Raw genomic sequence first — 114,542 nt, 5'->3', positions numbered from 1 at the left:
GAGGTGCGCTCGCCTTTCTGGTCAACAAAGGTAATGACCCACGCTTTCATTGGATTCTCCTCTGTACGGATGCTCAGGGTGAATCGGCCTACATTCCGTTGACCCATGCCGGCGGCGAATGTTCAGCCGCACGCTTGCAAAGGTAAAAAAAAAAGAGGCCCGCAGGCCTCTTTTCGTTCAACCCAATGCGTTACTTCGGCACACCATGGACAACACCCGCGGTGTTATCCAGCAAGCTCTTGGTCGCGGTCTGGATGAACGACTCAAGCTTGTGGGTCAGGTCCTTCTGGTCCGGGCTTTCGATCAGCTCGGCCTTGAAGTTGCCACCCAGCTCGTAGCGGTACATGCGCGGCGACATGTCCTTGGACTCGATCAGGATGCGATCGCCCTTGATCAGGCCAACGATCTGCTCGCTGCCCGACGGTTTGATCATGCCAAAGCCAGGATCGCCAGCCGGCAGGTTGAGCAGGTCGCGCCCCCAGCACTGGTGGCGGGTTTCACCGCCCAGACGGCCCATGATGGTCGGAACGATGTCGATCTGGGTGCCAACGGTGTGATTCACCGCACCGAACTTCTCCTGGATGCCTGGCGCAATCAGCAGCAGCGGTACGTTGAAACGGCCCAGGTCCAGCTCGGTCACTTGTTGATGGTTACCAAAGCCGTGGTCACCGACGATGACGAACAAGGTTTCCTTGAAGTACGGCTCTTTGCGCGCCTTCTCGAAGAACTGGCCCAACGCCCAGTCAGAGTAACGCATCGCGGTCAGGTGCTGATCGAGGCGGCCCTGGCCGGTTACCGGCTCCACTGGCAACTGCGCTGGCAAAGCGTACGGGGTGTGGTTGGACAAGGTCTGCAGCAGGGCATAGAACGGCTTCTTGCCATAGTTCTTGGCCAGTTCTTCGGCACCACGGTCGAACATGTCCTGATCGGACACGCCCCAGGTAGGGTCGGAGAACACCGGATTGACGAAGTCATTGCGGCCAATGAAGGTGGTCATGCCCTGGTTGCCGAAGAAGCCCGACTGGTTATCCCAGGCGAAGTCGCCGTTGTAGACATAGACATCGTCGTAGTCACGGGCGCTGAGCAGCGCTGGCAGACCGGAGAGCTTGTGACCCCCTTCCGGGGTCTGCATCAGGTATTCGAAGCCCGGCAGGTTGGGGTAGCAGGCCATGGTGGCGAACATACCCTGGTGGGTATGGGTGCCATTGGAGAAGAAGCGGTCGAACAGCAGACCTTCTTTGGCCAGTTTGTCGAAGTACGGGGTGATGTTGTTCGGGCTGCCCAGGGCACCTACCGAGTGACCGGCGAAGCTCTCCATGAGGATCACGACGACGTTCTTGATCGGCAGGGTATTGGCGCTCGGCGGGGTGAAATCACGGCGTACTGCAGCGCTGTCGGCATCGACCAGTTTGTCGTTGTCGGTCAGCAGCATGTCGCGCACAGTCTGGGTGGCCAGAGTCTGCTCGATGGTCGACTTCCAGACGTTGGCGCGGTCTTCACCGAAACGGCTCTTGGCCGCGTCGATCAAGGTCAGGGTGCCATTGAGGCCCAACTGGTTGACAAAATTCGAGTCGGTGGTGAAGGCATCACCCCAGCGCATCGGAGGGCCCTGGCGCAGGGTGCCGCGGGCAGCGATGACAGCCACCAGCAGAATCATGAAGAACACTACGCCACGCACGTACCACGGGGCCACCGCACGGCTGCCAGCCGTCTGGTTCTGGTAGGCGCCACGGGGACGGGTCAGGCGGTCGATGCCCTTGAACAGCAGGCTCAGCAACCAGGTACCGAAGATCCACGCCAACAGGTAGCGCACCACCGGGAAGCCGTACCAGAGCATGCTCAGGACTGTCTTGGGATCTTCCTTGACGTACTGGAACACCAGGCCGTTGAGACGCTGGTGGAACTCACGGTAAAAGTCCAGTTCCATCAGACCGAGGAACATGACGACGCTCGAGGCGATGGTCAGCCACGCCCGGAACAGGCCGCGAGCAGCCATGGCACGGGCGCTGAGGGTGGCCAGCAGCAGCGGAATGCTCAGGTAGACAACAACACGCAGGTCAAAGCGCAGGCCATTGAGGAAACCCTCGGCCACCGTCGACATCGGTGTGTCACCGATCATGTCGCTGTTGTAGATCAGCAGGCCCAAACGGACCAGGCTGAGCATCAGCATGATCACCAGGCCACACAGCAGGGTGTAGGCCAGGTGCGATTTTAGCGTCGGTTGCAGCGGGCGCGACGCAGCCCGCTGATCACTCAAGGCGTCCGTGTTAGCCATGGATTGGAAGATCCCTAGGATTCAGATTCAAGAAAGGCGAAAAAACGAATCGGCAAATGTGCACTAAACCCGAGGGCAATGCACGGCCATTCGGCGAACGGATAATTGCGCGCGCGGATTTTCCATAATCGAATGTGAAAATTTCGTTGATGGACACGCCTGGCAATGACTTGCAATATTGTCCTCATTCCTTCTACCGCCAGGCGCAGCACCATGTATTTCCGCTATCAGCCCAGTCCGCTTGGTCCACTGTTGCTGGCCGGTGACGATCGGGGCCTGCACCTGCTGCACATGGATGCCGCGCAGCTCTGGGAACTACCGGGCGAATGGCTGCCTGCGCAGCATCGACTGGACGAAGTGGCGCGCCAGCTGGATGAGTACTTCGCAGGCAAACGCGAGGTGTTCGAGGTCAGGCTGGCGCCGCTGGGTACGCCGTTTCAACGGGAAGTCTGGCAGGCCTTGCAGCGCATTCCCTACGGCACCACCTGCAGCTACAGCGACCTGGCCGGGCAAATCGGTCGGCCGCGTGCCGTGCGCGCGGTCGGTACTGCCAATGGCGCCAATCCGATCGCGATCATCGTCCCCTGCCATCGGGTGATCGGCAGCAACGGCACCTTGACCGGCTATGCCGGCGGTGTGGAGCGCAAGCAGAAGTTGCTGGAGCTTGAAGGTGCGTGGTTGATTTGAGCCACGCCTACAACCGCCCTCCCCGCGGTCCGGCAATCGCCCAGATAATCAGCCCGAGTACCGGCAGCAACAGAATCAACAGAATCCAGAGTATTTTCGGCCCCAAACCCACGCCGCTTTTGAGCACATTGATGATCGCCCAGATATCCAGCACAAGGATGATCAGGCCTACCAGGCCATTGAATGTGGAACCCATGCTGTCGCTCCCCTGAACACGTCTGCCCACAGCATAGCTGGCTATGAGCCCAATAGACGTTAATGGTTGGCGGCGGCTCAACGGCGCTGGTTACACTCGGCTCATCATTATGTTTCAGTGAGGTTCCTATGCCCCCCGCCCACAGCTCCAGCGGCCCTGCTCCGGTGTCACTCTGGAGCGCCTGGTTGCAACAAGCTCAAAGCACACCGTGGCTGAGCGCCGGACTGGGCTTGAGCCTGCTGGCAGTACTCGGCCTGTTGATGGCCAGCGCTTGGAACGCCGTGCACGGAGATCATCAGGAAAACCTGCACATGGCGATGCTCGGTGGCCTGGCCGGGTTTGCCGCGACAGCTCTCGGCGCTGTCATGGCCGTGGTCCTGCGCGAAGTCAGCGCGCGCAGCCAGGATGTGATGCTCGGCTTTGCCGCCGGGATGATGCTCGCCGCCAGCTCGTTTTCCCTGATTCTGCCGGGCCTGGATGCCGCCCGTGAGATCACCGGCAACGGCCCGTATGCGGCGCTGACGGTGGTGGTTGGCATGGGCCTGGGGGTCCTGCTGATGCTCGGTCTTGATCGTTTCACCCCGCACGAACATGAAAGCACCGGCCCCTGCGGCCCGCAGGCCGAACGGATCAACCGGGTATGGCTGTTCGTGCTGGCGATAACCCTGCACAACCTGCCCGAAGGCATGGCCATCGGCGTCAGCTTTGCCAATGGCGACCTGAATGTCGGCCTGCCGCTGACCAGCGCCATCGCCATCCAGGACATTCCCGAAGGCCTGGCCGTGGCCCTGGCGTTACGCGCTACCGGGCTTTCAACCTTGAAGGCGGCGCTGGTAGCAATCGGCTCCGGGCTGATGGAGCCGATTGGTGCAGTCATCGGCCTAGGGATTTCCACCGGCTTTGCCATCGCCTATCCGGTGAGCATGGGCCTGGCGGCCGGCGCGATGATCTTTGTGGTCTCCCACGAGGTGATTCCGGAAACCCACCGCAACGGCCACCAGACCTCAGCAACTCTCGGGCTGATGGGCGGCTTTGCGGTAATGATGTTCCTCGATACCGCCCTCGGTTAAACGTGTACCGCCACCCGCAGCGCTTCCAGTGAAGGCGCTGCGGCAATCCCCACCTCGGCGCACAGTTCCAGCACCCGCGCCAGGTCGTTACCGCCCACCATGACCATCTGCAGCTCGTCATCGAGCAACTGGCTGAAATTCATCAGCACATAGCCACCGGCTTCTTTGTTCATCGCGCCCATCTGCACCTGGATGCGGTTGAGCGCGGTCAGTGGTTCGACCTTGGCCAGTTGCTTGGGCTTGAGGTTGAAGGGCACGCTCTTGTCGAAGGAGTCGACGATTTGCGCGAACAGGTCCTGGTAGGTATCGGCCTGGAACAGCACGGTGTCGGGCAAGCTGCCGACGACGATCCACTCGCCCAGGGGAATCGGGAAGCTGTCGTCGTAGTTGATGTCGGGATTGGCAGCCAGGAAGGCTTGCGGGTCGGCATAGGCCTGGGCGGCTTCGTCGGCGATGCGCGCGATGTCTTCTTCGCGCATGCAGCCGGCGCTGATTTTGCCGATGAGTTCGACCAGTTGGGATTTCATGAAGGGGCCCTGCGACACTGAAAAAAGTCGCCAAGGATAGCCGCAAAAGGCCCCTGAGGGTTAGCCGGCCAGCGCTTGCAGCTGCGCTGCGGTTTCAACCGCGCCCATGGCTTGGGCTGCGCCCAGCGCGGTGATGCCCTTGGCGTCCCGGCGCTGCGGATCAGCGCCTTGGCTCAGCAGGTACTCGACAAGCGCGGTCCGGTTGAACATCGCCGCCATCATCAGTGCGGTACGACCGTCAGCGGCAGCCGAGTCAACCGCCACGCCCTGCTCCACCAGCAACCGGACCATCGCCAGATCACCCTTGAACGCAGCGCCGGCCATTGGCAACTGACCGTTGTCGTTGGCAATCAGCGGATCGGCGCCGTGCTGCAGGAGGACTTTCACCGCGTCGACATGACCGTGGTAACTGGCGAGCATCAGCAAGGTGTCGCCTTTGTGGTTACGCAGGTTGGCGGGCAAGCCCTTCTCCAGCAGGCGTTTGAGCATCTCGGAATCGCCTTGGCGCGCCCGGTCGAAAACTTCTTCAGCGAACGCTGCGGCTTCGTCGTCATTCATGGGCGTGGGGCTGCGTTGGTCGGACATGGGGAACCTCCTGGCGGATTTGAGAACCCAAGTATTTGCCAGGCAAGCCTTCAGGTCCATTGTCGATAACCCATGGTGCCAACAGAACATTTCTATTGGCCAGCGTACCTTGCAAAATGCACGGTGCAAATTGCGCGGCCTTGCACAATGCACGCCAATGCGTTTAGGCAATCTATATAAGCCGTTGAAATATAATGTATTTTTAATAAGTACAGTCTGGCACGGTCACTGCACCTATCACTCCATGTCTGCCACCCACAACCAGGAGCTGATATGGACCTCATCCAGGAAAAATTCGCCTCGGTATTCGCCGCCTATGCCGTCACCACCCAGGCGCGGCCCGATGGTGGAATTCTGCTGACCTTGCGTGCAGCAGATGGCAAACAGGTCAAACGCTCGATTTCTTACGGGCAATTGCACAGCGCCGAACAACTGACCTGGGCGATCAGTGCAATTCGCCGCGACCTGGCTGAGCAAGCCAGTGAGCTGCCGGTGATTTCTCGGCTGCAGAGCCAGCAGCGGTTTGCTCTGCCGACCTACCGTTAATCGCTGGCAAGGCCAGCTCCCACCCGTGGGAGCTGGCCTTGCCCGCTACATCTCACAATCGTCAAGACGCGGGAACTGCTCGGCAATCGTTTCGCCGGTGAAACGGGCAACCGCTGCCGGTGTTTTGTTGAACAGCCGAATCGCCACAAACCGCGGCTCCGCCCCCATATCCACCCAATGCCGAGTACCCGCAGGCACACCGATAAGGTCGCCTTTCTCGCACAACACCGCATAGATGTAATCGGCGATGTGCAGGCTGAACAGCCCGCGCCCGGAGGCGAAAAAGTGCAGTCGATCTTCGTCGCAGGTGTGTTCGGCAAGCAGGCTGGCATCCGCGTCGCGGGTAACCTCAACACCGGCATACCCCTTCTCGGCCTTCAGGGCATCGATACTGCGTTGATAAGCGTCGATCAGTTCCTGATCACTGGCGCCTGCCTGGATTTGTGCAGCGGCCTGCCAACGCTCGAAACGCACGCCGTGCTCAGCCAGCGTCGAAGCGATGTCCTCAAGATGGGTCAGGACCTTGTTGGGGGTGTCCGGGGTGGACAGGTGGTAAACGGACAGGCTGCTCATCAGAGGAATTTCCTATTGCTCGGCTTCTTTCATTCGAGTGGCAATGATAACGGCTGCAGCCAGCGCTGCGACGCTGGCAATACTAAAGGTGGTAGAGGCGCCCAGCAGATTCCAGCTATAGCCGGAATACAGGGCGCCCAAAGCGCCGCCGGTTCCCGCCAGGGCAGCATACAGGGCCTGCCCCTGGCCTTGCTGACGGGCGCCAAAGCTACGTTGCACGAAAGCAATGGCTGCGGCGTGGAAGCTGCCGAACGTGGCGGCGTGCAAAACCTGGGCGAATAACAACACCGCCAGGTGCTCGGCAAAATTACCCAGTAGCAGCCAACGCAGGGCTGCCAGAACGAAACTGGCCATCAGCACCCGGCGCAACGAAACCCGCGCCAGAATCCAGCTCATGCCGAGGAACATCAACACCTCGGCGACCACGCCCAGGGCCCAGAGCATGCCGATAACACCACGGCTATAGCCCAAGTGTTCCAGGTGCAAAGTCAGAAAGGTGTAGTAAGGCCCGTGACTGAGCTGCATCAACGCCACACAAACATAGAACGCTGCTACGCCGGGACTGCTCAACTGCTTGAGAAACCCGCCGTGGCTGCGCTCGTTCTGCCCGGGCGGCTGGGCGTTGGGCACCCAGAGGCTGGCGAGGACGATGCCAGCCATGATGATCACCAGTGCCAGCGGATAAACATCCAGGCTCAGCCCATCGAACAGTCGGCCCAGGCCAACAACAGTGAGGATGAAACCGATCGAGCCCCACAGGCGGATCTGGCTGTAGCGTGCAGTCTGGCCCTGCAGGTGCGCCAGGGTGATGACCTCGAACTGCGGTAACACCGCATGCCAGAAGAACGCGTGCAAGGCCATGACCAGCGCCAACCAGGCATAGCTCTTGGCGAAGAAGATCAGCGAAAAACTCGCCAGGGTCGCCAGCGCCCCCAGGCGTACGATCAGCAGGCGCCGACCACTGCGGTCACCGAGCCAGCCCCACAGATTGGGCGCGACACACCGCATGAGCATGGGGATGGCGACCAGCTCGCCGATACGCGCACTGGAAAATCCCAGGTGATGGAAATACAGCGCCAGGAAAGGCGCTGTAGAACCGAGCAAGGCGAAGTAGAACAGGTAGAAGCTGGACAGCCGCCAGTAGGGAATCGGCGCCACGGCTCAGCAGGCCGCAGCGCGTTTGCCGGGTGTTGGCATTACAGCTGGCCCAGCACCGGCGTGCTCACGCGTACATCGGCGTTCTGACCGCGATGACGCAGCAGGTGATCCATCAGCACGATGGCCATCATCGCTTCGGCGATCGGCGTGGCGCGGATGCCCACGCACGGGTCGTGACGGCCCTTGGTGATCACTTCGACCGGGTTGCCATCAACATCGATCGAACGACCCGGGGTGGTGATACTCGACGTCGGCTTCAAGGCCAGGTGGGCAACAATCGGCTGACCAGAGGAAATCCCGCCGAGAATGCCGCCGGCGTTGTTGCTGAGGAAACCTTCCGGGGTCATTTCGTCACGGTGCTCGGTACCGCGTTGCGCCACACTGGCGAAACCTGCGCCAATCTCCACGCCCTTGACCGCGTTGATGCTCATCAAGGCATGCGCCAGCTCGGCATCCAGGCGGTCGAAAATCGGCTCGCCCAGGCCCGGCATGACGCCTTCGGCGACCACGGTGATTTTCGCCCCGACCGAATCCTGGTCACGGCGCAGCTGGTCCATGTAGGCCTCCAGCTCCGGCACCTTGTCCGGGTCGGGGCTGAAAAACGCATTCTGCTCCACCGACTCCCAGGTCTTGAACGGAATCTCGATCGGGCCCAGCTGGCTCATGTAGCCGCGAATACGAATACCCTGGCTGGCCAGGTACTTCTTGGCAATCGCCCCCGCAGCCACGCGCATGGCGGTTTCCCGCGCCGAGCTGCGGCCACCGCCACGGTAGTCACGCTCACCGTACTTGTGGTGGTAGGTGTAGTCGGCGTGGGCCGGACGGAACAGGTCTTTGATCGCCGAGTAGTCCTTGGACTTCTGGTCGGTGTTGCGGATCAACAGGCCGATCGAGCAGCCCGTGGTGCGTCCTTCAAAAACCCCGGAGAGGATTTCGACTTCATCGGCTTCCTGGCGCTGGGTGGTGTGCCGGCTGGTGCCGGGCTTGCGCCGGTCGAGGTCGTGCTGCAGGTCGGCCAGGGAAATTTCCAGGCCCGGCGGACAGCCGTCGACAATGGCGACCAACGCCGGACCATGGCTTTCGCCAGCGGTGGTGACAGTGAACAGCTTGCCGTAGGTATTGCCGGACATGCAGGACGCTCCGCGAATCAGCCTGATTTGAACAAGGTCGCCAGTATACGCAGGCTAACCATTGAGTTCATCCCTGACAGCGAACCTTCTGCCCAGGCGCCGGTCAAAAAGCCAACTCCTCGATAGTGGCCTGATGATGTTGCGCGTTTTCGTGGTAATCGCCCTGCTGTTCAGCGGCCTGGTACACGCTGCTGTCCCGACTGTATTGCAACGCCCGATCAGTCTCGATACCGGTAGCGGCACGCTGTATGGCAGCCTGCTGTTACCGCGCACTGAACAGCCGCCACCGGTAGTGCTGATCATCCCCGGCTCCGGCCCCACCGACCGCAACGGCAACAGCCCGGACGGCGCCCACACCGACAATCTCCGGCAACTGGCCCTGGTGCTGGCGAAGAACCGAATTGCCAGTGTGCGTTATGACAAGCGCGGTGTGGCCGCGAGCCTGGCGGCGACACCGGATGAACGCGACCTGACGGTTGAAGGTTATGTCGCCGATGCCGTGGCCTGGAGTCATAAACTCAAGGCTGATCCGCGTTTCGGTCAGTTGATCCTGCTGGGGCACAGTGAAGGCGCGCTGATTGCCAGCCTGGCCGCTGAACCGAGTGGCGCCAGCGCGGTGGTCAGCGTGGCCGGCAGCGGTCGGCCGATTGATGAGGTCTTTCGTGCACAACTCGCCGAGCGCATCCCGGACCGCTACAACGAACAGGTGATGCACATCCTGGACGCTCTCAAGGCCGGGCGCACTGCATCAAATATCCCCCGGCCCTTGCAGAATGTGCTGCGTCCGTCGGTTCAGCCGTACCTGATTTCGTTGTTTCGCCAGGACCCGGCAGCGGCGTTCGCCAGGGTGAAAGTACCGGCTCTGATCATCCAGGGCACCCATGATGTCCAGGTCGATGTCAGCAATGCCGAACGGCTCAAAGCCGCCAAACCCGATGCCGAACTGGCGTTGATCCAGGGCATGAACCACATGCTCAGAATTGCCCCGCAGGCAGCCAGCCAGCAGCGCGACAGTTACCTGAACCCGAAATTGCCGCAAGCTGCCGAACTGGGCGAGCGTGTGGTCGACTTTATCCACAGGCTGCCTGCAGCCTGAGCGAATTTCAGCGAAATTACGCCTCCAGTCCCGGACGATTCTGCCGATAAGCCGATGCTGGCATCGTGATTGTGTCCAGCTTGCTGTGCACAAGAGGATTGCCGTGATGACTGAAGCCGCCCCCCAGGATGCCCCCGAAACCCCAGAGGCCGCGCCGGAACCCGCGCCGCTGCCGTGGGCCGAGGTGACTGCGGAACATTTCCAGATGCTGCGCCTGGCACCACTGCCGACTGATCGCAACAGTGGTGCACGACCACTGCGCTTCGTTCAGTACGGTTATGCCGAGCGCCATAACAAAGACATCAGCCTGTTGCGCATGAGCATCCAGTTGCCCGGGCAAAAGGTGCGCAAAGAACAGAATCACCTGGATGTCTGGGTCGATCATCAGGAAAAGCATGTGCGTATCGGCCCGGATAGCGGCCTGCAGATCGAGCCTTTGAACCGTGGGCTGGGTCGCTTCATGCTGGCCCAGGCCGTAAGCTGGGCGCAGCGCAAGTGGTCGCACTACCGGGTCGAAGGCGCCGCCCTGGCCAACAAGGATGCGCTCAACGAGGACACCCGCCTGCGCCGCGACCATCTGTTGCACAGCCATGGCCTGGAGGTCGAATACGCCGATGCCCAGCACCTCAAGGGTCGCTACGTCGATGTGCCGGTCGGCGAACTCAAGGGCGGCTGGAATGCTGACAAGGTGCAGCGCGTGGAAATTCTCGATGCTGCGCAGATGCTCCAGCAGGCCGAACAGAACCTGCAGGAAAAGGAAGCGCAACTGCGCGAGCGTGACGAGCGGGTCAGCAAGTACCGTCGCGAAGACAGCGGCCTGCGCTTCACCATCACCTGCCTGGTGGCCTTTGCGGTGTTCCAGGCAGGGTTGTTGATCTGGATTGCGACCCATTGAAAGCATCGCGGGGCAAGCCCGCTCCCACCGGGGTAAACCAAACCCTGTGGGAGCGGGCTTGCCCCGCGATCGATTTTGCCCTTACACCCTGGAAGCAAACAGCCCCTGATGCTGCCGGCACTGCTCCGCCGTCAACATGAACACCCCGTGGCCACCGCGCTCGAATTCCAGCCAGGCAAAATCCACTTCCGGGTACAGCGCTTCGACGTGCACCTGGCTATTGCCCACTTCGACGATCAACAAGCCCTTCTCGGTCAGGTGATCCGCTGCTTCGGCCAGCATGCGCCGCACCAGGTCCAGGCCGTCGTTGCCACAGGCCAGGCCCAGTTCCGGCTCATGGTGGTACTCATCCGGCATGTCGGCGAAATCCTCGGCATCGACATACGGCGGATTGGACAGGATCAGGTCGAAACGCTGCCCAGGCAAACCCTCGAAGCCATCGCCCTGAACGGTATACACGCGCTCTTCCAGGCCATGACGCTCAATGTTCTGGTTGGCCACCTCCAGCGCTTCGAATGACAGGTCGGCGAGCACCACTTCGGCCTCAGGGAATACCTCGGCACTGACGATACCGATGCAGCCGGAACCGGTGCACAGGTCGAGAATGCGCGCAGGCTCGCTGGCCAGCCACGGCTCAAAACGCTTTTCGATCAGCTCGCCGATGGGCGAACGCGGAATCAGCACGCGCTCATCGACGATAAAGGCCAGGCCGCAGAACCACGCCTCACCCAACAGGTAGGCGGTCGGCACGCGGTCTTCGATGCGGCGCTTGAGCAGGCGCTGCAGGTGCACCAGCTCGTCGTCTTCCAGCTGGCAGTCCAGATAGCTGTCGGCAACCTCCCAAGGCAAATGCACCGAGCCGAGCACCAGCAGCCGTGCTTCGTCCCAGGCGTTGTCGGCACCATGTCCGAAAAACAGGCCATGCTCATGGAAACGGCTGACAGCCCAACGGATATGATCGCGCAGGGTGCGCAGGCGAGAAGTGATCACAACAGACTCCTTGAAAGACGACCTGCAATTCTAACAGCCCGGTCACAGAAAAGGTTCGTCAAAACCGCCTGTAAGTGTTTCGCCGACATGGCTGCAGGCCACTAACCACGCTGCTTGTACGCGAAGCGATTCACATAAGTGCTCAGGCAGGGGACAATAGGTTGAAAAGCCCTATCCAAAGGAGCCCTTGATGTCTGTTCCAACGACGATGTTCCACCTTAGCGGCCGTGGCTATCCACCCGCCAAGCTCAGCAATGCCAGCCTGGTCATTATCGATGCGCAAAAAGAGTACCTGAGCGGTCCTCTGGCGTTGTCGGGCATGGACGAGGCTGTGGCGAACATCGCTAAAATGCTCGACGCGGCGCGCAAGGCCGGCCGCCCGATCATCCACGTGCGCCACCTCGGCACCGTCGGTGGCCTGTTCGACCCGCAGGGGCCACGCGGTGAATTCATTCCAGGTCTTGAACCGCAAGGCGATGAAGTGATCATCGAAAAGCGCATGCCCAACGCCTTCAAGAACACCACCCTGCATGAAACCCTGCAGAAGTACGGGCACCTGGACCTGATCGTCTGCGGTTTCATGAGCCATTCCAGCGTCAGCACCACCGTGCGCCGGGCCAAGGACTATGGTTACCGTTGCACCCTGATCGAGGATGCCTGCGCTACCCGCGACCTGCCGTTCAAGGGAGGAGTCATTGCCGCTGCACAGATCCAGCAAAGCGAAATGGCGATCATGGCCGATAACTTTGCTTGCGTGGCACCGACCAGCAGCCTGATCTGATCGGTCATCCGACAGGCTGCGGCGGAACCACCTTGCGCTATATCGGTCAACATCCGGATATCCACAGAGGAAATCGGCATGAAGTTGTCCGACGGTTTCGATGCCAAGCGCTTACGCCAGCGTGAGCCACGCAATTGGGGCGCACGCCTGGCTGCAGCCTTTTCGGCGCTGCTGGCGACCCTTGGCGTGCTGTTGGCCATGGCCGGCGCCGCCAGCCTGCTCGGCAACCTGGAAGCGCTGGCCGAGCTCAACGCCAACCGCGCCGGTGCCGCGGTGGTACTCGCAGGCGGCCTGGTGCTGCTGTACCTGGGCATCTGGTTCTGGCGCCGCAGCCGTCTGCGCTTGCGCCGCAGCCGCGAACTGAACCTGTCGCCGCACCTGATGAAAAAGCACGATTGACTGCAACCTGCGGGGGAGTCGCGTAAACTACGCCGCCCAGGCGGAGGCTTACATGCAAGACGACGATTTTTCCCTGTTCAAAAGCGAGATGCGCGGCGTCAAGCCGATCAAGCATGATCGCGCCGAAGTCGGCAAACCCAAGGCCGACCGCAAGCAGCTGGCCGGCCTGCGTCAGGCCGCGACGGTACGCAGCGACCAGAACGTGGTCGATGGCTTGTCGGACCTGTTTGTCATCGATGTAGGCCCCGAAGACGACCTGCACTGGAGCCGTGACGGCGTCCAGGAAAGCCAGATGCGCAAGCTCAAGCTCGGCCAGATCGGTTTCGAAGGCAGCCTCGATCTGCACGGCATGAATGTGGAAAAAGCCCGCGAGACCCTCTGGGCGTTCCTCGCCGAGGCCACCCGCTTCGAAGTCCGCTGCGTGCGCGTCACTCATGGCAAGGCCGTACGCCTGGATGGCAAGAAGCCGATGATCAAGAGTCACGTCAACACCTGGCTGCGCCAACACCCGCAGGTACTGGGGTTTACCTCGTGCCAGGCCCGTCACGGCGGTACCGGTGCGGTGTACGTGATGCTCAAACGAACCATGCTCGAAGGCCGTGACGAGTAACGCCGTACTTGCAGCGCCGCCACAGCCGCCGTACCCTTCGCGTTTGCGATAAATCCCACAGGTAGATCCATGTCCCTGGAACAGAACTACACCGCTATCCTCGGCCAGCTCGGCGAGGACGTCTCCCGCGAGGGCCTGCTCGACACGCCAAAGCGGGCTGCGAAGGCCATGCAGTACCTTTGCCGCGGTTATGAACAAACCCTGGAAGAAGTGACCAACGGCGCACTGTTCAGCTCCGATAACAGCGAAATGGTCCTGGTCAAGGACATCGAGCTGTACTCGCTGTGCGAACACCACATGCTGCCATTCATCGGCAAGGCTCACGTTGCCTACATCCCCGATGGCAAGGTCCTGGGCCTGTCCAAGGTTGCGCGGATCGTCGACATGTACGCACGTCGCCTGCAGATCCAGGAAAACCTCAGCCGCCAGGTGGCCGAGGCGATCCAGAAGGTCACCGGCGCCCTGGGCGTGGCGGTGGTCATCGAAGCCAAGCACATGTGCATGATGATGCGCGGTGTGGAAAAACAGAACTCGACCATGATCACCTCGGTGATGCTCGGCGAATTCCGTGAAAATGCCGCGACCCGCAGCGAGTTTCTCAGCCTGATCAAGTAATCGGGCCTGACTGCAAGCCGACCTTTCGTGGTCGGCTTTTTTTATTCTTAGGAGTTGCCATGATCGTCAAAGCACTGCGTGTGGGCTTGGGCCAGTTGATTGTGTTCGGTGACTGGATCAGCCGCCCGGCCAAGCTCAAACGCGAACCGGCCAGCCAGGCGCTGGTCGAGCAACAGGCCAAGGGCTTGAGCCTGTACCAGTTCCACGCCTGCCCGTTCTGCGTGAAAACCCGCCGTACCCTGCACCGCCTGAATGTGCCGGTGGCCCTGCGCGATGCGAAGAACAACGAACAGGATCGCCAGGCACTGCTCAATGAAGGTGGCAAGATCAAAGTACCGTGCCTGCGCATTGAAGAAGACGGCAAGACCACCTGGATGTACGAATCCAAGGTGATCATCGATTACCTCAACAAGCGTTTTGCCGCCTGATCGCTCAGCCGACCATAGTCACATGACGAGGATGGCTGGCGACCCGATCCAGCCATGCCTGAATGCCCGGATAGGCGTCCAGATCAAAACCACCCTGCTGGGCGACATGGGTGTAGGCGTACAGCGCAACATCGGCAATCGAGTAGCGGTCGCCGACCAGATAAGGCGTTAGCTGCAGCTGCTTCTCCATCACCCGCAAAGCCTTGTAGCCGCCTTTGTGCAGGGTTTTGTATTCCTCCAGGCGCTCTTGCGGCAGGCCCAGGTAAAACTGGATGAAGCGCGCCACGGCTATGTACGGCTCGTGGCTGTATTGCTCGAAGAACTGCCACTGCAGTACCTGGGTGCGCAAGCGCGGCTCGCTGGGCAGGAATTCGGTGCCATCGGCGAGAAAGTTCAGGATCGCGTTGGATTCCCACAGGTAGGTGCCGTCTTCAAGCTCCAGCACTGGCACCTTGCCATTGGGGTTCATGGCCAGAAACGCCGGGGTTTCCGTCTCGCCCTTGAGGATATCCACCGAGTGCCATTCATAGGGCAGATCAAGCAAGTGCAGCATCAGCTTGACCTTGTAGCAGTTACCCGACTGGTAATCACCGTAAACCTTGTACATCTCTCCCCCCAATCAATGGCTGAATCGTACCCGCCCCCATAGTTTGCGACTGTACGGCTAAATGCAATGCCTGCTGTATGGCAAAAACCGTCAGCCTGCGCGTTAGTCTGCAAAAACTGCTTACACCTAGAACAAGGATTGATCCATGCCCGATGCCACTTCCGCGCAACTGCGCCCTCTGGCTGACTCCTCGCCCTCGGCCGTGGTCGCAGGTTTTATCGCCATGCTGACCGGTTACACCAGCTCCCTGGTCCTGATGTTCCAGGCCGGCCAGGCGGCCGGTTTGACCAGTGCGCAAATCTCATCGTGGATCTGGGCCCTGTCGATCGGCATGGCCGTGTGCAGCATCGGCCTGTCGTTGCGCTATCGCACGCCGGTGACTGTAGCCTGGTCGACGCCGGGCGCGGCACTGCTGATCACCAGTCTTGGCGGGGTCAGCTATGGCGAAGCCATCGGCGCCTACATCACCTGCGCCGTGCTGGTGGTGATCTGCGGCCTGACCGGCAGTTTCGAACGCTTGGTCAAACGCATTCCAGCCTCACTGGCATCGGCGTTGCTGGCCGGTATCCTGTTCAAGATCGGCAGCGAAATCTTCCTTGCCGCCCAGCACCGCACCGCGCTGGTGCTGGGGATGTTCTTCAGTTACCTGATCATCAAACGCTTGTCGCCACGTTATGCCGTGCTCGCCGCGTTGCTGGTGGGCACCGCCTTGTCCGCTGCCATGGGCCTGCTGGACTTCAGTGGTTTCCGCCTGGAAGTGGCAACCCCGGTGTGGACCACCCCAAGCTTTTCCCTGGCCGCCACCATCAGCATCGGCATTCCACTGTTCGTGGTCGCAATGACTTCACAGAACATGCCGGGCGTTGCCGTGTTGCGGGCCGATGGTTACCAGGTGCCGGCCTCACCGCTGATCTCGGTGACCGGCCTGGCCTCGCTGGTATTGGCGCCCTTCGGCTCCCATGGCATCAACCTGGCGGCCATCAGCGCGGCGATCTGTACCGGCCCCCATGCCCATGAAGACCCGAGCAAACGCTATACCGCAGCGGTCTGGTGCGGGATTTTCTATGGCATCGCCGGCGTATTCGGTGCCACCCTGGCCGCCCTGTTCGCGGCCTTGCCAAAAGAGCTGGTGCTGTCGATCGCTGCCCTGGCACTGTTCGGCTCGATCATGAACGGCCTGACAGTTGCCATGAATGAAGCCAAAGAGCGCGAAGCGGCGTTGATTACCTTCATGGTCACCGCGTCGGGCTTTACCCTGTTCTCGATCGGCTCGGCGTTCTGGGGGATTGTCGCCGGGGTGTTGACGTTGATGATTCTCAACTGGCGCAAGAACGCCTGAGGGACGCTGCAGTTACCCGGTGGGAACGGGCTTGCCCCGCGATTGTGCTTTGTCAGTCACATCGCATCGCGGGGCAAGCCCGCTCCCACTAAGTCACGCTACAGCCTGAAATGTCCCACCATCCCCTTCAGGTCACTGCCTAACTGCGCCAGCTCGACACTCGAGCTGGCGTTGCCTTGCATGGCCAGCGCCGACTGATCGGCGCTGCTGCGGATCTGGGTGACGCTACGGTTGATTTCCTCAGCCACCGAGCTCTGCTCTTCAGCCGCTGCGGCAATCTGTTGATTCATCTGCTGGATCAACGACACCGCTGCGGCAATGCTGCCCAGTGCACTTTCGGTGTGCAGGGCATCGCCCACCGCCAGCTTGACCAGTTCGCTACTGCCCTGAATCTGCGCCACTGAAGCCTGGGCATTGCGACGCAGGCTGCTCACCAGCTGTTCAATCTCCTCGGTTGACTGCCGGGTACGCCGGGCCAAAGCACGCACCTCATCGGCCACCACCGCAAAGCCGCGGCCCTGCTCGCCTGCGCGGGCCGCTTCGATAGCGGCATTGAGGGCGAGCAAGTTGGTTTGTTCGGCAACGCTTTTGATCACCTCCAGCACCGTACCAATGGTCTGGATTTCGGCACTTAGGCTTTCGATACCCTGGCTGGCCGATTCGGCAGCGCCCGCCAGCGCTTCGATCCGTTGCATGCTCTGGCGCACCACCTGCTGGCCAGTGCCAACCTTGTCGTCTGCCGCCTGGGCCGCTTGCGCAGCCTCTTCGGCGTTACGCGCGACATCATGAACAGTGGCAGTCATCTGCTGCATGGCGGTGGCGACCTGTTCGGTTTCCTCCTTCTGGCTACTGACCTCACGGGTAGTCTGCTCGGTCACCGCCGAGAGTGACTGCGCATTACTCGCCAACTGCTCGATCCCCTTCTGCAACCCGCTGACAATGCCGCTCAACCCCGAACTCATCTGCTGCATGGCCTGCATAAGCTGGCCAATCTCGTCGCGGCGATCAACCCGAATGCCGCCACTCAGGTCGCCTGCGGCGATCTGCTCGGCACACCCGATGACCTGCCGCAGCGGCCCGACCACCGCGCGCGTGATCAACCAGGCCGCCACCACCCCGACCAGCAGGGCCAGCAGTGACGCCAGCAGGATAAACACTGCGTTACGCTGGAGTTGAGCCAGCATGGCCTGGTCTTCGGCTGCATAGGCTTGACCGATCTGAGCACTCACCTGCTCGGCGCGCTGTTGCAGCTGCTGTTTGAGTTGCTGCTCGCGCCCGAGCAAATCTGTGTACTCACCGAGCTTTTCACTGAAGCTGGCGATATGGCCACTGACCTCATTGAGAACGGTCTGATAACCGGCATCACTGACGCCAGCTTTGAGCTGCTCGACCAGCATCGCAGCCTGCCCGGTCTGTTCGATGCGCCCCTGGCGGACATCCTCGCTGCCTTTGCGGTTCTGCTCCAGGCGCAGCCGCGCCTCATCCATGGCCTGAAGCATCAACCTGGACACCTGGGCAACCTGTCCGGCCTGCTCGACAAACTCGGCACCTTGCTGGCCCTGGGTGTCCTTGAGGGTGTAAGTGCCGTCATCGGCCAGCCCCGCCTGCAGCACGTCGAGGTTATTGGCCACGCTCGACACCGACCAGCTGGCCATGTCCAGCGCCAGCTCCTTGGACTGGGTCAACTGAACGAACTGGTCGAAGGCCTGCCGGTACTCATTCAAGGCCTGCTCCACACCACTGCCGCTCAGTTGCGGCAGATCACCCAGCTGCGCCAGCAGCCCGTCCACACCTTGATGCAGTGCCGCCACTGCCTCCGGGGCGGAACGCAAGGCAAAGTCTTGCTCGTGCAAACGCACCCTGAGCACGTCGGTGCTGAGCACCGTCATCCGCTTGAGCCCGTCGAATCGCTGAGCGATGCTTTGCAATGCGCCAACACTGCAGATCGCCACCACAGCGGTCAGCAACAACACCAGGGCAAAGCCCAGACCCAGCTTGCGTGCCATGCCCAGATTGGCAAAAAAACCACGTTCGAGCGCACTCATCGCACCTCCCCCACTGACTCGGCAACGACTCAATACTGCAGAGTGGCAATGGCGCCCGGGGTGACACAAGATGCTGGCGTCGCAATAATGGCAAATGGCTACAGACGCGTCGTTTTCAAGACGGCGGAGGTCGCCTTGTACGCTGAAAGAACGCCTGGGCGCGTTGGTCCTGAACATAGGCGACATTGATCCGCAGCCAGTCACTGGCTGCCCCCTGCGGATCAAACGCACTACCCGGCGCCAACAGCACCGAACACGCCAATGCTTCTCGATTGAGTGCGGCGAAATCCCACCCAGGGCAACGCGCCCAGACAAACATCCCGCCATAAGGCTCGGTGAATACCTGCCAGCCGCTGGCTTCCAGCTGCCCCAACGCCTTGGCCATGTGCTGCGCCAGGCGCGGGCGCAGGCGCGCCACGCTTTTGCGGTACGAGCCGCTGGCGAGCATCTGCGCCACCACCTGTTCGCTGAACCGGCAAGTGCCAAGCCCGCTAACCATCTTCAGTTCGGCCAGACGGGCGACCAATGCGGGTTCCGCCACCAGGTAACCGACGCGTAACGAGCTGCTCAGGGTCTTGGAAAAGCTGGCGAGGTAAATCACCCGCTGCTCGGCGTCCAGGGTGGCCAGGCGCGTTACCGCACCGTCCTGAAAGTCGGCATAGATGTCGTCTTCGATGATCTGTACATCATGCTCACGAGCAAGCTCCAGCAGGCGATAAGCCACCTTGGGGGTCAGGCTGCTGCCGGTGGGGTTGTGATACAGGCTGTTGATGTACAGGCAACGGGGCCGATGGCGCTTGAGCAAGTCTTCCAGCACTTGCAGGTCCGGACCTGTGGCGGTACGCGGCACCAGCAGCATGTCGACCTGATGCTGGCGCAGCAGGTTGTACAGGTTGTAGTACCCCGGACTTTCCACCACGACCTTGTCGCCAGGCTTGAGCAAGGTTCGCACCAGCAGGTCGAGAGCATGGCTTGCCCCCTGAGTCGTAAGGATCTGCTGGGGGCTGACCTGGATACCGATCTGCGCCAATACCTTGTGCAGCTGAGCACGCAAACTGGCCAGCCCCAACGGTGGACAGTAGTCGAGCAAATCTTCCACCGGCCCACGGCTGACGTGACGCACAGCCTGGGCGATCGCCTCGGTGGCGCGCCAGCTGGAAGGCACCCAGCCACAACACAGATTGAGCAGATCGACCGGGGCATCGCTGAACTGCTGCCAGCGATTGGCGAAAGTTTCATCGCGAAATGGCTGATCAACCAGCGCAGCACTTAACCGCTGTTCAGCGACAAAAAAGCCGGCACCATGCCGAGCCTCCAGTAATCCCGTCGCCACCAGCCGGTCATAGGCTTCGATCACACAGGACTGGCTGATGCCCTGCTCGCGCGCCAACTGGCGGATCGATGGCAGGCGGCTGCCAGGACGCAGGCGCTGCTGTTCGATCCAGCCCTGCAACTGCGCCGCGACCTGCTGGACCAGTGGCGTGGAGGATTGACGATCGAGAGTCAGGTTCATGGGCAAAGTGTTCGGTGGTTTTGTCCAAACAGTTAATCACAATTCCTCGGCCAGTGTGCCTTGAGAGCCCTTGGTGATCACCGGATAGTCGCGGTATCGACAAGGAGCTCACTATGCCCACCCAGCGTTCCCCTGCCCTGCTGGCCTTTGCCCTGTGCCTGATCACCTTCGCGGTCAACCTGCAGGCCCCGCTCTATACCGCCTATGCCGAGCTGTCCGGAACAGGCGCCGCAGCCACGGCGGTGGCTTTTTCAGCTTATGTCGTCGGCGTGGTGCCGGTACTGTTGTTGCTCGGAGGCCTGGCGGACCGAGTCGGGCGGCGACCCCTGATCATCGTCGCCCTGGGCTTGTCGATGTTCGCTACCCTGCTGATGTTGCTGGCGCCCACCCTGCAAACACTGGGGCTGGCCCGCTTGCTATTGGGCGTCGGCACAGCGCTGGCCTCGGCGACGGGCACCGCCTACATGAGTGAACTGATGCACAACGGCGACAATCGGCGTGCGGCCACGTGGGTCACTGCCAGTACCTCACTGGGCTTTGGCCTTGGCGCGGCGTTGACCAGTCTGTTCCTGTTGCGTGGGCCGAGCCTGACGCCTGAGAGCTTCTACGTGCACCTGCTGCTGGCTGGCCTGGCCCTGCTGGCGGTGTGGCGTCTTCCCGACCAACGTCGAAATACGCAAGGTGCCTGGCTACGCCTGCCCTGCTACCCCGCAGGCAGCCTGCCTTATGGCCTGGCGATTCTCCTGGCGTGGGCCTGTGTCGGCCTGGTCATCGCCTTGCTGCCGTCGATCCTCAAGCAGCACGGTCTGGCCAGTTGGTCGGGGTTCTCAACCTTCTGTGTGATCAGCTGCGGCCTGTTATTCCAGCCGCTGGCCCGGCGCATGGCGCCTGGCAAAGCAACGTTGCTCGGCTTGATGATATTGCCCTGCAGCTATGCCTTGCTGGCCTGGGGAGCCGATAGCGGTCAGTTGGTCGTCGTGCTGCTCGGTACGGTGGCTGCCAGCAGCGCCTGCTATGGCTTTGTTTATCTGGGTGGGGTGTCGGCCGTGAATGCACTGGCCGACACCGAGAAAACCCGCGCCAGCGCCGGCTTCTTTCTCCTCGCCTACCTGGGTTTCAGCCTGCCGGTGATCTTTACCGGACTATTGGTTGACCGTCTGGGTTCCAGGGTTGCCCTGCTGGTATTTGGCGGCGCCTTGATGGTTGGTTGCTTTCTGGTGGGTGTACGTCTGTTTACCCCGAATAATCAGTCAATTACGCAAGTGAACAAAGTGTGAAAAAAATGTTAAAAAACGTAGGAAATGGTACATTTCTTTGACGATTGCATTTTGACATTAGGGATGTGCAGCAGTGACGCGCGGATGCAAGGATTTGGTGAACGAGTTTTCCTACACACTCAACCACCGTCGTTCAACATTACACTTCAAGGCCCCCCCCACCACCTTCACCGCTCAAGCGTTGCAACGCCTGGTAGAACAGCAGGGCTCGAGCAAACGCGTCAGCGCGCCGCTGGACTGTACCCGAAGCGCCCTGTTCACCAAGCGTCAGCCGCTGGACTCGCTGAAAAAGAAGCTGCGGGTGGCCTTCGGTGGCAGCAAACGCCAAGGTCTGAATGACTGGGTGATCGAAGAGCTGGTCAATACCGCCGAAGCGCACAAACGCGGCGCCCGGGTTGCGCCCTTGATCGGCTTTGGTTACTCCAGGGACCGTCTGGGTCTGATGGATGATTTCATCATTATCACTGGCTTGCTAGCGGGTTATACCGATGGCTGGAAGTGGGTCAACACCAACCCGAAGCAGGTTGAAACGTTGATTGTCAGCGCCTTCGAACTGTTGCGCTCACTGCACCAGCAAGGCGTCAGCCATATGGACCTGTGGGCTGCCAACGTGATGTTGCCCGACACGCTTCCAGCGCCGGCCCAGGCCATTGATCTGGAAAACTGTTTCTGCCGGCCAACCGCATTTCTCAGCGAGACCCTTGGCTTTCAGTTCGGCTTCTTTTACTTCCGCGAGATCTACCGCTTTATCACCGAAGCCCGCTACGACGAACTGGTCGAGGCTGCGCTGGCCGACTATCCCGATATCGACCGGGAGCGCTTCACGCCCTGCTATCAACTGAGCAAACATCAACACGTCGGCCGTAAAGACCGACGCACAGTGTTTCTCACCGGTGAGTTGAAAGCAGGCTAACCTCAGATCGCAGTCGCCCCACCGTCCACCGCCAAGGCATGGCCGGTGGTGAACGCGGCGCCATCACTGCACAGGTACAGCACCGCGCTGGCGATCTCCTCGACTTTGCCGATACGTCCCAGCGGATGCATGCCTGCTGCAAACTCGGCCTTGCGTGGATCAGCTTCGTAAGCGCGGCGGAACATATCGGTATCGATCACCGCCGGGCAGACGGCATTGACGCGGATCTTCTTCTTGGCGTATTCGATCGCCGCCGACTTGGTCAGACCGATGACCGCGTGCTTGGACGCGCTGTAGATACTCATCTTCGGCGCCGCACCGAGCCCGGCCACTGACGCGGTGTTGACGATGGCGCCGCCGCCCTGGGCCAGCAACAACGGCAGCTGGTGCTTCATGCACAGCCACACCCCCTTGACGTTGACAGCCATGATCGCGTCGAACTCGGCTTCGCTGCCTTCCGCCAGGCGGCCCTGCTCGATCTCGATGCCGGCATTGTTGAAGGCATAGTCGAGACGACCGTAGGCTTCGACCGTGCAAGCCAGCAAGCGCTGCACATCGGCCTCGCGGGTAACGTTGCAGGCTACGAACAGCGCCTCTCCCCCGGCGGCGCGAATCAGCTCGACCGTACCTTCACCGCCTGTGGCGTCAAGATCGGCCACCACCACCTTCAAACCTTCGGCGGCAAACGCCAGGGCCGTGGACCGGCCGATACCCGCCGCGCCCCCGGTAACCAGGGCAACCTGGCCGGAAAAAGTCATGCTCATCGCTAGCTCCTGCAACAAAGAGAGGTCAGTGGCGTGGAGTCTAGGCGGCCAGTAGCACGGATTGGCAGCATCATCAGGGGCCCGGTTGAAGGCATATCGGTTCGGGTGATTATCTGGATAAACCTGAATCACGTGTGTGGATCGTGATGCATTCGTCAAGCGGGTAAACCTTGCCGGAATGCCTGTGAGGGTCTATCAACAGACTTTGCCCTTCACTCGAGAGCTCCAGTCATGACCGCGCAGACCAACCGCCGTTTCCTGCTCGCCAAACGCCCGATCGGGGCAGTCAGCCGTGACGACTTCACCTTCGAACAGATACCGCTCAGTGAGCCCGGCGAAGGCCAGGTACAGGTGAAAAACCTCTACCTGTCCCTGGACCCTGCCATGCGCGGCTGGATGAACGAAGGCAAGTCTTATATTGCGCCTGTGGCGCTCGGCCAGGTCATGCGCGCCTTGGGCGTCGGCGAAGTGATCGCCTCGAAACACCCGGGTTTCGCCGTCGGCGACCACGTCAATGGTGCCCTCGGTGTGCAGGACTACTTTGTGGGTGAGCCGCAGGGCTTCTATAAAATCGATCCGAAACTGGCGCCGCTGCCGCGCTACCTGTCCGCCCTGGGCATGACCGGCATGACCGCCTACTTCGCCCTGCTCGATGTTGGCGCCCCCAAGGCAGGTGAAACCGTGGTGCTCTCCGGGGCCGCCGGTGCAGTGGGCAGCATTGCCGGACAGATTGCCAAGATCAAAGGTTGCCGGGTGGTGGGGATCGCCGGCGGCACAGAGAAATGCCGGTACCTGAAAGACGAACTGGGCTTCGACGGCGTCATTGACTACAAGGCCGAGGATGTTCTCGAAGGCCTCAAGCGCGAATGCCCGAAAGGTGTCGACGTCTACTTCGACAATGTCGGCGGCGACATTCTTGATGCCGTGCTCAGCCGCTTGAATTTCAAGGCACGGGTGGTGATCTGTGGCGCCATCAGCCAGTACAACAACAAGCAGGCGGTCAAAGGTCCGGCCAACTACCTGTCACTACTGGTCAACCGGGCGCGAATGGAAGGCTTCGTGGTCATGGACCATGCCGCCAACTACGGCAAGGCCGCACAGGAAATTGCCGGCTGGCTGGCAACCGGCAAACTGCAGAGCAAGGAGGACGTGGTCGAAGGACTGGAAACCTTCCCCGAGACGCTGTTGAAGCTGTTCAGCGGGGAAAATTTCGGCAAGCTGGTGCTGAAAGTCTAAACATCGGTGGGAGCGGGCTTGCCCCGCGATTGCGGTATGTCAGCCACATCGCATCGCGGGGCAAGCCCGCTCCCACTGCTCCCGCCAGCCTCAAGTCAAGCGCGAATTTCTGCAACCACCGCCGCCAGCGCCTGCGCCGGATCGGCAGCCTGGCTGATCGGGCGACCGATCACCAGGTAATCGGAACCGGCGTCCAGCGCCTGGCGCGGAGTCAGGATACGACGCTGGTCATCCTGGGCACTGCCCGCCGGACGAATACCCGGGGTAACCAGTTGCAGTGACGGATGCGCCGCCTTCAGCGCCGGTGCTTCCAGCGCAGAACACACCAGACCGTCCATACCGGCCTTCTCGGCCAGGGCCGCCAGCCGCAGCACCTGCTCCTGCGGCTCGATGTCCAGACCAATACCGGCCAGGTCCTCACGCTCCATGCTGGTCAGCACGGTCACACCGATCAGCAGCGGTTGTGGGCCACTGCGCTGAGCCAGCACTTCACGGCAGGCCGACATCATGCGCAGGCCACCGGAGCAATGAACGTTGACCATCCACACACCCATTTCCGCAGCGGCTTTAACCGCCATTGCCGTGGTGTTGGGAATGTCGTGGAATTTCAGATCGAGGAACACCTCGAAACCCTTCTCGACCAGGGTTTCGACAATGCCCGACGCGCTGCTGGTAAACAGCTCCTTGCCGACCTTGACCCGGCACAGGGACGGATCGAGTTGATCCGCCAGTTTCAGGGCGGCGTCACGGGTAGGGAAATCCAGGGCGACGATGATGGGCGTCTGGCAGGCGGACATGGGCGAGTCTCTTGGCAAGTCTTGAACGGCGCGCATTGTAAACGAAGTCGCGGTTTATGGGGGCCAATGATCGCGAATTGGCCCACCCCCGTTGGCTTCCCTATAATTGAACCAATGAATGAAGCATTGGCTCCAACTTAACAGGAGCGGCATCATTCGCCGCCCTGAAGGAGAATGACATGCCCTGGTATGCCTGGTTGATTCTGGTGCTCGCGATAGGCTCCATCGTCGGTGGCCTGATGCTGCTGCGTGATACCGCGAAAAAGCTGCCCCTGACTGAAGAACAGCTTAAACGCGTGCATGAACGCAATGCTGAAATGGATGCCAAGGATGCGCAGGATCGCTAAATCCACCTGCCATCTGGCTTGCTCACAGCATCACTTGTAACGTGCTGCGGCAGAACTGCGCGACAAATTTGGCCTCAACGCATCGCGCGCCTTGATAAACGCCTGCCAGTCCGTAGCATCGGGTAACGATGGAATAGTGACCAACTCCTGACTGTCCAGGCCCTGTAAAGCCGCATCAACCATCTCCCCGGCCTCCATCACCATCTGTGGATCGATCTGGGCAACATCCAGACCCGAGCGCTCCCAGATCTCGGTGCGGGTAACTCCGGGTAGCACGGCCTGAACCTGTACGCCCTTGTCTTTCAGCTCACCTTGCAGCGTCTGGGTCAGGCTCAGTACATAGGCCTTGCTTGCGCTGTACACCGCGTTGAACATCTCCGGCGCCAGGGCAACGACCGAGGCGATGTTGATGATGGTGCCGCGGCCGGCCTTGCCAAACTGCGCGGCTGCGGCCGAAGCCAGACGTGTTAGCGCGACAATGTTGAGCGCCACCAACGAATCGATCTGCGCAGCAGTAGCGTCCGCCAAGGTGCCACTCATGGCGATACCGGCGTTATTGACCAATACGCCGATGCTCGGATCATCGCGCAAACGCTGCTCGACACGGGCCAGATCTACCGCTTTCGCAAGATCTGCCGACAATACCTCGACATTAATGCCGTACCGGGCCTGTAGATCAGCCGCCAAGACTTCAAGCCGCTGTTGGTCCCGCGCGACCAACAACAGATCGTGACCACGAGCAGCCAGACGCTCCGCATAAACCGCACCGATTCCGGAAGACGCGCCCGTGACGAGCGCAGTGGGTGTTACCGAGGAAGCTGACATAACGGTGATCTCCTGGGACTGGCTAGGGAAGGATGAATCTGCTTGAAGCAAAATATTACCATCGTAATATTTACACAAATCCTGCCGACCAAAGGCATGCCCAAACAAGAAGGCCGGTCAACGACCGGCCTTTCTTGGAGCGCTAGTTGACGGTGAGCTTGTCGCGGTTGCGATCGAGCAAGGCCTTACCGATACCCTTGATCTCCAGCAACTCATCCACCGTGCTGAAGGCACCGTGCTCTTCTCGGTGAGCAACGATCGCTTCGGCTTTGGTTTTTCCGATGCCGGTCAGGGTGGATTGGAGAGTCATCACGTCGGCCGTGTTCAAGTCCAACTTAACGACTTGATGCTCTACGACAGCGGTTAGCTGTGGGTTTTCGATTGGCTGGGGTGCGGCACTCAAGGACAAGGACACACTGGTGAACAGAGGAAGAAGAAGGTAGGAAAGGACAGTATTGCGCATGAGAGAGACTCCTGGGGTGGTTTCAGAGGCAGCATTTCCTGGCTGCCTCTGAAACCTAGAACGCCCTGCTCGAGAGTCAAACTGTGGCCCACGGGGGAATTTTTACCAAATCAGACGAAAGCTGCATGTTCGACGCAATCCCTCGGATTAAAGGCCTTTCGACCCGACTGGATGGGGCAAAGGTAGCGGCAAAACAACGTTAGCAAATGTGATAAAACCCCCAGATTCAGGTGTGGCCCCACTATGCCGTTCAGGGCTCCAGGCGGCGCTGCTGGTAGATCCAATCGACTATTTCCCCATCCGGGCTGTAGCCGCTAACGGTTTCACGCAACAATTGGCGAACACGACCGTAATCATCGTTAGAAATAGCCGCCAGCAGCTCTGCGAGACGCTCCTTCAGCATATCCCATAGAAGGTGATCCTCATGCGCGCTCATTATCATCGGATGTTGGGTAGCATCGACGTTATCGCCGATCAACAGCTCTTCATAGAGCTTTTCACCTGGACGCAAACCCGTGAATTCAATGGCAATATCGCCTTGCGGATTCCTCTCTGAACGTACGCTCAACCCTGACAGATGGATCATCTTCTCGGCCAACTCAACGATTTTCACCGGTTCCCCCATGTCCAGAACGAATACATCACCGCCCTGCCCCATGGCGCCAGCCTGAATCACCAATTGAGCGGCTTCCGCTATCGTCATGAAATACCGGGTGATCTTGGGATGGGTCACCGTCAGCGGCCCACCCGACTTGATCTGCTTATGGAAAAGCGGGATCACTGAACCTGAAGATCCCAGCACATTACCAAAACGCACCATGGTGAATCTGGTCTTGTTGACCCGCGAAACATTACTGTTATCACCAAACATCACCGGTGCGGATTCGCGGCTGAGCGCTTGCAAGGTCATCTCGGCAAGCCGCTTAGTACTCCCCATGATATTGGTCGGGCGTACGGCTTTGTCGGTGGAAATCAAAACGAAGTTGGCTACACCGGCTTGCAATGCGGCTTGAGCGGTATTCAGCGTGCCAATCACATTATTGAGCATACCTTCGGCAATATTGTGCTCTACCATCGGTACATGCTTGTAAGCAGCAGCGTGATAAACAGTATCGACATGCCAGCTTTTCATCACATCCAGCAGTTGCTGTTGATTGCGCACCGACCCCAGGATAGGCAACACTCGGACAGGCAAAGACTCGCGTGCAACGCGCTGCTCAAGCTCACCGAGGATGCTATAGAGATTGAACTCGCTGTGGTCGAATAGCAGTAGCGTAGTGGGCGCCAACCCAATGATCTGGCGGCACAGCTCCGAACCAATGGAACCACCAGCCCCCGTTACCAGCACCGACTGTCTTTTAATGCAGCGTTCAAGGAGATCCTCTTGGGCAGGGACCGCATCGCGCCCGAGCAAGTCGGCGATATCAACCTCTTGTATATCATCGACCTTGACCCGTCCGCTGGCCAAGTCCATAAATGCAGGCACACTACGCACATGCAGCGGAAAACCTTCGAGACGGCTCAGAATATCCCTGCGCCGAGCACGTGATGTTGACGGAATTGCCAGCAGGATTTCCTGTGCCCCGGTCATATCGATCATCTGCTGGATGTGCTCAGGCTTGAACACCTGCAATCCGGAGATAACCCGATCGGTGATACTACTATCATCGTCGATGAAGGCAACGGGTCGCATCATCCGCCCCATCCGCAGGGCGGCAACCAACTGGTTGCCTGCAGTGCCTGCGCCGTATACGGCGACCTTGGTCAAGCCATCATCACGATTGGTGAACGGTATGTGCTGGGTGGCGGAAAACCAGTCGCCCATGAAGTACTGACGCATGGCCAACCGCAGGCCGCCAATAATCACCAGACTCAACCACCAATAGTTGAAGATGATCGAGCGTGGAACTACCGCCTGATGGTTGCTGTACCAGAAGACCACGACGGCGAGAATGAGCGAAGACAGGCTGACCGCTTTGATAATGGCAATGAGTGCGTCGTTACCAAAATAACGCATGACCGCTCGGTACATACCGAAGCGGATAAACAAAGGGATCGCGACAACGGGAGCACTGAGGAACAGCCAGAAATGCGCTTCGAGTGGATTGTAGAGATCGTCGATGCCCAAGCGCACAATGAATGCCAGCCACAATGCGACCCAGATCAGCACCACATCTGTGGCGACCTGGATCAGCCTTTTTTGCCGTCTGGGTCGTGCAACCAGAAACACCCGAACCTTATCAATGACGCTATTGCCCATCAGGCTCTCTCCCTCGCGTAACGGCGAAAAGTCGAATTTACGTGCCATCGATTACTCATCATCGACTTATTGCGAAAAGCGGTTCGCGGGTTAGTTGACGCGATCATGGATCTCTTGCTCTCCCGCTCGAAACCTAACGGCCAATATCAACAGTGGCACATACGCCACAACCATCCCGAATGCGCCATCGAGTCCAAAACAAGCAACTGCGGCAGCGAACGGCAATAACCAACACAGGTTGATTATTGCCACTGCAAGGGTAACCGGCAGATGCCTGCCATAATGCCTCGAAGCGAACTGATAAGCATGACTGCGATGAGCTTCATAGATCCTGTCGCCACGCAACAAGCGGCGACCTAGAGTGAATGTGGCATCAACAATAAACACGCCGAGCAGTATCAACCACGCCCAGAACAATTGAGGAGCCATCCAGGCCGCTTGAAGAGAAAAAACGCCAAGCATTATGCCAAGGAACCCACTGCCCGCATCACCCATGAAAATTCGCGCCGGCGGGAAATTCCAGAACAGAAACCCTGCTACCGCTACCGCAAGCAAGAGCGGAGCCCAAACTGCGTGCAGATGTCCGGTTAACGCATAAAGCAGACAGATTCCTATACATACACATATGGCCTCAACACTGGCAATGCCATCTATTCCGTCCATGAAGTTATAAAGGTTGAGCATCCAGACCAAGTAAAGAAGTCCGAACACTGCACCCGCCCAGCCGAGCTCAATAGGTACGCCAAACACGACGATAGCCGGCACCCCACCCAACCATAACAGCGCCCATGCTGCAGCTAAAAAGTGCCCCAACAACCGCCAACGGGCGGCAAGGTGCCCGTGATCATCCATGAATCCAATGAGAGCAATAAGCCCCGCAGCTCCGAAAGAGCCAACGAACATCGCCTTGGAAATCCCCCCCCACCAATACAAACAGATCAGTGCAGCCATAAAAGCTAGCACGATCGCCACTCCACCACCTCGAGGGGTAGGCAAGGAGTGAGAGCTTCGTGCGTTGGGGATATCCAGTAGGCTCCGGGAAAGCGCATAACGACGCAGTGCTGCCGTCAGAAAAAAGGAAACAACGGCGACTACAGGAACAAGCCACCAAAAACTCATAATTGGTTGGATTCCAGATAATGTTGAGCTGTCAGTTTCAAACCTTGCTCCAGACTGAGTGGTGGTGTCCATCCCAACAATTCTCGGTTTTTACTGATATCTACTTGTAGTGAACCGAATAACCTCTCAAAAACCGATTGGCGGGATAGTAAAACGGCCGCACTGCACATTAGCCAAGAGGGCACCGGCAGCAACCTCGACGGCTTGCCCAAGCCATCGGAAAGCTTGCGTAGCAATTCGGTAGTGGACACATCCTCACCATCGCTAACGAGAAAAGTCTGATTCGCGGCCAGTGGATGGTCGATGCAAGTGACAATAAAATCGATTAAGTTCCCCAACGCTACAAAACTGCGCCGGTTATGAATCGCCCCCAAGGGTAATGGGATGCCTTTGGATAACCAATGCATCATGCGCAGAAAATTTGCTTTCACACCCGGACCATAGACAAGAACAGGTCGGATAATGACCACCTCCAGCCCTGTCGATGCGGCCAATTCGAGTAAACCCAGCTCAGCCTCAAGCTTGGAGCGGCCATACGCATCCACCGGAGCGGGTTCATCGTCCGCCCGATAGGGTCTACCCGCAGAAGTTCCCTCACCATTGACCTTGATTGAACTGAGAAAAACGAATCGCTTTGCTCCGGCAGCGACAGCCTGACGAGCGAGATTGAGCGTGCCTTCGACATTTACCTTACGAAACTCAGCCAGAGGGTCCTGGGAATCCTCCTCCATAATGTGTACTCGTGCTGAGGCGTGCACGACGACCTCAACCCCTACCAACACCTCGGACCAACTGGTCGAAGCGTCCAGGCTTCCGACAGGTACGACCTCTACACCAATAGGAAAGCTAACCGTCAAACTCCTGATGGGCGCGCGTACCGAAAAATTCTCGGATGAAGCCAGGTACCTGACTAACGCGGAGCCCAAGAAGCCAGTAGCGCCTGTTACAAGTATTGACCTGCGAACCATTAGAGTATCTCTGTTTTATGCCCATGCAGACGGAAAGCGCATGCTACTGCGGACACTGACGGTCGTTTACTGACGATGCCTGCTCCCTCCCGCCTAACAGCATACCTTTAGGAACTATACAAAAACATCCATATGACGACATTCCCCTCTTAAAATTCTGTACGTAAAGTACATTACCAAACAGGGGATAACACCAACAGGCGAGACGAACTCCACCAGCCTTTTTGCCAACGTGACAATGCACGTTGGGAGCAGTGGAGCGTCTCCCCCCATAGCCTTCCTTCACCGGAGTGTACGGTATCAGTTTAGCGCACCCCTAAAACCAGCCTCCCCTCACGCGCCTTGATGAGCTTGCTCCTCGATAGCGGACTCACAGCTCCTCAAGCGTGGCAGCCCAACTCACCGAGCCAACGCACCGCCAGGCCTGGTCGTATTCTCACTCCACCTAGCCCAGGCCCGCAGGGCAAGTGCCGGGCAGTACCGAAATCCCAAGGCTCTTACGTACAAAACCTGAAAAATCGGGGACACGACAACTTCCCGGAGCCCGAGGGTTTGTGATAACTTCACTCAAATCTGAAAGCTCGCCAACCTCATTGATCGCCTCAGTGATGTCGTCGAAGGTTATTCCGAGCGTCACTGCGCTTATACAACTCTGGTGCGTAATCCTTAGAAGGAAAAGTTCGTGTGAGTATCACCTTTCCTCCTGCTCTACCTATCGCGCTCAACGGAACGCGGCAACACTTTAACTTTTTTTCGGTAGCCCCACCCCCTCGCAAACAAATCTCTTCGCGCTATTATTTCTCACTCAACATACCCAAAGAGCACCATTGAAATGGACTTTTTCCCCTGTTTTCTCTCCATAGTACTTGTTGTTCGCAACCAATCAAAATATATTGAAAAAACGCTGACCGATGCCGCAAAAATCATATCTACGATCGTCAGCGACTACGAGTTGATCATTGTAGACAACGCCTCTGATGACGATAGCATCGCTACATTAAAACACCTCACAGGGGAAAATGGGCTAGCCAACCTGCAAGTATATGCACTGACCAAGGAAGTGGATACAGATACAGCCTCATGGGTTGGACTGGAAAATGCACTCGGCGACTTCGTTGCCGTGATCAACCCGCTAATAGATGACATCAGTTTTGTGCCGCAGATGCTCGAAAAAGCAGTAAACGGTGCAGATGTGGTGTTTGCTCACAATGAGCAGAAACCCGCGCAAACTCTTGCTTACCGCAGCGCAGATGCAGTATTTCAGGGACTCTATAACAAACTCAATGGCGTCAATCTTGCCAAAGAGGCACCGCAGTACCGCGTTCTCAGCAAACGTGTCATCAATTTTATACTCCAGCATGCACAGCCGGCCATGACTTACCGCCATCTCCCCGCTACGGGGGGATTTTCGCGCTCCTATCTCAATTACAGCGCCACACCAAAGTCATCACCATCAAAACGTCTGGGCGAGAGCATTGATCGGGGCATGCGATTGCTGGTATCGACTACACGCGCACCAATGCGCTTAGTAACTTATCTCTCCCTGTTCGGCGCAATCGCAAACGTGGTGTATTCAATCTATGTACTTGCCGTAGGGGTCCTCGACCCGAATGTCGCCCCGGGCTGGGTTAGTGTTTCGCTACAGCAATCAGGTATGTTTTTACTGATTTCGTTGGTGTTGCTAGTACTAGGGGAGTACATCCTGAACATGGCTAGCCTGTCGAACGAAGGGCCGCTTTATCATGTTGGACAAGAATTCACCAGTGCACGCATGACACGCCTTGAAAAATTAAACATTGAAGAGATCAGTACCGAACAAAGCAAGATCAAGGGGCGCTCGTCCTGATGCCACTCTCCTGTCATGAGCACACAGCCGTTGTGATAGGCGGGGGGTTTTACGGCACCGCAATCGCAGTCTATCTTGCCAAACAACGCGGATTGAAGCGCGTTCTCCTGATTGAGCGCGAACCGGAACTGCTAAAGCGCGCCTCGTACAACAACCAGGCTCGCGTTCATAATGGGTATCACTACCCTCGCAGTTTCACAACCGCCTATCGGAGCCGGGTAAACCTTCCAAAGTTTGTAAGAGACTGGCCTGAGGCGGTCAAACAAGACTTCACAAAGCTCTACGCTATCGCCCGGCGCAATTCGAAGGTTACTGCCAGGCAATTCGAACGTTTTTGTCGTGATATAGGCTCGGTAATTGAACCAGCTACCCCAGCGTTACGGGCACTGTTTGAACCACGCTTGATCGAGGACGTATTTCTCGTTGAGGAATACGCTTTTGACTCGACAACACTGGCTCGCTGGGCCGAGCGCGAATTGACAGAAAGCGGCGTCCAAATTCGCTGCCAGACGCGAGCAGTCAAAATATCCAAAGGCACAAACTCACCATTGCAGGTGGTGATCGAGACAAATCAGGGACTATCAGAACTGATTACATGCCGCTATCTCTTCAACTGCACCTACAGCGGCCTTAACCATTTCAAGGGTGACTTCCCTGGTGTTCGAAGCAGCCTCAAACAAGAAATCACCGAAATGCCACTCATGCGCATGCCGCCCGCACTAGAAGGTCTTGGCATCACGGTAATGGACGGCCCGTTTTTCTCCATGATGCCTTTCCCCGCTCGCGGACTTCACACTCTATCGCATGTTCGATATACACCTCACTTGCACTGGGATGACCATCAAGGGGTCAATCCCTATGAAAAACTTGACGCCTACGAGCAGGCTAGTCGTGTTGATCGCATGGTCAGAGATGTCGGCAGGTACATCCCGGCTGTACTGAATGCCAGGTACTTAGACTCGCTATTCGAAGTCAAAACAGTATTGACAAAGAGCGAAGGGGACGACGGACGGCCAATCCTATTTGAAAAACACGCCACGCTGCCTGGCTGCTACTCTGTTTTGGGCGGAAAGATCGACAACATCTATGACGTCCTAGAAAAACTAGATACTGAAATCTTCAGCGAACCCGAACTCACATTCTGAGCACACAATGACCAAAACTATAGAGATTACTATCCCCATCCTGAACGAAGGAGCCACCCTCGCTCAACAGGTGAGGATAGCTTATGCCTACATTCAGAAAAACCTTCAAGATATCGGCACGATCACCATTACCCTCGCAGACAATGGCTCCACTGACAGCACTCCTGACATCGGTAGAGCGCTTTCGAATGAACTCGCGGGCGTCAAATATCTGCGCCTAGAAAAACGCGGTGTTGGATTGGCCCTGAAATCGTCATGGGGTGAGTCAACAGCCGATATCATTGGTTATATGGACCTTGATCTTGCCACAGACCTCAGCCACCTCAGGCCCGCACTCAGTAGTTTGATTTCAAAAAAAGCCGATATTGTCACGGGCTCTCGCTTAGCCAAGGGAGCAAAAGTCATTGGCCGAACGCCTTTGCGAAACTTCACCAGCGCCTGCTTTAATCATATTGTTAAATTTATCTTCCGCACTTCTTTCACCGACGGCATGTGTGGATTTAAATTCCTCCAACGGAACATTCTCCCACCCTTGATGGCTCACGGCGCACAAAGCGACGGATGGTTCTTTGCAACGGAAATATTGGTTACCGGCGAACATTTGAAATACACCGTACTCGACCTACCCGTCACATGGACAGATGACCCCAATTCAAAAGTTAAAATCATTAAGCTTTCTCTAGAATATCTCAAAGCCATGTCTGCACTTCGTGATCGACTATCCCACTCAAAAAGACAGAGTACTCCAAATGATTAACCTTTCAAACAACAACAAGACGCTCGTACTGGGCACCGCTTTATGGGGTTGGGGAATCGAACAAAGCGGCGCACTCCAACTACTTGACTCTTTTGTTAACAATGGGGGCCGCATAATCGACACTGCGTCCAATTACCCCATTAACAACCGCAGTGAAGATTTCGGTCTTGCGATACGCTGGATTGAAAACTGGGTGAAATCAAACCCAAATACCGACCTTTCTGTCATCGTCAAGATTGGAGCCATTGACAATACCGGCTCTCCTGATGCCAACCTTTCCTCAAACAACATCATTTCGACTAGCGGAGAACTGAGCGATCGCCTTGGACGAGCATTGTCCTGCATCTCCGTACACTGGGACAACCGCGGCACCGAAGAAAACGACCTAGATGCAATTGAAAGGACTGTGGACGCCCTGACAACCCTACACCGCTCTGGCCTCGAGGTCGGCTTGTCAGGTGTTAAGTTCCCCGACCTGTACCGCAAGGCAAAACCCGAAATGGCCGATAAATGGGTTATACAAGTCAAGGAAAACTTCATCACCCGTAAAGCCCGAGAAGGCTATTATCAGCACTTCCCTAACGCAAAGTATTTGGCATACGGTGTTAACCTTGGCGGAATCAAATCGACCCCAGCAGAGAAAAGCAGCTCCGCAGAGCTAAGACAAATTGTGCACTCCAAGGCCCTTATTGAAAAGCTGACACGCTTTTTGGATTCAAACCATACAATCGTACCTCGCCCCACCACTCTAAATGACCTCGCCCTGGCATTTACCTATGCCAATCCGGCGCTTTGCGGCCTTATTATTGGCCCTCGAAACACCGAACAGCTCCTCAACACTCTTGATTACTGGAATAGCTTGAGCATCACTTTCGACCCTGCTAACCACACGCCACTCCTAACATCACTTGCAGAACAAGCTAATCACGAGTAACCAATGCAAATCATAAAATACGCTCTTACCGGCCTAATCAACACCGCCGTCGGTTACGGAGTCTTTTGGATATTGTTTACCCATTTCAATTTCAGTGCTGAGCATGCGAATGCCATGGGGTACGGGATCGCTCTGACTCTTGCCTTTTTAATGAACAAATTATTCGTATTCAATAAATCCACGTTTCACCACGGCATGATCCCAAGGTTCATCCTGGCATTTGCGCTTGCTTTCCTTATTAATCAAATTGTTCTGATAATTCTTCACCGCACCCTAGGCATTCGAGCAGAAATCGCTCAAATCATGGCCATGGGAACCTACACGATCATATTTTACGTATTGAACAAGCGATTTGTTTTTAGCGAAAAAGCTAGCCAAGAGAAGCAATGAGCGGACAAGCCCACGTTTCGATAGCGCTACCATAGCAACATCAGGCAGGAAGCCGTTGAACACTACACAACGCCGAGCGACTTGATTGGGTACTACTTCAACCACCCTGCCACAACTACAGTAAGCCTAGCCAGAGCGACCCAAGTCGGCGAAAGGATAGCCCCAATTATTAGCAAGGGGGAAGTATAATTCACTCCTTAACACATCTCTCCCTAACGCCCGTAACAAAAGCTACGCGGAGGAGTTGTTAGCAAATTGAAGCAGCCTCAACGCTGCCTCCAAGGCATCCAGCGAAACCTCCCTGGCAGACGGCTGCATAGAATGGCGTGTAAATTTTGATAAAAATCAGCAGAATGGACTGCTGTAGGGTGGACGAACGGCCGATTAGACAGTAATTTTACCTTACAACACCCTGGTAAGCGCGCGCCTGCAGATCGATCAGGCGACCAAACACGAGGAGGCGCATGCCTGTGAGGAGAATAAAATCGACCTTCGGCCTGCATCCCTCACCTAAAATGGGTGTATTGTAGCCAACATCCTTGACCGCACGATGTGCAGCAGACCGAGAGCTCGCCTTGATGATGAAGGCGCTCGTCGGCGGCGTGCTCTATGATGGGTGAGTGAGGTAGGCGAAGGTGAATTTGCGAAGCTTTCTGAAAAATTAGGATGATAAAATGTCTGTAACAAACGTCAAGGCATCAGCACAGCGTTCAGCACTACGCTTCGCCGGAAAAAAAGTTTGGATCACAGGGCACAAGGGAATGCTCGGCTCTGCAGTAGTCCGAAATCTCAAAGGGGAGGATGCTCAACTGCTGCTGACGTCCAGAGCCGACCTAGATCTAACCAATCAGGCAGCCGTATACGACTGGATGGAAAAGAACCGCCCAGACTATATCTTTCATGTCGGCGCCAAAGTCGGCGGTATTCATGCCAATGCAACACTGCCTGCGTCGTTCATATATGACAATTTGATGATTCAAACAAATGTAATTTCAGGCGCCCATAAGTTTGGCGCCACAAAATTACTTTTTGTAGCAACTAATTGCACCTACCCGAAAAACGCAGAACAACCTATTTCCGAAGCAGCCCTCCTCACCGGCCCTCTGGAAGACAGTATTCGTGCCTATGCGGTCAGCAAGATTGCCGGCATTGAAATGTGCCGGGCATACCGCAAACAATACGGGTGCGACTTTGTCTCGATCATTCCTCCAAATCTTTATGGTCCTGGCGACAATTACCATTCCCAACACAGCCATGTCGTTGCAGGCATTATCCGCCGCACGCATGAGGCTAAGCTACTTGAGAAGGATGAATTCGTCGTGTGGGGTGACGGCACCCCACGTCGCGAGCTACTGCATGTCGACGACCTCGCCGATGCCATGAAGTGCGTGATGCTAGCACCGACAATCGATGACCTCTACAACATCGGCTGCAATCACGACCTTGCGATTGCCGATCTAGCGGCGATGATTGCAGAAGTTGTTGGTTATCAAGGAAAAATTGTCTACGACACGAACAAACCGAATGGCACTATGCGAAAACTGCTGGACAGCAGCAAAATTCGGGCACTCGGATGGGAGCCCAAAATTGATGAGCGCACGGGCCTTAAAAGCGCCTACGAGGACTTCTTGAGCCTACTTCAGTCGCCGACACCAGGTGCACGAATCGATCTCTGATGCGTAGCATAGGCGAGTTGTCACCTTCTTTATTCTATCGTTACGAACATTTGGGTGCTGTGCAATGAGTAATGACTTCCCTCTGCCCGAGGGCGTGTTAGGTCGCTTCGGCGTTGTCAAACTTTGGCCAGGTATCAAGACCGCAGAAGATGAGTGCATCGCACGCCTGAAACTTGCTGCCCAGGCCATAGGGGTTGAGTGCGTTGAAATCCATGCCGATGGTGGTTTCGTCACAGCACCTGACATTAAAGTGTCCAAGGCAAATGTCGATTTTGTGATCCATTTGCACTACGACACCCCCAAACGCTACGACGCGTTTTCCTTTGTCGCACTATGGAATCCGCTGAAATTCTATCATGAGTGGGGATACCAACGTTGCTCGCGCAACCTGACAACACATGATGACTTCATCAGTTGCAGCTCCAGCGCAGCGGATGACCATGTTGCCCGGATGGTGCGTGGCGCCACAACGCATCTGCCTTCGCATTTCAAGATGTATCACTCCACACCTAAAGTCGTTCACGAACCGTCCCTGGGTGATGGCAAACTGTTCTACGCCGGAATCAACTGGGAAGCTATCGTCAGCAGCCGCCAATCACGCCAGCAGGAAGTACTCAAACGTCTCGACCCTACTGGCCTACTGAAAATTTATGGTCCAACCATTTTCCAAGGCGTACGTGTCTGGGAAGGTTATAAAAGTTATGTCCGGGAGATTCCGTTCGATGGATTCTCCATGATCAACGAAATCGCCAAAGCGGGGGCAGCACTGGTATTGTCTTCCCAAGCACACCGTGATTCAGAAATGATGTCCAACCGTCTATTCGAAACGGTTGCGGCCGGCACACTGGTTATCTGTGACGAAAACCCATTCGCACGTAAGTATTTCGGCGATTCACTTCTCTATATCGATAGCCGCTCGCCTATGGAACAGATCTATAGCGATATCACTTCCCATCTCGGCTGGATCAAGAACCACCCCGAAGAGGCTATGGCGAAGATAAAAAAAGCACAGGCAATCTTTAAGGAGCATTACACGCTCATTGGCAGCTTGAAGGACCTCTACAGCGGCCTGAATGCCCGCAAGCAGCAATTAACCGCGCAACACCTGGGCGCCGACGGTGAAAGCACCCATATTAGCCTTAATCTTTTGATGCTGGACTACTCGACTGCGGCATTGAAAGCACATGTCGAAAGTGTCCGACATCAAGATTACCGTAACTTCACCGCTACGCTGGTAATAGACAAAGTAGTGGCAGGAAACTTTAAGCCAGAAATCTCAAGAATCATCAACGCCTCCCCTATCCCCATTCGTGTAAAGGAAGTGGAAGGTTATAAATACAGTATTCATCCTGAAATCAAAGCGAAGCGCCGCCTGGGGGAAGTCCTACAGGAACTGGTATCCGATGCAGCAAACTCAGATGCCATAGTTTTTGTCGCACCTAATGAAAAGCTGCTCTCCAACCATTTGACAGTCTTGGCCGGCGCACTGCAGAGTGACCCACAAGTAAACTGTGCAGCAACTGCCGTGGTTATGGATGATGGTCACTCGCCGATACACACCGTTCATGAATTGATTGACTTCGGCCATGTAGATGCTGCCGGCCCACCCGGCTATGGCCGTTTCATCTTCCGGACAACCTCACTGCCTGCCGACATCGGTATTGCGCTGCCCTATCTTGACGGTCGACCCTTGGCTGCGATGATCACCGGAAAAATCAAGCACCTTCTGCCTGCCACCGTCACGCTCAACCTTCGCCAGTTATTTCCCGAAAGAACTTGGGATGAAGCGGCAGAAACCGAACTCATCAAAGACTTCAATCCGACTGTACTAAAAGTGTCGGCAGGGTTCTATATTTCCGAGACGCCTGCGCCGATGATCATTGAGGCGCCACAACCACAAATCCTGAAAATCGCCAAGATGTTTCTTAATAGGGCCTGGATCAAAGCTCAGATCCAGGCGATCAAGACCCATGGCTTCAGTGCTCGCTTTGAAGTATTGAAGCGGAAACTGAGCCTATGAACCCACACGCTCCCGCACCAATCTCGCTTCTTTCACTGGTCAAAAGTGTTTGGTCGAACAGACACCTAATTCAGCAAATGACCAAACGGGACGTCATCGGACGCTATAAAGGTTCGGTGATGGGGATTCTGTGGTCGTTCGCGAATCCAATAATATTGCTGGTGATTTACACACTAGTTTTTTCAGTCGTGTTCAAGGCTCGCTGGGGAACCGGCGAGCCTGCTAGCAAAAGTGAGTTCGCGATCCTACTCTTTACCGGAATGATCGTTCACAGCCTGTTTGCCGAGACACTAACACGGGCTCCTACGCTGATCCTGAGTAACGTAAGCTATGTAAAGAAGGTGGTTTTTCCTTTGGAAATTCTCCCTCTTATCGCCATGGGCACCTCCTTCTTCCATGCACTGGTCAGCATTGGAGTATTGCTTCTCGCACAACTTCTGGTAAACGGCACAATTCCCTGGACGGTGTTTTTTTTGCCGCTGGTGATTGCCCCCTTGATCGTTCTGTCTTTAGGTCTGGCTTGGTTACTCGCATCGCTTGGAGTGTATTTACGTGATGTCGCCCACCCCATAGGCCTGCTGATGACACTGCTGCTGTTCGCCTCTCCGGTGTTTTACCCTATTTCCGCCCTGCCCGCAGAGATTCAACCTTGGTTGATGCTCAACCCCTTGACCTTCATAATTGAACAAGCCCGGGCAGTGTTGATTAGTGGATCAATGCCTGACTTCAGCGGCTTGGCCGTTTATGCCGCCGTAGCCCTTTGCTTTGCGTGGGCAGGGTATGGCTGGTTCCAGAAGACCAGAAAAGGATTTGCGAATGTTCTCTAGTGAATTCGCAATTCGCGTGGAAGCCGTTTCCAAGCGATTCGAAATATTTGAACACCCGCGCGACCAACTCAAGCAGTTCATCTACCCAAGACTGCGCCGCCTTCTTCGACGACCTAATCGAGCCTACTTCAAGGAATTCTGGGCCCTTCGTGAGATTTTTCTTGAGGTCCGCAAAGGCGAATCTTGTGCAATCGTAGGTCTTAACGGAAGCGGCAAAAGCACACTTTTGCAAATCATTACCGGTACCCTCACCCCCACTACAGGCAAAGTGAGTATCAACGGACGGGTTGCAGCCCTGCTGGAGCTGGGATCAGGTTTTAATCCTGAATTCAGTGGTCGCGAGAATGTGTATATGAATGGAGCCTTATTGGGCTTCAGCCGTCGCGAAATCGATGCAAAAATTCCGGACATTGAAGCGTTCGCCGATATCGGCGACCACTTTGATCAAGCGCTTTCGTCGTACTCAAGCGGCATGCAAATGCGAGTTGCCTTCGCAGTTTCGACTGCGTTCGAACCCGATATTCTAATTATCGATGAAGCGCTGGCAGTGGGCGATGCCTACTTCCAGCAAAAATGCTTCCAGCGCCTGGAAAGCTTCCGAGAACGCGGGGGCACTTTATTGTTCGTCTCCCATGATGCCAACACGGTTAAACACATCTGCAACAAGGCTCTGCTCCTGAGCCATGGCAGAACGATCAGTTTTGGTGCACCTCGAGATGTCATCGATCTATATCAAGGATTGGTGGCAAAAAAAACTGACATGAGTAGCGGCGAGATTTCTGTCGACCAGAGCATCGCGCCAACCACTGAAAGCCTCGAGGCAATCGAGCATCCCAAGGCATGGACCAAGGCCACGACTATCACCACCAATGGTGATGCCGAACTTATCGACTTTACCCTGCTAAATGCTGAAAACCGCGCCGTTACTCACCTGGAAAGTGAAACGCAGCTAACCGTTCGGTACGTAGTAAAGTTAAATAAGAACTTTGAACGCCCGGCATATGGACTGATAGTTCGAGACCGCTTGGGGCGTTCTATTTTTGAAACCAGTACCTTTGCCTTGCAAATGCCCGAGGCGCCGTGCAGCCAAGGGGCTCAAGTAATGGTACGCTTCAACCTCAATCTGAATTTGAAGGCGGGTCAATATTCATTTTCCGTAGGCGTTGCCAATAAAGGTTTCTCCAGAAGCGAATTTGAAGAATACAGCTTGCTGATGCATGACGTAGAGCAGCTACAGGTGACTGAATCACCTCTGGCGGCGTTCTATGGTGGGATCTTCAACATGCACCCAGTTGTATCAGTAGATTTATTGGAAGAAAAACAAAATGCCTGATCTCGAGACGCTGTCCCAACAGTTAAACGAAGCCTTACAAGAACTCAAGGCTTTGACAGAGCGGCAACTTCACTTTGAAACGATATTATTGAACAAAGGCCTGTCGACGGCAGACGTTGCAAGGTTTAATCCGGTTTTGCACCGTAACTTTCTAGGTAATGCCGATGCCGCACAGCAAAAGCATCTGATGCTGGCCTGGAAGTATAATTCTCCACCCGTACTAGGGCCGTCGGACCTGGTGGAAAGTGGATTCCGTGCTTTTTCTCAAAATGATGAAGATGGAATCTTGCTTCGCCTGTTTACACATATCGGCTGTACCAACCGTTATGTCGTCGAAATAGGCAGCAACTGCAATGACTCTGATGTAGGCATTCCAGAAAACCTGTCGACCAACCTGCTGGTTAATCATGGCTGGCACGGTACAATTTTTGAGCTCGATCCCACCGAGTGCAGCCGGATGCTTTACTTCTTCGCCAGAACGGCTTCAACGCGCCACTACCATTGGACCCATGAGGGTTCAACCGAATACTACTCGCCAAAAATCGTTCAGCAAGCCGTTAGCCCGGAAAACATTAACGAGCTGCTAGTAGTGTCCGCTCCGGATCCGGAACCCGATCTATTTATCATTGACATTGATGGTGGCGACTTCGCAGTCATGGAGAGCCTCTCTGCAGTCAAGCCACGCGTAATTGTCGTAGAGTTCGAAAAGCGTTTCCGCGAACGGCATAACGTAGTCCAACGTGACAGAGATCAGTTCAGCCGCAGATGGCAACAATCGGGGGCAGCCAGCTTGACCGCCTGGACCAGTCTCCTGGAGCCAAGAGGCTACAGACTTTGCGCGGTAGGAACCTGCTGTTTTAATGCTTTCTTCGTACGCGAAGACGTTGCCGAGGGTAAATTGTCTACTCTACATCCAAAAGACGCATTTGACTCACACCCAGTATTTTCAGCGATGGATGATGCTTTCTGGCTGATACCTGATGAAAGCTGGCAATCTCTTTGAATTTGTACTGAGGAGGCAACGGTTGACATTGACAACAAAGACAAAGATACCGGCAGGCTCACTTCTGAGTGGGACTGAGCATTGGGGCTAGCGCAAGTATCCCTGAGCATCAACAACCGTTACGCGAGATTCAGTGGGTACTACATGCGGGTGTTTTACGGCATTAACAGCACCCGCCTCGGCCAATGGAGATAGCCACTCATGAGTTTGAATGCATCTGAAGAATTCGCCAGTATTCATCCTCACGCTAGCCTTGAGTGATTCTTCAGCAAAAACTATGAACAGCAAATATTGAGTAAGGCACAACCGGGCATGACCTTAGACACCCCCAACAAAACGGTAATTACAGCATTAACCCTGATCATCGCCCCCTTAGTAATTGCCTACTTTGCAATGGGCCTTGATCATTCAGGAATCACCTCACCCTTTGTCTACGACAACCTAGACATTATCTGGCAGTTCAGTCTTACAAAAGTACTTAAAGAAACAGGCTGGATTCTCTCCATCCCTAATCTCGGCGCCCCTGAAGTTGCGAACTGGCACTATCACTCTGCCGCACAAACCAGCGCACTACATTCCATAATCATGTTGGCAATGAGCCCACTTTTCGATAGCGCCATTACCCTACAACAAACCTACTATATTTTAAATTTCCCACTGATAGCCATTACCACCTACTGGGCATGTCGGTTACTTTCGATATCTCGCATTCCTGCATTGAGTGCGGCATTACTTTTTGCCTTCTCCACCTATCGCTTCAATATCGTGATCTATTCATTCCTGTCAAATTACTTCACCATCCCCCTAGTGATGGTTTCAATAATCTGGATAGTTCAGGGTAAATTTGACCAAGCACTCACATCGAACCCCCTTTCCATCGCGATAAAGTCGCTATTCAAAAGCAAGTATTTCTTACTAGGCATTTTTTTTATCATCTTGGTTTCTTTGGCTGACGGCTATTATGCCTTCTTCTCTCTTCTGCTCTTTGGATGTGCCGGTGCGATTCGATTTGTCGTAGGCGGCTGGAAAAATCCGAAAACTCTTGTTCCTGTCATCATTTATATTGCAATACTAACGATCACCTCACTTCTCATCCAGCTACCACTGTATCAGTATAAAAAATCGCACCATGACGAATTCTTCCAGAACAACGTTGCTGACCCCACGCTGATCAAACACCCCTTTGAAGCCGAAGTTTATAGCAGTAGCCTTAAGCTGTTACTGAGCCCTAGCCCACAACACCATATTCCGGCGTTAGCTCATATCGGCAGCCGCATGCTTGAGACCACCAACGCTGCCAGAAGCATCCCTACATTTCCCACTGCGCCCCTTGGAATTGTCGGCTCGGCACTGTTGCTCCTGAGTTTCGCACTGCTCATTATTCCGCAGCTGCGTCGAACCTTGCTTTCCGGCAGCGACACAACCACACAACGCGACAAAAACTCCATAGACTTGGGTGACAGCCTGCTGGCGGTTGTTCTATTTGTATTTTTAACCAGTATTTCTGGCGGAATCGGGTCTTTGGTAGCACTCGTCTTCCCAACCATTCGCGCCTACGAACGATTCCCAATCTTCTTGGTCTTCGCGCTCTTGCTGATTGGCGCATTAATAGCAAGCCGAGCACTAAGGACTCAGCGGCATACCTCACTCGTGATCGCAGCACTGGTTGTCATCACTGCGGCGGGAGTCTACGATCAGATCCCGGCAAGCGCGGCCGTCAGGTCACCTGAGATCAGACCTCGCGTCGCAGCAGAGACCGCTTTCGTCAGCGAACTCGAGTCAAAGTTACCGAAAGCAGCAATGGTCTATCAGTACCCTTACTCTCAGTACCTGACAGACAATAAATACTATGGCTGGGGATCATTTTCCCACATCCGCCTTTACCTTTTTTCGCATAACATACACTGGAGCAATGGCGGCTCCAAAAATAGTCCTGCCGACGACTGGAATCAACGCATATCAAAGCTCCCCCTCAACGAGATGCTAAACGAAATTCGAGCAGTCGGGTTCAAAGCATTTGTTGTAGACAGAACCGTCATCAAAGGTAATGAGTACGGCGAACTTAAGAGCGCGCTACACCAACAACAAATTGACCTCATAGAGGATTCTTCTGGCCAGCTTGCTTATGCCCTGTTGCCCCAGAACAATCTTACAGTCAATTACTCAGAAAACTATAAATCCATTGACAGCCTAACAATTAACTCCAAACCTGCTACCAATAACAACTCATACCCTGAGTTGATAAATGCTGAACAACTTGAAAAATTCCTTTCAAAAAATAATGTAACCTTCCCTCTACGCATTGACCGAGCACAACACCCGGAAATTTTCGATGATTTGAACGCTGTACGCAAAGGCAGCGGCGATTTCGCGATAGTGCCTCAAACAGACCTCAAGGCCACCCTGTCGTGTTCTCTGCCCGATGAACAAAATAGCATCGCGCTGGATCTAACCAACGATGGCCCCTTCAGCCTGACCCTGGGTCAAGGCCCGTTTCCGATCAGCGTTGGAGTACACATCAAAAGCAAAGACGGCACAATGCTACTATGGGATTCAGGTTATCGTATCCCGACAAACTCGACCGTGAAGCCTGGCGAGAAAAAAAGGCTCGTTTTCGATCTAAAAAACTACTCCGCAGCTCGTCAATACCTAGGAGATCCTGCAAATTCATTGCAATTCGAGCTCGTACAGGATGGCAATGCCTGGTTCTCAAACGTCAGCTGTTCATCTTCCCTCTGATTGGGTAGTCGGAAGCGTTACAGAATACTGCTATACGGGCCTCCTAGATCGGAAGCTCGTCAGCACATATTGAGAATTCGGTTCCATTGAGGCAGTATAGAGAATTCTAGCTTTGGGTCTGATCCCGAGCATACTGATCGTGCGGAGTTATCCAACCCGCTTACGTAGCAAAGAAGATTTTTCGAACAAATACGTTAAGAGAAGCATATGAAAAAAGTTGCGCTTATTACTGGAGTAACAGGTCAAGACGGATCCTACCTGGCCGAGTTGCTTCTCGAAAAAGGCTATGAAGTGCACGGCATCAAGCGCCGTGCGTCTTCGTTCAACACGGACCGTATCGACCACCTTTACCAAGATCCGCACGAATCGGACCGTCGCCTGGTTCTGCACTATGGTGACATGACCGATTCGACCGGCCTGATCCGCGTCATCCAGCAAGTACAACCCGACGAAATCTATAACCTGGCTGCGCAGTCCCATGTCGCGGTCTCGTTTGAAGAGCCCGAGTACACCGCCAACTCCGACGCACTGGGCGCCCTGCGTATCCTCGAAGCGATCCGGATCTTGGGCCTTGAGAAGAAGACCCGGTTCTATCAGGCTTCGACTTCAGAACTGTATGGCTTGGTGCAGGAAATTCCACAAAAAGAAACTACTCCTTTCTACCCGCGCTCCCCGTATGCAGTAGCCAAGATGTACGCATATTGGATCACCGTCAACTACCGGGAAGCCTACGGCATCTATGCCTGCAACGGCATTCTCTTCAATCACGAAAGCCCGGTACGCGGTGAAACCTTCGTCACCCGCAAGATTACCCGGGCACTGGCCCGTATCAAACTGGGCCTACAGGATTGCCTGTACCTGGGCAACCTTGATGCATTGCGCGACTGGGGCCATGCGAAAGACTACGTCGAAATGCAGTGGCTGATGCTCCAACAAGAGAACCCAGAAGACTTCGTTATCGCTACCGGCAAACAGTACAGCGTTCGTGACTTCGTCAACGCAGCAGCGAAACACGCTGAAATCGACATCACGTGGAAAGGCGAAGGCGTGGATGAGAAGGGCTACGATGCTACTGGCAAATGCGTAGTTGCGGTGGACCCACGCTACTTCCGCCCAACCGAAGTGGAAACATTGCTGGGTGACCCAACGAAAGCGAAGCAAAAGCTGGGCTGGACACCTAAGATCAGCTTTGAGGAACTGGTCACCGAAATGATGACCGAAGATTTGAAGTCTGCGTCCCGTGATGAGCTGGTAAAAAAACACGGCTACTCTGTTTACGATTACCACGAGTAATAACTAGGTGGATAAACGCGCCAAAATATACATCGCAGGCCATGCCGGTATGGCTGGTTCTGCGATCCAGCGGCGGCTATCCGCCGCTGGATTCAGCAATCTCGTCACCCGCTCGCACGCTGAACTCGATCTAACCCAACAGGCTGCTGTCGATGCTTTTTTTGCAGCAGAAAAACCTGAGATCGTATTCCTGGCGGCCGGCAAGGTTGGCGGAATCAAAGCCAACAATAATTTTAGAGCTGAATTTATATATCAAAACTTGATGATTGAGGCGAACGTGATTCACAGCGCCTGGAAGCATGGAGTCCAAAGCCTCCTGTTTCTGGGCTCCAGTTGCATATATCCACGAGACTGCCCCCAACCGATTCACGAAGACTACCTGCTGACCGGGCCACTAGAGCAAACCAATGAGCCTTATGCGGTTGCCAAGATTCTGGGGGTAAAACTTTGCGAGAACTACCACCGCCAGTACGGCGCAAAATTCATATCCGTCATGCCCTCCAATCTCTATGGCCCTAACGACAGTTACGACCTAGAAAACTGTCATGTACTACCAGCACTGATTTGCAAAGCCCACGCAGCAAAGATCAGTGGTGCCGCGGAATTAGTTGTCTGGGGTTCGGGCAAGCCAAGGCGTGAATTCCTTTTCGTTGAGGATATGGCCGATGCTTGTTTACACCTGATGGAGTCCGAGATCGACAGCGGGCTATACAATGTGGGCATGGGAAGTGACCTGCCCATCAGCGAACTTGCCGAATTAGTCATGCAGGTTGTCGGCTACGAGGGTCGAATCGTATACGACCAGAGCCAGCCTGACGGCACACCTCGCAAACTACTCAATATCAATCGCCTCAAAAGCTTGGGATGGGCTGCTAAAACGCAGCTGCGCGAAGGTGTAGCTTTGACATACCAAGATTTTCTCAGCCGCCTGGATCGCCACTGAATGCCTCAACCGCTTGTTACGATTGCTGTACCCTCCTTCAACCAGGGACGTTATCTTGACGATGCCTTGAGGTCCATATTTGAGCAAAACGTTCCTGTCGAAGTATTCGTCTTGGATGGCGGCTCCACCGACAATTCGGTGGACATTATCCGCAAATGGGAACATAAGTTGGCCGGCTGGCGCAGCCATCGAGACGGCGGTCAAGCAGCCGCGATCAACGAAGGCATCCTTCAAGGCAAAGCGCCTTTTGTCTGCTGGTTAAATAGTGATGACTGGTTTGAACCCAACGGATTGAAGCAGCTGGTTTCTGCCATTGAAGCAGCACCACGGGCCCCAGCCGTCTACGGAAAATGCTGGAATTTCATCCAAAAGACCGGTAATCGCGAGCCTGTATGGGTCGAACCCTTCAGCGAACGTCGGCTCTCACTCCGCTGCATTATTTCGCAACCAGCCACTCTGATCCGAAGATCCGCCTGGGAAACCATTGGAGGAGTAGACGGATCTCTACACATGGCTATGGACTATGATCTTTGGTGGCGGCTGTTCAAAGTAGTAGGCCCACTCAAGCACCTCGACGCATTTGTTGCGGTCAATCGGGAACATGAGGAGACCAAAACAAAGACATTGCGTCGACGCCATTACAAGGAAGCCATGGCAGTGGTGCGCAAGCATCACGGTAGCGTTCCCCTGAAATGGTGGCTTTACCAACCCTACTCCGTCTGGTTTAAATCCATCTTCCCATAGCTGGAACTCACCATGCGCATTCTGCACTTCTTTAAAACCGCACTGCCAGACACAATGGGTGGCATCGAGCAAGTCATTCATCAAATTTCCCGGGGAGCACCACGCCTTGGCGTTACCTGTGAAGTACTTTCACTGTCAACCGCCCCCACACCCGCAACGATTACAATGGAAGGTTACAATGTTCACCGAGTGAAGCAAGACTTCAACATTGCCTCAACGGGATTTTCGTTACAGGCCATTTCGAAGTTTCGTGAACTCGCAAAGAACGCGGACATCATAAACTATCATTTTCCATGGCCATTCATGGATCTTGTACACTTTCTGACTCGCCCAGGCAAACCGTCAGTATTGTCCTATCATTCCGACATTGTCAACCAGAAAAATCTGTTAAAACTTTATAGTCCGATACAAAATAGATTTTTGAAAGCCGTGGATCGCATCATCGTATCATCCCCAAACTATCTAGACTCCAGCCCTGTACTACGTGAATTTAAACAGAAGGCAGAGATCATCCCTATAGGCCTCGATAAACAAAGCTACCCATCGACCAGCCCCGAATTGCTTGCCAAATGGAAAGCAGTTACAGGTCCGAAGTTTTTTCTGTTTATTGGTGTTCTAAGGTATTACAAAGGGCTGCATATACTTCTGGAAGCGCTACAGAACAACGATTTTCCGGTCGTTATTATTGGAAACGGCCCCAAAGAGCAAGAGCTTAAAGCACAAGCAATTAAACTTGGTTTGAAAAACGTGCTTTTCCTTGGACGCTTACCCGATGAAGACAAAGCGGCTTTGCTAACACTCTGCTATAGCGTTGTCTTCCCATCCCATTTGCGCTCGGAAGCGTTCGGAATAACCTTGCTTGAAGGTGCCATGTATGGCAAGCCCATGATCTCCTGTGAGATAGGCACAGGAACAACCTTCATCAATATAAACAATGAAACCGGTATTGCCGTTCCTCCTGCGAACGCACAAGCGCTCAGCACTGCAATGCGGACGCTCTGGAATAATCCAGAAACCGCTGCAAGCATGGGGAAAAGAGCGGAACAGCGCTACTGGCAATACTTCACAGCGGACAAAATGGTTCGATCTTACGTGGACGTTTATAAAGACATTCTGAAGTGACCACACGACTCAACTCAGACCCACTTGATCCAAGATCGACCTTAGTGCCACAAGCAAAAGGCGCTGCTGACTTGGAGTCTGCAGCGCCCTGAAAATGCGAATCTATATTAAACTTTGCAACTAGAGACTCAGGAGACAATCAATATCTCTAACTCTGCAACACGTTTGGCCAGCAACTCACTGTCCGAGCGCGTTTCAACATTGAGACGTAGGAGCGGCTCAGTATTCGAGGAGCGCAGATTGAATCGCCAGTCCGAGAACTCAAGGCTGACCCCATCCGTCTCATCAATAGCTGGGGACAGCTGGGAGTAAAAAGCCTTAATCTTTTCGATAGTTTGCGTGGCGTTTTCTACCTGGTAATTAATTTCCCCACTGCAAGGGTACGCGAGGATCCTTTCATCAACCAAATCCGCCAATCCTTTTTGGGTAGAGGATATCAGCGCGGCTACCAGCAACCATGGAATCATTCCACTGTCGCAATAGGCAAAGTCCCTGAAATAGTGGTGAGCACTCATCTCCCCCCCATACACCCCGTCTTCTTTGCGCATGCGCTCTTTGATGAAGGCATGCCCAGTCTTACTCTGGATCGAGATACCACCCGCGCGCTCGACCTGTTCGATGGTATTCCAGGTCAATCGAGGGTCATGAATGATCTTGCTACCAGGGTGCTGCTTGAGCAGCACTTCTGCCAAGAGCCCGACAAGATAATAGCCTTCAATAAAGCGGCCATTGGCGTCGAAAAAAAAGCATCGGTCAAAGTCACCATCCCATGCCAACCCGATATCACAACCGTTTGCTAACAACCCTTGTTGCGTCAGCGCACGGCTCTCAGGAAGCAACGGATTAGGTACGCCGTTAGGAAAGTTTCCATCAGGCTGGTCATTGATGAAAACCCATTGAAATGGGAGCCTGGATGCCAGTTCATGTAATACAGGGCCGGCAGCACCATTACCCGGGTCCGCGAGAATTTTAAGAGGCTTTAGTGTACTTACATCTATGTAGCTCATGAGGTGCTCAATGTAAGCAGTCTTGTCAAAAGACTCTTTCACACCACCGGAGGCGCCAATTTTTCTTCCCAAGTCGCCGTTTTCTACTCTGAGCCGTATTGCATCCAGCCCAGTATCACCGCTGATGGGGCGAGATTCAGCACGAACAAGCTTCATTCCGTTGTAGCCTTTGGGATTATGGCTAGCGGTTATCATTACTCCGCCATCTACTTTATAATGACTTGTCGCAAAGTAGACTTCCTCAGTTCCACATAAACCAATATCAATAACATCAGCACCCGCATCTGTGATACCACGGATAAGCGCTAACGCTAAAGACGGGCTCTCGAGCCTCATGTCTCGGCCAACGATATAAGATTTCCCATTCAGTTCAGCAACCAATGCCCGACCAATACGGTAAGCAATGTCTTCATTGAGCTGAGAGGGAACTTGGCCTCGAATGTCGTAGGCCTTGAAACATTGCGTCAGGATTGGTGGATACATGTTATTCACAAACTGAAAGATCCGTGCCTGTTTGGATACAATCAACGGAAGGATTGAACGTTTAAGGCCTGATATTGTTGGCGTGTGAACCTTGACTGTTATCAAGGCTCACATTTTTCTCAGTGTTTATTACTGATCAACTCGACCGTAGTTATCTTCGAAACGAACTATATCGTCTTCCCCTAGATAATCACCGCTCTGCACTTCGATCAGTACCAGGTCGATGACACCCGGATTCTGCAACCGATGCTTGTGACCCGCGCGGATGAAGGTCGACTCATTGGTATGGAGCATGAGTTCCTGTTGATCGTTAATCACAACTGCCGTACCGCTTACCACAATCCAGTGCTCACTACGATGGTGATGCATCTGCAGCGAGAGAGAAGCTTTGGGCTTGACCACAATGCGCTTGATCTTGAAGCGATCGCCGTTCTCCAATGTGGTGTAAGTCCCCCAGGGGCGGTGGACGGTTTGATGAAGCATGTGTGCAGTGTGGCCACTGGACTTCAGATGCTTGACTATGTGCTTCACATCCTGGGCGTGATCTTTATGAGCAATCAGCACAGCGTCCGGTGTATCGACAACAAGCAAATCCTCCACACCAACCAGAGCGGTCAGGCGATTTTCACTATTGACATAGTTGTTGCTTGAACCATGTGCGAAGACTTCACCTTCGAAACGATTACCTTGCGCATCGGGCTGAGTCAACTCACTAACAGCATTCCAGGAGCCTATGTCGCTCCAGCCGATGTTGCAGGGAATGGTGGCAACCTTTTTAGAGCGCTCCATCAAGGCGTAGTCAATGGAGATATCAGGTACATTACTGAATGACTCAGCGTCCAGCGCCAGGCAGCTGTAACCTACCGATGTCGTCCGACGGGACTTTTCGAGCGTTTGAGCAACCGCTTCGAGTACATCTGGCGCGTACTTTTTCAGCTCTTCAAGTACAGTCCCGACCCGGAAACAAAACATTCCGGCATTCCAGAAGTAGTTACCCGCTGCGACGTAAGTCTCTGCGGTCTTCAAATCTGGTTTCTCTACAAAACGCGCCACCTGAAGGCCGCCTTCGAGGTGATCTTCCTTGGCGGCTTCAATATAGCCAAACCCAGTTTCTGGGTATTGTGGCTGAACACCGAAGGTTACCAGCCATCCCTTGGATGCAAGGTTGACCGCTTTATTGACCGCAATGGAAAAAGCCTGCTCATCCTGAATCAAATGATCAGCTGCCAGCACCAGCATGTGCGCATCTGGACCGTGGCTTTCGGCTAACTGCAAAGCAGCAGCGGCGACTGCAGCTGCAGTGTTGCGACCGAAAGGTTCCAGAATATAACCTTGCGCATGCCCACTACCGTTGATCGCGCGATACTCGTCTTCCGTCTTGAACAGCAGCTCGCGATTGGTGACCGTAAGTATTTCCACAACGCCATCAAGTTTTGATGCGCGCAAGAAAGTCTTCTGAATGAGGTTCTGGCCATCGGGCAAAACCATGAAAGGCTTGGGATGAGCCTCACGAGATACCGGCCACAAGCGACTACCAACACCACCGGATAGAATTACCGGGATCAATTCCATATTTGAATCCTTAACGGCCGCTCGATGATGGTGAAATCAAAGAGCTGGCACCTGCCATACTTCTGATCACCCTTACACCAAAATGCTGCAAGGGCGTTTAGGTGAGTGTATTCAACGAGGCGCGACATAGCCAATCCATAGACTTCGGACGTCAGCGCAACCGCTAGAATATCAGAGAAATTTCGTCGAGGCTTGTGCTGACAAAAGCAGATCGGGCTGAGATTGATAGCACTTACCAACAGCACAAGGGTATAGATGCCAAGCGCCTCTAAAAACTCCTCTTGCCTTACAAACACTTCGAACGTTTTCACCTCATCCATAGGGAAAATGGACAAGTAAAACCGTGGCACCAGCACAACCCAATCTTTGAAATATTTGGTGTGCCTACGGCTTAAACGATGCGCTGAGATTCGAAGTACTCAGCAGCATCAGCTCCGCAACAGAGGACCACCTGCAAGGCACCATTCCTTCGCTGAAATCTGACGATGAAATTCGAAAATAGTCGATGCCTGAGGACCTTCTAGCTCCCCTCATGGCCTACCTGATCTGACGCCGCCTCTTTGCCACTAGCAACGCCAGGATCGGCCCTACCGCCAACCCCACCAGCAATGCCACCAATACTAACACCGAAACCGGAAGCTGAGGCAAAGACCACCCCAGGAACACCAACGCTACGGGCTGCTGGTTCTCCAGAACAAAAAAAAGAACCCCGAGAACGATCACGAGGAAAAACAGGACAAACAATAACCGCTTTAAATTCCGCACAACCCACTCCTGTCACAGGGCCATCAAGCGTTGTGTTCTTCGTCTTCATTCACCCGATCCCGCAACTCCTTACCCGGCTTGAAATGCGGCACGAACTTGCCATCGAGACTGACCGACTGCCCCGTCTTCGGGTTACGCCCCACTCGCGGCGCACGGTAGTGCAAGGAAAAACTGCCAAAACCACGGATCTCAATACGATCCCCAGTCGCCAGGCACTGAGACATCTGTTCAAGCATGGTCTTGATGGCCAGCTCGACATCCTTGGATGAGAGCAGCCCTTGATGGGTGACAATACGTTCGATCAGCTCCGACTTCGTCATACTTTTCCCTTCTTTATCAAGCAGCTAGATCATTGCTTCATTGTTTTTAGCATGACCTGAGAGTTTTGAACAGGGCGGTTATTGACTTAATCGAGGATTCTTGTTTCACCCTCCCTACGGGGAAATCATGGCACTTGGCCGGTAATTTTGCCAAAGCCAGCCAGCACAAGGGTTACAGCGACAAACGGGGCCTGGTACAGAGGTAAATCGCAGGCATAAAAAAGGGCGACCGAAGTCGCCCTTTTTTGATCCAAGCAGAACTTAGTTCTGTTTGGCCATTGCCTGACGCAGCAGCGCGGCCATGGTGGTATCAGCAGCTTCCGGAGCAGTTTCTTTCAGGCTCTGGATAGCTTCTTTCTCTTCAGCGTCGTCTTTCGACTTGATGGAGAGGCTGATGACACGGCTCTTACGGTCAACGCTGATGATCTTGGCTTCGATCTCTTCGCCTTCCTTCAGGACGTTACGCGCGTCTTCAACGCGGTCACGGCTGATTTCGGAAGCTTTCAGAGTGGCTTCGATGTCGTCGGCCAGGGTGATGATAGCGCCCTTGGCGTCAACTTCTTTAACGGTACCTTTGACGATAGCGCCTTTGTCGTTGACAGCAACGTAGTTGGAGAACGGATCGTCTTCCAGTTGCTTGATGCCCAGGGAGATACGCTCACGCTCTGGATCTACGGACAGGATCACGGTGTCCAGCTCGTCGCCCTTCTTGAAGCGACGTACGGCTTCTTCGCCTACTTCGTTCCAGGAGATGTCGGACAGGTGAACCAGACCGTCGATGCCGCCGTCCAGACCAATGAAGATACCGAAATCGGTGATCGACTTGATGGTGCCGGAGATCTTGTCGCCCTTGTTGAACTGGCCAGAGAAGTCTTCCCATGGGTTGGACTTGCACTGTTTGATGCCCAGGGAGATACGACGACGCTCTTCGTCGATGTCCAGAACCATGACTTCCACTTCGTCGCCGACTTGTACGACTTTCGAAGGGTGGATGTTCTTGTTGGTCCAGTCCATTTCGGAAACGTGTACCAGGCCTTCCACGCCTTCTTCCAGCTCTGCGAAGCAGCCGTAGTCGGTCAGGTTGGTAACACGCGCCATGACGCGGGTGCTTTCTGGGTAACGAGCTTTGATAGCAACCCATGGGTCTTCACCCAGTTGCTTCAGGCCCAGGGATACACGGTTACGCTCGCGATCGTACTTCAGAACCTTGACATCGATCTCGTCGCCAACGTTGACGATTTCCGATGGGTGCTTGATACGCTTCCAGGCCATGTCGGTGATGTGCAGCAAGCCATCAACGCCGCCCAGGTCAACGAATGCGCCGTAGTCGGTGAGGTTCTTGACGATACCTTTGACCTGCTGGCCTTCCTGCAGCGATTCCAGCAGAGCTTCGCGCTCGGCGCTGTTTTCGGCTTCCAGGACGCTGCGACGGGAAACGACAACGTTGTTGCGCTTCTGGTCCAGCTTGATGACCTTGAATTCCAGCTCTTTGCCTTCCAGGTGGGTGGTGTCGCGCACTGGGCGGACATCAACCAGGGAGCCCGGCAGGAACGCACGGATACCGTTAACGTCGACAGTGAAGCCGCCTTTAACCTTACCGTTGATAACGCCCTTGACCACTTCTTCGGCGGCGAAAGCTGCTTCCAGAACAATCCAGCACTCGGCGCGCTTGGCTTTTTCACGGGACAGTTTGGTTTCGCCAAAGCCGTCTTCGACCGCGTCCAGCGCAACGTGAACTTCGTCACCGACCTTGATGGTCAGCTCGCCAGCTTCGTTGTAGAACTGCTCGAGCGGGATGACGCCCTCGGACTTCAGGCCAGCGTGTACGGTAACCCAGTCGCCGTCGATGTCGACAACGATACCGGTGATGATCGCACCCGGCTGAAGATTGAGGGTTTTCAGGCTTTCTTCAAAGAGTTCTGCAAAGCTTTCGCTCATTTTAATTCCTGTAAATAAGGGCGAAACATACGCCCATCAGCCACATTCCAGACAATGTGGGTTTCGTTCATATAAAGGAAAGCCGACAGGACGTTGACTGGTGCCCCTGCCTGCCTCCCTGGTCATCAGGCGATATCGCGCAGGGCGAGCTCGCTCTTGATGCGTTGCAACACCTGCTCGATGGACAACTCCGTGGAATCCAGCTGAATCGCATCGGCCGCCGGTTTAAGCGGGGCCACTGCGCGCTGGGTGTCGCGCTCATCACGCGCACGAATCTCATCTAGCAGACTCGACAGACTAACATCTTCGCCTTTCGCCTTCAACTGCAAGTAACGGCGACGGGCCCGCTCCTCGGCGCTGGCGGTCAGAAAAATCTTCAAAGGTGCGTCAGGGAACACCACCGTGCCCATGTCGCGACCGTCGGCAATCAGCCCCGGCGCTTCCTGAAACGCCCGCTGACGTTGCAACAATGCGTCACGCACTGCGGGTAGCGAAGCAACCATGGAGGCCCCGGCACCTACGGTTTCGGTACGGATGACATTACTGACATCCTCACCTTCAAGAATAGTCTGTTGCAGCTTGCCCGACTCAGCGGCGATGAACTGCACATCCAGGTGCGCTGCCAGCTTGACCAGCAGCTCTTCGTTGGTCAGGTCAACGCCGTGATTGCTGGCAGCGAAGGCCAGCAGGCGATAGAGCGCGCCCGAATCCAGTAGCTTCCAGCCCAGTTCACGGGCCAAAATGCCAGCAACAGTGCCTTTACCCGAACCGCTTGGACCGTCGATGGTGATGACCGGTGCATTCACGTTCACGACTTGCCCTCTTCTGCAACGCGAATCCCGACTTCAGCGCACAGGGCGAGGAAGTTCGGGAAAGAAGTAGCAACGTTGGCACAGTCATGAATGCGGATCGGGGCGGAGGCGCGCAGCGAAGCGACGCTGAATGCCATGGCAATGCGATGGTCGCCATGCCCGTGCACTTCACCACCACCGATCGGGCCGCCGTCGATGATGATGCCGTCCGGGGTCGGCTCGCACTTCACACCGAGGGTCAGCAGGCCATCGGCCATGACCTGGATACGGTCGGACTCCTTGACCCGCAGCTCTTCGGCGCCACGCAGTACGGTGCGGCCTTCGGCACAGGCCGCGGCGACGAACAGTACCGGGAACTCGTCGATAGCCAGTGGCACCAGATGCTCAGGGATCTCGATACCCTTGAGCTTGGCGCCACGCACGCGCAGATCCGCTACCGGCTCACCACCCACTTCACGCTGATTTTCCAGGGTGATGTCGCCACCCATCAGCTTGAGGATATCAATCACGCCGGTACGGGTCGGGTTGATGCCGACGTGCTCGAGCACCAGCTCCGAACCTTCAGCAATCGAGGCGGCGACGAGGAAGAACGCCGCCGAGGAGATGTCGGCCGGCACTTCGATATGGGTCGCGGTCAGCTTGCCGCCGGATTCCAGCGAGGCAGTCGGGCCGTCAACGTTAACGCTGTAGCCGAAACCACGCAGCATGCGCTCGGTGTGGTCACGGGTTGGCGCAGGCTCGGTCACCGTGGTCTTGCCTTCGGCATACAGGCCCGCCAGCAGCAGACAGGATTTCACCTGGGCACTGGCCATCGGCAGGGTGTAAGTCAGCGCCTTGAGCGTGTGGCCACCGCGAATGGTCATCGGCGGACGACCTTCGGTGGCCGTCTCGATCACCGCGCCCATTTCCCGCAACGGGTTGGCGACACGGTTCATCGGCCGCTTGGACAGCGAGGCGTCACCAGTCAGCACGGTGTCGAACGGCTGCGCCGCGAGCAAACCGGACAACAGGCGCATCGAGGTACCGGAGTTACCCAGGTAGATCGGGCCCGGTGGCGGCTGCAGGCCATTGAGGCCGACGCCGTGAATGGTCACGCGGCCATGGTGCGGGCCTTCGATGACCACACCCATGTCGCGGAAGGCCTGCAGGGTTGCCAGCGCGTCTTCACCCTCAAGGAAGCCTTCGACTTCAGTGGTGCCTTCGGCCAGGGAACCCAGCATGATCGAGCGATGGGAAATCGATTTGTCGCCTGGTACGCGAATTCGGCCAGACAGTTGGCCACCAGGATTTGCCAGGAAAATCAGGTCGTTGGAGTTCATAGCGTCCACATAGGCCCGGCGGGCCAGGATTTTACTGAAATGCTCGCGGGCAACCCGGGCGCGCGTGAAGACGCCCAGCAATTGATGCCCATCCCCTGCATCGACCGCGTCGCGCAAGGCGTCGAGGTCGCTGCGAAATGTATCGAGTGTGCGCAGAACAGCTTCGCGGTTGGCGAGAAATATGTCGTGCCACATGACCGGGTCGCTTCCGGCGATTCTTGTGAAATCGCGGAAACCTCCGGCAGCGTAACGGAAGATATCCAGGTTTTCATTGCGCTTGGCCAGGGAGTCGACCAGACCAAAGGCCAGCAGATGCGGCAGGTGGCTGGTCGCCGCCAGAACTTCGTCATGGCGTTCGACCTGCATGTGCTCGACATCGGCCTCCAGCGCACGCCAGAGCCGATCGACCAGCGCCAGGGCCTCTGGAGCGGTTTCAGCCAAGGGCGTGAGAATCACTTTATGGCGGCGGAACAGGGCAGCATTGGAGGCCTCTACCCCGCTCTGCTCGGAGCCGGCAATCGGATGCCCGGGCACGAAGTACGCCAGCTGTTCGGCAAACGCCTCACGCGCCGCGCGCACGACATTACCCTTGGCACTGCCGACATCCGTCAGCACCGCACGCCCGAGGTCCAGTTGCGCCAGGCGCGCCAGGAGCTTCTCCATGGCCAGGATCGGTACGGCCAGCTGAATGACATCAGCGCCTACGCAGGCAGCGGCCAGGTCTTCTTCGCAGCGGTCGACCACCCCCAGCTCCACCGCCAGCTTGCGCGACTGCGGATCCAGATCAACGCCGACCACCTCGCGGCACAGGCCGCTTTCACGCAAGCCCTTGGCGAACGAGCCGCCAATGAGCCCGAGACCGACCACTACCAGGCGGCCGATCAGCGGCTCGACCTTGTTTACCACGACTTCAACCACGGAGCAGGACCCTATTCAAATCTGCATGCACGCCATTCATTGCCTCAGAGTACCGCTTTGGGATAGGAACCCAACACCTTGAGGGCCACGGCTTCCTGGCTGATCTGTTCCAGCACGGCCTTGATCAGCGGATCACGGTGGTGACCGATGAAGTCGATGAAGAACACGTAGGTCCACTTACCACTGCGCGACGGACGGGTCTCGATACGGGTCAGGTCGATTCCGTTCTCGTGGAACGGCACCAGCAACTCGTGCAAGGCACCCGGCTTGTTGCTCATGGAGACGATGATCGAAGTCTTGTCGTCGCCGGTCGGCGGCACTTCCTGGTTACCGATCATCAGGAAGCGCGTGGAGTTGTCCGGACGGTCTTCGATCTTCTCGGCCAGGCGGGTCAGGCCATACAGCCCAGCCGCCATGTCACCGGCGATGGCCGCCGAGTTCCACTCACCCTTGACCCGCTTGGCCGCCTCGGCATTGCTCGACACGGCAACGCGCTCGACATTCGGGTAGTGGGCGTCCAGCCACTTGCGGCACTGGGCCAGGGACTGGGCGTGGGAGTAAATGCGGCTGATGCTGTCGGTCTTGGTGTTTTCACCCACCAGCAGGTGGTGGTGAATGCGCAGCTCGACTTCGCCACAGATGACCATGTCGTGCTCGAGGAAGCTGTCGAGGGTGTGGTTGACCGCACCTTCGGTGGAGTTTTCCACTGGCACCACGCCGAAGTTGACGGCACCGGCCGCCACTTCGCGGAACACCTCGTCGATGGCTGCCATCGGCTTGCTGATCACGGCGTGACCGAAATGCTTCATCGCCGCCGCTTGGGTGAAAGTACCCTCAGGACCCAGGTAGGCAACCTTGAGCGGTTGCTCAAGGGCCAGGCAGGAGGACATGATTTCACGGAACAGGCGGGCCATTTCTTCGTTGCCCAACGGCCCCTGGTTGCGCTGCATCACGCGCTTGAGCACCTGCGCCTCGCGCTCGGGCCGGTAGAATACCGGCACCTCGCCTTCAGCCAGGGTCGCGGTCTTGACCCGCGCCACTTCCTGCGCGCAGCGGGCACGGTCACTGATCAGCTCGAGGATCTTCTCGTCGAGACTGTCAATGCGCACCCGTAGCGCCTTGAGTTCCTGCTCCGACATCAGCCGTGCTCCTTCTCGAACTCAGCCATGTAAGCCACCAGTGCTTCCACAGCATCCAGGCCCAGGGCGTTGTAGATCGACGCACGCATGCCGCCCACCGAACGGTGGCCTTTGAGGTTGAGCAGGCCACGGGCATCAGCACCGGCAAGGAAAGCCTTGTCCAGACGCTCGTCGGCCAGACGGAACGGCACGTTCATCCAAGAACGGGCGTTGACGCTGATCGGGTTGCTGTAGAAGTCGCTGCTGTCGATGAAGCCGTACAGGCGATCTTTCTTCGCCCGGTTGCGCTGCTCCATCGCATCAACACCGCCCTGCTCTTTCAGCCACTCGAAGACCAGACCCGACAGATACCAGGAGTAAGTCGCCGGGGTGTTGTACATCGAGCCGTTGTCGGCCGCGACCTTGTAATCGAGCATGGTCGGGCAGCTGCTGCGGGCACGACCGATCAGGTCGTCACGCACGATCACCACCACCAGGCCGCTCGGGCCGATGTTTTTCTGGGCGCCGGCATAGATCAGGCCGAAGTCGGAGACATCGACCGGACGCGAAAGAATGTCCGAAGACATGTCGACCACCAGCGGCACGTCACCGGTCTGCGGCACCCAGTCAAACTGCAGACCACCGATGGTCTCGTTCGAGGCGTAGTGCAGGTAAGCGGCGTCCGGGGTCAGATTCCACTCGTTCTGGCCGGGAATGCTCAGGTAATCGGAAGATTTGGCGTTGGCAGCCACGTTGATGTTGCCGAAACGACGGGCTTCTTCGATGGCTTTCTTCGACCAGATACCGGTTTCGATATAGTCGGCAGTGCCACCTTCAGGCAGCAGGTTCAGCGGGATTTCGGCGAACTGCTGGCTCGCACCACCCTGCAGGAACAGCACCTTGTAGTTGGCGGGAATGGACATCAGGTCGCGCAGGTCCTGCTCGGCCTTCTCGGCGATGGCCACGTAGTCGTCGCTACGGTGACTCATCTCCATCACGGACAAACCCTTGCCATGCCAGTCCAGCATTTCGGCCTGGGCGCGCTGCAGGACAGCGTCGGGAAGCGCAGCAGGGCCTGCGCAGAAGTTAAAGGCTCGTTTGCTCACATCCACTCTCGCTCTGCTCATGATGTCCGTGGAGCCGGCCGGGCGATGCAAAGACTGCACCGCGCCGGCCACCCCACCAGGGTTACGCTACTGCGTTGATTATTCCTGCGGCGCCTCTTCGTCGCCAGCGGCCTGGGCCTCTGGTGATTCAACGGCGTCAGCATCGACCTCGTAGTCCTCGTCGCCTTCCTCTTCGGATGGCTCCTGGACACGCTCCAGACCCACCAGGGTCTCGTCGCTGGCCAACTTGATCAGGGTCACGCCCTGGGTGTTACGACCCAGGCTGGAAACCTCGCCGACACGGGTACGGACCAGGGTGCCCTGGTCGGAAATCAGCATGATTTCCTCGCCGTCCTGTACCTGCACGGCGCCGACCAGGCGACCGTTACGCTCGTTGCTGACCATGGCGATAACGCCTTGACCGCCACGCTTGTACTCGGGGAACTCGCCGATTTCGGTACGCTTGCCATAACCACGCTCGGAGGCGGTGAGGATCTGGCTGCCCTCCTCCGGAATGATCATCGAGATCAGCTTCTGCCCTTCGCCCAGACGCATGCCGCGTACACCGCGTGCGGTACGGCCCATGGCACGGACGTCGGATTCTTTGAAACGGGTGACCTTGCCGGCGTCGGAGAACAGCATGACCTCGCGCTCGCCATCGGTGATCGCGGCGGAAATCAGCACGTCGCCTTCGTCCAGCTCCAGCGCGATCAGACCGACGCTGCGCTGACGGCTGAAGGACTCCAGCGGGGTCTTCTTCACGGTACCGTTGGCGGTGGCCATGAAGATGAAGTGACCTTCGGTGTACTCCTCGACCGGCAACATGGTCGAGATGTACTCGCCTTCGTCCAGCGGCAGCAGGTTGACCAGCGGTCGACCACGCGCGGCACGGGAAGCTTCGGGAATTTCGTAGGTTTTCAGCCAGTACACCTTGCCCTTGCTGGAGAACAGCAGCAGCGTGGTGTGGCTGTTGGCGACCAGCAGGTGCGAGATGTAGTCCTCGTCCTTGACGCCGGTAGCCGATTTGCCTTTGCCACCGCGACGCTGGGCCTGATAGGCCGCCAGCGGCTGGGTCTTGGCGTAGCCGCCGTGAGAGATGGTCACAACCCGGTCTTCTTCCGGAATCATGTCACCCAGGGTCAGGTCCAGGCGCGCATCGAGGATTTCGGTGCGGCGCACGTCGCCGTATTCGGCGCGGATCAGCTCCAGCTCTTCGCGGATCACTTCCATCAGGCGCTCGGCGCTGTTGAGGATGCGGATCAGCTCACCGATCTGGTTGAGAATTTCCTGGTACTCGGCCAGCAGTTTCTCGTGCTCGAGGCCGGTCAGGCGGTGCAGACGCAGGTCGAGAATGGCCTGGGCCTGTTCCGGCGACAGGAAGTACTTGCCATCACGCAGGCCGTACTGCTCGTCGAGGTTCTCCGGACGGCAGGAGTCGGCACCGGCGCGCTCGACCATGACCTGCACGGCACTGGATTCCCACGGCGTGCTGATCAGCGCTTCCTTGGCTTCCGACGGGGTCGGCGAAGCCTTGATCAGGGCGATGACCGGGTCGATGTTGGACAGGGCAACTGCCTGACCTTCAAGGATGTGACCCCGTTCACGGGCCTTGCGCAGCTCGAACACGGTACGGCGGGTAACCACTTCGCGACGGTGACGAACGAACGCCTCGAGCAGGTCCTTGAGGTTCAGGACCCGCGGACGGCCGTCGATCAGGGCAACGATGTTGATGCCGAATACCGCCTGCAGCTGGGTCTGGGCGTAGAGGTTGTTGAGGATGACCTCAGGTACCTCGCCACGACGCAGCTCGATGACGATACGCATACCGTCCTTGTCGGACTCGTCGCGCAGTTCGGTGATACCTTCGAGTTTCTTTTCCTTGACCAGCTCGGCGATCTTCTCGATCAAGCGCGCCTTGTTCAGCTGGTAAGGCAGCTCGGTAACGACGATCTGCTGGCGGCCACCGACCTTGTCGATGTCTTCGATGGTCGAGCGGGCACGCATATAAATGCGGCCACGGCCGGTACGGTAGGCTTCGATAATGCCCTGGCGGCCGTTGATGATCGCGGCGGTCGGGAAGTCCGGGCCCGGGATGAACTCCATCAGCTCATCGACGGTAATGTCGGCGTTGTCGATCAGCGCCAGGCAACCGTCGATGACTTCACCGAGGTTGTGCGGCGGAATGTTGGTCGCCATGCCCACGGCGATACCGCTGGAACCGTTGACCAGCAGGTTGGGGATCTTGGTCGGCATGACCGCCGGGATCTGCTCGGTGCCGTCGTAGTTGGGCACCCAGTCGACGGTTTCCTTGTGCAGGTCCGCCAGCAGTTCATGGGCCAGCTTGGTCATGCGCACTTCGGTGTATCGCATGGCCGCGGCGTTGTCGCCGTCCACCGAACCGAAGTTGCCCTGGCCGTCGACCAGCAGGTAACGCAGCGAGAACGGCTGGGCCATACGGACGATGGTGTCGTAGACCGCGGTATCACCGTGCGGGTGGTACTTACCGATCACGTCACCGACCACACGGGCGGATTTCTTGTACGGTTTGTTCCAGTCGTTACCCAGTTCGCTCATCGCATACAGAACGCGGCGATGCACGGGCTTCAAGCCATCACGCGCATCGGGCAGTGCACGCCCGACAATGACGCTCATCGCGTAGTCGAGGTAGGACTGTCTCAGTTCGTCTTCGATATTGACCGGGAGGATTTCTTTGGCCAGTTCGCCCATGAGAAGCCTGATTCCTTTTTCTGGTGAAACCTCGTCACATCCATATGGGACGAACGAAGCTCGCCGCTGCAAAGTGACTCCTTGCAACGACTTACGACAAATCAACGAGTTAAGCCATGGATCTGCGCAGTAAAGACAGCCCTACGGGGCTACCTTGGAAACCGTCGGATGTTACCACAATCGCCCAGACGGTGGGAGTAGCCTGTGGCACTACTACCCTACTGCTCGTCAGTAACGCCCGCCAGCCGCTCCAGCAGGCCGCAAGCGCGACACAATGACTCAATGCAAACGCTTGCGACACATCAATTGTGCCATCTTCACCGTATCCGGGCGCTCGACGATGCCTTTCTCGGTGACGATCACATCGATCAGGTCGGCCGGCGTCACGTCAAATGCTGGATTGACCGCCTCGACCCCGGCGCCCAAGGGTTTGCCATCAACCTCCAGCAGTTCGTTGACACTGCGCTCTTCGAGCAGGATGTCTTCGCCGCTTTCCAGATTCATGTCGATACTCGAACTCGACGCCACCACCATGAAGCGCACGCCGTGGTGCATGGCGTTGACGGCCAGCTGGTAAGTACCGATCTTGTTGGCCACGTCGCCATTGGCAGTGATGCGGTCAGCACCGACGATGACCCAGGTAATGCCCTTGGTCTTCATCAGGTGGGCAGCAGCAGCGTCGGCGTTGACGGTCACCGGGATGCCGGCCTCGGCCAGCTCCCAGGCGGTCAGGCGCGACCCCTGCAGCCATGGCCGGGTTTCATCGACATAGACCCGCTCGACCATGCCCTCCAGATAGGCAGCGCGGATCACCCCCAGGGCGGTGCCGAAACCGCCGGTGGCCAGGGCACCGGTGTTGCAGTGGGTCAGCACGGCCTGTTCGTTGCCCTGGTGCTTGCGGATCAGCTCGACACCGAGCTGGGCCATGGTCAGGTTGGCTTCGCGGTCACTGTCGTGGATGGCAACCGCTTCGGCGGCCATGATCGCCGCGACATCGTCACCGGCCTTGATCCGCAACAGGCGCTCACGCATGCGATTGAGCGCCCAGAACAGGTTGGCGCCGGTCGGGCGCGAGTTGAACAGCAGCTCGAAGTCCTCTTCCAGGGCCATTTCCCAGTCGTCGCCTTCGGCCAGGCGCTGACGCACCGCCATGGCCAGGCCATAGGCAGCACTGATGCCAATGGCCGGCGCGCCGCGTACCACCATCAAGCGAATGGCCTCGGCCACTGCGGCGACATCGGTGCAGGCCTGCCAGGTCTGTTCGAAGGGCAGAACGCGCTGATCGAGCAGGTACAGGACGCCATCACGCCAATCGATGGCTTTCACCGTCTCTGCCGCCAGTAGTTGATCGCGCATGCTCACCCCATCGTTCGGACATCAAAAGCGTACGATTATAGCGAGCCCCTGGCGTAGACGCTCGGGTATACTTCGCCCTCAGCCCAAGTGTCTCAGGGAAATCCCGCCATGCCCAAACCCGCTACGCCGCTCGACCTGCTGCTCCTGCCTAGCTGGCTGGTGCCTGTCGAACCTGCCGGGGTGGTATTGAAGGATCATGGCCTGGGCATTCGCGACGGGCAGATTGTGTTCATCGGCCCCCGAGCCGAGGCTGAGCGCTTCGTCGCCGCCGAAACCCGCGAGCTGCCTGGCTGCCTGCTCAGCCCCGGACTGATCAACGCCCATGGCCACGCAGCGATGACCCTGTTCCGCGGTCTAGCCGACGACCTGCCGCTGATGACCTGGCTTGAAGAGCACATCTGGCCTGCCGAAGGTCGCTGGGTCGATGAAGATTTCGTTCGCGATGGCACCGACCTGGCCATTGCCGAGCAGATCAAAGGCGGCATCACCTGCTTCGCCGACATGTACTTCTTCCCGAAGATTGCCAGTGAACGGGTGCACAACAGCGGCATCCGTGCGCAAATTGCCGTGCCGCTGCTGGATTTCCCGATTCCCGGTGCACGCAGCACCGAAGAAGCTTTGCACCTGGGCATCGAGCTGTTCGGCGACCTGCGCCACCACCCGCGCATCACTGTCGCCCTGGGCCCGCACGCGCCCTACACGGTCAGCGACGAGAACTTGGAGAAGATCCGCGTCATCGCCGAAGAGCTCGATGCGCCGATTCACATGCACCTGCATGAAACCGCCTTCGAGGTCGAGCAATCGCTGGCCACCCGCGGCGAGCGCCCGCTGGCCCGCATCGCCCGCCTGGGCCTGCTCGGGCCGCGCCTGCAGGCGGTACACATGACCCAGGTCAGCGACGAAGACCTGGCGCTGCTGGTAGAAAGCAACACCAGCGTGGTGCATTGCCCGGAATCCAACCTCAAGCTGGCCAGTGGCTTCTGCCCGGTCGAACGCTTGTGGCAGGCCGGGGTCAATGTCGCGGTGGGCACCGATGGTGCGGCCAGCAACAACGATCTCGACCTGCTCGGCGAAACCCGTACCGCCGCGCTGCTGGCCAAGGCTGTGGCAGGCTCGGCCGCCGCGCTGGATGCCCACCGGGCACTGCGCATGGCCACCCTCAACGGCGCCCGGGCGCTGGGCCTGGAGACGCTGACCGGGTCGCTGGAAGTGGGCAAGGCCGCCGACCTGGTAGCCTTCGACCTTTCCGGCCTGGCCCAGCAACCGATTTACGACCCGGTTTCACAACTGATCTATGCCAGCGGCCGAGACTGCGTCAAGCACGTCTGGGTCGCCGGCAAGCAACTGCTCGACGAGCGCCGCCTGACCCGCATGGACGAACAGGCGCTGCATGCCGCCGCCTGCGCCTGGGGCCAGCGGATCGCCGAGCGCACTGAATAACCGGCTGGCAGCCGCAGCTGCCGGCCCGTAACACCTTTAATCAAAGTTTCAGAGGACCGTTCCATGAGCAACGTCGACCACGCCGAAATCGCCAAGTTCGAAGCCCTGGCCCACCGCTGGTGGGACCGCGAGAGCGAGTTCAAGCCGCTGCACGACATCAACCCGCTGCGGGTCAACTGGATCGATGAACGGGTCAAGCTGGCCGGCAAGAAGGTCCTCGACGTCGGTTGCGGTGGCGGCATCCTCAGCGAAGCCATGGCCCAGCGCGGCGCCACGGTCACCGGTATCGACATGGGCGAAGCGCCGCTGGCCGTGGCCCAACTGCACCAGCTGGAGTCCGGCGTGGAGGTCGAATACCGGCAGATCACCGCCGAAGCCCTGGCCGAAGAAATGCCCGAGCAATTCGACGTGGTCACCTGCCTGGAAATGCTTGAGCACGTACCCGATCCGTCGTCGGTAATCCGCGCCTGCTACCGCATGGTGAAGCCGGGCGGCCAGGTGTTCTTCTCGACCATCAACCGCAACCCCAAGGCCTACCTGTTCGCGATCATCGGCGCCGAATACATCATGAAGCTGCTACCGCGCGGCACCCACGACTTCAAGAAGTTCATCCGCCCGTCCGAACTGGGTGCCTGGAGCCGTGAGGCCGGCCTGAACGTCAAGGACATCATCGGCCTGACCTACAACCCGCTGACCAAGCACTACAAGCTGGCCAACGACGTCGACGTCAACTACATGATCCAGACCCTGCGCGAGGAATGAGCATGCGCCTGAGAGCAGTACTTTTCGACATGGACGGCACCCTGCTCGACACGGCGCCGGACTTCATTGCCATCTGCCAGGCGATGCTCGCCGAGCGCGGCCTGCCTGCCGTCGACGACCAGCGCATCCGCGACGTGGTGTCCGGCGGTGCCAAGGCAATGGTTTCGGTCACTTTCAACCTCGATCCCGAGGCGCCGGAGTTCGAAGCCTTGCGCCTGGAGTTCCTTGAGCGCTATCAACAGGGCTGCGCGGTACACAGCAAACTCTATGACGGCATGGCCGAACTGCTGGCCGATATCGAGAAAGCCAACCTGCTGTGGGGCGTGGTGACCAACAAGCCGGTGCGCTTCGCCGAGCCGATCATGCAGCAGCTGGGCCTGGCCGAGCGCTCGGCGCTGCTGATCTGCCCGGATCATGTGAAGAACAGCAAGCCGGACCCCGAGCCGCTGATCCTCGCCTGCAAGACCCTGAACCTGGACCCGGCCAGCGTGCTGTTCGTCGGTGACGACCTGCGCGACATCGAGTCTGGCCGTGATGCCGGCACTCGCACCGCTGCCGTGCGCTATGGCTATATTCATCCAGAAGACAACCCCAACAACTGGGGCGCGGATGTGGTCGTCGACCATCCGCTGGAGCTGCGCAAGGTGCTTGATAGCGCGCTTTGCGGCTGCTGATTTCGACAAGGATCGCGGGGCAAGCCCGCTCCCACCGAGGTCATATGGAACCTGTGGGAGCGGGCTTGCCCCGCGAAAAAAGTCACCCTATTTTCACGAGGTAACCCCATGTTCGATTACTCCGCCCGCCCCGACCTGCTCAAAGGCCGGACCATCCTGGTCACCGGCGCCGGTCGCGGAATCGGCGCAGCGGCCGCCAAGGCCTACGCCGCCCATGGCGCAACCGTGCTGCTGCTGGGCAAAACGGAAGGCAACTTGAGCCAGGTCTACGACGAGATCGAAGCCGCCGGCCATCCAAAACCTGCGGTCATCCCGTTCAACCTGGAAACCGCCCTGCCGCATCAGTACGACGAACTGGCAGCGATGATCGAAACCGAGTTCGGCCATATCGACGGCCTGCTGCACAATGCTTCGATCATCGGCCCACGCACGCCGCTGGAGCAGCTGTCCGGCGACAACTTCATGCGCGTGATGCAGGTCAACGTCAATGCCATGTTCATGCTCACCAGCACCCTGCTGCCGCTGCTCAAACTGTCTCAGGATGCGTCGGTGATCTTCACCTCCAGCAGCGTCGGGCGCAAAGGCCGGGCCTACTGGGGTGCTTACGGGGTGTCGAAGTTCGCCACCGAGGGCCTGATGCAGACCCTCGCCGACGAACTCGAAGGCGTGGCGCCGGTGCGCTCCAACAGCGTCAACCCGGGCGCCACCCGCACCAGCATGCGCGCCCAGGCCTACCCAGGCGAAAACCCGGAGAACAACCCGCTACCCGAGCAGATCATGCCGGTGTACCTGTACCTGATGGGCCCGGACAGCACTGGCGTCAACGGCCAGGCGTTCAACGCCCAGTAAGTTCAGCCCTCGACCAGTTCCGCCTGGGCACGGGCGGGCTGGCGCTGTTCCAGCTGCATGCAGCGCTCAAGGAACAGGTACATGTAGTCGTAACTTTTGCACACCGCCCGACGCAGCTCTGCCTGCAACGCCTGCGACGGGTTGTTGCCGGCCAGGGTACAGACGATTTCCAGCGCCTCCCACGGGTGGGCGTCGTCGTACTGGGCATGCATCTTCAGCCACTTCATGGCGCGCTTGCGACCTTCCTCCGGAAAGCCCTGGGCATAGACCCCGGTCGAGCACACCACGGCCGACCATTCGCCTGTCGCCCCTTCGATCGCATAGTTGGTAGCAGCGATGGCCACCACCAGCGAATCCGCTGCACAGGTGTGCCAGCACCAGTCACTCAGGGCATTGAGCTCGGTCGGCACATCCTGGTTCTGCAGGTCCTCGAGACTGACGCCATGGGCCTGACTCCAGTACAGCCAGTAGTCGGCATGATTGAGCTCGACACGAATGTTGCGCATCAACCAGCGCCGCGCCATGTCTTCGCCGGGATGGCGTGCGTAGCGGGTCTTGGTCAGGTTCTTGGCCATGTACAGGGAAAACTGCTCGACCACCGGCCAGCCGCCAATCAGGTACTGGCGCATGGTACGAGCACTGAGCCGGCCATCGCGCATGCGTTGATAGAGGTCGTGTTCGACTACCCGGCGCTTGCTCTCATGGCAATCCTTGATCAACTGCTGGGCCCAGAGCGGGTAACTGGTGGGGTCCATCAATGGACCGGTACGGATAAACGCGTCAATCACTGTCAGCTCCTTGTTCCTTGTGATTATCGAGCGGATCGTCAGCGAAAGGTCCCGGGTGCCTTGAACAGCAGGGGCCTGGCCGCAATCCGTTGGCGTTGCAAGCTGTCGCAGGTGAACACCTGCGGCCGCTCGATCAGGTACCCCTGGGCGTAATCGACGCCGATTTCCTGCAGGGCCTGTTCGATCAACGGCGTTTCGACGAATTCGGCAATGGTGCGTTTGCCCATGACATGGCCGATGTGGTTGATGACTTCAACCATAGCCCGGTTAACCGGGTCGTCGAGCATATCTTTGACGAAACTTCCGTCGATTTTCAGGAAATCTACCGGCAAGTGTTTCAAATACGCGAACGACGACATCCCGGCACAGAAATCATCCAGCGAGAACCGGCATCCCAGGCTTTTGAGTTCATTGATGAAGCGTATGGCGCTGCCGAGATTGGCAATGGCACTGGTTTCGGTGATCTCGAAACAGATCATCTGCGGCGGAATGGCAAACTCACCAAACAGCCGCCGCAGGTAGTCAAGGAACTTGTCGTCACCGATGCTGCTGCCCGACAGGTTGATCGCGCACATGGCCAAGGGGCCGTCGCGCTGCTCATCCAGGCACTGGCGAATGACCGTGAACACGCTGCGCACCACCCAACGGTCCAGCGCGGTCATCAAGCCGTAGCGCTCGGCAGCAGGAATGAAGCTGTCCGGGAGGATGATCCGCCCGTTTTCATCCTGCAGACGCAGGAGGATCTCGATGTGACCGGCACCGTCATCGGGCCCGAGGGCGGCGATTTCCTGGGCGTACAGACAGAAGCGGTTCTCTTCCAGGGCCACATGCAGGCGTTGAATCCAGGCCATCTCGCCAAAGCGCATGGACAACTCGCTGTCGTCGGCATGGTACACCTGCACGCGATTTCGGCCCTTTTCCTTGGCCATGTAGCAGGCCATGTCGGCGGCGCGCAACGAGGCTTCAAGGGTGGCGGGCGCCTGGGCGATATGCACCAGCCCCAGGCTCACGGTGGTCATGAACGGCCGTCCTTTCCAGACGAAATGCAGGCTCTGCACGGCCTGACGCAGGCCTTCGGCAATGCGCTCGGCTTGTTCCTGCGGGCAATTCTCCAGCAGGATGCCGAACTCATCGCCGCCCAGCCGCGCCAGGGTGTCACCTTCGCGCAGCCCGGCCTGCAGCACGGCACAGATGTGGCGCAGCAGCTCATCACCGGCGGCATGCCCGCAGGTATCGTTGACCAGTTTGAATTGATCGAGGTCGAGGAACATCAAGGCGTGCCGTGCCGGCTTGCGCGCCAGGCCATTGAGCGCCTGCTCCAGGCGGTATTCGAACTCGCGGCGGTTGGCCAGGCCGGTCAGCGCGTCATGGGTTGCCTGCCAGGACAGGTTGGCGATGTACTGCCGCTCCTGAGTCATGTCATGCAGCACCAGGACAATACCGCTGATCTGCCCGTCGGCCATGATCGGCGCGCCCACCAGGGTTACCGACACAGTGCTGCCATCCAGACGCTGGATCAGTTTGGTGTGTTCGCTTCCGCCTTTGAGGCCACCACTGAGGATGTGCTCGACCAGGGTCAGGCTGTCTTTCTCGGCATTTTCATCCAGCAGGCTGAACAGCGCCGCCAAGGGCAGACCATGGGCCTGGGCGGCGTGCCAGTGAGTCAGCTGTTCGGCGGCCGGGTTCATGTAAGCGATGCAGCCTTCGACGTCGGTGGTAATCACCCCATCGCCAATCGACTCGAGGGTGATTTGCGCCCGCTCCTTTTCAACTTCCAAAGCGTTGGCAAAGGCCTGGCGCTGAGCCAGCAACTTGCTTGAGCGCATCCAGGCCAAGGCAATCAAAAACAGCGCAGTGGCCAGGTTGGTCACCAACAGCACCCGCAACAGCATGCGCGAGCCTTCACCCAAGGCATCGCTGAACGCCCGCGCGGCCGGTGTCACGCCATCGTTGATGGTGGCAATGCGCGCCTTCCATTCGGCCACGTCTTGCGCAGTGGCCGTGCCCGCGCGAAAACCTGCGTGCATCTGCCGGGCAACCTCGTCGAGCTGACTGAGGAAGCTGTCCCCCACCGTCCACAGCTCAATGGCCTTTTCCAGATAGCTGACCTGGCGAAAGTTCAGGTACAGCCAAATGAGACTGGAAACATCATCAGGGTGGTTGCCACCCTGAAGAATGCCTCGACGCGCCGCCTCCAGGTCCGGGACAGGCAAATCCAGGGCCGCGCGCAAGTCATGCCCGCCCTGCGGCACGGCGAAGGCCTTCTGGTACTTCTGGAAGACTGCCTGGTCATGGCTGTCGGCGTACAGGTTGAGGTAGTAGATCGCGTCCTTCTGGCCTTTGGACCAGAGGCTCTCCCCCGCCACGTAACCACGCACCGCCGACAAGGCGTACAAACTTATGCCCCCGAGCAATGCCTGAAACAGTACCACCGCAACAAATGGCCAGATGATGCCCAGCAGGTTCGGGGCTTCGAGAGTCCGTTTTCGCTTCATGAGGTCCCTTACACGCAGAGCCGAATGAATCTCTATTCTTATAAGTGCACAGCCTAGGCTATTTGCCCGCAATACTGGAGAGCTTTTCTCAATTACTCAGCACTTTGCCTTCAACTCTGTTGCAGGTGACCATACAGCTTGGCGTACAAGCCGCCATCGGCAATCAATTGCTGATGATCGCCATCCTCGGCCACATGCCCGCCATCGAACACCAGGACACGGTCAGCCTGCTTCACTGCGGATAGACGGTGGGCAATGATCAACGTGGTACGCGCACTGAGAAAACGCGCAAGGGCTTGATGCAGGTTGTATTCAGTGGCCGCGTCCAGCGCCGAGGTGGCTTCGTCGAGGATCACCACCTTGGGTTCGGCCAGCACCATCCGCGCAATCGCCAGGCGCTGACGCTGGCCGCCGGACAGGCGTACGCCCGAGCGCCCGACCACGGTGTCCAGGCCACGCGGCAACGCGGCAATCGTGCTGTCGAGCTGGGCTATGCCCAATGCCTGCCAGCAGGCTTCGTCGCTGCAATCACGGCCCATGGTCAGGTTGGCGCGCACCGTGTCGTTGAACAGCGACGGATGCTGCAACACCACCGCGACATGTTCACGCAGGGTTTCCAGGCCGATCTCCTGCAAGGTCGAGCCGCCGAAGCGGATGGTACCGGCCTGGGCGCTGTAGAGCCCGAGCAGCAATTGCACCAGGGTGCTCTTGCCGCCCCCGCTGGCCCCGACGATAGCGACCTTTTCGCCCGGGGCGATGGACAGGTTCAGCTGGTCAAGCACCGGCTCGTCGCCGTAGGCAAAGCGCAGCCCCTGCACTTCGATACCGACCGTGTCACGGCCCTTGAACGGATCGACGCCACCGGGATACTGCGGCTCGTCGGCACGCGCAAGCAATTCGTTGAGGCGGCTCAACGCGCCACCGGCGGCGTAGAAGGCGTACTGCAGATTCAACAGCTGTTCGACCGGGCCGATCATGAACCACAGGTAGCTGAACACCGCCAGCATTTGGCCGATCGACAGGTCGGAGAACAGCACGGTCAGCATCGCCGCAGCGCGGAAGATATCGATACCGAACTGGAACAACAGCCCACTGGCACGGCCACTGGCATCGCTCTTCCACTGCGAAGCCACCGCGTAGTTGCGCACCTCCTGAGCACGCAGACCGAGGCGCCCGAGGAAATGCCCCTGGCGATTGCTGGCACGAATTTCCTGGATCGCATCGAGGGTTTCGGTCAGCGCTTGGGTAAAGCGCGAGGTGCTGTCGTTTTCCAGCTTTTTCAGGTGTTTGACCCGTTTGCCCAACTGCACCGTGGCAAACACCACAACGGGGTTGAACAACAGAATCAGCAACGCCAGCTTCCAGTGCATCCACATCAGGATCGCTGCCGTGCCGGTCAGGGTCAGCATCGCGACCAGAAACCGGCTCAGGGTCTCGCCGACGAACTTGTCCAGGGTGTCCAGGTCGGTGACCAGGTGCGTGGTCACCGTGCCACTACCGAGGCTTTCGTATTCCTTCAGGGAGATACGCTTGAGCCGCTCGATCAGGCGAATGCGCAAGCGATAGACGATGTCCTTGGCAAGGCCAGCGAACAGTTTGGCCTGTATCACGTTGAAGGCCAGCGCGGCACAGCGCAGGCACAGGGTCAGCACCAGCATCAGGCCAATGTAGCCGGCCGCCACCTGCCAGTTGCCCGGCAGCAACTGATTCATCCACTTGAGCGCGGCATCGCCATGCCCGAGCAGGACTTCGTCGACCAGCAACGGCAGCAACAAGGGAATCGGCACGCTGCACAGCGCCGCCAGCACGGCAACGCCGTTGGCGGTCCACAGGGCTTTTTTATGATGCAGGGCCAGGCGGCGGATTTCCGCCCAGCTCAGGCGATCGGCAACAACCGGAGCAGGCCCCGGCACAGGGTCGGGTGACCCAGGCAGGTCAAGCACAGGCGGCCTGCTGCAGCCAGCGGCCGAGCAGCGGGCTTAACGCGTCGAGCGACTGGTAGCCATTGGTCAGCAACGCCAGTTGGCCGTTACGTTCGGCCAGCAAGGTCGGAAACCCGGCAATCCCCAGATCCTGCACCCAGGTGAAATCGGAGGCCGTGGCCGCGCGCACCTCGGCACTGGCGAAGCGCTCGGCAAACGCCGCCCGCTCAAAACCGGCCTGCTCGGCCAGCTCCACCAGTTTGGGCGCGCGGGTGACGTCTTCGCCGCCCTGATAGAACGCTTGCTGGATCGCCGCGAGCAACGCCCAGGTGCGTTGCCGGTCAAGACCACGGGCGGCCACCAGGGCACGACAGGCAGGCTCGGTGTCATAGACAAAACCATCCGGCATCGCCCCTTCGAGGGTGAAGGGCTGGCCAGTCGCTTGATTGACCGCTTGCCAGTGCTCAAGGATGTAACCGCGGGTCGAGGCATCCAGCGCCGTGCTGCCGGTGCGCAAGCCGCCGGGCACCAGCTGGGTGTCGATCCCGGCTTCACGCGCTTGGGCGATCAGCGCCTGGGCCACCGGGGCAAAACCCCAGCACCAGGAGCACATCGGGTCCATCACATAGAGCAGGCGTGCGGACATCTATCAGGCCTCGGCAGCTTTGCGGTAGTTATGGCCGATCGGGTGCGGCATGTTGCGGGCCTTGGCCAGCTCGATCTGCTTCTGCCGGTCGATGGCGCTGCGCCGGGTCTTTTCGCTCAGGCTGTCCCAGCAATGCGGGCAGCTGATGCCAGGCGAATAGTGCTCGGACGCACGGTCTTCGACACTGATCGGGGTACGGCAGGCATGGCACTGGTCGTAGTCGCCCTCGGTCAGGTCGTGACGCACGGTGACCCGGTTGTCGAACACGAAGCAGTCGCCCTGCCAGCGGCTTTCGTCCTGCGGTACCTCTTCGAGGTATTTCAGGATCCCGCCTTTAAGATGATAGACCTCTTCGAAACCTTCACCGAGCATGTAGCTGGAGGCTTTTTCGCAACGGATGCCGCCGGTGCAGAACATCGCGACTTTCTTGTGCCGCGCCGGGTCGAAGTTGGCCTTGATGTACTCGGGAAACTCACGGAAGGTCGTGGTTTTCGGGTCGATCGCGCCTTCGAAGGTGCCAATCGACACTTCGTAGTCGTTGCGGGTATCGATCAGCAGCACTTCAGGGTCGCTGATCAGCGCGTTCCAGTCCTGCGGCTCGACGTAGGTACCGACTTTGTGGTTCGGGTCCACGCCCGGCACGCCGAGGGTGACAATCTCTTTCTTGAGCTTGACCTTGGTGCGATAGAACGGCTGTTCGTCGCAGTAGGACTCTTTGTGATCGATATCCACCAGGCGGGCATCGCTGCGCAACCAGGCCAGCAGGCCGTCGATTCCTTCACGGCTGCCGGAAACGGTGCCGTTGATACCTTCTTCGGCCAGCAACAAGGTGCCCTTGATGCCGTTGGCCATCATGCTTTCGAGCAGCGGCTCGCGCAGCTCGACGTAATCTTTCAGGGTGACGAATTTATACAGCGCCGCCACGACGATAGCTTGGGTCATGCAATCAATCTCCAGGTGGTCACCCTCGTAAAGGGCGGACCGGATGACAATAAAAAACGCGCCGACAAGCGGCGCGTTGCACATTCTAACAAAAACCTGACGATGAAATCAGTGTTTGCTGCCACCTGCGCAGGTGGGTGAAGCGGGCGCTGCGCCGACCTTTTGCCACTCTTCGGGGGTATAGGTGTGCAGGGCCAGGGCATGGAACTGCCCCATCAGCTCACCGAGGGTGGCGTAGACCTTCTGGTGACGCTTGACGCTGTTCAGGCCTTCAAACTGTTCGCTGACCAGCACGGCCTTGTAGTGGGTTTCTTGCCCACGGCTGTGCATGTGGCTTTCGTCGAGCACCGAGAGGTGCTGCGGCGCCAGCGCGGCCAGGCTCTGTTCAATCTTTTGCTGCATGGACATGGACGGCTCCGGGTATTACTTCTTCGCTGGCGCGGCGGCCTTGCCAGCGTTCGGGTCGAGTTCCTTGGTCATGTCAGCCAGCAGCTTGTTGACCACCGGTACCGCGCTTTCCAGCTTGCGCTGGGTCAGCTGGGCCGACTGCTGGGTCACTTGCGGCATTTTTTCCAGGACTTTCTTGCCCAGTGGCGACTGATAGAAGGCTACCAGGTCCTTGAGCTCGCTTTCGCTGAAGGTGCTGGTGTAGAGCTTGACCATGTCCGGCTTGAGCTTGTTCCAGCCGATGGCCTGGTCCAGGGCGGCGTTGGCCTTGGCCTGGTAGCTGTCGAGCACGGATTTTTTCGAGGCTGGGGCTTTGGTCTGTTCGAAACGCTGGGCAAACATCTGTTGCACCTGCATGTAGACCGGAGTGCCGAGCTTGTCAGCGTGCGCCATCATGAGGAATTTTTCGGCACTGGCGTTGTGGCTGGCGGTATCGGCAAGCACCTGGCCGCTGGCGCAGACCAGCGCAACAGCAGTGCAAAGGGCGCGAAGACGGGTCATCGTAATTCCTTCAATAGACAGAAGAGGTAGTACCCCAGAGTAGAGCATTCTGCGCCGACTCGGGCACGCCGCTCAAGTGGGTCGACGAGCGATGGAACCGCTGCGACAAAAAGGGACCTAAACTGCGAATTCAGACCACAAGGGAGTGTTCACAGCATGAGCCGTATCGAAACTGACAGCCTGGGGCAGGTCGAAGTTCCTGACCAGGCCTACTGGGGTGCCCAGACGCAACGCTCGCTGATCAACTTTGCCATCGGCAAGGAACGCATGCCACTGGCTGTCCTGCACGCCCTGGCGATGATCAAAAAAGCCGCTGCACGGGTCAACAACCGCAACGGAGACCTGCCGGCGGATATCGCCCGGTTGATCGAACAGGCGGCCGACGAGGTGCTCGATGGCCAGCTGGATGAGCAATTTCCACTCGTCGTCTGGCAGACCGGCAGCGGCACCCAGAGCAACATGAACGTCAATGAAGTGATCGCCGGACGCGCCAACGAACTGGCCGGTAAAGGCCGGGGCGGCAAGAATCCGGTGCACCCCAACGATCATGTCAACCGCTCGCAGAGTTCCAACGACTGCTTCCCCACCGCCATGCACATCGCCGCCGCCCAGGCAGTCCAGTACAAGCTGCTGCCGGCCATTGCCGAGTTGTCAGCGGGGCTGGCGGAGCTTTCGGTGCGCCACCAGCATCTGGTCAAGACCGGCCGCACGCACATGATGGATGCCACACCGATCACTTTCGGCCAGGAACTCTCGGCCTACGTGGCGCAGCTCGATTACGCCCAACGCGCCATTCGTTCGGCCTTGCCGGCGGTGTGCGAACTGGCCCAGGGCGGTACCGCGGTCGGTACCGGGCTGAATGCCCCGCACGGTTTTGCCGAGGCCATCGCCGCCGAGCTGGCCGCCCTCTCCGGCCTGCCATTTGTTACCGCACCGAACAAGTTTGCCGCCCTCGCCGGGCATGAACCGCTGACTACCCTGTCCGGTGGTCTGAAGACCCTGGCCGTGGCGTTGATGAAACTGGCCAACGACCTACGCCTGCTCGGCTCCGGCCCGCGTGCAGGCCTGGCGGAAGTGCGCCTGCCGGCTAACGAACCCGGCAGCTCGATCATGCCCGGAAAGGTCAATCCGACCCAGTGCGAGGCGCTGTCGATGCTGGCTTGCCAGGTACTGGGCAACGACACCGCAATCGGTTTTGCCGCCAGCCAAGGCCACCTGCAGTTGAACGTGTTCAAGCCGGTGATCATTCACAACCTGCTGCAGTCCATCGAGCTGCTGGCCGACGGCTGCAGCAACTTCCAGCAGCACTGCGTGGCAGGCATCGAAGCGGATGCCGAACAGATGGCCGCGCATCTGGAGCGCGGGCTGATGCTGGTCACCGCACTCAACCCGCACATCGGCTACGACAAGGCCGCGGAAATTGCCAAGAAGGCCTACAGCGAAGGCCGCACGTTACGCGAGGCGGCCTTGACCCTGGGTTACCTGAGCAACGAGCAATTCGATCAATGGGTACGCCCGCAAGACATGCTCGAACCCGGCAAGAAAGGCTGAGTCACCGGGCCAGGCGTGTGCGCCTGGCTCGCCAGCCGGCCATGATCGAGGGGCCCAGCGCGGTCAGCGCCGAACCCAGCACCACCACCAGCGCACCGATGTAACCCAGGGTGTTGATCTGTTCGGCATGCACGTAATCAGGCCAGAACCAGGCCGCCAGGGCGACGGCAACGAAGGTAATCAACGGCGTGACCGCCAGGGTGGCGCTGACCTTGGAGGCTTCCCAGTGGGCCAGGGCTTCGGCAAAGGCGCCATAGGCCACCAGGGTGTTGAGGCAGCAGGCGAGCAACAGCCAGCCTTGCAGCGGGGTCAATTGCAGGGCTTCGAGCGGATGCACCCAGGGCGTCAGTAGCGCAGCGCAGCACAGGTAGATCACCATCATCACCTGCATCGAATTCCACACCGTCAGCAATTGCTTCTGGCTCAGGGCATAAAAAACCCAGATGGTAGTGGCCAGGATAATGGTCAGCACACCGGTGGTGTAGACGCTCAGCGAGGTCAGCAGTTCATCCAGGCGCTGATTGAAAAACAGGCCGAAGCCCGTGAGCAGAATGACCAGGCCGACCCCTTGGCCGAGGCTGAAGCGCTCCTTGAACAGGAACACACTGGCCACCAGCAGCAATACCGGCCCCAACTGCACCACCAGTTGCGCTGTACCCGGGCTGAGCAGGTTCAGGCCCATCAGGTACAGCACATAATTGCCGACCAGACCGCCGGTGGCCAATGCCACCAGGCCCCAGCCCTTGCGCCCGAGGGTATTGAATGACGGCAAACGCTTGCTCGCCGCCAGCCAGGCCAGCAACAAGCCACCGGAGACCAGCAGGCGAAACCAGGTCACGGTGATCGGGTCCATCACCTGCAGCACCTGTTTGAGTTTGATCGGCAGGATGCCCCAGAGCAACGCGGTCAACAGCGAAAGAGAAAGGCCATAGACCCAGCGTCCGGAAGAAATGTGCATACCAGCCTCAAATGCCCTGTGGTGGGGGGAGGCTGGATTCTACGGGCTGGGTGGTGGGGACTGACAGGTACAATTGAGGAAAAGATTTTGGCGCAGCTTTTCGCCGGCAAGGCCGGCTCCCACAATGACTGCTATTGGCACTTACTACAGTGGGAGCCGGCGTTGCCGGCGATAGGGCCAGCAGCGGCCCCGACAAATCATTTCTTGTCCTTCTTGAACGCCGCCTCCAGCGCATCATTGATGGTCCGCAACACCTTGACCCGGGCCCAACGCTTGTCGTTGGCCTCGACCAGGGTCCAGGGCGCGATCTCGCTGCTGGTACGGTCGACCATGTCACCCACCGCTTCGGCGTACAGCCCCCATTTTTCGCGATTGCGCCAGTCTTCTTCGGTGATCTTGAAACGCTTGAACGGGATCTGCTCACGCTCTTTGAAGCGCTCAAGCTGGGTCTGCTCATCGATCGACAGCCAGAACTTGACCAGCACCACCCCGGCACTGGTCAGCTGCTCTTCGAAGTCGTTGATCTCGCCATAGGCGCGCATCCAGTCGGCCTGACTGCAGAAGCCCTCGACCCGTTCAACCAGCACCCGGCCATACCAGGAGCGGTCGAACACGGTGAACTTGCCGCGCGCCGGAACATGCCGCCAGAACCGCCACAAATACGGTTGCGCACGTTCTTCTTCAGTCGGCGCGGCAATCGGCACGATGCGGTATTGACGCGGGTCCAGCGCGGCGGCGACGCGGCGGATGGCACCGCCCTTGCCCGCCGCGTCATTGCCTTCGAACACCGCCACCAGCGCATGCCGACGCATGCGTTTGTCACGCAACAAGCCGGCCAGACGCGCTTGCTCGGTAATCAACTGTTCCTGGTAGTCGCTCTTGTCCAGGCGCAGGGTCATGTCCAGGCTGCCCAACAGGCTGCGCTGATCGATGCTCTGGCCCAGTGGCGCAATATTGGCCTGGTGCACTGGCGCATGCTGGACTTTGAGCGCCGCCTGCAACCCCTCAAGTAAAATGCGCCCGACTGCCAGGCTGCGGTAATGCGGGTCCACCCCTTCAATCACATGCCAGGGCGCGTAGTCGCGGCTGGTCTGGCGCAGCACCCGTTCGCCGAAGCGTACAAAGCGGTCGTAAGTTTCCGACTGCTGCCAGTCCAGCGGGCTGATGCGCCAGCTGTGCAACGGATCGTCCTGGAGCGCTTTGAGCCGGGCTTTCATCTGTTTCTTGGACAGGTGAAACCAGAATTTGAAAATCAGTGCGCCTTCATCACAGAGCATTTCTTCCAGGCGCTCGGCGCCGCGAATGGCCTGGTCGAGCACGGCGTCCTTGAACAAACCATGGACCCGGCCCTGCAACATCTGGCTGTACCAGTTGCCGAAAAACACGCCGATCCGCCCTTTGGCCGGCAATGCGCGCCAGTAGCGCCAGGCCGGCGGCCGGGCAAGCTCTTCGTCGGTCTGCTGGTCGAAGGTGCGCACTTCGATCAGGCGCGGGTCCATCCACTCGTTGAGCAGCTTTACCGTCTCGCCCTTGCCGGCACCTTCAATGCCGTTGATCAGCACAATCACCGGGAAACGCGCCTGCTGCTTGAGTTCGAACTGCGCCTCGAGCAAGGCCTCACGTAGCGCCGGCACTTCAGCGTCATAGGTTTCTTTATCGATGGCGTGACCAATTTCAGCGGATTCGAACATACCAGGCTCCCTACATGGATAAGCAAGACTAGCGGATCCGGGTAGACTTTGTCCGGGTAAGCTAAAATGCCGCTCTAGACCTGCCTGAGCCGACCATGACCGAAGTTACCCACTACGCCCAGATCGACTGGGACGACCAGGGCCGCCCCCACTCACGCCAGTTCGATGACATTTATTTCTCCAAGGACCAGAGCCTGGAGGAGACCCGTCATGTGTTCATCGACCAGAACGACCTGCGCCAGCGCTTCGGCGCGATGCAGCCCGACCAGTGCCTGGTGATCGGTGAAACCGGTTTCGGCACCGGGCTGAACTTCTTCTGTGCCTGGCAGCTGTTCAGCGAGTGCGCCGCTCCTGCCGCCCGCCTGCATTTCGTCAGCGTCGAAAAGTACCCGCTCAGCCACGCCGACCTGAGCCGCGCCCTGGCCCTGTGGCCGGAACTGGCGCCGTTCAGCACGCCGTTGCTGGCGCAGTACGTGGCGGTGCACGAAGGCTTTCAGAGTTTTGTCTTCGATCGCGGCCGGGTGCGCTTGACCCTGATGATCGGCGATGTCCTGGAGCAGTTGCCGCAACTGGATGCTGAGGTCGACGCCTGGTTCCTCGACGGCTTCGCCCCGGCGAAGAATCCGCAGATGTGGACCCCGGAACTGTTCACCCAGATCGGTCGCCTGTCGGCCGCCAATGCCACCTTGGGTACTTTCACCAGCACCGGCTGGGTGCGTCGCGGCCTGATCGCCGTGGGCTACGAGATGAAGCGCATCCCCGGGATCGGCAAAAAGTGGGAAGTATTGCGCGGGGTCTTTCGCGGCAGGCCTGAAGCACTTGATCCACCGGCCGCGGCTGCGCCCTGGTTCGCCCGCCCCGCCGCCCTGCCCGGCCCGCGCCAGGCGTTGGTGATCGGCGCTGGCCTGGCCGGTTGCGCCACTGCCGCGAGCCTTGCCGCGCGCGGCTGGCAGGTCAGTGTGCTGGAGCGTCATGCCACCCCGGCAGCCGAGGCCTCGGGCAACCCGCAAGGGGTGCTCTACCTCAAGCTTTCCGCCCATGGCACGGCCTTGTCACGCCTGATCCTCAGCGGTTTCGGCTATACCCGGCGCCTGCTCGAAAGCCTGCAACGCGGCCGTGACTGGGACGGTTGCGGCGTCTTGCAACTGGCCTTCGACACCAAAGAAGAACAGCGCCAGGCATTGCTGGCCAACGCCTTCAACCCGCAGCTGCTCACGCCCCTGGACCGAGACCAGGCGCAAGCGCTGGCCGGCGTGAGCCTGGCCAGCGGCGGTCTGTACTACCCGGAAGCGGGCTGGGTGCATCCGCCAGCGTTGTGCCAGGCACAGCTGCAACACCCGAACATCACTTTGCTGACGCACCATCAGGTGCTGCAACTGCGCAAGGTCGATGGCCTTTGGCAGGCGTGGGAAAGCGAAAAGTTCCTCGCCAGTGCGCCACTGGTGGTGCTGGCCACCGCCGCCGAGATCCAGCGTTTCGAGCCCTGCGCCAGCCTGCCGCTCAAGCGCATCCGCGGGCAGATCACCCGCCTGCCCGCTACCGCGCAAAGCCAGGCACTGAATACCGTGGTCTGCGCCGACGGCTACGTCGCGCCTTCGCGGGGTGGCGAACACACCCTGGGCGCCAGTTTCGACTTTCACAGCATCGACCTGACCCCGACCACCGGTGAGCACATCGGCAACCTGCGTTTGCTGGAGGAAATCTCCGGCGACCTGGCCGAGCGTCTCGGCGCCCACCAGATCGACCCGCACACCCTCGAGGGTCGCGCAGCCTTTCGTTGCACCAGCCCCGACTACCTGCCCATCGTCGGCCCGCTCGCCGACCAGCAGGCGTTCAACCAGCACTATGCGGTGCTGGCCAAGGACGCCCGCCAGGTGCCCGACACGCCCTGCCCCTGGCTTGAAGGCCTGTACGTCAACAGCGGTCATGGCTCGCGCGGGCTGATTACCGCGCCGTTGTCAGGCGAATTGATCGCCGCCTGGGTCGACAACGCACCGCTGCCGGTGCCGCGCAGTGTCGCCGAAGCCTGTCATCCGAATCGCTTCATGCTGCGCGAACTGATTCGCGGCAAGGGCAAGCAAGGCTGAGCGCTTATAACCGATCGATCTAAAACTCTCGCTATCCGCACCGGTCAGTTTCAATGTGCCCGGGTTCGGGCACCTTCCCCAACGGCAAAACCGGTAAGGACTTATGTGCGGATTAGCTGGAGAGTTTCGTTTCACCCCTGTTGCCCACCCACCACGCCCGGCGGACCTCGCCGCGGTCGAGCGGATTACCCACCACCTGGCACCTCGCGGCCCCGATGCCTGGGGCTTTCATAGCCAGGGCCCGATTGCCCTGGGCCATCGCCGGCTGAAGATCATGGATTTGTCCGACGGCTCGGCGCAGCCGATGGTCGATAATCAGTTGGGCCTGTCGCTGGCCTTCAATGGCGCCATCTACAACTTCCCGGAACTGCGCAGCGAACTGGAAAGCCTGGGCTACGCCTTCTATTCCGGCGGCGACACCGAAGTGCTGCTCAAGGGCTATCACGCCTGGGGCGCCGAGCTGCTGCCGCGCCTGAACGGCATGTTTGCCCTGGCGATCTGGGAGCGTGACACACAGCAGCTGTTCCTCGCCCGCGATCGTCTCGGGGTCAAGCCGCTGTACCTGTCGCGCACCGGCGAGCGCCTGCGCTTTGCCTCCAGCCTGCCGGCGTTGTTGCAGGGCGGCGACATCAATCCGATGCTCGACCCGGTGGCGCTCAACCACTACCTCAACTTTCATGCGGTGGTACCCGCACCGCGCACCCTGCTGGCCAATATCGAAAAACTGCCACCGGCCACCTGGATGCGTGTCGATGCCCAGGGCCGTGTTGAACAGCAGGTCTGGTGGCAGTTGCACTATGGCCCGCGCAGCGACGAGCAGCAGTTGAGCCTGGAAGACTGGCGCGACCGGGTCCTGGCCAGTACCCGTGAAGCCGTTGCGATTCGCCATCGGGCGGCAGTGGATGTCGGCGTGCTGCTGTCGGGCGGGGTCGATTCCAGCCTGCTGGTCGGGTTATTGCGCGAAGTTGGCGTCGAAGACCTGTCGACCTTCTCCATCGGTTTTGAAGACGCCGGTGGCGAGCGCGGCGACGAGTTCCAGTATTCCGACCTGATCGCCCGCCACTACGGCACCCGCCATCACCAGTTGCGCATCGACGAGCGGGAAATCATCGAGCAGCTGCCCGCGGCGTTTCACGCCATGAGCGAGCCGATGGTCAGTCACGACTGCATCGCCTTTTACCTGTTGTCACGGGAAGTGGCCAAACACTGCAAGGTGGTGCAGAGCGGCCAGGGCGCCGACGAACTGTTCGCCGGCTATCACTGGTACCCGCAGGTCGACGGTGCTCAACAGCCTTATAGCGCTTACCGCAACGCCTTCTTCGACCGCAGCTTCGACGACTACGCCGCCACGGTGCAGCAGCCATGGCGCCTCGGTCACGATGCCGCTGGTGACTTTGTCCGCCAACATTTCGCCCAACCCGGCGCCAGTGCTGCGGTGGACAAGGCCCTGCGCCTGGACAGTACGGTGATGCTGGTCGATGACCCGGTCAAACGGGTCGACAACATGACCATGGCCTGGGGCCTGGAAGCGCGAACGCCGTTTCTCGACTACCGCCTGGTGGAACTGTCGGCCCGCATTCCCGCGCGCTTCAAGCTACCCGACGGCGGCAAGCAGGTGCTCAAGGAAGCGGCGCGCCTGGTGATTCCCAGTGAGGTCATCGACCGCAAGAAAGGCTACTTCCCGGTCCCCGGCCTCAAGCACCTGCAAGGCGCCACCCTGGACTGGGTGCGTGAGCTGCTGCTGGACCCGAGCCAGGACCGCGGCCTGTTCGAACCGGCCGCCCTTGACCGCCTGCTCAGCGATCCGCATGGCCAGCTGACGCCGCTGCGAGGCTCGAAGCTCTGGCAACTGGCAGCCTTGAACCTGTGGCTCAGCGAACAAGGAATCTGACCGATGAAAGCCCACCCCTCCCCTTATGGCCAGCGCCTGCTGCGCGGCCAGATGCCGTCCTATGCGCGCTTGCAGGCGCAACTGGCCGGCGATGGCAGCGAGCCCCACGACCAGCCGCGCGCATTGCACTGTGGCTGGGGGCGCCTGCTGATCGGCCACACCTACCCGGATCCGGCCAGCCTGGCCAATGCCTTGCAAGACGAGAACCCCGGCGAGCGCGATATCGCCTTGTACGTCGCCGCCCCCCAGCAGGTACTGGCCCAGGCGCCGCAACAGCTGTTTCTCGATCCCTCCGACACCTTGCGCCTGTGGTTCACCGACTACCGCCCGGCGCAGCGCGTGTTTCGCGGCTTTCGTATCCGCCGTGCGCAGAGCGACAGCGACTGGCAGGCCATCAATGCCTTGTACCTGGCCCGCGGCATGCTCGCCATCGACCCGGCATTATTGACCCCGCGTCACCTCGGTGGCCCGGTGTTCTGGCTAGCCGAAGATGAAGACAGTGGCGCGGTGATCGGCAGCGTCATGGGCCTCAATCATCTCAAAGCCTTCACCGACCCTGAGCATGGCAGCAGCCTCTGGTGCCTGGCGGTGGACCCGCAGTGCACCCGACCCGGTGTCGGCGAGGTGCTGGTGCGTCACCTGATCGAGCATTTCATGAGCCGCGGCCTGAGCTGCCTCGACCTCTCGGTGCTGCACGACAACCGCCAGGCCAAGCGGCTCTATGCCAAGCTGGGTTTTCGCACCCTGCCGACCTTCGCGATCAAGCGCAAAAACGCCATCAACCAGCCGCTGTTCCTCGGCCCGAGCCCCGAGACCGGGCTTAACCCCTATGCCCGGATCATCGTCGAAGAAGCCTACCGGCGCGGTATCGACGTGCAGGTCGATGACGCCGATGCCGGCCTGTTCACCCTCAGCCTCGGTGGTCGGCGGGTGCGCTGCCGCGAATCGTTGAGTGACCTTGCCAGCGCCGTGAGCATGACCCTGTGCCAGGACAAGAGCCTGACCCACAAGGTGCTGAAGGACGCTGGCCTGCAATTGCCGGCACAACAACTGGCCGGCAATGCCGATGACAACCTGGCCTTTCTCGAGGACCACGGTGCAGTAGTGGTCAAGCCGCTGGACGGCGAACAAGGCCAGGGCGTGGCGGTAAACCTGACCAGACTGGACGCGATCAACCAGGCCATAGAAAACGCCCGGCGCTTCGATAGCCGGGTATTGCTGGAGAGTTTCCACGAGGGCCTGGACCTGCGCATCGTGGTGATTGGCTTTGAAGTGGTGGCGGCCGCCATTCGCCATCCGGCACAGATTATCGGCGACGGCCAGCATGCCGTCGGCTGCCTGATCGAAGCACAAAGCCGCCGACGCCAGGCCGCCACCGCTGGCGAAAGCCGCATTCCCCTGGATGCAGAAACCCAACGCACCCTGCACGCCGCGGGCGTCGACTACGACACCGTGCTGCCGGCCGGTCAGCCCCTGGTGGTGCGCCGCACCGCCAACCTGCACACCGGCGGCTGCCTGGAAGATGTCACCGAGCGTTTGCACCCGGTGCTGGCCGAGGCAGCGATCCGCGCGGCCCGCGCCCTGGATATCCCGGTGGTCGGCCTCGACCTGATGGTCCGCTCCGCCGATCAACCCGAGCACGTGTTCATCGAAGCCAACGAACGCGTCGGGCTGGCCAACCACGAACCGCAACCCACTGCCGAACGCTTCGTCGACCTGCTGTTTCCCCACAGCCGCTCGACGCTTTGAGCACAGGAGGCCGCATGTCTGCACCACTCCCGCAACCTGACCTCAACTACCTGCAGAAAGTCTTGCTGGAGATGCTCGCCATCCCCAGCCCGACCGGCTTTACCGATACCATCGTGCGCTATGTCGCCGAGCGCCTGGAAGAGCTTGGCATTCCCTTCGAACTGACCCGCCGTGGCACCATCCGCGCTACCCTCAAGGGCCGCAAGAGTTCCCCGGACCGTGCCGTTTCCGCACACCTGGACACCATCGGTGCCAGCGTGCGCGCCCTCCAGGACAACGGCCGCCTGGCGCTGGCGCCGGTGGGCTGCTGGTCCAGCCGCTTTGCCGAGGGCAGCCGGGTCAGCGTGTTCACCGACACGGGCGTGCTGCGCGGTAGCGTCCTGCCGTTGATGGCCAGCGGTCATGCCTTCAACACCGCCATCGACCAGTTGCCGGTCAGTTGGGAACACATCGAACTGCGCCTGGATGCTTACTGCGCCACCCGCGCCGACTGCCAGACCCTGGGTGTGGATATCGGAGACTTTGTCGCCTTCGATCCGCTGCCGGAATTCACCGAAAGCGGCCATATCAGCGCCCGTCACCTGGATGACAAGGCGGGCGTTGCGGCGCTGCTGGCCTCGCTCAAGGCCGTGGTCGACAGCGGCGCACAGCCGTTGATCGACTGCCATCCGCTGTTCACCATCACCGAAGAGACCGGCTCCGGTGCTGCCGCGGCGCTGCCCTGGGATGTCAGTGAGTTCGTCGGTATCGACATCGCCCCGGTCGCCCCCGGTCAGCACTCCAGCGAGCATGCGGTCAGCGTGGCCATGCAGGACTCGGCCGGGCCCTATGACTATCACCTGTCACGCCACTTGCTGAAACTGGCGCGCGAACATGACCTGCCCGCACGCCGTGACCTGTTTCGCTACTACTTCAGCGATGCCCACTCGGCGATCACCGCCGGTCACGACATTCGCACAGCGCTGCTGGCCTTTGGTTGCGATGCCACCCACGGTTATGAGCGCACCCACATCGACAGCCTGGCAGCACTCAGTCGCCTGCTGACCGCCTACCTGCTCAGCCCGCCGGTGTTTGCCAGCGATTCACAAGCGACCGGCAGCTCGCTGGAAAGCTTCAGCCACCAGCTGGAACATGACACGCAAATGGAAAGCGATACCCGGGTGCCCGCGGTCGACAGCCTGATCGGCAACAAGCACTAGTGCCTACACAGTCAGGACAGGTTTCGCGTAGCATAGGTACACACTTCGCCAAACCTGTACTGATTGATGCTGATTCCTTACGAACAACTGGAAGCCGAAACCCTCACCCGCTTGATCGAGGATTTCGTCACCCGCGACGGCACCGACAACGGCGACGACACCCCGCTGGAAACCCGCGTGCTACGCGTGCGCCAAGCCCTGGCGAAAAAGCAGGCGTTCATTCTGTTCGACCTCGAAAGCCAGCAATGCCAACTGCTGGCCAAGCACGACGTACCGAAAGAACTGTTCGACTGATCAGCCCGCATCCTTGGCGGCCTGTTCGACAATGCGCCGATAGACTTCTGCCCTGTGCACTTCGATTTCGCGAGGTGCGCTGATACCGAAGCGCACGGTATTGCCCTCCACCGAAAGCACCCTGACCTTAATGTGCTCATCAATGGCGATGACTTCTCCTACTTCGCGTCCTATTACCAACATGCTCCGATCCTCCACAACGCTGAGAATTCGGAGACTGCACGGGGTGTCAGAGCGCAGCAATGCTCCGTCAGTAAAATAGACCGATCCCACTAAAATCGACGAATTTGCCTACAGATTTTCGTCGTTTTCGCTTGTTCAGGTGCTCTGCAACCGCGGCCCCAGGATGATGATGCTGGCCCCCAGCACACAGAGCAGCGCGCCGATCCAGTCGCTGCCCAGCGGTCGTGCGCGTTCGACCAGCGCCAGCCACAGCAACGAGGTGACGATGTAGATGCCGCCATAGGCGGCGTAGGCGCGCCCGGCATAGGCGGCCTCGACACGGGTCAGGATCAGCGCGAACAGGGTCAGGCTGAGCAGTGCCGGGGCAATCCACCAGCCGCTCTTGCCCAGCCGCAACCACATGTAAAAGGCATAGCAACCAGCGATCTCGAAGACCGCCGCAAGGAAAAACCACAGGTAATTGATCACACCAAGGAGCCCGTTCCGGTTGAAAACGGGGCCAAGGATAGCGGATCGACGCCTACAGCGTCGGTTTCGCCTTGGCCCGCATTTTCTCGGCCATAGTCGCCATCTCGTCGTAGATCAGCTGCGGGTTGCGTTGTTTGAGCTGCCAGGCCTCACGCCCCTGCTCATGGGGCAGGATCAGGAATTGACCGTCGGCGACCTGCTGGAAGATATACCCGGCAATATCGGCGGCGCTGATCGGCGAGCTTTCCAGCAGCTTGCCGACCTGGGCTTTCATCGCCGGGGTCGGCCCGCGGAACGAGTCCAGCAGATTGGTCTGGAAGAACGACGGGCACACCACATGCACAGCCACCTGCTGTTGACGCAATTCGATCAACAGGCTTTCCGAAAGGGCCAGCACCCCCGCCTTGGCGACGTTGTAGTTGCTCATCGCCGGCCCTTGCATCAAGGCCGCCATCGAGGCGATGTTGATGATCCGCCCCTTGCTGCGCTCAAGCATCGGCAGGAAGGCTTTGCAGCCCTTGACCACGCCCATCAGGTTGATCGACAGCTGCCACTCCCAGTCTTCCAGCGACAGCTCGCTGAAGAAACCGCCGGAGGCCACACCGGCATTGTTGACGATCACATCGATGCCGCCGAATTTCTCCTCGCAGGCCTGGGCCAGGGCGGTCAGTTGACTGTAGTCGCGCACGTCGCAGCGCTGCACGAATCCTTCGCCGCCCGCCTCGCGCACCAGGGCCAGGGTGTCGCGCAGGCCTGCTTCATTGACGTCAGCCAGGGCCAGGCGCCAGCCCTCGCGGGCCCAACGCAGGGCGATCTCGCGGCCGAGCCCCGAACCGGCTCCGGTAATCATGATGCGGTTGTGCATGGTGGCGCGCCTTGTTCTGCCAGTGGATATGAACGGCAGAATAACCGAGCACAGACCGGGCACGGACACCAATCAGGGTGCTGAATGGGCAGGCATGCGGCACATGCCGGTAGGCGGTGCCAAAAACAAGAAATTGAATTTTTTCACCGTTACACCGGTCGCAACTGTAAGCGGCCAGCATTGGGGCCCTTATCCTCGAACCACTCAAGGATTCAACCATGACCACGATCCTCATCATCATCCTGATCCTGCTGCTGATCGGTGGCTTGCCGGTCTTTCCCCACTCGCGCAGCTGGGGCTACGGCCCTTCCGGCATTATCGGCGTGGTATTGGTCGTCCTGCTCGTGTTGCTACTGCTAGGGATGATATGAATCGGGCGGATCCGTTGCGATCCGCTCGGCCAGCTGCATGTCCAGACGTTGCAAGGCTTGGCGCAGCGCCTGGACATCGCGGCGCAGGTGCGAGGCCTCGAACGGTCTGGATTCGCAGGTGAGTTCCACTTGCTGGCAGGCCCTGATCACGCCTTCGGCCCGGGCAATCCTCGCGCCACCCTTGATCCGATGCGCCAGCTCCGCAAGTGCCGGTGGGTCATTGTCCAGCGCTTCCAGGCGTCGCAAGTCTTCCTGGTTGCTGCTGCGCAGATCGGCAAGCAGCGCCTTGAACGCCGTCTGGTCACCGCCGACCAGACGCAGAAGATGGCGCAGGTCCAGGAGCGGCGTAACATCCTCGGGCATTGCTGCAGACGGGTACAGCGCCCGCACCAGCGCATCCAGCCCAAGCGGCTTGAACAGGCAGTCATCCATGCCAACGGCAAGGCAGCGCTGGCGCTCGCTTTCCAGCGCATTGGCAGTCAGGCCGATGAGCCGGCACGCCGGCCTGCGGCGGCGCCGTTCATGCAAACGGATCGCGCGCGCCAGGGCGTGACCGTTCAGGCGCGGCATGTTGCAGTCACTGATCACCACATCAATCTGCTCCTTCAGCCACAGCCGCAAGCCCTGGGCACCGTCTTCGGCGACCCGGGCCTGGTGTCCCAGGTACTCCAGCTGCTGCGCCAGCAACAGGCGATTGGGCGGGTAATCATCGACCACCAGCACCCGCAGGCGCACACCCGTCGAAACCACCTGCGTTGCTCGCAGCGACTGTGCCTGGTGCTCGGCCGGCAGGCGCGCCAGGTCGAGGAGGATCTCCACCCGTGTGCCGTGGCCCAGCACACTGTGCATCGCCATCCGCCCCCCCCATCATTTCGCACAGACTTCGGCTGATGCCCAGGCCCAGCCCGGTGCTGCTGCGCGGCGACTGGCGCTGGTTACTGGCCTGGCGAAAAGGCTGGCCGAGCCCGGCCAGCTCGGCGGCGGCAATGCCAATGCCGGTGTCCTCGACCTGTAACTCGACGGACAATCGCTCGCCAACGGCCTGCGCCCGCAAACTGACGCGTACATGTCCCTGGCAAGTGAACTTGACGGCATTGCTCAGCAGATTGGCCAGTACCTGCTTGAAACGCACAGGGTCGAGCATCACCTCGGTATCCACCGCGCCCTCAGCATCCAGGCGCAGCGTCAGGCCCTTGCTACGGGCCTGCTGTTCAAACAACTGCACTACCCGCGCCACTTGCTCACGCAGACGCACCCGCTGGGGTGCCAGCTGCAACTGGCCGGCCTCGATGCGGGTGATGTCGAGAACATCGCCGATCAACTCCAGCAGGCCACCCGCAGCATCGGCCGCCACCTCGATCGCCAGGTGATCGAGTACCCCCTGCTCGGCCTTGCGCTGAGCCAGTTCAAGCATACCCAGCACGGCATGCAACGGGGTGCGGATCTCGTGGCTCATGGTGGTAAGAAACTGCGTCTTGGCCTGGTTGGCCGTATCAGCCTCAGCCTTGGTGCGGCGTAACTCGACCTGCAGCCGACGCAGGTAGCGGATCCACAGCGAGGCCAGGAGCAGCAGTGCCAGCACCACAGCGAAACCCAGCAGAATCCGCTGGCGGTAGCGCGGCCAGTCGCTATCGGCAACGATCATCGGATTGCGCCAGCGCCGCACCAGCGCGTCGGTCTCACGTGGGGCGAGGCTGAGCAGGGCCTTGTTGAGAATCGACTGCAGTTCGGGCGTTCCACGGCTGCTGGCCAGGGCAAAGTGCGCCGGTGGCAAGGCCAGACTGGCACTGACTTTCAAGCGACCAGGGAACCCGCGGGCGATCAGCGGGCGGGCGGCGTCGAGGGTCAAGACGGTGGCGGCCGCCTCGCCGCGGGCTACCGCCTTCAGGGCGGCCACCGGGCCAGGCACATGCAATTGCTGGATCTGTGGATAGCGCTGGCGCACAAGCTCGGCCAAGGCACTGCCATTGACCAACGCCAGCTTGCGGCCCTGCAACTGTGCCAGGCTGGTGGGTGCATGAGCTTCATCCCGACTGACCAGCACTCTCGAGGCACTGAGGTAAGCACGGCTGAACAGCAACTGCTGCTCACGCAGCGGGCTGTGAGGCAGGCCGGCGATCACTTGGGCCTTGCCCTGCTGCAGTTGCGCGATCATCCGCTCGACACTGCCACCGGCGCGCACCTCGAACTGCAGGCCGGTGCGCCGGGCAATCAGTTGCAGGACATCCAGGCTCAACCCGCGCAACTGGGCCTTGCCATCGCGAAAGCTCAGGGGCAGCAACTGTTCGTCGACCAGCACCGTCACCGTCGGATTTTCGCGCAGCCAACGATGCTCGGCGACACTGAACTGCAGAGGCTCGGGCTTGTGCCCGGCGCCGGCCATCGGGCTCCAGCGCTCGCCGATCCGCGCCTGCTGGCGCTCGGTCAGGCTGGCCAGCGCCGCATCCACCAGGCGCGGCAACGGTCCGTCGCTTTCGCGCATGGCAAAGCCTATGCCTTGCGTTGGCAAGGCGGCATCGCCGATTTCCTCGACCGCCCCCAACTGGCTACGGCCCAGCACGTAGCGACTGCCCAAGGCATTGCCGAGGAAGACATCGGCGTGACCAAGCGACACGGCAGCCAGGGCACTGAAGCGCGACGGATGCAGTTGCAGGCGGGCCCGCGGAAAGTGCTCACGCAACGTCTCGACGGAACGGTAGCCTTCGACCATCGCCAGCCTGAAATCATCCTCGCGCCCGATACGCGCGGCCCCTTCCTCCTGAGCAATCAGCACCGGACGATCCTCGGCGTAGGCCCGCGACAGGCGCAAACCAGTCTCCCGAGCCTGTTGCCCGGACACCGAACCAATCAGGTCGATCGCCCCCTCGTGCAAGGCCGCCACCGCCTCGGCGAAAGAGGCATAGGCACGCACCTCGACCTGCAGGTGCAATTGTTCGGCGATCAGCCCGGCATAGTCGGCGGTGAGGCCCTCGAACACCTGGCCGGTGCCGAGAATGTCGAACGGCGGATTGTCCCGCTCCATCACCCCCAGGCGCAGTTGCCGCCGCTCCCACAACCAGCGCAGTTCGGCACCGTCCGGCTCCGGTCGGGGGCTGTCGAGCGTAGCCCGTGAGTGCAGGGTCGGCGCAGCCTGGGCTGGCGCCGGCACCAGGCAGCACAACAGTGCCAGCAACAGGACACGCGTCAACACGAACCGACGCGGCTTATATGAGCAGGTTGCGGCGAGCGAGGTCAGCCAGGTCAACCAACGAACTTACCCTGAGTTTTTCCAGCAGGCGGCTCTTGTAGGTGCTGATGGTCTTGTTGCTCAACAACATGATTTCGCCGATGGCTTTATTGCTCAGGCCCCGCGCCAGGTGCTGCAGGACCATCAGCTCGCGGTCGCTGAGGCGGGCGATGCAGTGCGCCTCGCTGGCGCGCAGGTCCTGGTGATGCACCGAGCTCAGGGTCACGTCGGGAAAGTAGGTGTAGCCGGACATCACCGCATGCACCGCCTTGCACAGCTCGCCGAGGTCGTCGGTTTTCGACACGTAGCCCACCGCTCCGGCCTGCATGCAGCGCAGTGAATAAGCTTCAGCCAGCTGTGAAGTCAGCACCAGGGCCTTGGCCGGACGCGGCATGGCCCTGATCCTGGCGATGACTTCGAGGCCGTCCAGCTTGGGCATGGCGATATCGAGGATGATCAGATCCGGCGTCTGCTCACGCGCCAGGTGCAGTGCGTCGATGCCATTGTCGGCCTGGCCGACCACCTCCAGCTGCTCCTGGCGCAGCAGCATGCAAACCGTGGAACGGATGAAGGGGTGGTCGTCGACCACGACAGCTTTGAACATGATCCATCCTCACTAGAAATTGCGCCTTCTTACGGTTCTGCGTCGAAGATCACGGTGACCTTGCCGCTGTACAGCTCACCGCCACGCTCGAGCATGGGGCGCAGATCATCCTGGGCCACTTCGAAATGCAGTTGGCTCGGTCCATTGACCGTTGGCAGTATCGACTGGAGCTCCAACGCTGCAGCCTGCCCGGTCGGCAACGCCATCTTGTTGACCGTCTGCCAGCCTTGGTAACGAATGCCATAGGGCAGCGTAATCGCCACCTTCAGCGCAACCTCTTCGCCGCGGCGGTTACGAATGCCGCAGCCATCGCCAACGTCGTATTCGCACTGTTTGTAGACCTTGAACGGCCCGGTCGACCACAGGCGCATCGACAGGTCGCTGGAGAGCCGTGGTGGAACCCGCCCACCGTCGAGCCAGGCAGACCAGCCACCCGGCGGATCCAGCACGGCGCGATCGAAACCGAGGGGGAAATCCAGGAGGAAACTGTGCTGGACGTCCAGGACGATATTGACTGTGACACTGTTGCCGTTCAGCGCGGTGACGTTGTTACCGAAGTCGAAGTCGCCACCTGCGCCCAGGGTGTAGGTGACGCTGCCACGGTAGACTCCAGGCTTGACCCTGTGCGTCGGCGGTAACCCGAGGGTGTAGACAACACTCAGTTCCGAGGTGGTTACAGTTTCCTGCTGGCCCCAAAAAGCCGATGTAGCTCGAGTCGCGCAATCCCCCGGAGTAATGGGAAACTGCCAGCGCGTGAGGAATTCATTCTGCGACAGCCACATTCCGTTCTGAACCTGGCAGTTGCCCCCCATCCGGTTACTGTTGGCGGCAGGGTTACGTTCTCTGCGAGGGCTGGCAACCCGCTGTGAAATGGCAGTGAAATTGAGCTGCAGCTGATAGGCTTCGCCGGTTTGCTCGTGGTAGACATCCACCTGCCGCCGCTCCGGCACCCTGACGTAGAAATTCTCACGCGGCTCGGTCGCCACCTCGGTAAGTTTGGTGTAAGTAACAGGCAGGGTGACCGTCAACCTGTTCGTACACATTGACGGTAAGAACGAGCAGACGGAGGCCGGAGGCGTGGTGTGCTCGAATTTTGCCGAGCTCTCTCCGCGATACTGCGCGCTGAGCGTAACTTCGAGTGCTTGAGCCACTGGCGCGATGAGCACGAGCAGGCCTGCCAGCCATAGAGGGCGACAGCGCAAGGCTACGACCCGATTCATCCTTGCACCGTCATATGCCGGCGCTGCTCGCCTTCCTGTAGCTCGAACTGGAACACCCGGCCCTGCCCGCCCTCGAACTGGCGCGTGCGCCCCGGCAGCAAGTGCTGCTTGGTGGCCGGATCGCACTGCTCGTTCGCCGCCTGGCAAACGCGCAAGTGATCGAGTACCACCGTGCTGTTGCCATGATTGACCACCGTCAGCTTGCCGCCCTCGCCCTGAGTACTGGTCGCATAGCGGGTGTCAGCGGGCCGCACAAACAGCAACGAACCGTAGCCGGCCAGCAGGCTGACCCCGGCCTTGAGGCTTTCACGGTAGGCGTCGGCCTGGGCCTCATCGACGGCGAAACCGTCATTGGCCTCTGGCAGCACCGGGATGAAACGCACGCGAAAGTACCGCTCGCGCTCACGCTCGCCACGGTACAAGAGCCGCACCGATTGCAGACCACGCGCCGGTACGATCAAGCGGGCCGGGCTGACCACCAAACCGCGTTCCTCCAGCGGCAGCGATTCAAGGCCGATCTCGCGGGCCTTGCCGTGCTCGTCATACACCAGCTCGGCGACACTGATCTTGACGAAGGCGGTCGTGTCGCCGCCGTTGCGCACACGCTTGAGCAGGGTGCTCTTGCCACTGTCGATGTAATCGTACAAGCCGCCGATATTCAACTCCGGCGCTGCCTGCAGCGGCAGGGGCAACAGTAACGCCAGCACCATGCAATACAGACTTCTATTCATCCTGAGCTCCGTATTTTTCCCGTAATAACCAAACAGTATTACTTCTCGAAAGCACGCCAAAAGCCGGCCTTTCATTCCAGTACGCGTCCTAAGCCAATCAAGGAAATGTCGTACAGCTTTCTTCCCCAAAACGCCTCTTGTCGCCTGCTCACGAGCCACCTCCACTACTGGATGTATCAGCGTCAGCCAGGCTTTCCGACCGGCAGCGCTGGTCACCTGCCATCAGCACATCGTTTTCCCGAATCAGCTGTTCAGGCCTCAGACTGAGCAGGCAGCTGGTGCGGCCAGCCAGGCGCACTTCGAGCACTGGCGTCGACTCGCTCATCTCTACGGTGAAATAGCCGTCGGCCTCTGTGACGCTGCGACTGGCGTGGTTGATCAGCTGGGCGCCGCTCAGGCCCTTGCCGTTTTCATCCAGCAAGCGCCCCAGCACCGTGACCGTGCGCATTACCCGCAACTGGCGGTACTCGATGCCGCCGCGGTTGAGGTGGTACTCGAAGCCGTTGGGCTGGATGACTGCGGACGGCGCGTGACTGTCGCGGAAATCGACCTGTACCTGCCCGGGCCTGTAGGCCACCACCGGCAGTACGTTGCGCCCCGGACGCAAGCTCGCACTCATGCCCTGGAAGTCGTCGGCGCGCAGTTCAAGTCCGTCGATATCGGATTCCACGTCGACGATCAGCCCCGCCTCGTGAGCGAGGAACTGCCCGCTGGCCGCCAGCTTGCCCGCGCCGAGGGCAAGCACGCTCTGCAGGTTGAGACCGGCGCTGAGCTCGCCGTTGTAGGACGAGGTCTGGGCGTAGGCATCGCCATTGAGCTGGCGGCTCTGGAATTGCGCGTTGCCCCCGATGCCTGTGCCATAGCGGTCCACGCTGGCAATGGCGCCCAGGGTGCGCAAGGCGCCGTAATCGACATCGTGCTGGTAGGCGAGCGAAACATTCTGGTCGCGCCCACCGTCGCGCGAGGTACGGCTGCCCAGAGTAGCGGCCATGCGTCGGCCAGGGCTGCCCAGGCTCATGCTCAAGCTCAGATTGACACCGCGATTGCGGGCCTCGCCGGTGCTGGCGCTACCGGGGCGGTCGAACACCGAGAAGCGCCAGTTGGCGTCCGAGCCTGCCAGCTTGCCGAACTGCGTCCAGCCAAGGTCCACGCCCAAGCCGTTGGCCGCTCCGGTGCTGTGCGACAGGCGCAACGTAGCGGTGCTGCGCGAGGTCAAGCGCTGACTCAGCGACAGTGAGGACTGGCTGACCTCCTCCTGGCGCGCCAGCGGGCCACGCACATTGTGGCTGGGACGGGTCCAGGTGCGGCTGTGACTGAGCACCATCGAGCCTGTGTCATGGCTGTAGATAGCCTGCAGGTCATAGCCGTCACCCAGGTCCGCGGTCTGGTTGAGGTTGGCGTAGAACTTCAGCCGGTCGCGCACCTCCCAGTCCAGGGAAGTGGCGTACTGCATGGCCTCGTCGACATGCTGGGCCGACACGCCCAGCACCGCGCGCGGGTGCAGCAAGTAGTTGAGCATGGCGCCGCCGCTGAAGCTGTCGTCGTACGTGTCGTCCCAGTTGCTCAAGGCGCTGGTCTGCTGGCCGGCAAACAGGTTGTAACGCCAGCGGCTCTGGCTGTTGCCCCAGTTCGAGGGTTTGTAGATGAAGGCTTCGTTGCGCGAGGTTTCCTGGCCATCTTCGATCAGGCGTACTTCGACCTGGTAAATACCGCCCGGCAGTACGCGGGTGTCGAGGGTTTGCAAACCTGGCTGGACCGGCTGGCTGTTGATCAATACACCGTTGCGGTAGATCTCGGCGATGCCCTGGCGGTTGGGCGTGACATAGACCGGCGTGGTGCTGGGCTGGCCACTGTCGACCAGCAAGCTGTCGCTGCTGCCAAGCATCAGGCCAAGGGTGGTGTCGGGGCTGTTGCCGAGCAGACGCGGCTGGCGGGTCAGCCCCTGGGCGCTGGGGGTGAAATAGCCCAGGCGGTAGAAGTGTTCATCGACCAGGCGCTCGGCGTAGAGCTGGTCGAGGCGGTAGCGGGTGCCCTCGCTCTGATCGCTACCACGATCGAACTGGGCCTCGGTCATGGTCGTCCAGTTACCCAGACTGCCCTGGCCTTGCACGACATAGCGCCCGCTGGTTTCGCCTTCGTTGCCGACCAGATTGAGCTGGTTGCGCAGCAGCAGGCCGTAGCTGCCGTCTTCGGGCAGGCTGTGGTAAAGGGCTGCCGGGCTGTTGTGTTCAGCATCGAACGTCAGCAAGGAGAGTTGCGAGTTGACCAGGCTGTAGTGGATCGCGCGCAAGCCGTCCGGGCAGTCGGCCTGGCAGTCGCCCAGCTGCCGGCCTTCGGCCAGGCGTGTCTGCCAGCGTCGGCGCACGGCGGCAGGCTCGCGGCTTTCCTGGATATCGGTGAACTCCAATAGCTGTACACGCTCATCCCGGCTCAGTACCACCATGGCATCGCCCAGGTAACGGCCATCGAGCTCGACACGCACGGCCAGCGGTACGTCGAAAAAGTGGGCTTCGAACTCACGGGGCAAGCCCTGAGCCTGGGCAAGCGCCGCCAGTACTGCGGGCTGTTCGTCGGCTGCAGCGGTCCGTGTGTACAGCCCCATAGCGGCCGCCAGCAAGACGCAGCCTGTGGAAACAAAGGAGTGGAATAGGCTCATGACCCTGCCTGCAAGCAATGCCCTCCCCCGCCCGATGACGAACGTCATAGGCAGGGTTGGACAAATGGGGTGAAAGGGCTTGGTTGGCGGGTAGATCAGGGCGCTTCGGTTTCGAACATCATGCTCACCAGGCCCTGATAGTTGCCAGGGGTGAACGCGCCATTGCTGGGCGCCTTGGCGGTGATCACAAAGTCCATGACCGCACCTGGAGCGGCTTGGGCGGCAGTGAGGATTTCGTTGGGCGTGGTTTCGAGATCGGTGGCACCGACCTTGACGTTCAGGTCGATAGCATCCAGGCCGCTGGTGATGACAGGCGCATTCAGCAGGTAGCCGGTGATCGGGCCAATGGTGCTCTTGGCTTGCAGCTGATGACGGATCTCACCAAAGCTGGACTTTATCGGGTTCCAAGGCAGCTCTTGAGGGTCATTCATCCAGTCGCTGCCAACCGGCTCGACATAGAACGCAGCCGTTGGCACAACGGCGGTGACCAGCACTTGCTTTTCGATCGGATCGGCGGCAAAGGCTGAACCGGCGAACAACATGGCCAGGGGAAGGGCGAGTAACGTACGTTTCACGAATGAATTCTCCTTGAGGGTCGATACCTGACCGGTAGTACCCGGTCAGTGAGGAGGATTATTCGTGGTTGGCTCGTTTCGAAGAGTAAGACCGGTCTGAGCGATCTTCGGAAATTTCCTAGCGACAGCAGCAGGCCATAGAAGCAACAACGCCCCGGCTAGCGGGGCGTTGTAGTACTGCGCTCAAGTATCAGTGCGAAACCGCACCGCTGGCACCCAGGCCAGTCTGCGAGCGAACGAACTGCGGGAAGAACAGCGCACGTTCTTCGTCTGCCGCCTTGGACTTGTCAGTGATCGAGAAGAACCAGATCCCTGCGAAGGCAATCAGCATCGAGAACAGCGCCGGGTACTCGTACGGGTAGATCGCTTTTTCGTGACCGAGGATTTGTACCCAGATGGTCGGGCCGAGCACCATCAGCGCCACCGCACTGACCAGCCCCATCCAGCCGCCGATCATGGCGCCACGGGTGGTCAGCTTTTTCCAGTACATCGAGAGCAGCAGTACCGGGAAGTTGCAGCTGGCAGCAATCGAGAACGCCAGGCCGACCATGAAGGCGATGTTCTGGCTTTCGAACAGGATACCCAGACCGATCGCCAGTACTGCCAAGGCAATGGTGGTGATCTTCGAGACGCGGATTTCATCCTTCTCGTTGGCCTTGCCTTTCTTGATCACGCTGGCGTACAGGTCGTGGGACACTGCCGAAGCACCGGCCAGGGTCAAACCGGCCACTACTGCCAGGATGGTCGCGAAGGCTACCGCCGAGATGAAGCCGAGGAACACGCTGCCACCGACGGCGTTGGCCAGGTGCACCGCAGCCATGTTGTTGCCGCCGATCAGGGCGCCAGCAGCGTCCTTGAAGTCAGGGTTGGTGCTGACCAGCAGGATTGCGCCAAAGCCGATGATGAAAGTCAGGATGTAGAAGTAGCCGATGAAACCGGTCGCATACAGCACGCTCTTGCGGGCTTCCTTGGCGTCGCTGACGGTGAAGAAGCGCATCAGGATGTGTGGCAGGCCAGCGGTGCCGAACATCAGTGCCAGACCCAGGGAGAAGGCCGAGATCGGATCCTTGACCAGACCGCCCGGGCTCATGATCGCTTCACCTTTCGGGTGAACATCGATGGCCTGGGAGAACAGCGCGTTGAAGTCGAAGTTGACGTGTTTCATCACCATCAGCGCCATGAAGCTGGCACCGGAAAGCAGCAGTACGGCCTTGATGATCTGTACCCAGGTGGTCGCCAGCATGCCGCCGAACAGCACGTACAGGCACATCAGGATACCGACCAGGATCACCGCGACGTGGTAGTCCAGGCCGAACAGCAGCTGGATCAGCTTACCGGCACCGACCATTTGCGCGATCAGGTAGAACGCCACCACCACCAGCGAGCCCGAGGCAGACAGGGTGCGGATTTCTTTCTGCCCGAGGCGGTACGAGGCGACGTCGGCAAAGGTGTATTTACCCAGGTTGCGCAGGCGTTCGGCGATCAGGAAGAGAATGATCGGCCAGCCGACCAGAAAGCCGATCGAGTAGATCAGGCCGTCGTAGCCGGAGGTGAACACCAGGGCGGAAATCCCCAGGAAGGAAGCGGCCGACATGTAGTCGCCAGCAATCGCCAGGCCGTTCTGGAAACCGGTGATGCGCCCGCCGGCGGCGTAGTAGTCGGAGGCGGAGTTGTTACGTTTGGACGCCCAGTAAGTGATGCACAGGGTGGCACCGACGAAGGCGACGAACATGAGGATCGCCGCTACGTTCAACGGTTGTTTGTGCACCTCGCCGGTGAGGGCGTCGGCGGCCCACACGGCAGGTGCGAAGATGCCGAAGGCCAGGGTTGCCAGAAAACGCCGGATCATTGCTGTGCCTCCTTGAGAATCGCTTTGTTCATCTCATCGAACTCACCGTTGGCGCGACGCACGTAGATCGCAGTCAGCACGAACGCCGAAAGGATCAGACCGACACCGAGGGGAATCCCCCAGGTGATCGACGAGTCAGGGCTGAGCCTGGTACCCAATACATGCGGACCATAGGCGATCAACAGGATGAAAGCGGAGTACAGACCGAGCATGATCGCCGAGAGAATCCAGGCGAAACGTTCGCGTTTTGACACCAGCTCCTTGAACCGCGGGCTGTTTTGTATCGAGAGATAAATGCTGTCGTTCATTGTTTTTGTCCTCGCAGCACAGATTAGGTAGTACGGACTCCACTTTATGCTGCCTTTGGACGCACTCCAGACGACCTTAGTCTTAGATGCAAAACTGTTTTACCGATTCGGTAACAGCCAGAAACGACAAGGGCCGCAGCACCGTTTCTGGTGCTGCGGCCCTGGAAGGTGCCAGATAGAAGCGTTAGGCCATTATTTGGCGGTCCACTCGGCGACGCGCTCAGGGTGTTTGGCTACCCAGTCCTTGGCGGCGGCCTCGGGTTTTGCGCCCTCTTGAATGGCCAACATGACCTCACCGATTTCATCCTTGGACTGCCACTGGAACTTCTTCAGGAAGTCCGCCACCTCTGGCGCCTTGCTTGCCAGTTCCTTGCTGCCGATGCTGTTGACGGTTTCCGCGGCGCCGTACACACCTTTAGGGTCGTCAAGGAACTTGAGTTTCCACTTGGCGAACATCCAGTGCGGCACCCAGCCGGTGACGGCGATCGATTGTTGCTTGGCATAGGCACGGCCCAGTTCCGCAGTCATGGCCGCACCGGAGCTGGCCTGGAGTTTGTAGCCGCTGAGGTCGTAGTCCTTGATCGCCTGATCGGTCTTGAGCATGACCCCGGAGCCGGCGTCGATGCCGACGATCTTGTGCTTGAAGCTGTCGTCGCTCTTGAGGTCGGCCAGGGAGCTGGCCTTGACGTAGTCGGGGACGATCAGGCCGATCTTGGCATCCTTGAAGTTAGGCCCGTAATCGACGACGTTATCTTTGTTCTTGCTCCAGTAATCGCCATGGGTTACCGGTAACCAGGCCGACATCATCGCGTCGAGCTTGCCGGTCGCCACCCCCTGCCACATGATCCCGGTGGCCACGGCCTGCAGTTTGACGTCGTAGCCGAGCTTCTGCCTGATCACTTCGGCCGCCACGTTGGTGGTCGCCACACTGTCGGACCAACCATCGACGTAGCCGATGCTTACTTCCTTGGCCGTCGCCTGCGCAGCGCCGATGGCCATTACCAGGGCGGTGCCCACCCCCAGGAGTCGTCGCATTTTCATCAAAGCTTCCCCTCGTCACGTCACGGAACCTGCATCATCAACCGCTGATGGCGGCTGACCTGCTCTGGCAACGACCTCCAGGCATCGACAAGCGACATCACATCGCCAGCCCGCTGTGCAGTTACATGAAGCAACATCCAACCCGGGTAACTTTGCCTGCCAAGGCTTTAGCCCGTGCCATTTGCAGGTACTATTGGCGGCTTTGCTCCCTGACGGCCCGATCCATGTCCCCGACTGCCCGCTTTCCCCTCCTGCCCTATCTGTTCGCCTGCCTGCTCGGCCTGTTTGCGCTGGGAGGGCTCTGGTACGGACTGGGCAAGCCGGTGGTCCTGCCCGATGCGGCCAGTGCCTCGCATAAGCTGCAGTGCGCGTCCTACACGCCGTTCGACAAGGACCAGTCGCCGTTCGACCAGCCGTTCCAGCTGCGCCCGGCGCGTATCGACGCCGACCTGGCCTTGCTGGCCCAGCGCTTCGAGTGCATCCGTACCTACTCGATGACCGGGCTCGAAATGATCCCGGAGCTGGCACGCAAACATGGGTTGAAGGTCATGCTCGGCGCCTGGATCAACGCCAACCCGGTGGACACGCAAAAAGAGGTCAAGGCCCTGATTGCCTCGGCCAATGCCAACCCTGACGTGGTCAAGGCGGTAATCGTCGGCAACGAGACCTTGTTGCGCAAAGAGGTCACCGGCCCGCAACTGGCGGCACTGATCAACCAGGTGAAAAGCCAGGTCAGCGTGCCGGTGACCTACGCCGATGTCTGGGAATTCTGGCTGCAGCACCCGGAAATCGCCCCGACCGTGGACTTTCTGACCATTCACCTGCTGCCTTACTGGGAAGATGATCCCAAGAGCATCGACGACGCCCTGGTGCATGTCGGCGAGATCCGCCAGGTGTTCGGCAACCGCTTTGCCCCCAAGGATATCGTCATCGGCGAAACCGGCTGGCCCAGCGAAGGGCGTCAGCGTGAGACCGCCCTGCCCAGCCGGGTCAACGAAGCACGCTTCATTCGCGGTTTCGTCGCCATGGCCGAGCAGCACGGCTGGCACTACAACCTGATCGAAGCCTTCGACCAGCCGTGGAAACGTGCCAGCGAGGGCGCGGTCGGTGGTTACTGGGGCTTGTACGACGCCGACCGTGCAGACAAAGGCATTCTTGAAGGCCCGGTCAGCAACCTGGTGTTCTGGCCGCAATGGTTGATTGCTTGTGGGCTGCTGTTTGTTGCCACCCTGGTGCTCGCCGGTCGTGTCCGTGGGACCCGCGCAGCCTTGCTGCTGCCACTGCTGGCCGCCCTGGGGACCGCGAGCCTGGGCCTGTGGGGTGAGCTGGTGCGGATCAACAGCCGCTTTGCCGGTGAGTGGATCTGGGCGGTACTGCTGGGCGGCTTGAACCTGATCGTGCTTGCCCATGCCGCCCTGGCGCTGGCGCAACGTGATGGCTGGCGTGAGCGGGTCTTCGCCTGGCTTGAAGCGCGGGCGGGCTGGTGGTTGCTGGCGGCGGGCTTTGCTGCCGCGGTGAGTATGCTGGCGCTGGTGTTCGATCCGCGTTATCGCAGCTTCCCGAGTGCCGCACTGGTGCTGCCTGCGGTGGTCTACCTGCTGCGTCCGGTACGCGGGCCACGGGCCGAGATCGGCCTGCTGGCCTTTATCGTCGGCGCCGGCATTGCCCCGCAACTGTTCCGCGAGGGCTTGAGCAACCAGCAGGCGCTGGTCTGGGCCGGGGTCAGTGTGCTGATGGTCGGAGCGTTGTGGCGTAGCCTGAGGGTTCGCGCTCAGGCGTAACCAATCGCCGGCAAGGCCGGCTCCCACTATGACACGGTGTATGCCAGACATGTGGGAGCCGGCCTTGCCGGCGATGGCAGCAGCACAGTTTCATTTCGAGCGCCGCACCAGGCGCAACCCGGCCAACACTACCGCAAACACCGCAATACTGGCGCTGTACAACACCAGCGCCGGAATCGCCAACACCAGCGCCAGCACCGCCACACGCCAGCCCGCCCGCGCTGGCAGCAACTGGGCCAGCAATGCCAGGCCCAGCGCGGTCCAGGCAATGACCCTGAAATGAATCATCAAACCCAGCACCGAACGCGCCTGGCACTGCCACACTTGTGCCTGTTCGGCGCAGACACCGACCCACTGAGCGTCTTCCATCAGGACATAGCGCACCCCATAACTGGCCGCCAGCCACAAGGGCAGGAACAGCAACAAGGTAATCAGCGGCAAACGGCGGGACATGGAACACTCCGGAATCTTCGAAATCGGCGCCCAGCATAAAGGCCCGGGCCGTCTATGCAAGGCAAAAGCGCCAGCCTCGACTACTTTGAACAGAAGATAAATGGAACCAATTGTTGCCGCGCTACCGGTGAAAACGGCAACATCAGGAACGATAAATGCCGGAGCGCCAGGCAACTTTGCCGGGGACACGATGGTCCTAGCCTGCGTAACGCACTTTGCTGCAGCTTTTTTGGGGATCCGTCATGCTTCGATTACTACGCCTCGCTGCCCTTCTGGGTGGCCTAATCCTGAGTGCGTCCGCTTCGGCGCAGGATATCGATGCCGCCAGTTACGGCTACCCGCTGACCAACCCGTTCGAGGCGACCATCGCCACGACGCCGCCGGATTTGCGTCCGGAGCTGCCCAGCGACGATGACATCAAGCAGTCCGACTACAGCCTGAGCATGCGCCCGGAGCGGGCCTTCACGCTCCCCGACAATTTCTGGGCGGTGAAGAAGCTCAAGTACCGTCTGGCCGAACAGGACCACCCGGCGCCGCTGATTTTCCTCATTGCCGGTACCGGCGCGCCCTACTCCAGCAGCATCAACGAATACCTCAAGAAGCTCTTCTACAAGGCGGGTTACCACGTAGTCCAGCTGTCTTCGCCGACCAGCTTCGACTTCATCACCTCGGCCTCACGTTTCGCCACCCCTGGCGTCAGCAGTGATGATGCCGAAGACCTGTACCGGGTCATGCAAGGCGTGCGCGCCCAGCACCCGCGCCTGCCGGTCACCGAGTACTACCTCAGCGGTTACAGCCTCGGCGCCCTGGATGCGGCGTTCGTCAGCCACCTGGACGAAACCCGGCGCAGCTTCAACTTCAAGCGCGTGCTGCTGCTCAACCCGCCGGTCAACCTCTACACCTCGATCACCAACCTCGACAAACTGGTGCAAACCGAGGTCAAGGGCGTCAACAGCAGCACCACCTTCTACGAGCTGGTGCTGAACAAGCTGACCCGCTACTTCCAGCAAAAAGGCTACATCGACCTCAACGATGCCCTGCTCTACGACTTCCAGCAGTCGCGCCAGCACCTGAGCAACGAGCAGATGGCCATGGTCATCGGCACCTCGTTCCGTTTCTCGGCCGCCGACATCGCCTTCACCTCCGACCTGGTCAACCGCCGCGGGCTGATTACTCCACCCAAGTTTCCGATCACCGAAAGCAGCAGCCTCACGCCGTTTTTCAAACGCGCGCTGCAGTGCGACTTCGATTGCTACATTACCGAGCAGGTGATTCCCATGTGGCGCGCCCGTACCGACGGTGGCAGTCTGCTGCAACTGGTTGACCAGGTCAGCCTGTATGCGCTCAAGGACTACCTGCAACACAGCCCGAAAATTGCCGTAATGCACAACGCCGACGATGTGATCCTCGGCCCCGGCGACATCGGCTTTCTGCGCAAGACTTTTGGTGATCGCTTGACCCTTTACCCCCACGGCGGCCATTGCGGCAACCTCAACTACCGCGTCAACAGCGACGCCATGCTGGAGTTCTTCCGTGGTTAAACGCCTACTGATTGCTACCGCACTGCTTGCCAGCGGACTGGCCCAGGCCGATGAAACGGCGCCGCGCGCCAGTGTCGTCGAAGCCGATGGCTTCACCCAGCCACTCAAGGAATTGAAGTTCAATCCAGGGTTGAACCAGCGTGAGTTCGAGCGCTCGACCCTGGCGGCGCTGAACGTCTACGACCCCCTGGAGTCGGTGAACCGGCGGATCTACCACTTCAACTACCGCTTTGACCAATGGGTGTTCCTGCCGGTGGTTGATGGCTACCGCTATATCACCCCGCGCTTTGTCCGTAGCGGCGTGAGCAACTTCTTCAGCAACCTGGGCGATGTTCCCAACCTGCTCAACAGCCTGTTGCAGTTCAAGGGCCAGCGTTCGATGGAAATCACCGCGCGCCTGCTGCTCAACACCACAATTGGTGTCGCCGGCCTGTGGGACCCGGCAAGCAAAATGGGCCTGCCGCACCAGAGCGAAGACTTCGGCCAGACCCTGGGCTTCTATGGCGTGCCGGACGGCCCGTACCTGATGCTGCCGATTCTTGGCCCTTCGAACCTGCGCGACACCGGTGGGTTGGCGGTGGACTTCGTCGCCGAGGACCAGATCAACTTCCTCAACGTTGCCGAAGTCAGCCGCAATCATCCGGAAGTGGTGGTGCTGCGGGCGGTCGACAAGCGATACACCACCCGTTTCCGCTACGGTCAGCTGAACTCGCCGTTCGAATACGAGAAGGTCCGCTACGTCTACACCGAAGCGCGCAAGCTGCAGATCGCCGAGTAACCCCCTACTGTAGGAGCGGGCTTGCCCCGCGATTTCGGGGGGCCAGTCACTTGGCATCGCGGGGCAAGCCCGCTCCCACAGCCAGCCTGCACCCACCCGGCTACAAGCCGAGGAAGTTGCACAACTCCCGACGCTTGGCCAGAGCATCGCGCCGCCCCAGCTCGATCAGCTCGCTGCAGTAACCGGCTTCGAACAGCAGGTAGCTGAGCACCCCGGCACCGCTGGTTTTGGTCGCACCCGGGCCGCGCAGGAACAAACGCAAGGCTGCGGGCAGCTCGCGGCGATGGCGGGCAGCGATTTCATCCAGCGGCTGGCTCGGCGCAACCACCAGCACCTCCACCGGCGTCAGGCCCAGGCGCCGACGCTCCAGGTGCTCGGGCATCAGGTGACTGAGGTGGTTGAGGCGCTGCAACAACTCGATGTCATCTTCAAGGCTGTCAATGAAGGTGCTGTTGAGCATATGACCACCGATCTGCGCCAGGCTCGGCTGCTGGCCACTGAAGATGCGCGCCCGCAGTTCGCCCTCGACCGGACGCTGCGGGTTACCACTGACGCCGACCACCAGCACACGGCTGGCCCCCAGGTGCAAGGCCGGACTGATCGGTGCCGACTGACGCACCGCGCCGTCGCCGAAGTACTCCTCGCCCAGCTTGACCGGCGCGAACAGCAGCGGAATGGCGGAACTGGCCAGCAAATGCTCGACACTCAGACGGGTGGGCAAACCGATGCGGCGGTGGCGCAACCAGGGGTCGATAGCGCCGCGGCCCTGAAAGAAGGTCACCGCCTGGCCGGATTCATAACCGAACGCGGTCACCGCCACTGCGTGCAGGTGCTGCTGTTCGAGGGCATGGCCGATACCGCTCATGTCCAGGTGCTGGCTGAGCAGCTGGCGCAGCGGTGAGCTGTCGAGCAAGGCCACCGGTACCGGCGCACCGAGGCCGAGCAGGCTGTGACCAACGAAGCGGCTGGCCTGGCGGATGACTCCGGGCCAGTCGCTGCGCAGCACCTGATGACTGCGAAAACCCTGCCAGAAGCTGGTCAGACGACGAATCGAATCGGCAAAGTGCATCGCACCGCTGGCCAGGGTCACGGCGTTGATGGCCCCCGCGGAAGTACCGACGATCACCGGAAACGGATTGGCCGCACCCGGCGGCAGCAGGTCGGCAATCCCGGCCAGCACACCAACCTGGTAGGCGGCGCGGGCGCCACCGCCGGAGAGGATCAATCCTGTGATCGGTGCTGACATACTGCCTTCCTGGGAGATGGTGGTGAATTCATCGCGGGGCAAGCCCGCTCCCACCAGGTTCACCTGAGCCTGGTGGGAGCGGGCTTGCCCCGCGATAGCCTCAACGCCGCTTTTTGTAGAGCTTCGGCGCCCCCGGCGGACGCGACTTGAAGCGCCGATGCGCCCACAGGTACTGCTCCGGACACTCGCGCAAGGCCACTTCAATCCATTGGTTGATGCGCAGGCAATCGGCCTCTTCGGTCTCGCCCGGGAAATCTTCCAGCGGCGGATGAATCACCAGCCGATAGCCGCTGCCGTCCGCCAGGCGCTGCTGGGTGAAAGGAATCACCCGCGCCTTGCCCAGCCGGGCAAACTTGGTGGTCGCGGTGACGGTAGCGGCCTGGATGCCGAACAGCGGCACGAACAGGCTCTGCTTGGCGCCGTAGTCCTGATCCGGTGCATACCAGATCGCACGCCCGGCCCGCAGCAGCTTGAGCATGCCGCGCACGTCCTCGCGCTCGATGGCCAGCGAGTCGAGGTTGTGCCGCTCGCGACCGCGGCGCTGAATGTAGTCGAACACCGGGTTGCCGTGCTCACGGTACATACCGTCGATGGTATGTTCCTGACCGAGCAGGGCCGCGCCCACTTCCAGGGTAGTGAAGTGCAAGGCCATAAGGATGGCACCCTGGCCATCACGCTGAGCGGCTTGCAGATGTTCCAGGCCTTCGATGTGCGCCAGGCGCGCCAAACGGGCCTTTGGCCACCACCAACTCATGGCCATTTCGAAGAAGGCGATGCCGGTGGAAGCGAAATTTTCCTTGAGCAGGCGCTTGCGTTCGACGGACGGTAGCTCCGGGAAGCACAATTCCAGGTTGCGCGCCGCAATATAGCGGCGTTCACCGGCCACCCGGTACATCAAGGCCCCGAGCACACGGCCGATCACCAGCAATACCCGGTACGGCAGCTGCACGATCAGCCACAACAGCCCCAGGCCCAGCCACAGCGGCCAGAAGCGCGGGTGCAGAAAGTAACGACGAAAACGCGGGCGATCCATTCAAGATTCCGGAAAGACAATGGCCGGGCATTCTACAACGGTTCGGCACGGGTTGCGGCTAACCGGCGTTCTCGTTATAAGTCTGGGCACTTTTTCGTAACAAGCCGCCCTATGCAGACCATGAGCCAAACCCAAACGCCAGACCAAGACCCTGTGTTCCAGCTCAAGGGCAGCATGCTCGCCATTACCGTGCTCGAGCTCGCCCGGAACAACCTCGAAGGCCTCGACCGGCAGTTGGCGGCCAAGGTTGCCCAGGCACCGAATTTCTTCAGCAACACGCCGCTGGTACTGGCCCTGGACAAACTGCCTGCCGGTGAAGGGCCGATCGATCTGCCCGGGCTGATGCGCGTCTGCCGCCATCACGGCCTGCGCACCCTGGCCATTCGCGCCAGCCGCATCGAAGACATCGCCGCGGCCATCGCCATCGACCTGCCGGTGCTGCCACCGTCCGGCGCGCGCGAGCGGCCGGTCGAACCCGAACCCGAGGTGAAGAAGCCAGAACCGCCACCAGCCCCGGTTCCGCCACCGGAACCGGCGATCAGACCGACCAAGATTATCACTACGCCAGTACGCGGTGGCCAGCAGATCTATGCCCAGGGTGGCGATCTGGTAGTGGTGTCGTCGGTCAGCCCGGGCGCGGAACTTCTCGCCGATGGCAACATCCATGTGTACGGTGCAATGCGCGGGCGGGCGCTGGCCGGGATCAAGGGCAATACCCGGGCACGCATTTTCTGCCAGCAGCTGACTGCCGAAATGGTCTCGATCGCCGGCCAGTACAAGGTCTCCGAAGACCTGCGCCGTGATCCGTTGTGGGGTACCGGGGTGCAGATCAGCCTGTCTGGTGACGTGTTGAACATCACCCGTCTTTAACGGATACTTGCCGCCATTTTCTGCGCAACTTTTTTCGATGTTGCCGTTTTTTGTATTTTCTGGGACTCAACGTCCTTTTTCTTTAGGGGTGAAACACCTTGGCCAAGATTCTCGTGGTTACATCCGGCAAGGGTGGTGTGGGTAAGACCACCACCAGCGCCGCTATTGGTACCGGCCTCGCACTGCGCGGTCACAAGACGGTCATCGTCGACTTCGACGTCGGCCTGCGTAACCTCGACCTGATCATGGGCTGCGAACGCCGCGTGGTGTATGACTTCGTCAACGTGGTCAACGGCGAAGCCAACCTGCAGCAGGCACTGATCAAGGACAAACGCCTTGAGAACCTCTACGTGCTGGCCGCCAGCCAGACCCGTGACAAGGACGCGCTGACCCAGGAAGGCGTGGAAAAGGTCCTGATGCAGCTCAAGGAAGACTTCGAATACGTGGTCTGCGACTCCCCGGCCGGTATCGAGAAAGGTGCCCACCTGGCGATGTACTTCGCCGACGAGGCCATCGTCGTGACCAACCCGGAAGTCTCCTCGGTACGTGACTCGGACCGCATGCTCGGCCTGCTGGCAAGCAAATCGCGCCGCGCCGAACGCAACGAAGACCCGATCAAAGAGCACCTGCTGATCACCCGCTACCATCCAGAGCGCGTGAGCCAGGGCGAAATGCTTGGCGTCGAAGACGTCAAGGAAATCCTCTCGGTCGCCCTGCTGGGCGTGATCCCGGAATCCCAGGCGGTGCTCAAGGCATCCAACCAGGGTGTACCGGTGATTCTCGACGACCAGAGCGATGCCGGTCAGGCCTACAGCGATACCGTCGATCGCCTGTTGGGCAAAAATGTGGAACATCGGTTCCTTGATGTGAAGAAGAAGGGATTCTTCGAGCGCCTGTTTGGAGGCAACTAACCAATGAACCTTTTTGACTTCTTTCGTGCCAGCAAAAAAGTAAGCACCGCCTCGGTCGCGAAAGAGCGTCTACAGATCATCGTGGCGCACGAGCGCGGTCAGCGCAGTACTCCGGACTACCTGCCAGCCCTGCAGAAGGAACTGGTGGAGGTGATCCGCAAGTACGTCAACATCGGCTCCGATGATGTGCAGGTCGCTCTGGAAAACCAGGGCAGCTGCTCGATCCTGGAACTCAACATCACCCTGCCCGATCGTTGATCGGCGCCTACGGGTAACCTGCCACGGCGTGTGGGAGCGGGCTTGCCCCGCGATAGCGATTTGTCTGTCATATCGCATCGCGGGGCAAGCCCGCTCCCACACGCCGTTGGCGTTTGCAGAGAACACGCAATGCCGCTGTCCAATGTTCACGTCCTCTATGAGGATGACGCGATCCTGGTGATCAACAAACCGACCCTGCTGCTGTCAGTGCCCGGTCGCGCCGACGACAACAAGGACTGCCTGATCACCCGCCTGCAGGAAAACGGCTATCCCGATGCCCTGATCGTCCATCGCCTGGACTGGGAAACCTCGGGGATCATCCTGCTGGCCCGCAATGCCGACAGTCACCGCGAGCTGTCCCGGCAGTTCCATGACCGTGAAACCGAGAAGGCCTACACCGCCCTGTGCTGGGGGCAGCCGGCACTCGACAGCGGCAGCATCGACCTGCCCCTACGCTACGATCCGCCGACCAAGCCGCGTCATGTCGTCGACCACGAGCAGGGCAAGCATGCCCTGACCTTCTGGCGCATTGTGGAACGCTGCGGCGATCACTGCCGGGTGGAGTTGACGCCGATTACCGGGCGCTCGCACCAGCTGCGCGTGCATATGTTGTCGATTGGCCATCCGTTGCTCGGTGACCGCTTGTATGCCTACCCTGAAGCCCTCGCCGCCCATGAGCGCCTGTGCCTGCATGCGAGCATGCTCAGCTTCACGCACCCGGTAACCGGTGAGCGGCTGCGCTTTGAGTGCCCGGCGCCGTTCTGAGACACCGCGTTGCCGCCATCGCCGGCAAGGCCGGCTCCCACAATGACCTCTGCTGTCCGAGAACCTGTGGGAGCCGGCCTTGCCGGCGATGGGGTCCGCACAAATCCCCCGCCAAGTACGCTAAACTCGCGCCACTGCTGTCTGGAGTGACCTATGCGCGATGCACTGAACCAAGGCCTGATCGACTTTCTCAAGGCTTCCCCCACGCCGTTCCACGCTACCGCTGCCCTGGCCCAACGCCTAGAAGCTGCCGGTTACCAGCGCCTGGACGAGCGCGACAGCTGGGCCACCGTGGCCGGCGGCCGCTATTACCTGACCCGCAACGACTCCTCGATCATCGCTTTCAAGCTCGGCCGCCATTCGCCGCTGCTCGACGGCATCCGCCTGGTCGGCGCGCATACCGACAGCCCGTGCCTGCGGGTCAAGCCGCAACCGGAACTGCAGCGCCAGGGTTTCTGGCAACTGGGTGTGGAAGTCTACGGCGGCGCCCTGCTCGCCCCGTGGTTCGACCGTGACCTGTCGCTGGCCGGGCGGGTGACCTTCCGCCGTGACGGCAAGGTCGAAAGCCAGCTGATCGACTTCAAGCTGCCTATCGCGGTCATCCCCAACCTGGCGATTCATCTCAACCGCACCGCCAACGAAGGCTGGGCGATCAACCCGCAGACCGAACTGCCACCGATCCTGGCCCAGGTCGCCGGTGACGAGCGTGTCGACTTCCGTGCCCTGCTCACCGACCAACTGGCGCGCGAGCATGACCTGAACGCCGACGTGGTGCTGGACTACGAGCTGAGCTTCTACGATACCCAAAGCGCCGCGGTGATCGGCCTTAACGGTGAGTTCATCGCTGGCGCGCGCCTGGACAACCTGCTGTCCTGCTATGCCGGTCTGCAGGCCTTGCTCAACGCCGACAGCGAAGAAACCTGCGTACTGGTGTGCAACGACCACGAAGAAGTCGGCTCCTGCTCAGCCTGTGGCGCCGATGGCCCGATGCTCGAACAGACCCTGCGCCGCCTGATGCCCGAGGGTGACGACTTTGTCCGCGTTATCCAGCGCTCGCTGCTGGTTTCGGCGGACAACGCCCATGGCGTGCACCCCAACTATGCCGACAAGCATGACGCCAACCATGGGCCCAAGCTCAATGCCGGCCCGGTGATCAAGGTCAACAACAACCAGCGCTACGCCACCAACAGCGAAACCGCCGGGTTCTTCCGCCACCTGTGCATGGCCGAGGAAGTGCCGGTGCAAAGCTTCGTGGTGCGCAGCGACATGGGTTGCGGCTCGACCATCGGCCCGATCACTGCCAGCCACCTGGGCGTGCGTACGGTGGACATCGGCCTGCCGACCTTCGCCATGCACTCAATTCGCGAGCTGTGTGGCAGCCACGACCTGGCACATCTGGTCAAGGTGCTGATGGCGTTTTATCGCAGTCGCGATCTGCCCTGAAAAACATCGCGGGACAAGCCCGCTCCCACAGGGATCATCACCACCTGTGGGAGCGGGCTTGCCCCGCGATGAGCCCCTCTACTGACCTCAATCACACTCCCTCCAAGCCATACCCGCTATGCTTGCAGCATAAATTCGAACCCAAGGACCTTGCCGCATGTCAGCTTTCCAATCCCTGTTCCTTCCGGTCATCGCCGGCCTGATCCTGCTGACCGTTGGTTTCAGCATGCGCGAGCGCAACATCGGCGTATTCATGATGTGGATCGGCACCCTCGGCATGATCGGCATCATGTGCTGGAAGATCCTCGAGAAACTCAACTGACAAATACACTACACTCGGGCGATTGATCGTTTTGAGGTTGATTGTCCGGTGCCCGCTTTTTTCCGCGTTCTAGCTATATTCCTGGCGTTATTCATCCTGGCCCCGGCCCACGCTGCCGGCCTGCCGAGCCTGCTTGGCGGCAGTAAAGCCCAGCCCGAGGCCAGCGAGCCGCTGGCCCAGTCGCTGGATGAAGTCATCAAGAGCCTGGAGAACGATCAGCAACGCAGCAAGCTGCTGGCCGATCTGAAGAAGCTGCGCGACAGCACCAAACAGGCGCAACCGGCTGCTGAGCAAGGCGTCCTGGGCCTGATCGGCAGCACGTTCGCCGAGCTGGAAAAACAGTTCAGTGGCGACGCCAGCCCCCTCACCCGCTGGACCCGCGAACTTGAACTGGCGCAGATCGAACTCGACGCCCGCCTGGTGCCGCTCAAGGAATGGCCACCGATCCTCTTCGGGTTTGCCGCGATCATTGCCCTCTGGAGCTTGCTGGCCTACGCCTTGAACTGGGTCAGCCATCAGGTGCGCCTGCGCTTTGGCCTCACCGAAGAACTGCCGCAACATCCACGCACCTGGGACCTGGTGCGCTTTGCCTTGCGTAAACTCGGGCCATGGCTGGTGGCGCTGGTCATCACCGTGTACTTCAGCTTTGCCCTGCCCTCGTCCCTGGGCAAGTCGATGGCCATGGTGCTGGCCTATGCGCTGGTGGTGGGTACCTGCTTCTCGGCGATCTGCGTCATCGCCTTCTCCCTGCTCGACGGCCCGCATCGCCATCGTGCCCTGCATATCCTTCGCCACCAGGCCTTTCGCCCGCTGTGGCTGATCGGCAGTTTCGCCGCCTTTGGCGAGGCGATGAATGATCCGCGCATGGCCGGCGCCCTCGGCGATCACCTGGCGCATACCCTGGCGACCCT

The 114,542-nt window shown here is 59.1% G+C and carries 107 protein-coding genes and 1 pseudogene (2 of these 108 only partly in view); 51 read left to right on the top strand and 57 right to left on the bottom strand.

Translation table 11 applies throughout. From position 1 onward, the window contains the following. A protein-coding gene (locus NPS47_RS03120) for a hypothetical protein (protein WP_274293647.1) crosses the window boundary here: on the bottom strand, positions 1 to 50 show its 5' end (the start). Its footprint begins 187 nt before the window's first position; the window shows 50 of its 237 coding nt (coding positions 1-50); it begins with the start codon at positions 48 to 50; its stop codon lies beyond the left edge, outside the window. A gap of 140 nt (positions 51 to 190) precedes the next feature. Continuing rightward, entirely contained in the window at positions 191 to 2,275 is a 2,085-nt protein-coding gene (locus NPS47_RS03115; protein WP_274293646.1) for an LTA synthase family protein, read from the bottom strand. Between the two features lie 213 nt (positions 2,276 to 2,488). Between NPS47_RS03115 and NPS47_RS03110 the strand changes: the two genes are divergently transcribed. Continuing rightward, complete coding sequence (locus tag NPS47_RS03110) at positions 2,489 to 2,962, top strand: methylated-DNA--[protein]-cysteine S-methyltransferase (RefSeq protein ID WP_274293645.1); 474 nt, start codon at positions 2,489 to 2,491, stop codon at positions 2,960 to 2,962. A gap of 7 nt (positions 2,963 to 2,969) precedes the next feature. On the opposite strand, the gene NPS47_RS03105 is transcribed toward NPS47_RS03110, so the two are convergent. Further along, positions 2,970 to 3,158 (bottom strand): PLDc N-terminal domain-containing protein, encoded by a 189-nt coding sequence (locus NPS47_RS03105; protein ID WP_274293644.1) that lies wholly within the window; start codon positions 3,156 to 3,158, stop codon positions 2,970 to 2,972. Between the two features lie 128 nt (positions 3,159 to 3,286). Between NPS47_RS03105 and NPS47_RS03100 the strand changes: the two genes are divergently transcribed. Next, entirely contained in the window at positions 3,287 to 4,228 is a 942-nt protein-coding gene (locus tag NPS47_RS03100; protein WP_274293643.1) for a ZIP family metal transporter, read from the top strand. On the opposite strand, the gene NPS47_RS03095 is transcribed toward NPS47_RS03100, so the two are convergent. Continuing rightward, positions 4,225 to 4,755 (bottom strand): hypothetical protein, encoded by a 531-nt coding sequence (locus NPS47_RS03095; protein ID WP_274293642.1) that lies wholly within the window; start codon positions 4,753 to 4,755, stop codon positions 4,225 to 4,227. The two genes, NPS47_RS03100 and NPS47_RS03095, sit on opposite strands and share 4 nt — an antisense overlap. A 60-nt stretch (positions 4,756 to 4,815) precedes the next feature. Next, positions 4,816 to 5,340: an ankyrin repeat domain-containing protein gene (locus tag NPS47_RS03090; protein ID WP_274293641.1), complete on the bottom strand. Its 525-nt coding sequence runs from the start codon at positions 5,338 to 5,340 to the stop codon at positions 4,816 to 4,818. Positions 5,341 to 5,613: 273 nt separating this feature from the next. Here NPS47_RS03090 and NPS47_RS03085 point away from each other — a divergent pair, with 273 nt between their 5' ends. Further along, positions 5,614 to 5,886 carry a DUF3509 domain-containing protein gene (locus NPS47_RS03085; protein WP_274293640.1) on the top strand — a complete coding sequence of 91 codons (273 nt, stop codon included), beginning with the start codon at positions 5,614 to 5,616 and terminating at the stop codon, positions 5,884 to 5,886. Between the two features lie 45 nt (positions 5,887 to 5,931). Here the strand turns inward: NPS47_RS03085 and NPS47_RS03080 are convergent, their stop codons facing one another. From NPS47_RS03080 to aroC, 3 genes are read right to left on the bottom strand one after another with little or no spacing between them, the layout of a single operon-like run. Next, on the bottom strand, positions 5,932 to 6,459 hold the full coding sequence (locus NPS47_RS03080) for an acireductone dioxygenase (protein ID WP_274293639.1): 528 nt from the start codon (positions 6,457 to 6,459) through the stop codon (positions 5,932 to 5,934). A gap of 12 nt (positions 6,460 to 6,471) precedes the next feature. Next, positions 6,472 to 7,617: an MFS transporter gene (locus NPS47_RS03075; protein WP_274293638.1), complete on the bottom strand. Its 1,146-nt coding sequence runs from the start codon at positions 7,615 to 7,617 to the stop codon at positions 6,472 to 6,474. Between the two features lie 38 nt (positions 7,618 to 7,655). Continuing rightward, positions 7,656 to 8,747: a chorismate synthase gene (aroC, locus tag NPS47_RS03070; RefSeq protein WP_274293637.1), complete on the bottom strand. Its 1,092-nt coding sequence runs from the start codon at positions 8,745 to 8,747 to the stop codon at positions 7,656 to 7,658. A gap of 133 nt (positions 8,748 to 8,880) precedes the next feature. On the opposite strand from aroC, the gene NPS47_RS03065 reads away from it, so the two are divergent. Together NPS47_RS03065 and NPS47_RS03060 are read left to right on the top strand one after the other, a co-directional pair. Beyond that, positions 8,881 to 9,843, top strand: coding sequence for an alpha/beta hydrolase (locus tag NPS47_RS03065; RefSeq protein ID WP_274293636.1), 963 nt, complete (start codon positions 8,881 to 8,883; stop codon positions 9,841 to 9,843). Between the two features lie 106 nt (positions 9,844 to 9,949). Then, a complete protein-coding gene (locus NPS47_RS03060) occupies positions 9,950 to 10,738 on the top strand; it encodes a hypothetical protein (RefSeq protein WP_274293635.1) in 789 nt (262 codons plus the stop codon). Positions 10,739 to 10,819: 81 nt separating this feature from the next. Here the strand turns inward: NPS47_RS03060 and prmB are convergent, their stop codons facing one another. Then, on the bottom strand, positions 10,820 to 11,728 hold the full coding sequence (gene prmB / locus NPS47_RS03055) for a 50S ribosomal protein L3 N(5)-glutamine methyltransferase (RefSeq protein WP_274293634.1): 909 nt from the start codon (positions 11,726 to 11,728) through the stop codon (positions 10,820 to 10,822). Positions 11,729 to 11,918: 190 nt separating this feature from the next. Here prmB and NPS47_RS03050 point away from each other — a divergent pair, with 190 nt between their 5' ends. The 5 genes from NPS47_RS03050 to NPS47_RS03030 all read left to right on the top strand — a co-directional run bounded on the left by NPS47_RS03050 (position 11,919) and on the right by NPS47_RS03030 (position 14,561). Then, the gene (locus NPS47_RS03050) at positions 11,919 to 12,509 is read left to right on the top strand and encodes a cysteine hydrolase family protein (protein WP_274293633.1); all 591 of its coding nucleotides are present in this window, start codon (positions 11,919 to 11,921) and stop codon (positions 12,507 to 12,509) included. A 78-nt stretch (positions 12,510 to 12,587) separates the two neighbouring features. Further along, on the top strand, positions 12,588 to 12,908 hold the full coding sequence (locus NPS47_RS03045) for a hypothetical protein (RefSeq protein WP_274293632.1): 321 nt from the start codon (positions 12,588 to 12,590) through the stop codon (positions 12,906 to 12,908). A gap of 52 nt (positions 12,909 to 12,960) precedes the next feature. After that, positions 12,961 to 13,518, top strand: a complete 558-nt coding sequence (locus NPS47_RS03040; protein ID WP_274293631.1) for a Smr/MutS family protein — start codon at positions 12,961 to 12,963, stop codon at positions 13,516 to 13,518. A gap of 69 nt (positions 13,519 to 13,587) precedes the next feature. Then, complete coding sequence (folE, locus tag NPS47_RS03035) at positions 13,588 to 14,133, top strand: GTP cyclohydrolase I FolE (RefSeq protein WP_028943701.1); 546 nt, start codon at positions 13,588 to 13,590, stop codon at positions 14,131 to 14,133. A 59-nt stretch (positions 14,134 to 14,192) separates the two neighbouring features. Continuing rightward, on the top strand, positions 14,193 to 14,561 hold the full coding sequence (locus tag NPS47_RS03030; protein ID WP_274293630.1) for a glutathione S-transferase N-terminal domain-containing protein: 369 nt from the start codon (positions 14,193 to 14,195) through the stop codon (positions 14,559 to 14,561). A 4-nt stretch (positions 14,562 to 14,565) separates the two neighbouring features. Here NPS47_RS03030 and NPS47_RS03025 read toward each other — a convergent pair whose 3' ends face one another. Then, the gene (locus tag NPS47_RS03025; RefSeq protein ID WP_274293629.1) at positions 14,566 to 15,168 is read right to left on the bottom strand and encodes a glutathione S-transferase family protein; all 603 of its coding nucleotides are present in this window, start codon (positions 15,166 to 15,168) and stop codon (positions 14,566 to 14,568) included. A gap of 145 nt (positions 15,169 to 15,313) precedes the next feature. On the opposite strand from NPS47_RS03025, the gene NPS47_RS03020 reads away from it, so the two are divergent. Further along, positions 15,314 to 16,507: a benzoate/H(+) symporter BenE family transporter gene (locus tag NPS47_RS03020; RefSeq protein WP_274293628.1), complete on the top strand. Its 1,194-nt coding sequence runs from the start codon at positions 15,314 to 15,316 to the stop codon at positions 16,505 to 16,507. 98 nt (positions 16,508 to 16,605) lie between these two features. On the opposite strand, the gene NPS47_RS25675 is transcribed toward NPS47_RS03020, so the two are convergent. The 3 genes and pseudogenes from NPS47_RS25675 to NPS47_RS03010 all read right to left on the bottom strand — a co-directional run bounded on the left by NPS47_RS25675 (position 16,606) and on the right by NPS47_RS03010 (position 20,065). After that, on the bottom strand, positions 16,606 to 17,310 hold the full coding sequence (locus NPS47_RS25675) for a methyl-accepting chemotaxis protein (RefSeq protein ID WP_425313475.1): 705 nt from the start codon (positions 17,308 to 17,310) through the stop codon (positions 16,606 to 16,608). Positions 17,311 to 17,514: 204 nt separating this feature from the next. Continuing rightward, positions 17,515 to 17,691, bottom strand: a pseudogene (locus NPS47_RS25670) (methyl-accepting chemotaxis protein); the annotation flags it as partial. A gap of 976 nt (positions 17,692 to 18,667) precedes the next feature. Then, a complete protein-coding gene (locus NPS47_RS03010; protein WP_274293626.1) occupies positions 18,668 to 20,065 on the bottom strand; it encodes a PLP-dependent aminotransferase family protein in 1,398 nt (465 codons plus the stop codon). Between the two features lie 113 nt (positions 20,066 to 20,178). Between NPS47_RS03010 and NPS47_RS03005 the strand changes: the two genes are divergently transcribed. Beyond that, positions 20,179 to 21,342 carry an MFS transporter gene (locus NPS47_RS03005; protein ID WP_274293625.1) on the top strand — a complete coding sequence of 388 codons (1,164 nt, stop codon included), beginning with the start codon at positions 20,179 to 20,181 and terminating at the stop codon, positions 21,340 to 21,342. Between the two features lie 97 nt (positions 21,343 to 21,439). Beyond that, positions 21,440 to 22,255, top strand: coding sequence for a hypothetical protein (locus NPS47_RS03000; protein WP_274293624.1), 816 nt, complete (start codon positions 21,440 to 21,442; stop codon positions 22,253 to 22,255). A gap of 2 nt (positions 22,256 to 22,257) precedes the next feature. Here NPS47_RS03000 and NPS47_RS02995 read toward each other — a convergent pair whose 3' ends face one another. Continuing rightward, positions 22,258 to 23,019, bottom strand: a complete 762-nt coding sequence (locus tag NPS47_RS02995; RefSeq protein ID WP_274293623.1) for an SDR family oxidoreductase — start codon at positions 23,017 to 23,019, stop codon at positions 22,258 to 22,260. A gap of 231 nt (positions 23,020 to 23,250) precedes the next feature. Between NPS47_RS02995 and NPS47_RS02990 the strand changes: the two genes are divergently transcribed. Further along, positions 23,251 to 24,255 (top strand): NADP-dependent oxidoreductase, encoded by a 1,005-nt coding sequence (locus tag NPS47_RS02990; protein WP_274293622.1) that lies wholly within the window; start codon positions 23,251 to 23,253, stop codon positions 24,253 to 24,255. Between the two features lie 95 nt (positions 24,256 to 24,350). On the opposite strand, the gene pyrF is transcribed toward NPS47_RS02990, so the two are convergent. Continuing rightward, on the bottom strand, positions 24,351 to 25,052 hold the full coding sequence (pyrF, locus tag NPS47_RS02985) for an orotidine-5'-phosphate decarboxylase (protein WP_136475092.1): 702 nt from the start codon (positions 25,050 to 25,052) through the stop codon (positions 24,351 to 24,353). A gap of 179 nt (positions 25,053 to 25,231) precedes the next feature. Here pyrF and NPS47_RS02980 point away from each other — a divergent pair, with 179 nt between their 5' ends. After that, complete coding sequence (locus NPS47_RS02980; protein ID WP_010224101.1) at positions 25,232 to 25,399, top strand: DUF2897 family protein; 168 nt, start codon at positions 25,232 to 25,234, stop codon at positions 25,397 to 25,399. A 30-nt stretch (positions 25,400 to 25,429) separates the two neighbouring features. Here the strand turns inward: NPS47_RS02980 and NPS47_RS02975 are convergent, their stop codons facing one another. The 5 genes from NPS47_RS02975 to NPS47_RS02955 form a co-directional block, all read right to left on the bottom strand. Then, complete coding sequence (locus NPS47_RS02975) at positions 25,430 to 26,224, bottom strand: SDR family NAD(P)-dependent oxidoreductase (protein WP_274293621.1); 795 nt, start codon at positions 26,222 to 26,224, stop codon at positions 25,430 to 25,432. 142 nt (positions 26,225 to 26,366) lie between these two features. Then, positions 26,367 to 26,687 carry a ComEA family DNA-binding protein gene (locus NPS47_RS02970; RefSeq protein WP_274293620.1) on the bottom strand — a complete coding sequence of 107 codons (321 nt, stop codon included), beginning with the start codon at positions 26,685 to 26,687 and terminating at the stop codon, positions 26,367 to 26,369. Between the two features lie 250 nt (positions 26,688 to 26,937). Continuing rightward, complete coding sequence (locus tag NPS47_RS02965) at positions 26,938 to 28,947, bottom strand: polysaccharide biosynthesis protein (protein ID WP_274293720.1); 2,010 nt, start codon at positions 28,945 to 28,947, stop codon at positions 26,938 to 26,940. A 90-nt stretch (positions 28,948 to 29,037) separates the two neighbouring features. Further along, positions 29,038 to 30,066: an MraY family glycosyltransferase gene (locus tag NPS47_RS02960; RefSeq protein ID WP_274293719.1), complete on the bottom strand. Its 1,029-nt coding sequence runs from the start codon at positions 30,064 to 30,066 to the stop codon at positions 29,038 to 29,040. Beyond that, a complete protein-coding gene (locus tag NPS47_RS02955) occupies positions 30,063 to 31,034 on the bottom strand; it encodes a UDP-glucose 4-epimerase family protein (RefSeq protein WP_274293619.1) in 972 nt (323 codons plus the stop codon). Before NPS47_RS02955 ends, NPS47_RS02960 begins: the two co-directional genes overlap by 4 nt. A gap of 832 nt (positions 31,035 to 31,866) precedes the next feature. Between NPS47_RS02955 and NPS47_RS02950 the strand changes: the two genes are divergently transcribed. The 15 genes from NPS47_RS02950 to NPS47_RS02880 all read left to right on the top strand — a co-directional run bounded on the left by NPS47_RS02950 (position 31,867) and on the right by NPS47_RS02880 (position 49,806). Further along, positions 31,867 to 32,880, top strand: a complete 1,014-nt coding sequence (locus NPS47_RS02950; protein WP_274293618.1) for a glycosyltransferase — start codon at positions 31,867 to 31,869, stop codon at positions 32,878 to 32,880. Beyond that, positions 32,880 to 34,025 carry an FAD-dependent oxidoreductase gene (locus NPS47_RS02945; protein WP_274293617.1) on the top strand — a complete coding sequence of 382 codons (1,146 nt, stop codon included), beginning with the start codon at positions 32,880 to 32,882 and terminating at the stop codon, positions 34,023 to 34,025. Before NPS47_RS02950 ends, NPS47_RS02945 begins: the two co-directional genes overlap by 1 nt. A gap of 7 nt (positions 34,026 to 34,032) precedes the next feature. Then, entirely contained in the window at positions 34,033 to 34,782 is a 750-nt protein-coding gene (locus NPS47_RS02940; RefSeq protein WP_274293616.1) for a glycosyltransferase, read from the top strand. Next, positions 34,775 to 35,716, top strand: a complete 942-nt coding sequence (locus NPS47_RS02935) for an aldo/keto reductase (protein WP_274293615.1) — start codon at positions 34,775 to 34,777, stop codon at positions 35,714 to 35,716. The genes NPS47_RS02940 and NPS47_RS02935 overlap by 8 nt, the downstream gene beginning before the upstream one ends. Before the next feature lie 3 nt (positions 35,717 to 35,719). After that, a complete protein-coding gene (locus NPS47_RS02930; RefSeq protein ID WP_274293614.1) occupies positions 35,720 to 36,106 on the top strand; it encodes a GtrA family protein in 387 nt (128 codons plus the stop codon). A gap of 674 nt (positions 36,107 to 36,780) precedes the next feature. Beyond that, a complete protein-coding gene (locus NPS47_RS02925) occupies positions 36,781 to 37,782 on the top strand; it encodes a GDP-L-fucose synthase family protein (RefSeq protein WP_274293613.1) in 1,002 nt (333 codons plus the stop codon). A 64-nt stretch (positions 37,783 to 37,846) separates the two neighbouring features. After that, a complete protein-coding gene (locus NPS47_RS02920) occupies positions 37,847 to 39,802 on the top strand; it encodes a glycosyltransferase family protein (RefSeq protein WP_274293612.1) in 1,956 nt (651 codons plus the stop codon). Beyond that, positions 39,799 to 40,629 carry an ABC transporter permease gene (locus NPS47_RS02915; protein WP_274293611.1) on the top strand — a complete coding sequence of 277 codons (831 nt, stop codon included), beginning with the start codon at positions 39,799 to 39,801 and terminating at the stop codon, positions 40,627 to 40,629. Before NPS47_RS02920 ends, NPS47_RS02915 begins: the two co-directional genes overlap by 4 nt. Further along, positions 40,619 to 41,962, top strand: a complete 1,344-nt coding sequence (locus NPS47_RS02910; RefSeq protein WP_274293610.1) for an ABC transporter ATP-binding protein — start codon at positions 40,619 to 40,621, stop codon at positions 41,960 to 41,962. Before NPS47_RS02915 ends, NPS47_RS02910 begins: the two co-directional genes overlap by 11 nt. Beyond that, positions 41,955 to 42,965, top strand: coding sequence for an FkbM family methyltransferase (locus NPS47_RS02905; RefSeq protein ID WP_274293609.1), 1,011 nt, complete (start codon positions 41,955 to 41,957; stop codon positions 42,963 to 42,965). Before NPS47_RS02910 ends, NPS47_RS02905 begins: the two co-directional genes overlap by 8 nt. A gap of 312 nt (positions 42,966 to 43,277) precedes the next feature. Beyond that, positions 43,278 to 45,704 (top strand): hypothetical protein, encoded by a 2,427-nt coding sequence (locus tag NPS47_RS02900; protein ID WP_274293608.1) that lies wholly within the window; start codon positions 43,278 to 43,280, stop codon positions 45,702 to 45,704. A 207-nt stretch (positions 45,705 to 45,911) separates the two neighbouring features. Further along, on the top strand, positions 45,912 to 46,997 hold the full coding sequence (gene gmd, locus NPS47_RS02895; protein WP_274293607.1) for a GDP-mannose 4,6-dehydratase: 1,086 nt from the start codon (positions 45,912 to 45,914) through the stop codon (positions 46,995 to 46,997). A gap of 7 nt (positions 46,998 to 47,004) precedes the next feature. Next, on the top strand, positions 47,005 to 47,940 hold the full coding sequence (locus NPS47_RS02890; RefSeq protein WP_274293606.1) for a GDP-L-fucose synthase family protein: 936 nt from the start codon (positions 47,005 to 47,007) through the stop codon (positions 47,938 to 47,940). Beyond that, positions 47,941 to 48,684, top strand: coding sequence for a glycosyltransferase family 2 protein (locus tag NPS47_RS02885; protein WP_274293605.1), 744 nt, complete (start codon positions 47,941 to 47,943; stop codon positions 48,682 to 48,684). Positions 48,685 to 48,696: 12 nt separating this feature from the next. Further along, positions 48,697 to 49,806 (top strand): glycosyltransferase family 4 protein, encoded by a 1,110-nt coding sequence (locus NPS47_RS02880; protein WP_274293604.1) that lies wholly within the window; start codon positions 48,697 to 48,699, stop codon positions 49,804 to 49,806. A 128-nt stretch (positions 49,807 to 49,934) separates the two neighbouring features. Here the strand turns inward: NPS47_RS02880 and NPS47_RS02875 are convergent, their stop codons facing one another. The 12 genes from NPS47_RS02875 to mtnA form a co-directional block, all read right to left on the bottom strand. Next, positions 49,935 to 51,296 carry a phosphomannomutase gene (locus NPS47_RS02875; RefSeq protein ID WP_274293603.1) on the bottom strand — a complete coding sequence of 454 codons (1,362 nt, stop codon included), beginning with the start codon at positions 51,294 to 51,296 and terminating at the stop codon, positions 49,935 to 49,937. Positions 51,297 to 51,425: 129 nt separating this feature from the next. Further along, positions 51,426 to 52,868: a mannose-1-phosphate guanylyltransferase/mannose-6-phosphate isomerase gene (locus NPS47_RS02870; protein ID WP_274293602.1), complete on the bottom strand. Its 1,443-nt coding sequence runs from the start codon at positions 52,866 to 52,868 to the stop codon at positions 51,426 to 51,428. Then, positions 52,859 to 53,224 carry a hypothetical protein gene (locus tag NPS47_RS02865; protein WP_274293601.1) on the bottom strand — a complete coding sequence of 122 codons (366 nt, stop codon included), beginning with the start codon at positions 53,222 to 53,224 and terminating at the stop codon, positions 52,859 to 52,861. Before NPS47_RS02865 ends, NPS47_RS02870 begins: the two co-directional genes overlap by 10 nt. Before the next feature lie 181 nt (positions 53,225 to 53,405). Further along, complete coding sequence (locus tag NPS47_RS02860) at positions 53,406 to 53,633, bottom strand: lipopolysaccharide assembly protein LapA domain-containing protein (RefSeq protein WP_274293600.1); 228 nt, start codon at positions 53,631 to 53,633, stop codon at positions 53,406 to 53,408. 23 nt (positions 53,634 to 53,656) lie between these two features. After that, positions 53,657 to 53,953: an integration host factor subunit beta gene (ihfB, locus tag NPS47_RS02855; protein ID WP_274293599.1), complete on the bottom strand. Its 297-nt coding sequence runs from the start codon at positions 53,951 to 53,953 to the stop codon at positions 53,657 to 53,659. A gap of 261 nt (positions 53,954 to 54,214) precedes the next feature. After that, positions 54,215 to 55,891, bottom strand: a complete 1,677-nt coding sequence (gene rpsA / locus NPS47_RS02850) for a 30S ribosomal protein S1 (RefSeq protein WP_045180061.1) — start codon at positions 55,889 to 55,891, stop codon at positions 54,215 to 54,217. A gap of 125 nt (positions 55,892 to 56,016) precedes the next feature. Further along, entirely contained in the window at positions 56,017 to 56,703 is a 687-nt protein-coding gene (gene cmk, locus NPS47_RS02845) for a (d)CMP kinase (protein WP_274293598.1), read from the bottom strand. Next, positions 56,700 to 58,907: a bifunctional prephenate dehydrogenase/3-phosphoshikimate 1-carboxyvinyltransferase gene (locus tag NPS47_RS02840; RefSeq protein ID WP_274293718.1), complete on the bottom strand. Its 2,208-nt coding sequence runs from the start codon at positions 58,905 to 58,907 to the stop codon at positions 56,700 to 56,702. The genes cmk and NPS47_RS02840 overlap by 4 nt, the downstream gene beginning before the upstream one ends. A gap of 77 nt (positions 58,908 to 58,984) precedes the next feature. After that, positions 58,985 to 60,079 carry a prephenate dehydratase gene (gene pheA, locus NPS47_RS02835; RefSeq protein ID WP_274293597.1) on the bottom strand — a complete coding sequence of 365 codons (1,095 nt, stop codon included), beginning with the start codon at positions 60,077 to 60,079 and terminating at the stop codon, positions 58,985 to 58,987. Continuing rightward, the gene (gene serC / locus NPS47_RS02830) at positions 60,079 to 61,164 is read right to left on the bottom strand and encodes a 3-phosphoserine/phosphohydroxythreonine transaminase (RefSeq protein ID WP_274293596.1); all 1,086 of its coding nucleotides are present in this window, start codon (positions 61,162 to 61,164) and stop codon (positions 60,079 to 60,081) included. Before serC ends, pheA begins: the two co-directional genes overlap by 1 nt. Positions 61,165 to 61,263: 99 nt before the next feature. Next, positions 61,264 to 63,891, bottom strand: a complete 2,628-nt coding sequence (gene gyrA, locus NPS47_RS02825) for a DNA gyrase subunit A (protein WP_274293595.1) — start codon at positions 63,889 to 63,891, stop codon at positions 61,264 to 61,266. Between the two features lie 279 nt (positions 63,892 to 64,170). Beyond that, the gene (gene mtnA, locus NPS47_RS02820) at positions 64,171 to 65,247 is read right to left on the bottom strand and encodes an S-methyl-5-thioribose-1-phosphate isomerase (RefSeq protein WP_274293594.1); all 1,077 of its coding nucleotides are present in this window, start codon (positions 65,245 to 65,247) and stop codon (positions 64,171 to 64,173) included. Positions 65,248 to 65,355: 108 nt separating this feature from the next. On the opposite strand from mtnA, the gene NPS47_RS02815 reads away from it, so the two are divergent. The 4 genes from NPS47_RS02815 to NPS47_RS02800 all read left to right on the top strand — a co-directional run bounded on the left by NPS47_RS02815 (position 65,356) and on the right by NPS47_RS02800 (position 68,972). After that, complete coding sequence (locus NPS47_RS02815) at positions 65,356 to 66,687, top strand: TRZ/ATZ family hydrolase (protein ID WP_274293593.1); 1,332 nt, start codon at positions 65,356 to 65,358, stop codon at positions 66,685 to 66,687. Between the two features lie 63 nt (positions 66,688 to 66,750). Then, positions 66,751 to 67,449 (top strand): bifunctional 2-polyprenyl-6-hydroxyphenol methylase/3-demethylubiquinol 3-O-methyltransferase UbiG, encoded by a 699-nt coding sequence (gene ubiG / locus NPS47_RS02810; protein ID WP_038608297.1) that lies wholly within the window; start codon positions 66,751 to 66,753, stop codon positions 67,447 to 67,449. Between the two features lie 2 nt (positions 67,450 to 67,451). Next, on the top strand, positions 67,452 to 68,123 hold the full coding sequence (mupP, locus tag NPS47_RS02805; protein ID WP_274293592.1) for an N-acetylmuramic acid 6-phosphate phosphatase MupP: 672 nt from the start codon (positions 67,452 to 67,454) through the stop codon (positions 68,121 to 68,123). Between the two features lie 108 nt (positions 68,124 to 68,231). Next, a complete protein-coding gene (locus NPS47_RS02800) occupies positions 68,232 to 68,972 on the top strand; it encodes a YciK family oxidoreductase (RefSeq protein ID WP_274293591.1) in 741 nt (246 codons plus the stop codon). A 2-nt stretch (positions 68,973 to 68,974) separates the two neighbouring features. On the opposite strand, the gene NPS47_RS02795 is transcribed toward NPS47_RS02800, so the two are convergent. From NPS47_RS02795 to NPS47_RS02765, 7 genes are all read right to left on the bottom strand, one after another. Further along, positions 68,975 to 69,727, bottom strand: a complete 753-nt coding sequence (locus tag NPS47_RS02795) for a TenA family transcriptional regulator (RefSeq protein ID WP_425313474.1) — start codon at positions 69,725 to 69,727, stop codon at positions 68,975 to 68,977. Between the two features lie 71 nt (positions 69,728 to 69,798). After that, a complete protein-coding gene (locus tag NPS47_RS02790; protein WP_274293589.1) occupies positions 69,799 to 72,255 on the bottom strand; it encodes an EAL domain-containing protein in 2,457 nt (818 codons plus the stop codon). Positions 72,256 to 72,365: 110 nt separating this feature from the next. Beyond that, complete coding sequence (locus NPS47_RS02785) at positions 72,366 to 74,198, bottom strand: ABC transporter ATP-binding protein (protein ID WP_274293588.1); 1,833 nt, start codon at positions 74,196 to 74,198, stop codon at positions 72,366 to 72,368. Beyond that, positions 74,191 to 74,823 (bottom strand): DsbA family protein, encoded by a 633-nt coding sequence (locus NPS47_RS02780; protein ID WP_274293587.1) that lies wholly within the window; start codon positions 74,821 to 74,823, stop codon positions 74,191 to 74,193. Before NPS47_RS02780 ends, NPS47_RS02785 begins: the two co-directional genes overlap by 8 nt. Before the next feature lie 3 nt (positions 74,824 to 74,826). Then, complete coding sequence (locus NPS47_RS02775; protein ID WP_274293586.1) at positions 74,827 to 75,765, bottom strand: rhodanese-related sulfurtransferase; 939 nt, start codon at positions 75,763 to 75,765, stop codon at positions 74,827 to 74,829. Positions 75,766 to 75,873: 108 nt separating this feature from the next. Then, positions 75,874 to 76,173, bottom strand: a complete 300-nt coding sequence (locus tag NPS47_RS02770) for a BolA family protein (protein WP_038608283.1) — start codon at positions 76,171 to 76,173, stop codon at positions 75,874 to 75,876. A gap of 15 nt (positions 76,174 to 76,188) precedes the next feature. After that, a complete protein-coding gene (locus tag NPS47_RS02765; protein ID WP_274293585.1) occupies positions 76,189 to 76,713 on the bottom strand; it encodes a DUF2059 domain-containing protein in 525 nt (174 codons plus the stop codon). A 156-nt stretch (positions 76,714 to 76,869) separates the two neighbouring features. Here NPS47_RS02765 and NPS47_RS02760 point away from each other — a divergent pair, with 156 nt between their 5' ends. Beyond that, entirely contained in the window at positions 76,870 to 78,264 is a 1,395-nt protein-coding gene (locus NPS47_RS02760; protein WP_274293584.1) for a class II fumarate hydratase, read from the top strand. Between the two features lies 1 nt (position 78,265). Here NPS47_RS02760 and NPS47_RS02755 read toward each other — a convergent pair whose 3' ends face one another. Together NPS47_RS02755 and pap are read right to left on the bottom strand one after the other, a co-directional pair. Continuing rightward, a complete protein-coding gene (locus NPS47_RS02755; RefSeq protein ID WP_274293583.1) occupies positions 78,266 to 79,222 on the bottom strand; it encodes a DMT family transporter in 957 nt (318 codons plus the stop codon). 197 nt (positions 79,223 to 79,419) lie between these two features. Beyond that, the gene (gene pap / locus NPS47_RS02750; RefSeq protein ID WP_274293582.1) at positions 79,420 to 80,913 is read right to left on the bottom strand and encodes a polyphosphate:AMP phosphotransferase; all 1,494 of its coding nucleotides are present in this window, start codon (positions 80,911 to 80,913) and stop codon (positions 79,420 to 79,422) included. A 95-nt stretch (positions 80,914 to 81,008) separates the two neighbouring features. On the opposite strand from pap, the gene mnmC reads away from it, so the two are divergent. The 5 genes from mnmC (at position 81,009) to NPS47_RS02725 (ending at position 88,133) form a co-directional block, all read left to right on the top strand. Continuing rightward, positions 81,009 to 83,000: a bifunctional tRNA (5-methylaminomethyl-2-thiouridine)(34)-methyltransferase MnmD/FAD-dependent 5-carboxymethylaminomethyl-2-thiouridine(34) oxidoreductase MnmC gene (gene mnmC / locus NPS47_RS02745; RefSeq protein ID WP_274293581.1), complete on the top strand. Its 1,992-nt coding sequence runs from the start codon at positions 81,009 to 81,011 to the stop codon at positions 82,998 to 83,000. Between the two features lie 103 nt (positions 83,001 to 83,103). Then, complete coding sequence (locus NPS47_RS02740; RefSeq protein ID WP_274293580.1) at positions 83,104 to 84,891, top strand: N-acetylglutaminylglutamine amidotransferase; 1,788 nt, start codon at positions 83,104 to 83,106, stop codon at positions 84,889 to 84,891. Between the two features lie 3 nt (positions 84,892 to 84,894). After that, on the top strand, positions 84,895 to 86,640 hold the full coding sequence (gene ngg / locus NPS47_RS02735; RefSeq protein ID WP_274293579.1) for an N-acetylglutaminylglutamine synthetase: 1,746 nt from the start codon (positions 84,895 to 84,897) through the stop codon (positions 86,638 to 86,640). Positions 86,641 to 86,654: 14 nt separating this feature from the next. After that, positions 86,655 to 87,839 carry an osmoprotectant NAGGN system M42 family peptidase gene (locus NPS47_RS02730; RefSeq protein WP_274293578.1) on the top strand — a complete coding sequence of 395 codons (1,185 nt, stop codon included), beginning with the start codon at positions 86,655 to 86,657 and terminating at the stop codon, positions 87,837 to 87,839. Positions 87,840 to 87,905: 66 nt separating this feature from the next. Then, complete coding sequence (locus NPS47_RS02725; protein ID WP_028943652.1) at positions 87,906 to 88,133, top strand: YheU family protein; 228 nt, start codon at positions 87,906 to 87,908, stop codon at positions 88,131 to 88,133. Here the strand turns inward: NPS47_RS02725 and csrA are convergent, their stop codons facing one another. The 3 genes from csrA to NPS47_RS02710 form a co-directional block, all read right to left on the bottom strand. Continuing rightward, entirely contained in the window at positions 88,134 to 88,316 is a 183-nt protein-coding gene (gene csrA, locus NPS47_RS02720) for a carbon storage regulator CsrA (RefSeq protein WP_274293577.1), read from the bottom strand. A gap of 135 nt (positions 88,317 to 88,451) precedes the next feature. After that, positions 88,452 to 88,784 (bottom strand): YnfA family protein, encoded by a 333-nt coding sequence (locus NPS47_RS02715; protein WP_274293576.1) that lies wholly within the window; start codon positions 88,782 to 88,784, stop codon positions 88,452 to 88,454. 52 nt (positions 88,785 to 88,836) lie between these two features. Next, positions 88,837 to 89,649: an SDR family oxidoreductase gene (locus NPS47_RS02710; protein WP_274293575.1), complete on the bottom strand. Its 813-nt coding sequence runs from the start codon at positions 89,647 to 89,649 to the stop codon at positions 88,837 to 88,839. Positions 89,650 to 89,867: 218 nt separating this feature from the next. Between NPS47_RS02710 and NPS47_RS02705 the strand changes: the two genes are divergently transcribed. Then, positions 89,868 to 90,020 carry a DUF3309 family protein gene (locus NPS47_RS02705; protein WP_013971433.1) on the top strand — a complete coding sequence of 51 codons (153 nt, stop codon included), beginning with the start codon at positions 89,868 to 89,870 and terminating at the stop codon, positions 90,018 to 90,020. On the opposite strand, the gene NPS47_RS02700 is transcribed toward NPS47_RS02705, so the two are convergent. From NPS47_RS02700 to NPS47_RS02655, 10 genes are all read right to left on the bottom strand, one after another. Then, on the bottom strand, positions 90,006 to 90,737 hold the full coding sequence (locus tag NPS47_RS02700; protein ID WP_274293717.1) for a response regulator: 732 nt from the start codon (positions 90,735 to 90,737) through the stop codon (positions 90,006 to 90,008). The two genes, NPS47_RS02705 and NPS47_RS02700, sit on opposite strands and share 15 nt — an antisense overlap. Then, on the bottom strand, positions 90,727 to 93,210 hold the full coding sequence (locus NPS47_RS02695; protein ID WP_274293574.1) for a transporter substrate-binding domain-containing protein: 2,484 nt from the start codon (positions 93,208 to 93,210) through the stop codon (positions 90,727 to 90,729). Before NPS47_RS02695 ends, NPS47_RS02700 begins: the two co-directional genes overlap by 11 nt. A gap of 13 nt (positions 93,211 to 93,223) precedes the next feature. Continuing rightward, complete coding sequence (locus NPS47_RS02690; RefSeq protein ID WP_274293573.1) at positions 93,224 to 93,850, bottom strand: response regulator transcription factor; 627 nt, start codon at positions 93,848 to 93,850, stop codon at positions 93,224 to 93,226. A 29-nt stretch (positions 93,851 to 93,879) separates the two neighbouring features. Beyond that, complete coding sequence (locus NPS47_RS02685; protein ID WP_274293572.1) at positions 93,880 to 94,878, bottom strand: hypothetical protein; 999 nt, start codon at positions 94,876 to 94,878, stop codon at positions 93,880 to 93,882. A 188-nt stretch (positions 94,879 to 95,066) separates the two neighbouring features. Further along, positions 95,067 to 95,801, bottom strand: coding sequence for a molecular chaperone (locus NPS47_RS02680; protein WP_274293571.1), 735 nt, complete (start codon positions 95,799 to 95,801; stop codon positions 95,067 to 95,069). A 148-nt stretch (positions 95,802 to 95,949) separates the two neighbouring features. Further along, entirely contained in the window at positions 95,950 to 98,457 is a 2,508-nt protein-coding gene (locus NPS47_RS02675) for a TcfC E-set like domain-containing protein (RefSeq protein WP_274293570.1), read from the bottom strand. 95 nt (positions 98,458 to 98,552) lie between these two features. Beyond that, positions 98,553 to 99,032 carry a CS1 type fimbrial major subunit gene (locus NPS47_RS02670; RefSeq protein ID WP_274293569.1) on the bottom strand — a complete coding sequence of 160 codons (480 nt, stop codon included), beginning with the start codon at positions 99,030 to 99,032 and terminating at the stop codon, positions 98,553 to 98,555. Positions 99,033 to 99,222: 190 nt separating this feature from the next. Then, on the bottom strand, positions 99,223 to 100,881 hold the full coding sequence (locus NPS47_RS02665; RefSeq protein WP_274293568.1) for a cation acetate symporter: 1,659 nt from the start codon (positions 100,879 to 100,881) through the stop codon (positions 99,223 to 99,225). Beyond that, complete coding sequence (locus NPS47_RS02660) at positions 100,878 to 101,189, bottom strand: DUF485 domain-containing protein (protein ID WP_038608249.1); 312 nt, start codon at positions 101,187 to 101,189, stop codon at positions 100,878 to 100,880. Before NPS47_RS02660 ends, NPS47_RS02665 begins: the two co-directional genes overlap by 4 nt. Before the next feature lie 192 nt (positions 101,190 to 101,381). Further along, entirely contained in the window at positions 101,382 to 102,230 is an 849-nt protein-coding gene (locus NPS47_RS02655) for a glycine betaine ABC transporter substrate-binding protein (RefSeq protein ID WP_274293567.1), read from the bottom strand. Positions 102,231 to 102,454: 224 nt separating this feature from the next. Between NPS47_RS02655 and NPS47_RS02650 the strand changes: the two genes are divergently transcribed. Further along, positions 102,455 to 104,011, top strand: a complete 1,557-nt coding sequence (locus tag NPS47_RS02650) for a beta (1-6) glucans synthase (protein WP_274293566.1) — start codon at positions 102,455 to 102,457, stop codon at positions 104,009 to 104,011. Between the two features lie 90 nt (positions 104,012 to 104,101). On the opposite strand, the gene NPS47_RS02645 is transcribed toward NPS47_RS02650, so the two are convergent. Beyond that, a complete protein-coding gene (locus NPS47_RS02645; protein WP_274293565.1) occupies positions 104,102 to 104,464 on the bottom strand; it encodes a hypothetical protein in 363 nt (120 codons plus the stop codon). 242 nt (positions 104,465 to 104,706) lie between these two features. Between NPS47_RS02645 and NPS47_RS02640 the strand changes: the two genes are divergently transcribed. Next, on the top strand, positions 104,707 to 106,005 hold the full coding sequence (locus tag NPS47_RS02640; protein ID WP_274293564.1) for a serine/threonine protein kinase: 1,299 nt from the start codon (positions 104,707 to 104,709) through the stop codon (positions 106,003 to 106,005). Further along, on the top strand, positions 105,998 to 106,783 hold the full coding sequence (locus tag NPS47_RS02635; protein WP_274293563.1) for an MlaA family lipoprotein: 786 nt from the start codon (positions 105,998 to 106,000) through the stop codon (positions 106,781 to 106,783). Before NPS47_RS02640 ends, NPS47_RS02635 begins: the two co-directional genes overlap by 8 nt. A 100-nt stretch (positions 106,784 to 106,883) precedes the next feature. On the opposite strand, the gene NPS47_RS02630 is transcribed toward NPS47_RS02635, so the two are convergent. Continuing rightward, a complete protein-coding gene (locus tag NPS47_RS02630) occupies positions 106,884 to 108,029 on the bottom strand; it encodes a patatin-like phospholipase family protein (RefSeq protein WP_274293562.1) in 1,146 nt (381 codons plus the stop codon). Between the two features lie 100 nt (positions 108,030 to 108,129). Beyond that, on the bottom strand, positions 108,130 to 109,062 hold the full coding sequence (locus tag NPS47_RS02625) for a lipid A biosynthesis lauroyl acyltransferase (RefSeq protein ID WP_038608235.1): 933 nt from the start codon (positions 109,060 to 109,062) through the stop codon (positions 108,130 to 108,132). Between the two features lie 111 nt (positions 109,063 to 109,173). On the opposite strand from NPS47_RS02625, the gene minC reads away from it, so the two are divergent. The 7 genes from minC to NPS47_RS02590 form a co-directional block, all read left to right on the top strand. Beyond that, positions 109,174 to 109,932 carry a septum site-determining protein MinC gene (minC, locus tag NPS47_RS02620; protein WP_425313472.1) on the top strand — a complete coding sequence of 253 codons (759 nt, stop codon included), beginning with the start codon at positions 109,174 to 109,176 and terminating at the stop codon, positions 109,930 to 109,932. A gap of 98 nt (positions 109,933 to 110,030) precedes the next feature. Beyond that, entirely contained in the window at positions 110,031 to 110,843 is an 813-nt protein-coding gene (gene minD, locus NPS47_RS02615; protein ID WP_045195453.1) for a septum site-determining protein MinD, read from the top strand. A gap of 3 nt (positions 110,844 to 110,846) precedes the next feature. Further along, positions 110,847 to 111,101 carry a cell division topological specificity factor MinE gene (gene minE, locus NPS47_RS02610; RefSeq protein ID WP_010224188.1) on the top strand — a complete coding sequence of 85 codons (255 nt, stop codon included), beginning with the start codon at positions 110,847 to 110,849 and terminating at the stop codon, positions 111,099 to 111,101. A gap of 129 nt (positions 111,102 to 111,230) precedes the next feature. Then, complete coding sequence (locus tag NPS47_RS02605; protein WP_274293560.1) at positions 111,231 to 111,866, top strand: RluA family pseudouridine synthase; 636 nt, start codon at positions 111,231 to 111,233, stop codon at positions 111,864 to 111,866. 153 nt (positions 111,867 to 112,019) lie between these two features. Further along, positions 112,020 to 113,309 carry a M18 family aminopeptidase gene (locus NPS47_RS02600; RefSeq protein WP_274293559.1) on the top strand — a complete coding sequence of 430 codons (1,290 nt, stop codon included), beginning with the start codon at positions 112,020 to 112,022 and terminating at the stop codon, positions 113,307 to 113,309. 157 nt (positions 113,310 to 113,466) lie between these two features. Next, positions 113,467 to 113,631 (top strand): hypothetical protein, encoded by a 165-nt coding sequence (locus tag NPS47_RS02595; RefSeq protein WP_274293558.1) that lies wholly within the window; start codon positions 113,467 to 113,469, stop codon positions 113,629 to 113,631. Between the two features lie 48 nt (positions 113,632 to 113,679). Then, on the top strand, positions 113,680 to 114,542 hold the start of the coding sequence (locus NPS47_RS02590; protein ID WP_274293557.1) for a mechanosensitive ion channel family protein. Its footprint extends 1,294 nt past the window's final position; only the first 863 of its 2,157 coding nucleotides appear in the window; its start codon is at positions 113,680 to 113,682; the stop codon falls past the right edge of the window.

This window comes from Pseudomonas putida (assembly GCF_028682475.1).
Taxonomy (GTDB): Bacteria; Pseudomonadota; Gammaproteobacteria; order Pseudomonadales; family Pseudomonadaceae; genus Aquipseudomonas; species Aquipseudomonas putida_AG.
The sequence above is the reverse complement of the archived record's forward strand: the minus strand, read 5'-3'. Positions and strand labels throughout refer to the sequence as shown.

What these genes read in the sequence shown, in the direction of transcription:
- NPS47_RS03115 (WP_274293646.1), bottom strand. Translation starts at nt 2,275, where the DNA reads ATGGCTAACACGGACGCCTTGAGTGATCAGCGGGCTGCGTCGCGCCCG.
- NPS47_RS03110 (WP_274293645.1), top strand. Translation starts at nt 2,489, where the DNA reads ATGTATTTCCGCTATCAGCCCAGTCCGCTTGGTCCACTGTTGCTGGCC.
- NPS47_RS03105 (WP_274293644.1), bottom strand. Translation starts at nt 3,158, where the DNA reads ATGGGTTCCACATTCAATGGCCTGGTAGGCCTGATCATCCTTGTGCTG.
- NPS47_RS03100 (WP_274293643.1), top strand. Translation starts at nt 3,287, where the DNA reads ATGCCCCCCGCCCACAGCTCCAGCGGCCCTGCTCCGGTGTCACTCTGG.
- NPS47_RS03095 (WP_274293642.1), bottom strand. Translation starts at nt 4,755, where the DNA reads ATGAAATCCCAACTGGTCGAACTCATCGGCAAAATCAGCGCCGGCTGC.
- NPS47_RS03090 (WP_274293641.1), bottom strand. Translation starts at nt 5,340, where the DNA reads ATGTCCGACCAACGCAGCCCCACGCCCATGAATGACGACGAAGCCGCA.
- NPS47_RS03085 (WP_274293640.1), top strand. Translation starts at nt 5,614, where the DNA reads ATGGACCTCATCCAGGAAAAATTCGCCTCGGTATTCGCCGCCTATGCC.
- NPS47_RS03080 (WP_274293639.1), bottom strand. Translation starts at nt 6,459, where the DNA reads ATGAGCAGCCTGTCCGTTTACCACCTGTCCACCCCGGACACCCCCAAC.
- aroC (WP_274293637.1), bottom strand. Translation starts at nt 8,747, where the DNA reads ATGTCCGGCAATACCTACGGCAAGCTGTTCACTGTCACCACCGCTGGC.
- NPS47_RS03065 (WP_274293636.1), top strand. Translation starts at nt 8,881, where the DNA reads ATGATGTTGCGCGTTTTCGTGGTAATCGCCCTGCTGTTCAGCGGCCTG.
- NPS47_RS03060 (WP_274293635.1), top strand. Translation starts at nt 9,950, where the DNA reads ATGACTGAAGCCGCCCCCCAGGATGCCCCCGAAACCCCAGAGGCCGCG.
- NPS47_RS03050 (WP_274293633.1), top strand. Translation starts at nt 11,919, where the DNA reads ATGTCTGTTCCAACGACGATGTTCCACCTTAGCGGCCGTGGCTATCCA.
- NPS47_RS03045 (WP_274293632.1), top strand. Translation starts at nt 12,588, where the DNA reads ATGAAGTTGTCCGACGGTTTCGATGCCAAGCGCTTACGCCAGCGTGAG.
- NPS47_RS03040 (WP_274293631.1), top strand. Translation starts at nt 12,961, where the DNA reads ATGCAAGACGACGATTTTTCCCTGTTCAAAAGCGAGATGCGCGGCGTC.
- folE (WP_028943701.1), top strand. Translation starts at nt 13,588, where the DNA reads ATGTCCCTGGAACAGAACTACACCGCTATCCTCGGCCAGCTCGGCGAG.
- NPS47_RS03030 (WP_274293630.1), top strand. Translation starts at nt 14,193, where the DNA reads ATGATCGTCAAAGCACTGCGTGTGGGCTTGGGCCAGTTGATTGTGTTC.
- NPS47_RS03025 (WP_274293629.1), bottom strand. Translation starts at nt 15,168, where the DNA reads ATGTACAAGGTTTACGGTGATTACCAGTCGGGTAACTGCTACAAGGTC.
- NPS47_RS03020 (WP_274293628.1), top strand. Translation starts at nt 15,314, where the DNA reads ATGCCCGATGCCACTTCCGCGCAACTGCGCCCTCTGGCTGACTCCTCG.
- NPS47_RS25675 (WP_425313475.1), bottom strand. Translation starts at nt 17,310, where the DNA reads ATGACTGCCACTGTTCATGATGTCGCGCGTAACGCCGAAGAGGCTGCG.
- NPS47_RS03010 (WP_274293626.1), bottom strand. Translation starts at nt 20,065, where the DNA reads ATGAACCTGACTCTCGATCGTCAATCCTCCACGCCACTGGTCCAGCAG.
- NPS47_RS03005 (WP_274293625.1), top strand. Translation starts at nt 20,179, where the DNA reads ATGCCCACCCAGCGTTCCCCTGCCCTGCTGGCCTTTGCCCTGTGCCTG.
- NPS47_RS02995 (WP_274293623.1), bottom strand. Translation starts at nt 23,019, where the DNA reads ATGAGCATGACTTTTTCCGGCCAGGTTGCCCTGGTTACCGGGGGCGCG.
- NPS47_RS02990 (WP_274293622.1), top strand. Translation starts at nt 23,251, where the DNA reads ATGACCGCGCAGACCAACCGCCGTTTCCTGCTCGCCAAACGCCCGATC.
- pyrF (WP_136475092.1), bottom strand. Translation starts at nt 25,052, where the DNA reads ATGTCCGCCTGCCAGACGCCCATCATCGTCGCCCTGGATTTCCCTACC.
- NPS47_RS02980 (WP_010224101.1), top strand. Translation starts at nt 25,232, where the DNA reads ATGCCCTGGTATGCCTGGTTGATTCTGGTGCTCGCGATAGGCTCCATC.
- NPS47_RS02975 (WP_274293621.1), bottom strand. Translation starts at nt 26,224, where the DNA reads ATGTCAGCTTCCTCGGTAACACCCACTGCGCTCGTCACGGGCGCGTCT.
- NPS47_RS02970 (WP_274293620.1), bottom strand. Translation starts at nt 26,687, where the DNA reads ATGCGCAATACTGTCCTTTCCTACCTTCTTCTTCCTCTGTTCACCAGT.
- NPS47_RS02965 (WP_274293720.1), bottom strand. Translation starts at nt 28,947, where the DNA reads ATGGGCAATAGCGTCATTGATAAGGTTCGGGTGTTTCTGGTTGCACGA.
- NPS47_RS02960 (WP_274293719.1), bottom strand. Translation starts at nt 30,066, where the DNA reads ATGAGTTTTTGGTGGCTTGTTCCTGTAGTCGCCGTTGTTTCCTTTTTT.
- NPS47_RS02955 (WP_274293619.1), bottom strand. Translation starts at nt 31,034, where the DNA reads ATGGTTCGCAGGTCAATACTTGTAACAGGCGCTACTGGCTTCTTGGGC.
- NPS47_RS02950 (WP_274293618.1), top strand. Translation starts at nt 31,867, where the DNA reads ATGGACTTTTTCCCCTGTTTTCTCTCCATAGTACTTGTTGTTCGCAAC.
- NPS47_RS02945 (WP_274293617.1), top strand. Translation starts at nt 32,880, where the DNA reads ATGCCACTCTCCTGTCATGAGCACACAGCCGTTGTGATAGGCGGGGGG.
- NPS47_RS02940 (WP_274293616.1), top strand. Translation starts at nt 34,033, where the DNA reads ATGACCAAAACTATAGAGATTACTATCCCCATCCTGAACGAAGGAGCC.
- NPS47_RS02935 (WP_274293615.1), top strand. Translation starts at nt 34,775, where the DNA reads ATGATTAACCTTTCAAACAACAACAAGACGCTCGTACTGGGCACCGCT.
- NPS47_RS02930 (WP_274293614.1), top strand. Translation starts at nt 35,720, where the DNA reads ATGCAAATCATAAAATACGCTCTTACCGGCCTAATCAACACCGCCGTC.
- NPS47_RS02925 (WP_274293613.1), top strand. Translation starts at nt 36,781, where the DNA reads ATGTCTGTAACAAACGTCAAGGCATCAGCACAGCGTTCAGCACTACGC.
- NPS47_RS02920 (WP_274293612.1), top strand. Translation starts at nt 37,847, where the DNA reads ATGAGTAATGACTTCCCTCTGCCCGAGGGCGTGTTAGGTCGCTTCGGC.
- NPS47_RS02915 (WP_274293611.1), top strand. Translation starts at nt 39,799, where the DNA reads ATGAACCCACACGCTCCCGCACCAATCTCGCTTCTTTCACTGGTCAAA.
- NPS47_RS02910 (WP_274293610.1), top strand. Translation starts at nt 40,619, where the DNA reads ATGTTCTCTAGTGAATTCGCAATTCGCGTGGAAGCCGTTTCCAAGCGA.
- NPS47_RS02905 (WP_274293609.1), top strand. Translation starts at nt 41,955, where the DNA reads ATGCCTGATCTCGAGACGCTGTCCCAACAGTTAAACGAAGCCTTACAA.
- NPS47_RS02900 (WP_274293608.1), top strand. Translation starts at nt 43,278, where the DNA reads ATGACCTTAGACACCCCCAACAAAACGGTAATTACAGCATTAACCCTG.
- gmd (WP_274293607.1), top strand. Translation starts at nt 45,912, where the DNA reads ATGAAAAAAGTTGCGCTTATTACTGGAGTAACAGGTCAAGACGGATCC.
- NPS47_RS02885 (WP_274293605.1), top strand. Translation starts at nt 47,941, where the DNA reads ATGCCTCAACCGCTTGTTACGATTGCTGTACCCTCCTTCAACCAGGGA.
- NPS47_RS02880 (WP_274293604.1), top strand. Translation starts at nt 48,697, where the DNA reads ATGCGCATTCTGCACTTCTTTAAAACCGCACTGCCAGACACAATGGGT.
- NPS47_RS02875 (WP_274293603.1), bottom strand. Translation starts at nt 51,296, where the DNA reads ATGTATCCACCAATCCTGACGCAATGTTTCAAGGCCTACGACATTCGA.
- NPS47_RS02870 (WP_274293602.1), bottom strand. Translation starts at nt 52,868, where the DNA reads ATGGAATTGATCCCGGTAATTCTATCCGGTGGTGTTGGTAGTCGCTTG.
- ihfB (WP_274293599.1), bottom strand. Translation starts at nt 53,953, where the DNA reads ATGACGAAGTCGGAGCTGATCGAACGTATTGTCACCCATCAAGGGCTG.
- rpsA (WP_045180061.1), bottom strand. Translation starts at nt 55,891, where the DNA reads ATGAGCGAAAGCTTTGCAGAACTCTTTGAAGAAAGCCTGAAAACCCTC.
- pheA (WP_274293597.1), bottom strand. Translation starts at nt 60,079, where the DNA reads ATGTCGGAGCAGGAACTCAAGGCGCTACGGGTGCGCATTGACAGTCTC.
- gyrA (WP_274293595.1), bottom strand. Translation starts at nt 63,891, where the DNA reads ATGGGCGAACTGGCCAAAGAAATCCTCCCGGTCAATATCGAAGACGAA.
- mtnA (WP_274293594.1), bottom strand. Translation starts at nt 65,247, where the DNA reads ATGCGCGATCAACTACTGGCGGCAGAGACGGTGAAAGCCATCGATTGG.
- NPS47_RS02815 (WP_274293593.1), top strand. Translation starts at nt 65,356, where the DNA reads ATGCCCAAACCCGCTACGCCGCTCGACCTGCTGCTCCTGCCTAGCTGG.
- ubiG (WP_038608297.1), top strand. Translation starts at nt 66,751, where the DNA reads ATGAGCAACGTCGACCACGCCGAAATCGCCAAGTTCGAAGCCCTGGCC.
- mupP (WP_274293592.1), top strand. Translation starts at nt 67,452, where the DNA reads ATGCGCCTGAGAGCAGTACTTTTCGACATGGACGGCACCCTGCTCGAC.
- NPS47_RS02800 (WP_274293591.1), top strand. Translation starts at nt 68,232, where the DNA reads ATGTTCGATTACTCCGCCCGCCCCGACCTGCTCAAAGGCCGGACCATC.
- NPS47_RS02795 (WP_425313474.1), bottom strand. Translation starts at nt 69,727, where the DNA reads ATGGACCCCACCAGTTACCCGCTCTGGGCCCAGCAGTTGATCAAGGAT.
- NPS47_RS02790 (WP_274293589.1), bottom strand. Translation starts at nt 72,255, where the DNA reads ATGAAGCGAAAACGGACTCTCGAAGCCCCGAACCTGCTGGGCATCATC.
- NPS47_RS02780 (WP_274293587.1), bottom strand. Translation starts at nt 74,823, where the DNA reads ATGTCCGCACGCCTGCTCTATGTGATGGACCCGATGTGCTCCTGGTGC.
- NPS47_RS02775 (WP_274293586.1), bottom strand. Translation starts at nt 75,765, where the DNA reads ATGACCCAAGCTATCGTCGTGGCGGCGCTGTATAAATTCGTCACCCTG.
- NPS47_RS02770 (WP_038608283.1), bottom strand. Translation starts at nt 76,173, where the DNA reads ATGTCCATGCAGCAAAAGATTGAACAGAGCCTGGCCGCGCTGGCGCCG.
- NPS47_RS02765 (WP_274293585.1), bottom strand. Translation starts at nt 76,713, where the DNA reads ATGACCCGTCTTCGCGCCCTTTGCACTGCTGTTGCGCTGGTCTGCGCC.
- NPS47_RS02760 (WP_274293584.1), top strand. Translation starts at nt 76,870, where the DNA reads ATGAGCCGTATCGAAACTGACAGCCTGGGGCAGGTCGAAGTTCCTGAC.
- NPS47_RS02755 (WP_274293583.1), bottom strand. Translation starts at nt 79,222, where the DNA reads ATGCACATTTCTTCCGGACGCTGGGTCTATGGCCTTTCTCTTTCGCTG.
- pap (WP_274293582.1), bottom strand. Translation starts at nt 80,913, where the DNA reads ATGTTCGAATCCGCTGAAATTGGTCACGCCATCGATAAAGAAACCTAT.
- mnmC (WP_274293581.1), top strand. Translation starts at nt 81,009, where the DNA reads ATGACCGAAGTTACCCACTACGCCCAGATCGACTGGGACGACCAGGGC.
- NPS47_RS02740 (WP_274293580.1), top strand. Translation starts at nt 83,104, where the DNA reads ATGTGCGGATTAGCTGGAGAGTTTCGTTTCACCCCTGTTGCCCACCCA.
- ngg (WP_274293579.1), top strand. Translation starts at nt 84,895, where the DNA reads ATGAAAGCCCACCCCTCCCCTTATGGCCAGCGCCTGCTGCGCGGCCAG.
- NPS47_RS02730 (WP_274293578.1), top strand. Translation starts at nt 86,655, where the DNA reads ATGTCTGCACCACTCCCGCAACCTGACCTCAACTACCTGCAGAAAGTC.
- NPS47_RS02725 (WP_028943652.1), top strand. Translation starts at nt 87,906, where the DNA reads ATGCTGATTCCTTACGAACAACTGGAAGCCGAAACCCTCACCCGCTTG.
- csrA (WP_274293577.1), bottom strand. Translation starts at nt 88,316, where the DNA reads ATGTTGGTAATAGGACGCGAAGTAGGAGAAGTCATCGCCATTGATGAG.
- NPS47_RS02710 (WP_274293575.1), bottom strand. Translation starts at nt 89,649, where the DNA reads ATGCACAACCGCATCATGATTACCGGAGCCGGTTCGGGGCTCGGCCGC.
- NPS47_RS02705 (WP_013971433.1), top strand. Translation starts at nt 89,868, where the DNA reads ATGACCACGATCCTCATCATCATCCTGATCCTGCTGCTGATCGGTGGC.
- NPS47_RS02690 (WP_274293573.1), bottom strand. Translation starts at nt 93,850, where the DNA reads ATGTTCAAAGCTGTCGTGGTCGACGACCACCCCTTCATCCGTTCCACG.
- NPS47_RS02680 (WP_274293571.1), bottom strand. Translation starts at nt 95,801, where the DNA reads ATGAATAGAAGTCTGTATTGCATGGTGCTGGCGTTACTGTTGCCCCTG.
- NPS47_RS02675 (WP_274293570.1), bottom strand. Translation starts at nt 98,457, where the DNA reads ATGAGCCTATTCCACTCCTTTGTTTCCACAGGCTGCGTCTTGCTGGCG.
- NPS47_RS02665 (WP_274293568.1), bottom strand. Translation starts at nt 100,881, where the DNA reads ATGATCCGGCGTTTTCTGGCAACCCTGGCCTTCGGCATCTTCGCACCT.
- NPS47_RS02660 (WP_038608249.1), bottom strand. Translation starts at nt 101,189, where the DNA reads ATGAACGACAGCATTTATCTCTCGATACAAAACAGCCCGCGGTTCAAG.
- NPS47_RS02655 (WP_274293567.1), bottom strand. Translation starts at nt 102,230, where the DNA reads ATGAAAATGCGACGACTCCTGGGGGTGGGCACCGCCCTGGTAATGGCC.
- NPS47_RS02650 (WP_274293566.1), top strand. Translation starts at nt 102,455, where the DNA reads ATGTCCCCGACTGCCCGCTTTCCCCTCCTGCCCTATCTGTTCGCCTGC.
- NPS47_RS02645 (WP_274293565.1), bottom strand. Translation starts at nt 104,464, where the DNA reads ATGTCCCGCCGTTTGCCGCTGATTACCTTGTTGCTGTTCCTGCCCTTG.
- NPS47_RS02640 (WP_274293564.1), top strand. Translation starts at nt 104,707, where the DNA reads ATGCTTCGATTACTACGCCTCGCTGCCCTTCTGGGTGGCCTAATCCTG.
- NPS47_RS02630 (WP_274293562.1), bottom strand. Translation starts at nt 108,029, where the DNA reads ATGTCAGCACCGATCACAGGATTGATCCTCTCCGGCGGTGGCGCCCGC.
- NPS47_RS02625 (WP_038608235.1), bottom strand. Translation starts at nt 109,062, where the DNA reads ATGGATCGCCCGCGTTTTCGTCGTTACTTTCTGCACCCGCGCTTCTGG.
- minC (WP_425313472.1), top strand. Translation starts at nt 109,174, where the DNA reads ATGCAGACCATGAGCCAAACCCAAACGCCAGACCAAGACCCTGTGTTC.
- minE (WP_010224188.1), top strand. Translation starts at nt 110,847, where the DNA reads ATGAACCTTTTTGACTTCTTTCGTGCCAGCAAAAAAGTAAGCACCGCC.
- NPS47_RS02605 (WP_274293560.1), top strand. Translation starts at nt 111,231, where the DNA reads ATGCCGCTGTCCAATGTTCACGTCCTCTATGAGGATGACGCGATCCTG.
- NPS47_RS02600 (WP_274293559.1), top strand. Translation starts at nt 112,020, where the DNA reads ATGCGCGATGCACTGAACCAAGGCCTGATCGACTTTCTCAAGGCTTCC.
- NPS47_RS02595 (WP_274293558.1), top strand. Translation starts at nt 113,467, where the DNA reads ATGTCAGCTTTCCAATCCCTGTTCCTTCCGGTCATCGCCGGCCTGATC.